General features: G+C 69.1%; 145 protein-coding genes. 27 read left to right on the forward strand and 118 right to left on the reverse strand.

Annotated elements, in window-relative coordinates; translation table 11 throughout:
* Window positions 1-440: 440 nt before the first annotated feature.
* A complete protein-coding gene (locus ACZ37P_RS06890) occupies window positions 441-1607 on the forward strand; it encodes a beta-ketoacyl-[acyl-carrier-protein] synthase family protein (RefSeq protein ID WP_467345249.1) in 1167 nt (388 codons plus the stop codon).
* A 204-nt stretch (window positions 1608-1811) separates the two neighbouring features.
* Here ACZ37P_RS06890 and ACZ37P_RS06895 read toward each other — a convergent pair whose 3' ends face one another.
* Entirely contained in the window at window positions 1812-3968 is a 2157-nt protein-coding gene (locus ACZ37P_RS06895) for a SpoIIE family protein phosphatase (RefSeq protein ID WP_467345251.1), read from the reverse strand.
* Window positions 3969-4554: 586 nt separating this feature from the next.
* Entirely contained in the window at window positions 4555-4782 is a 228-nt protein-coding gene (locus ACZ37P_RS06900; protein WP_467345253.1) for a hypothetical protein, read from the reverse strand.
* Window positions 4783-5105: 323 nt separating this feature from the next.
* Here ACZ37P_RS06900 and ACZ37P_RS06905 point away from each other — a divergent pair, with 323 nt between their 5' ends.
* From ACZ37P_RS06905 to ACZ37P_RS06930, 6 genes are all read left to right on the forward strand, one after another.
* The gene (locus tag ACZ37P_RS06905) at window positions 5106-5360 is read left to right on the forward strand and encodes a helix-turn-helix domain-containing protein (RefSeq protein ID WP_355344887.1); all 255 of its coding nucleotides are present in this window, start codon (window positions 5106-5108) and stop codon (window positions 5358-5360) included.
* 996 nt (window positions 5361-6356) lie between these two features.
* On the forward strand, window positions 6357-6665 hold the full coding sequence (locus tag ACZ37P_RS06910; RefSeq protein WP_467345255.1) for a hypothetical protein: 309 nt from the start codon (window positions 6357-6359) through the stop codon (window positions 6663-6665).
* Window positions 6589-7122, forward strand: a complete 534-nt coding sequence (locus ACZ37P_RS06915; RefSeq protein ID WP_467345257.1) for a DUF6879 family protein — start codon at window positions 6589-6591, stop codon at window positions 7120-7122. The genes ACZ37P_RS06910 and ACZ37P_RS06915 overlap by 77 nt, the downstream gene beginning before the upstream one ends.
* Window positions 7123-7148: 26 nt before the next feature.
* Window positions 7149-7997, forward strand: a complete 849-nt coding sequence (locus ACZ37P_RS06920; RefSeq protein WP_467345259.1) for a helix-turn-helix domain-containing protein — start codon at window positions 7149-7151, stop codon at window positions 7995-7997.
* A 20-nt stretch (window positions 7998-8017) separates the two neighbouring features.
* On the forward strand, window positions 8018-8218 hold the full coding sequence (locus tag ACZ37P_RS06925; protein ID WP_467345261.1) for a hypothetical protein: 201 nt from the start codon (window positions 8018-8020) through the stop codon (window positions 8216-8218).
* A 9-nt stretch (window positions 8219-8227) separates the two neighbouring features.
* Window positions 8228-8542: a hypothetical protein gene (locus ACZ37P_RS06930; protein ID WP_467345263.1), complete on the forward strand. Its 315-nt coding sequence runs from the start codon at window positions 8228-8230 to the stop codon at window positions 8540-8542.
* A 36-nt stretch (window positions 8543-8578) separates the two neighbouring features.
* Here ACZ37P_RS06930 and ACZ37P_RS06935 read toward each other — a convergent pair whose 3' ends face one another.
* Window positions 8579-9262: a hypothetical protein gene (locus ACZ37P_RS06935; protein ID WP_467345265.1), complete on the reverse strand. Its 684-nt coding sequence runs from the start codon at window positions 9260-9262 to the stop codon at window positions 8579-8581.
* A 21-nt stretch (window positions 9263-9283) separates the two neighbouring features.
* Here ACZ37P_RS06935 and ACZ37P_RS06940 point away from each other — a divergent pair, with 21 nt between their 5' ends.
* On the forward strand, window positions 9284-9640 hold the full coding sequence (locus ACZ37P_RS06940) for a hypothetical protein (RefSeq protein WP_467345266.1): 357 nt from the start codon (window positions 9284-9286) through the stop codon (window positions 9638-9640).
* 137 nt (window positions 9641-9777) lie between these two features.
* On the opposite strand, the gene ACZ37P_RS06945 is transcribed toward ACZ37P_RS06940, so the two are convergent.
* Window positions 9778-10425, reverse strand: coding sequence for a hypothetical protein (locus ACZ37P_RS06945; protein ID WP_467345268.1), 648 nt, complete (start codon window positions 10423-10425; stop codon window positions 9778-9780).
* Window positions 10426-10590: 165 nt separating this feature from the next.
* Between ACZ37P_RS06945 and ACZ37P_RS06950 the strand changes: the two genes are divergently transcribed.
* Both ACZ37P_RS06950 and ACZ37P_RS06955 read left to right on the forward strand, forming a co-directional pair.
* Window positions 10591-10926, forward strand: a complete 336-nt coding sequence (locus ACZ37P_RS06950) for a hypothetical protein (protein ID WP_467345270.1) — start codon at window positions 10591-10593, stop codon at window positions 10924-10926.
* Window positions 10927-11062: 136 nt separating this feature from the next.
* Window positions 11063-11359: a hypothetical protein gene (locus ACZ37P_RS06955; RefSeq protein WP_467345272.1), complete on the forward strand. Its 297-nt coding sequence runs from the start codon at window positions 11063-11065 to the stop codon at window positions 11357-11359.
* Window positions 11360-11769: 410 nt separating this feature from the next.
* Here the strand turns inward: ACZ37P_RS06955 and ACZ37P_RS06960 are convergent, their stop codons facing one another.
* From ACZ37P_RS06960 to ACZ37P_RS07195, 48 genes are all read right to left on the reverse strand, one after another.
* Entirely contained in the window at window positions 11770-12423 is a 654-nt protein-coding gene (locus ACZ37P_RS06960) for an HNH endonuclease family protein (protein ID WP_467345843.1), read from the reverse strand.
* A gap of 193 nt (window positions 12424-12616) precedes the next feature.
* Window positions 12617-12775: a hypothetical protein gene (locus ACZ37P_RS06965; RefSeq protein WP_355344929.1), complete on the reverse strand. Its 159-nt coding sequence runs from the start codon at window positions 12773-12775 to the stop codon at window positions 12617-12619.
* A gap of 301 nt (window positions 12776-13076) precedes the next feature.
* On the reverse strand, window positions 13077-13319 hold the full coding sequence (locus ACZ37P_RS06970) for a hypothetical protein (RefSeq protein ID WP_467345275.1): 243 nt from the start codon (window positions 13317-13319) through the stop codon (window positions 13077-13079).
* Window positions 13312-13641 (reverse strand): putative phage holin, encoded by a 330-nt coding sequence (locus tag ACZ37P_RS06975; protein WP_467345277.1) that lies wholly within the window; start codon window positions 13639-13641, stop codon window positions 13312-13314. The genes ACZ37P_RS06970 and ACZ37P_RS06975 overlap by 8 nt, the downstream gene beginning before the upstream one ends.
* The gene (locus tag ACZ37P_RS06980; protein WP_467345279.1) at window positions 13641-13853 is read right to left on the reverse strand and encodes a DUF7620 family protein; all 213 of its coding nucleotides are present in this window, start codon (window positions 13851-13853) and stop codon (window positions 13641-13643) included. The genes ACZ37P_RS06975 and ACZ37P_RS06980 overlap by 1 nt, the downstream gene beginning before the upstream one ends.
* The gene (locus ACZ37P_RS06985; RefSeq protein WP_401714968.1) at window positions 13813-14124 is read right to left on the reverse strand and encodes a hypothetical protein; all 312 of its coding nucleotides are present in this window, start codon (window positions 14122-14124) and stop codon (window positions 13813-13815) included. Before ACZ37P_RS06985 ends, ACZ37P_RS06980 begins: the two co-directional genes overlap by 41 nt.
* Window positions 14125-14514, reverse strand: a complete 390-nt coding sequence (locus tag ACZ37P_RS06990; RefSeq protein ID WP_467345280.1) for a hypothetical protein — start codon at window positions 14512-14514, stop codon at window positions 14125-14127.
* A 26-nt stretch (window positions 14515-14540) separates the two neighbouring features.
* Complete coding sequence (locus ACZ37P_RS06995; RefSeq protein ID WP_467345282.1) at window positions 14541-15407, reverse strand: GH25 family lysozyme; 867 nt, start codon at window positions 15405-15407, stop codon at window positions 14541-14543.
* Entirely contained in the window at window positions 15404-15685 is a 282-nt protein-coding gene (locus ACZ37P_RS07000) for a ubiquitination-like system serine protease family protein (RefSeq protein ID WP_467345284.1), read from the reverse strand. The genes ACZ37P_RS06995 and ACZ37P_RS07000 overlap by 4 nt, the downstream gene beginning before the upstream one ends.
* A gap of 2 nt (window positions 15686-15687) precedes the next feature.
* Window positions 15688-16416, reverse strand: coding sequence for a hypothetical protein (locus tag ACZ37P_RS07005; RefSeq protein ID WP_467345285.1), 729 nt, complete (start codon window positions 16414-16416; stop codon window positions 15688-15690).
* Between the two features lie 182 nt (window positions 16417-16598).
* Complete coding sequence (locus tag ACZ37P_RS07010) at window positions 16599-16850, reverse strand: hypothetical protein (protein WP_467345286.1); 252 nt, start codon at window positions 16848-16850, stop codon at window positions 16599-16601.
* Window positions 16850-17383, reverse strand: a complete 534-nt coding sequence (locus ACZ37P_RS07015) for a hypothetical protein (RefSeq protein ID WP_467345288.1) — start codon at window positions 17381-17383, stop codon at window positions 16850-16852. Before ACZ37P_RS07015 ends, ACZ37P_RS07010 begins: the two co-directional genes overlap by 1 nt.
* Before the next feature lie 12 nt (window positions 17384-17395).
* Complete coding sequence (locus tag ACZ37P_RS07020) at window positions 17396-20620, reverse strand: hypothetical protein (RefSeq protein WP_467345289.1); 3225 nt, start codon at window positions 20618-20620, stop codon at window positions 17396-17398.
* Window positions 20621-20796: 176 nt separating this feature from the next.
* Entirely contained in the window at window positions 20797-24390 is a 3594-nt protein-coding gene (locus ACZ37P_RS07025; protein WP_467345290.1) for a phage tail tape measure protein, read from the reverse strand.
* Between the two features lie 45 nt (window positions 24391-24435).
* The gene (locus tag ACZ37P_RS07030; protein WP_467345291.1) at window positions 24436-24891 is read right to left on the reverse strand and encodes a hypothetical protein; all 456 of its coding nucleotides are present in this window, start codon (window positions 24889-24891) and stop codon (window positions 24436-24438) included.
* Between the two features lie 2 nt (window positions 24892-24893).
* On the reverse strand, window positions 24894-25037 hold the full coding sequence (locus ACZ37P_RS07035; RefSeq protein ID WP_467345292.1) for a hypothetical protein: 144 nt from the start codon (window positions 25035-25037) through the stop codon (window positions 24894-24896).
* Window positions 25038-25144: 107 nt separating this feature from the next.
* On the reverse strand, window positions 25145-25546 hold the full coding sequence (locus ACZ37P_RS07040; RefSeq protein WP_467345293.1) for a hypothetical protein: 402 nt from the start codon (window positions 25544-25546) through the stop codon (window positions 25145-25147).
* 97 nt (window positions 25547-25643) lie between these two features.
* The gene (locus ACZ37P_RS07045) at window positions 25644-26795 is read right to left on the reverse strand and encodes a hypothetical protein (protein WP_467345295.1); all 1152 of its coding nucleotides are present in this window, start codon (window positions 26793-26795) and stop codon (window positions 25644-25646) included.
* Complete coding sequence (locus ACZ37P_RS07050) at window positions 26792-27028, reverse strand: hypothetical protein (protein WP_467345297.1); 237 nt, start codon at window positions 27026-27028, stop codon at window positions 26792-26794. Before ACZ37P_RS07050 ends, ACZ37P_RS07045 begins: the two co-directional genes overlap by 4 nt.
* Window positions 27029-27103: 75 nt before the next feature.
* Entirely contained in the window at window positions 27104-27610 is a 507-nt protein-coding gene (locus tag ACZ37P_RS07055) for a hypothetical protein (protein ID WP_467345298.1), read from the reverse strand.
* Window positions 27611-27623: 13 nt separating this feature from the next.
* Window positions 27624-28295 carry a hypothetical protein gene (locus ACZ37P_RS07060; RefSeq protein ID WP_467345300.1) on the reverse strand — a complete coding sequence of 224 codons (672 nt, stop codon included), beginning with the start codon at window positions 28293-28295 and terminating at the stop codon, window positions 27624-27626.
* 3 nt (window positions 28296-28298) lie between these two features.
* On the reverse strand, window positions 28299-28763 hold the full coding sequence (locus tag ACZ37P_RS07065) for a hypothetical protein (protein WP_467345301.1): 465 nt from the start codon (window positions 28761-28763) through the stop codon (window positions 28299-28301).
* Window positions 28764-28829: 66 nt separating this feature from the next.
* Complete coding sequence (locus tag ACZ37P_RS07070) at window positions 28830-30200, reverse strand: SU10 major capsid protein (RefSeq protein WP_467345303.1); 1371 nt, start codon at window positions 30198-30200, stop codon at window positions 28830-28832.
* Between the two features lie 119 nt (window positions 30201-30319).
* Window positions 30320-31966: a DUF6582 domain-containing protein gene (locus tag ACZ37P_RS07075; protein ID WP_467345304.1), complete on the reverse strand. Its 1647-nt coding sequence runs from the start codon at window positions 31964-31966 to the stop codon at window positions 30320-30322.
* A 23-nt stretch (window positions 31967-31989) separates the two neighbouring features.
* A complete protein-coding gene (locus tag ACZ37P_RS07080) occupies window positions 31990-32376 on the reverse strand; it encodes a hypothetical protein (RefSeq protein WP_467345306.1) in 387 nt (128 codons plus the stop codon).
* A 25-nt stretch (window positions 32377-32401) separates the two neighbouring features.
* Window positions 32402-33862: a 2'-5' RNA ligase family protein gene (locus ACZ37P_RS07085; RefSeq protein WP_467345307.1), complete on the reverse strand. Its 1461-nt coding sequence runs from the start codon at window positions 33860-33862 to the stop codon at window positions 32402-32404.
* Window positions 33863-33864: 2 nt separating this feature from the next.
* A complete protein-coding gene (locus ACZ37P_RS07090; protein WP_467345309.1) occupies window positions 33865-34134 on the reverse strand; it encodes a hypothetical protein in 270 nt (89 codons plus the stop codon).
* An 87-nt stretch (window positions 34135-34221) separates the two neighbouring features.
* Entirely contained in the window at window positions 34222-35778 is a 1557-nt protein-coding gene (locus tag ACZ37P_RS07095) for a phage portal protein (RefSeq protein WP_467345311.1), read from the reverse strand.
* Window positions 35775-37241, reverse strand: a complete 1467-nt coding sequence (locus ACZ37P_RS07100) for a hypothetical protein (RefSeq protein ID WP_467345313.1) — start codon at window positions 37239-37241, stop codon at window positions 35775-35777. The genes ACZ37P_RS07095 and ACZ37P_RS07100 overlap by 4 nt, the downstream gene beginning before the upstream one ends.
* Window positions 37242-37290: 49 nt before the next feature.
* A complete protein-coding gene (locus ACZ37P_RS07105) occupies window positions 37291-37839 on the reverse strand; it encodes a hypothetical protein (protein WP_467345314.1) in 549 nt (182 codons plus the stop codon).
* Window positions 37840-37852: 13 nt separating this feature from the next.
* On the reverse strand, window positions 37853-38257 hold the full coding sequence (locus ACZ37P_RS07110) for a hypothetical protein (protein ID WP_467345316.1): 405 nt from the start codon (window positions 38255-38257) through the stop codon (window positions 37853-37855).
* A gap of 8 nt (window positions 38258-38265) precedes the next feature.
* Complete coding sequence (locus ACZ37P_RS07115; RefSeq protein ID WP_467345318.1) at window positions 38266-38682, reverse strand: hypothetical protein; 417 nt, start codon at window positions 38680-38682, stop codon at window positions 38266-38268.
* Between the two features lie 147 nt (window positions 38683-38829).
* Window positions 38830-39621 (reverse strand): hypothetical protein, encoded by a 792-nt coding sequence (locus ACZ37P_RS07120; RefSeq protein WP_467345319.1) that lies wholly within the window; start codon window positions 39619-39621, stop codon window positions 38830-38832.
* 12 nt (window positions 39622-39633) lie between these two features.
* The gene (locus ACZ37P_RS07125) at window positions 39634-40053 is read right to left on the reverse strand and encodes a hypothetical protein (protein WP_467345320.1); all 420 of its coding nucleotides are present in this window, start codon (window positions 40051-40053) and stop codon (window positions 39634-39636) included.
* Between the two features lie 10 nt (window positions 40054-40063).
* Window positions 40064-40429 carry a hypothetical protein gene (locus tag ACZ37P_RS07130; protein ID WP_467345321.1) on the reverse strand — a complete coding sequence of 122 codons (366 nt, stop codon included), beginning with the start codon at window positions 40427-40429 and terminating at the stop codon, window positions 40064-40066.
* 13 nt (window positions 40430-40442) lie between these two features.
* Window positions 40443-40625, reverse strand: a complete 183-nt coding sequence (locus ACZ37P_RS07135) for a hypothetical protein (protein WP_467345323.1) — start codon at window positions 40623-40625, stop codon at window positions 40443-40445.
* Between the two features lie 127 nt (window positions 40626-40752).
* Window positions 40753-40938 (reverse strand): hypothetical protein, encoded by a 186-nt coding sequence (locus ACZ37P_RS07140; protein WP_355345013.1) that lies wholly within the window; start codon window positions 40936-40938, stop codon window positions 40753-40755.
* 2 nt (window positions 40939-40940) lie between these two features.
* Window positions 40941-41072, reverse strand: coding sequence for a hypothetical protein (locus tag ACZ37P_RS07145; RefSeq protein WP_355345016.1), 132 nt, complete (start codon window positions 41070-41072; stop codon window positions 40941-40943).
* Window positions 41069-41311, reverse strand: coding sequence for a hypothetical protein (locus tag ACZ37P_RS07150; RefSeq protein WP_355345019.1), 243 nt, complete (start codon window positions 41309-41311; stop codon window positions 41069-41071). The genes ACZ37P_RS07145 and ACZ37P_RS07150 overlap by 4 nt, the downstream gene beginning before the upstream one ends.
* A gap of 525 nt (window positions 41312-41836) precedes the next feature.
* Window positions 41837-42052 carry a MerR family transcriptional regulator gene (locus ACZ37P_RS07155; RefSeq protein WP_401715024.1) on the reverse strand — a complete coding sequence of 72 codons (216 nt, stop codon included), beginning with the start codon at window positions 42050-42052 and terminating at the stop codon, window positions 41837-41839.
* 105 nt (window positions 42053-42157) lie between these two features.
* Complete coding sequence (locus ACZ37P_RS07160; RefSeq protein ID WP_467345326.1) at window positions 42158-42880, reverse strand: hypothetical protein; 723 nt, start codon at window positions 42878-42880, stop codon at window positions 42158-42160.
* Window positions 42877-43035, reverse strand: a complete 159-nt coding sequence (locus ACZ37P_RS07165; protein ID WP_401715028.1) for a hypothetical protein — start codon at window positions 43033-43035, stop codon at window positions 42877-42879. Before ACZ37P_RS07165 ends, ACZ37P_RS07160 begins: the two co-directional genes overlap by 4 nt.
* A gap of 69 nt (window positions 43036-43104) precedes the next feature.
* A complete protein-coding gene (locus tag ACZ37P_RS07170; RefSeq protein ID WP_467345327.1) occupies window positions 43105-43473 on the reverse strand; it encodes a hypothetical protein in 369 nt (122 codons plus the stop codon).
* The gene (locus ACZ37P_RS07175) at window positions 43470-43931 is read right to left on the reverse strand and encodes a hypothetical protein (RefSeq protein WP_467345329.1); all 462 of its coding nucleotides are present in this window, start codon (window positions 43929-43931) and stop codon (window positions 43470-43472) included. The genes ACZ37P_RS07170 and ACZ37P_RS07175 overlap by 4 nt, the downstream gene beginning before the upstream one ends.
* Complete coding sequence (locus ACZ37P_RS07180; protein WP_467345331.1) at window positions 43928-44212, reverse strand: hypothetical protein; 285 nt, start codon at window positions 44210-44212, stop codon at window positions 43928-43930. Before ACZ37P_RS07180 ends, ACZ37P_RS07175 begins: the two co-directional genes overlap by 4 nt.
* Entirely contained in the window at window positions 44209-44649 is a 441-nt protein-coding gene (locus ACZ37P_RS07185) for a hypothetical protein (RefSeq protein WP_467345332.1), read from the reverse strand. The genes ACZ37P_RS07180 and ACZ37P_RS07185 overlap by 4 nt, the downstream gene beginning before the upstream one ends.
* Window positions 44650-44752: 103 nt before the next feature.
* Entirely contained in the window at window positions 44753-45040 is a 288-nt protein-coding gene (locus tag ACZ37P_RS07190; RefSeq protein WP_467345334.1) for a hypothetical protein, read from the reverse strand.
* Window positions 45037-45387, reverse strand: coding sequence for a DUF6221 family protein (locus tag ACZ37P_RS07195; RefSeq protein WP_467345335.1), 351 nt, complete (start codon window positions 45385-45387; stop codon window positions 45037-45039). Before ACZ37P_RS07195 ends, ACZ37P_RS07190 begins: the two co-directional genes overlap by 4 nt.
* A gap of 84 nt (window positions 45388-45471) precedes the next feature.
* Between ACZ37P_RS07195 and ACZ37P_RS07200 the strand changes: the two genes are divergently transcribed.
* The 3 genes from ACZ37P_RS07200 (at window position 45472) to ACZ37P_RS07210 (ending at window position 46624) form a co-directional block, all read left to right on the forward strand.
* Window positions 45472-45786 carry a PadR family transcriptional regulator gene (locus tag ACZ37P_RS07200; protein ID WP_467345337.1) on the forward strand — a complete coding sequence of 105 codons (315 nt, stop codon included), beginning with the start codon at window positions 45472-45474 and terminating at the stop codon, window positions 45784-45786.
* Window positions 45787-45809: 23 nt separating this feature from the next.
* Window positions 45810-46382, forward strand: coding sequence for a hypothetical protein (locus tag ACZ37P_RS07205; RefSeq protein ID WP_467345339.1), 573 nt, complete (start codon window positions 45810-45812; stop codon window positions 46380-46382).
* A gap of 62 nt (window positions 46383-46444) precedes the next feature.
* Complete coding sequence (locus ACZ37P_RS07210; protein ID WP_355345057.1) at window positions 46445-46624, forward strand: hypothetical protein; 180 nt, start codon at window positions 46445-46447, stop codon at window positions 46622-46624.
* Window positions 46625-46820: 196 nt separating this feature from the next.
* Here ACZ37P_RS07210 and ACZ37P_RS07215 read toward each other — a convergent pair whose 3' ends face one another.
* The 20 genes from ACZ37P_RS07215 to ACZ37P_RS07310 form a co-directional block, all read right to left on the reverse strand.
* Window positions 46821-47216 (reverse strand): DUF3307 domain-containing protein, encoded by a 396-nt coding sequence (locus ACZ37P_RS07215; RefSeq protein ID WP_467345340.1) that lies wholly within the window; start codon window positions 47214-47216, stop codon window positions 46821-46823.
* A 2-nt stretch (window positions 47217-47218) separates the two neighbouring features.
* Window positions 47219-47419, reverse strand: coding sequence for a hypothetical protein (locus ACZ37P_RS07220; RefSeq protein ID WP_467345341.1), 201 nt, complete (start codon window positions 47417-47419; stop codon window positions 47219-47221).
* Between the two features lie 102 nt (window positions 47420-47521).
* Window positions 47522-47986, reverse strand: a complete 465-nt coding sequence (locus ACZ37P_RS07225) for a hypothetical protein (RefSeq protein ID WP_467345343.1) — start codon at window positions 47984-47986, stop codon at window positions 47522-47524.
* Window positions 47987-47994: 8 nt separating this feature from the next.
* Window positions 47995-48126 (reverse strand): hypothetical protein, encoded by a 132-nt coding sequence (locus ACZ37P_RS07230; protein ID WP_467345344.1) that lies wholly within the window; start codon window positions 48124-48126, stop codon window positions 47995-47997.
* A 12-nt stretch (window positions 48127-48138) separates the two neighbouring features.
* On the reverse strand, window positions 48139-48306 hold the full coding sequence (locus ACZ37P_RS07235) for a DUF6257 family protein (protein ID WP_467345346.1): 168 nt from the start codon (window positions 48304-48306) through the stop codon (window positions 48139-48141).
* A 186-nt stretch (window positions 48307-48492) separates the two neighbouring features.
* Window positions 48493-50283 carry an FtsK/SpoIIIE domain-containing protein gene (locus ACZ37P_RS07240; protein ID WP_467345348.1) on the reverse strand — a complete coding sequence of 597 codons (1791 nt, stop codon included), beginning with the start codon at window positions 50281-50283 and terminating at the stop codon, window positions 48493-48495.
* Complete coding sequence (locus ACZ37P_RS07245) at window positions 50280-51095, reverse strand: hypothetical protein (protein ID WP_467345350.1); 816 nt, start codon at window positions 51093-51095, stop codon at window positions 50280-50282. Before ACZ37P_RS07245 ends, ACZ37P_RS07240 begins: the two co-directional genes overlap by 4 nt.
* Window positions 51092-51301, reverse strand: a complete 210-nt coding sequence (locus tag ACZ37P_RS07250; protein WP_467345352.1) for a hypothetical protein — start codon at window positions 51299-51301, stop codon at window positions 51092-51094. Before ACZ37P_RS07250 ends, ACZ37P_RS07245 begins: the two co-directional genes overlap by 4 nt.
* A gap of 32 nt (window positions 51302-51333) precedes the next feature.
* Entirely contained in the window at window positions 51334-51621 is a 288-nt protein-coding gene (locus ACZ37P_RS07255; RefSeq protein WP_467345354.1) for a hypothetical protein, read from the reverse strand.
* Window positions 51622-51754: 133 nt separating this feature from the next.
* Window positions 51755-51958 carry a hypothetical protein gene (locus ACZ37P_RS07260; protein ID WP_467345355.1) on the reverse strand — a complete coding sequence of 68 codons (204 nt, stop codon included), beginning with the start codon at window positions 51956-51958 and terminating at the stop codon, window positions 51755-51757.
* A gap of 78 nt (window positions 51959-52036) precedes the next feature.
* Window positions 52037-52210, reverse strand: a complete 174-nt coding sequence (locus tag ACZ37P_RS07265; protein ID WP_467345356.1) for a hypothetical protein — start codon at window positions 52208-52210, stop codon at window positions 52037-52039.
* Window positions 52207-52329, reverse strand: coding sequence for a hypothetical protein (locus ACZ37P_RS07270; RefSeq protein WP_467345357.1), 123 nt, complete (start codon window positions 52327-52329; stop codon window positions 52207-52209). Before ACZ37P_RS07270 ends, ACZ37P_RS07265 begins: the two co-directional genes overlap by 4 nt.
* A 39-nt stretch (window positions 52330-52368) precedes the next feature.
* Window positions 52369-52503, reverse strand: a complete 135-nt coding sequence (locus ACZ37P_RS07275; protein WP_467345358.1) for a hypothetical protein — start codon at window positions 52501-52503, stop codon at window positions 52369-52371.
* Window positions 52504-52568: 65 nt separating this feature from the next.
* On the reverse strand, window positions 52569-52730 hold the full coding sequence (locus ACZ37P_RS07280) for a hypothetical protein (protein WP_467345359.1): 162 nt from the start codon (window positions 52728-52730) through the stop codon (window positions 52569-52571).
* Window positions 52727-52912, reverse strand: a complete 186-nt coding sequence (locus tag ACZ37P_RS07285; RefSeq protein ID WP_467345360.1) for a hypothetical protein — start codon at window positions 52910-52912, stop codon at window positions 52727-52729. Before ACZ37P_RS07285 ends, ACZ37P_RS07280 begins: the two co-directional genes overlap by 4 nt.
* Window positions 52913-52926: 14 nt before the next feature.
* Window positions 52927-53325: a RapZ C-terminal domain-containing protein gene (locus ACZ37P_RS07290; protein ID WP_467345361.1), complete on the reverse strand. Its 399-nt coding sequence runs from the start codon at window positions 53323-53325 to the stop codon at window positions 52927-52929.
* Window positions 53325-53474: a hypothetical protein gene (locus ACZ37P_RS07295; RefSeq protein WP_467345362.1), complete on the reverse strand. Its 150-nt coding sequence runs from the start codon at window positions 53472-53474 to the stop codon at window positions 53325-53327. The genes ACZ37P_RS07290 and ACZ37P_RS07295 overlap by 1 nt, the downstream gene beginning before the upstream one ends.
* Complete coding sequence (locus ACZ37P_RS07300; protein ID WP_467345363.1) at window positions 53471-53815, reverse strand: hypothetical protein; 345 nt, start codon at window positions 53813-53815, stop codon at window positions 53471-53473. Before ACZ37P_RS07300 ends, ACZ37P_RS07295 begins: the two co-directional genes overlap by 4 nt.
* A gap of 81 nt (window positions 53816-53896) precedes the next feature.
* On the reverse strand, window positions 53897-54112 hold the full coding sequence (locus tag ACZ37P_RS07305) for a helix-turn-helix domain-containing protein (protein ID WP_355345093.1): 216 nt from the start codon (window positions 54110-54112) through the stop codon (window positions 53897-53899).
* 127 nt (window positions 54113-54239) lie between these two features.
* Complete coding sequence (locus ACZ37P_RS07310) at window positions 54240-55001, reverse strand: GntR family transcriptional regulator (protein ID WP_467345364.1); 762 nt, start codon at window positions 54999-55001, stop codon at window positions 54240-54242.
* A gap of 169 nt (window positions 55002-55170) precedes the next feature.
* On the opposite strand from ACZ37P_RS07310, the gene ACZ37P_RS07315 reads away from it, so the two are divergent.
* From ACZ37P_RS07315 to ACZ37P_RS07330, 4 genes are all read left to right on the forward strand, one after another.
* Complete coding sequence (locus ACZ37P_RS07315; RefSeq protein WP_467345365.1) at window positions 55171-55926, forward strand: GntR family transcriptional regulator; 756 nt, start codon at window positions 55171-55173, stop codon at window positions 55924-55926.
* A gap of 791 nt (window positions 55927-56717) precedes the next feature.
* Window positions 56718-57206 (forward strand): DUF6907 domain-containing protein, encoded by a 489-nt coding sequence (locus tag ACZ37P_RS07320; RefSeq protein ID WP_467345845.1) that lies wholly within the window; start codon window positions 56718-56720, stop codon window positions 57204-57206.
* Window positions 57207-57344: 138 nt separating this feature from the next.
* Window positions 57345-58553 carry a hypothetical protein gene (locus ACZ37P_RS07325; protein ID WP_467345367.1) on the forward strand — a complete coding sequence of 403 codons (1209 nt, stop codon included), beginning with the start codon at window positions 57345-57347 and terminating at the stop codon, window positions 58551-58553.
* A gap of 55 nt (window positions 58554-58608) precedes the next feature.
* Entirely contained in the window at window positions 58609-59274 is a 666-nt protein-coding gene (locus ACZ37P_RS07330) for a GIY-YIG nuclease family protein (RefSeq protein ID WP_467345847.1), read from the forward strand.
* 97 nt (window positions 59275-59371) lie between these two features.
* On the opposite strand, the gene ACZ37P_RS07335 is transcribed toward ACZ37P_RS07330, so the two are convergent.
* The 6 genes from ACZ37P_RS07335 to ACZ37P_RS07360 form a co-directional block, all read right to left on the reverse strand.
* Window positions 59372-59722: a hypothetical protein gene (locus tag ACZ37P_RS07335; protein WP_467345368.1), complete on the reverse strand. Its 351-nt coding sequence runs from the start codon at window positions 59720-59722 to the stop codon at window positions 59372-59374.
* Window positions 59719-60204: a prevent-host-death family protein gene (locus tag ACZ37P_RS07340; protein ID WP_467345370.1), complete on the reverse strand. Its 486-nt coding sequence runs from the start codon at window positions 60202-60204 to the stop codon at window positions 59719-59721. Before ACZ37P_RS07340 ends, ACZ37P_RS07335 begins: the two co-directional genes overlap by 4 nt.
* A 158-nt stretch (window positions 60205-60362) precedes the next feature.
* A complete protein-coding gene (locus ACZ37P_RS07345; RefSeq protein WP_467345372.1) occupies window positions 60363-60959 on the reverse strand; it encodes a hypothetical protein in 597 nt (198 codons plus the stop codon).
* The gene (locus tag ACZ37P_RS07350; protein WP_467345374.1) at window positions 60956-61471 is read right to left on the reverse strand and encodes a hypothetical protein; all 516 of its coding nucleotides are present in this window, start codon (window positions 61469-61471) and stop codon (window positions 60956-60958) included. The genes ACZ37P_RS07345 and ACZ37P_RS07350 overlap by 4 nt, the downstream gene beginning before the upstream one ends.
* A gap of 374 nt (window positions 61472-61845) precedes the next feature.
* A complete protein-coding gene (locus tag ACZ37P_RS07355; RefSeq protein WP_355345120.1) occupies window positions 61846-62052 on the reverse strand; it encodes a hypothetical protein in 207 nt (68 codons plus the stop codon).
* A 208-nt stretch (window positions 62053-62260) separates the two neighbouring features.
* Window positions 62261-62506 (reverse strand): type II toxin-antitoxin system prevent-host-death family antitoxin, encoded by a 246-nt coding sequence (locus ACZ37P_RS07360; RefSeq protein WP_467345376.1) that lies wholly within the window; start codon window positions 62504-62506, stop codon window positions 62261-62263.
* Window positions 62507-62629: 123 nt separating this feature from the next.
* Here ACZ37P_RS07360 and ACZ37P_RS07365 point away from each other — a divergent pair, with 123 nt between their 5' ends.
* The 7 genes from ACZ37P_RS07365 (at window position 62630) to ACZ37P_RS07395 (ending at window position 65107) form a co-directional block, all read left to right on the forward strand.
* Window positions 62630-62932 (forward strand): WYL domain-containing protein, encoded by a 303-nt coding sequence (locus ACZ37P_RS07365; protein ID WP_467345378.1) that lies wholly within the window; start codon window positions 62630-62632, stop codon window positions 62930-62932.
* Window positions 62933-63433: 501 nt separating this feature from the next.
* The gene (locus tag ACZ37P_RS07370; RefSeq protein WP_467345379.1) at window positions 63434-63628 is read left to right on the forward strand and encodes a hypothetical protein; all 195 of its coding nucleotides are present in this window, start codon (window positions 63434-63436) and stop codon (window positions 63626-63628) included.
* Window positions 63625-63975 carry a hypothetical protein gene (locus tag ACZ37P_RS07375; RefSeq protein WP_467345381.1) on the forward strand — a complete coding sequence of 117 codons (351 nt, stop codon included), beginning with the start codon at window positions 63625-63627 and terminating at the stop codon, window positions 63973-63975. The genes ACZ37P_RS07370 and ACZ37P_RS07375 overlap by 4 nt, the downstream gene beginning before the upstream one ends.
* The gene (locus ACZ37P_RS07380) at window positions 63972-64388 is read left to right on the forward strand and encodes a hypothetical protein (RefSeq protein ID WP_467345383.1); all 417 of its coding nucleotides are present in this window, start codon (window positions 63972-63974) and stop codon (window positions 64386-64388) included. Before ACZ37P_RS07375 ends, ACZ37P_RS07380 begins: the two co-directional genes overlap by 4 nt.
* Complete coding sequence (locus tag ACZ37P_RS07385) at window positions 64385-64702, forward strand: hypothetical protein (RefSeq protein ID WP_467345385.1); 318 nt, start codon at window positions 64385-64387, stop codon at window positions 64700-64702. The genes ACZ37P_RS07380 and ACZ37P_RS07385 overlap by 4 nt, the downstream gene beginning before the upstream one ends.
* Window positions 64692-64913 (forward strand): hypothetical protein, encoded by a 222-nt coding sequence (locus tag ACZ37P_RS07390; RefSeq protein ID WP_467345387.1) that lies wholly within the window; start codon window positions 64692-64694, stop codon window positions 64911-64913. Before ACZ37P_RS07385 ends, ACZ37P_RS07390 begins: the two co-directional genes overlap by 11 nt.
* Window positions 64910-65107: a hypothetical protein gene (locus tag ACZ37P_RS07395; RefSeq protein ID WP_355345155.1), complete on the forward strand. Its 198-nt coding sequence runs from the start codon at window positions 64910-64912 to the stop codon at window positions 65105-65107. Before ACZ37P_RS07390 ends, ACZ37P_RS07395 begins: the two co-directional genes overlap by 4 nt.
* On the opposite strand, the gene ku is transcribed toward ACZ37P_RS07395, so the two are convergent.
* The 12 genes from ku to ACZ37P_RS07455 all read right to left on the reverse strand — a co-directional run bounded on the left by ku (window position 65104) and on the right by ACZ37P_RS07455 (window position 68781).
* Window positions 65104-65994, reverse strand: coding sequence for a non-homologous end joining protein Ku (gene ku / locus ACZ37P_RS07400; RefSeq protein WP_467345390.1), 891 nt, complete (start codon window positions 65992-65994; stop codon window positions 65104-65106). The two genes, ACZ37P_RS07395 and ku, sit on opposite strands and share 4 nt — an antisense overlap.
* An 87-nt stretch (window positions 65995-66081) precedes the next feature.
* The gene (locus ACZ37P_RS07405) at window positions 66082-66294 is read right to left on the reverse strand and encodes a DUF6011 domain-containing protein (RefSeq protein WP_467345392.1); all 213 of its coding nucleotides are present in this window, start codon (window positions 66292-66294) and stop codon (window positions 66082-66084) included.
* Window positions 66295-66719: 425 nt separating this feature from the next.
* Complete coding sequence (locus ACZ37P_RS07410; RefSeq protein WP_467345394.1) at window positions 66720-66890, reverse strand: hypothetical protein; 171 nt, start codon at window positions 66888-66890, stop codon at window positions 66720-66722.
* Complete coding sequence (locus tag ACZ37P_RS07415) at window positions 66865-67203, reverse strand: hypothetical protein (RefSeq protein ID WP_467345396.1); 339 nt, start codon at window positions 67201-67203, stop codon at window positions 66865-66867. Before ACZ37P_RS07415 ends, ACZ37P_RS07410 begins: the two co-directional genes overlap by 26 nt.
* The gene (locus tag ACZ37P_RS07420; RefSeq protein ID WP_467345398.1) at window positions 67200-67385 is read right to left on the reverse strand and encodes a hypothetical protein; all 186 of its coding nucleotides are present in this window, start codon (window positions 67383-67385) and stop codon (window positions 67200-67202) included. Before ACZ37P_RS07420 ends, ACZ37P_RS07415 begins: the two co-directional genes overlap by 4 nt.
* The gene (locus ACZ37P_RS07425) at window positions 67382-67594 is read right to left on the reverse strand and encodes a hypothetical protein (RefSeq protein WP_467345400.1); all 213 of its coding nucleotides are present in this window, start codon (window positions 67592-67594) and stop codon (window positions 67382-67384) included. Before ACZ37P_RS07425 ends, ACZ37P_RS07420 begins: the two co-directional genes overlap by 4 nt.
* Window positions 67591-67758: a hypothetical protein gene (locus ACZ37P_RS07430; protein ID WP_467345402.1), complete on the reverse strand. Its 168-nt coding sequence runs from the start codon at window positions 67756-67758 to the stop codon at window positions 67591-67593. The genes ACZ37P_RS07425 and ACZ37P_RS07430 overlap by 4 nt, the downstream gene beginning before the upstream one ends.
* Window positions 67755-67967: a hypothetical protein gene (locus ACZ37P_RS07435; protein ID WP_467345404.1), complete on the reverse strand. Its 213-nt coding sequence runs from the start codon at window positions 67965-67967 to the stop codon at window positions 67755-67757. Before ACZ37P_RS07435 ends, ACZ37P_RS07430 begins: the two co-directional genes overlap by 4 nt.
* A gap of 65 nt (window positions 67968-68032) precedes the next feature.
* A complete protein-coding gene (locus ACZ37P_RS07440) occupies window positions 68033-68215 on the reverse strand; it encodes a hypothetical protein (RefSeq protein WP_467345406.1) in 183 nt (60 codons plus the stop codon).
* Window positions 68212-68349, reverse strand: coding sequence for a hypothetical protein (locus ACZ37P_RS07445; RefSeq protein ID WP_467345408.1), 138 nt, complete (start codon window positions 68347-68349; stop codon window positions 68212-68214). The genes ACZ37P_RS07440 and ACZ37P_RS07445 overlap by 4 nt, the downstream gene beginning before the upstream one ends.
* 10 nt (window positions 68350-68359) lie before the next feature.
* A complete protein-coding gene (locus tag ACZ37P_RS07450) occupies window positions 68360-68578 on the reverse strand; it encodes a hypothetical protein (protein ID WP_467345410.1) in 219 nt (72 codons plus the stop codon).
* A gap of 5 nt (window positions 68579-68583) precedes the next feature.
* Window positions 68584-68781, reverse strand: coding sequence for a hypothetical protein (locus ACZ37P_RS07455; protein ID WP_467345412.1), 198 nt, complete (start codon window positions 68779-68781; stop codon window positions 68584-68586).
* A 105-nt stretch (window positions 68782-68886) separates the two neighbouring features.
* Between ACZ37P_RS07455 and ACZ37P_RS07460 the strand changes: the two genes are divergently transcribed.
* Window positions 68887-69183 (forward strand): hypothetical protein, encoded by a 297-nt coding sequence (locus ACZ37P_RS07460; RefSeq protein ID WP_467345414.1) that lies wholly within the window; start codon window positions 68887-68889, stop codon window positions 69181-69183.
* Between the two features lie 196 nt (window positions 69184-69379).
* Here ACZ37P_RS07460 and ACZ37P_RS07465 read toward each other — a convergent pair whose 3' ends face one another.
* From ACZ37P_RS07465 to ACZ37P_RS07530, 14 genes are all read right to left on the reverse strand, one after another.
* The gene (locus ACZ37P_RS07465) at window positions 69380-70309 is read right to left on the reverse strand and encodes a hypothetical protein (protein WP_467345416.1); all 930 of its coding nucleotides are present in this window, start codon (window positions 70307-70309) and stop codon (window positions 69380-69382) included.
* Window positions 70306-70584 carry a hypothetical protein gene (locus ACZ37P_RS07470; RefSeq protein WP_467345417.1) on the reverse strand — a complete coding sequence of 93 codons (279 nt, stop codon included), beginning with the start codon at window positions 70582-70584 and terminating at the stop codon, window positions 70306-70308. Before ACZ37P_RS07470 ends, ACZ37P_RS07465 begins: the two co-directional genes overlap by 4 nt.
* Window positions 70585-70705: 121 nt before the next feature.
* Complete coding sequence (locus ACZ37P_RS07475; RefSeq protein ID WP_467345419.1) at window positions 70706-70906, reverse strand: hypothetical protein; 201 nt, start codon at window positions 70904-70906, stop codon at window positions 70706-70708.
* 34 nt (window positions 70907-70940) lie between these two features.
* Window positions 70941-71123 carry a hypothetical protein gene (locus ACZ37P_RS07480; RefSeq protein WP_467345420.1) on the reverse strand — a complete coding sequence of 61 codons (183 nt, stop codon included), beginning with the start codon at window positions 71121-71123 and terminating at the stop codon, window positions 70941-70943.
* Between the two features lie 320 nt (window positions 71124-71443).
* Entirely contained in the window at window positions 71444-72493 is a 1050-nt protein-coding gene (locus ACZ37P_RS07485; RefSeq protein WP_467345421.1) for a DNA cytosine methyltransferase, read from the reverse strand.
* Window positions 72493-72891, reverse strand: a complete 399-nt coding sequence (locus ACZ37P_RS07490; RefSeq protein ID WP_467345423.1) for a hypothetical protein — start codon at window positions 72889-72891, stop codon at window positions 72493-72495. The genes ACZ37P_RS07485 and ACZ37P_RS07490 overlap by 1 nt, the downstream gene beginning before the upstream one ends.
* Window positions 72892-72905: 14 nt before the next feature.
* The gene (locus tag ACZ37P_RS07495) at window positions 72906-73154 is read right to left on the reverse strand and encodes a hypothetical protein (RefSeq protein ID WP_467345425.1); all 249 of its coding nucleotides are present in this window, start codon (window positions 73152-73154) and stop codon (window positions 72906-72908) included.
* Complete coding sequence (locus ACZ37P_RS07500; protein WP_467345426.1) at window positions 73151-73969, reverse strand: DNA adenine methylase; 819 nt, start codon at window positions 73967-73969, stop codon at window positions 73151-73153. The genes ACZ37P_RS07495 and ACZ37P_RS07500 overlap by 4 nt, the downstream gene beginning before the upstream one ends.
* Window positions 73966-74229 (reverse strand): zinc finger domain-containing protein, encoded by a 264-nt coding sequence (locus ACZ37P_RS07505; RefSeq protein ID WP_467345428.1) that lies wholly within the window; start codon window positions 74227-74229, stop codon window positions 73966-73968. The genes ACZ37P_RS07500 and ACZ37P_RS07505 overlap by 4 nt, the downstream gene beginning before the upstream one ends.
* A gap of 44 nt (window positions 74230-74273) precedes the next feature.
* Entirely contained in the window at window positions 74274-75194 is a 921-nt protein-coding gene (locus ACZ37P_RS07510; protein ID WP_467345430.1) for a DUF5131 family protein, read from the reverse strand.
* Window positions 75191-75523, reverse strand: a complete 333-nt coding sequence (locus tag ACZ37P_RS07515) for a hypothetical protein (protein WP_467345432.1) — start codon at window positions 75521-75523, stop codon at window positions 75191-75193. The genes ACZ37P_RS07510 and ACZ37P_RS07515 overlap by 4 nt, the downstream gene beginning before the upstream one ends.
* Window positions 75520-75792, reverse strand: coding sequence for a hypothetical protein (locus tag ACZ37P_RS07520; RefSeq protein ID WP_467345434.1), 273 nt, complete (start codon window positions 75790-75792; stop codon window positions 75520-75522). The genes ACZ37P_RS07515 and ACZ37P_RS07520 overlap by 4 nt, the downstream gene beginning before the upstream one ends.
* A gap of 17 nt (window positions 75793-75809) precedes the next feature.
* Complete coding sequence (locus ACZ37P_RS07525; RefSeq protein WP_467345436.1) at window positions 75810-76529, reverse strand: ATP-binding protein; 720 nt, start codon at window positions 76527-76529, stop codon at window positions 75810-75812.
* Between the two features lie 3 nt (window positions 76530-76532).
* The gene (locus ACZ37P_RS07530; RefSeq protein ID WP_467345438.1) at window positions 76533-77441 is read right to left on the reverse strand and encodes a hypothetical protein; all 909 of its coding nucleotides are present in this window, start codon (window positions 77439-77441) and stop codon (window positions 76533-76535) included.
* Between the two features lie 176 nt (window positions 77442-77617).
* On the opposite strand from ACZ37P_RS07530, the gene ACZ37P_RS07535 reads away from it, so the two are divergent.
* Both ACZ37P_RS07535 and ACZ37P_RS07540 read left to right on the forward strand, forming a co-directional pair.
* Window positions 77618-77878, forward strand: a complete 261-nt coding sequence (locus ACZ37P_RS07535; protein ID WP_355345223.1) for a hypothetical protein — start codon at window positions 77618-77620, stop codon at window positions 77876-77878.
* Window positions 77879-77893: 15 nt separating this feature from the next.
* Window positions 77894-78136: a GIY-YIG nuclease family protein gene (locus ACZ37P_RS07540; RefSeq protein WP_467345440.1), complete on the forward strand. Its 243-nt coding sequence runs from the start codon at window positions 77894-77896 to the stop codon at window positions 78134-78136.
* 87 nt (window positions 78137-78223) lie between these two features.
* Here ACZ37P_RS07540 and ACZ37P_RS07545 read toward each other — a convergent pair whose 3' ends face one another.
* From ACZ37P_RS07545 to ACZ37P_RS07610, 14 genes are all read right to left on the reverse strand, one after another.
* Complete coding sequence (locus ACZ37P_RS07545; protein ID WP_355345229.1) at window positions 78224-78415, reverse strand: hypothetical protein; 192 nt, start codon at window positions 78413-78415, stop codon at window positions 78224-78226.
* The gene (locus tag ACZ37P_RS07550; protein WP_467345442.1) at window positions 78412-79143 is read right to left on the reverse strand and encodes a hypothetical protein; all 732 of its coding nucleotides are present in this window, start codon (window positions 79141-79143) and stop codon (window positions 78412-78414) included. Before ACZ37P_RS07550 ends, ACZ37P_RS07545 begins: the two co-directional genes overlap by 4 nt.
* Entirely contained in the window at window positions 79140-79466 is a 327-nt protein-coding gene (locus tag ACZ37P_RS07555) for a hypothetical protein (protein WP_467345443.1), read from the reverse strand. Before ACZ37P_RS07555 ends, ACZ37P_RS07550 begins: the two co-directional genes overlap by 4 nt.
* A gap of 112 nt (window positions 79467-79578) precedes the next feature.
* The gene (locus ACZ37P_RS07560; protein ID WP_467345445.1) at window positions 79579-80031 is read right to left on the reverse strand and encodes an SLOG family protein; all 453 of its coding nucleotides are present in this window, start codon (window positions 80029-80031) and stop codon (window positions 79579-79581) included.
* A 23-nt stretch (window positions 80032-80054) separates the two neighbouring features.
* Window positions 80055-80324 carry a hypothetical protein gene (locus tag ACZ37P_RS07565; protein WP_467345447.1) on the reverse strand — a complete coding sequence of 90 codons (270 nt, stop codon included), beginning with the start codon at window positions 80322-80324 and terminating at the stop codon, window positions 80055-80057.
* Window positions 80321-80665, reverse strand: coding sequence for a hypothetical protein (locus tag ACZ37P_RS07570; protein ID WP_467345449.1), 345 nt, complete (start codon window positions 80663-80665; stop codon window positions 80321-80323). Before ACZ37P_RS07570 ends, ACZ37P_RS07565 begins: the two co-directional genes overlap by 4 nt.
* On the reverse strand, window positions 80662-81357 hold the full coding sequence (locus ACZ37P_RS07575) for a hypothetical protein (RefSeq protein WP_467345450.1): 696 nt from the start codon (window positions 81355-81357) through the stop codon (window positions 80662-80664). Before ACZ37P_RS07575 ends, ACZ37P_RS07570 begins: the two co-directional genes overlap by 4 nt.
* A 73-nt stretch (window positions 81358-81430) precedes the next feature.
* The gene (locus tag ACZ37P_RS07580) at window positions 81431-81826 is read right to left on the reverse strand and encodes a hypothetical protein (protein WP_467345452.1); all 396 of its coding nucleotides are present in this window, start codon (window positions 81824-81826) and stop codon (window positions 81431-81433) included.
* Window positions 81823-82248 (reverse strand): ASCH domain-containing protein, encoded by a 426-nt coding sequence (locus ACZ37P_RS07585; protein WP_467345453.1) that lies wholly within the window; start codon window positions 82246-82248, stop codon window positions 81823-81825. Before ACZ37P_RS07585 ends, ACZ37P_RS07580 begins: the two co-directional genes overlap by 4 nt.
* A complete protein-coding gene (locus tag ACZ37P_RS07590) occupies window positions 82245-82511 on the reverse strand; it encodes a hypothetical protein (protein WP_467345455.1) in 267 nt (88 codons plus the stop codon). The genes ACZ37P_RS07585 and ACZ37P_RS07590 overlap by 4 nt, the downstream gene beginning before the upstream one ends.
* A complete protein-coding gene (locus ACZ37P_RS07595; RefSeq protein WP_467345457.1) occupies window positions 82508-82975 on the reverse strand; it encodes a hypothetical protein in 468 nt (155 codons plus the stop codon). The genes ACZ37P_RS07590 and ACZ37P_RS07595 overlap by 4 nt, the downstream gene beginning before the upstream one ends.
* Before the next feature lie 62 nt (window positions 82976-83037).
* On the reverse strand, window positions 83038-84033 hold the full coding sequence (locus tag ACZ37P_RS07600; RefSeq protein ID WP_467345458.1) for an ATP-binding protein: 996 nt from the start codon (window positions 84031-84033) through the stop codon (window positions 83038-83040).
* A gap of 13 nt (window positions 84034-84046) precedes the next feature.
* A complete protein-coding gene (locus ACZ37P_RS07605) occupies window positions 84047-84916 on the reverse strand; it encodes a PD-(D/E)XK nuclease-like domain-containing protein (RefSeq protein WP_467345460.1) in 870 nt (289 codons plus the stop codon).
* On the reverse strand, window positions 84913-85767 hold the full coding sequence (locus ACZ37P_RS07610; RefSeq protein ID WP_467345461.1) for a 3'-5' exonuclease: 855 nt from the start codon (window positions 85765-85767) through the stop codon (window positions 84913-84915). The genes ACZ37P_RS07605 and ACZ37P_RS07610 overlap by 4 nt, the downstream gene beginning before the upstream one ends.
* Window positions 85768-85995: the final 228 nt, after the last annotated feature.

Raw genomic sequence — 85995 nt, forward strand, 5'->3', positions numbered from 1 at the left:
TCTCCACCCCCAGCCCAACACCCCCCTCGTTTCCCTTCTTCTCCCCCTCCCCCTCTTTCTCTCGTTGGGTGGGAGGGAGGCCCTCCTTGGTGCCCCCCCCCCCCCCCCCCCCCGACCCACCCCCCGGCCCCCGCACCGCCACCCTCGTCTCCTGCCCCGGCTCCAAATCCCCCGCCGCCCCCACCGCCGCCCAACGCACCCTGGACGGTTACACCATTCCCGACTTTCCCGGCCAACTCCCTTTGTTCTAGACATATCGCCGCACCCACGGAAACGACCGGTCCGCACGGGCCGCTGAATCCGGCCGAGTTGACCGGTCAGATCGGCGAATTCCTGTACAGATAGGTCGAAACGGTCAATGTGGAATCCGGACTTCCGTTTCGGGGAGAGGGACAATACGGTGATACGGCGCCGTCCGGGCGCCGGGAAGGGGGTGCGGGATGAGCGTGTACATGTGGCCTCCCGCCGTGGTGCCGGGGCCGTACACCATCACTACCGAGGAGATCCTCGCCGAGGTCAACGGCCGTCACCCGGGGGCGGGTTGGCTGAAGCGCGCGGACGGGATGGCCAAGAACACCGGGATCGGGGAGCGGCGGTGGATGCAGCCCCTGGAGGCGATCACGGCGCCGAGCCGCAGCGGCTTCCCCGGGCCCGCGGCCTCAGCGGCGGGCGGGACGGGCGAGACCGGCAAGACGGCAGAGGCGGGCCCGCCGGTGCCGCAGACCGTCGAGGAGCGCACCGCGTCGGTGTGGGTGACGGTCCAGGACTGCGCGGAGCGGGCGGCCCGCCAGGCGCTGGAGACCGCGGGAGTCACCCCTGACCAGGTGGATTACGTGGTCACCAGCAACTCGACCACCCCCGCCCTGCCGGGCCTGGACATCGCCCTGTTCAACCGGCTCGGGCTGCGCGAGGACGTGCTGCTGCTGCCGTTCTCGCAGTGGGCCTGCATCGCCGGTACCCGGTCGCTGGCCACCGCTTCGAAACTGCTGGCCGCCGACCCCGGCGCGACGGTGCTGATCGTCATCGCGGAGGCGCTGAGCACCACCTACCAGCCCGACGACACCGGCATCGACTCGCTGCTGATGCGGCTGCTGTTCGCCGACACCGCGGTCGCCGCCGTCGTCCGCGGCCGGCCGGACCAGGGCGCGTTCCTGCGGCTGGACGCCGCGTGGCACCGCACGGTGCCCGGCACCGCCGACATCCACCGGCTGCACACCCGCGCCGACGGGGTGCACTACGAGATGGACCGCTCGGGGCCCAAGTGGGTGCAGTCGACGCTCCCGCCGATGTGGGAGTGGGTCCGCGGCCGTCACACCGACCCGGACTGGCACCCGGACCTGCTGGTGGCCCACCCGGGCGGCACCCGCGTGCTGGAACTCATCCAGGAGAGCGTCCCGAGCTCCTGGCCCGACGTCCCGGGGCCCTGGCCCGACCACCTGCTGGACCACTCCTGGAGCAGCATCGTCACCGGCAACCGCGGCGGCGCAGCCGTATTCGACGTCCTCGACCGCGCCCTCAGCGCGGGCGTACCCGCCGGAGCCCGGACCGTGCTGTACGGAGCGGCGCCGGGGCTGACGGCCACCGCGATGGACGGAGTGTGGCTCTAGCCCGCCGTACGGGACGCGCGGATCACAGGGCCGGTCCGGGCCCAACTGCCCGCCGCCGACGGTCAGTCCGGGTGACACCTACTCGCCGCCAGCGTTCAGTCCGGGGCGAAACTGCCCGCCGCCAGCGTTCAGTCCGGGGCACAGCTGCCCGCCGCCGACCGTCAGTGCGGATCACGCCCACCCGCCGCCGACAGTCGGCCCTGGTCACAACTGCCCGCCCGTGACGGCCAGTTGTGCCCACACCGTGCGCTCCCCCGCGGTCTCCCCGAGCCGCGTCCCCCACGCGGCACTCGTGTGCTGGACGACGAGGAGCCCGCGTCCGCTGGTCTCGGACACCGCGGGGCGGGCGGCCCGCGGCCTGCCGTGCGAGGGGCCGGTGACCTCGCAGATCAGACGGTCGGACAGGTGCAGCAGCCGGAGGGTCACCGGGCCGCCGGTGCCGAACCGCAGGGCGTTGGTGACGAGTTCGGACACCACCAGGGCGCTGCGGCCGTGGGGGTCCGCGATGCCCCACTCGGCGGTGCGGGCGCCGGTCCACGCCCGTGCGCGGGCGACCACCGTGAGATCGCCCGCGGGCAGGCGGAGTGCGGGCATGTCGGCCGCGGGCAGGCCGTCCATGCGCGCCAGGAGCAGCGTGAGGTCGTCGTGCTGCGGCGGCGGCCCGGTGACGTGGTCGACGACCGGGCCGACGACGGCGCTCAGGTCGCCGGTCGCGTAGTGCCAGGACAGTGCCTCCAGCAGGGCGGTCATCCCGTCGTCGAGGTCGCGGCCCGGGTGCTCCACGAGGCCGTCGGTGTAGAGCCCGATCAGGGCGCCCGGCTCGGCGGTGACCTCCAGGGCCTCGTACGGTTCCTCGCGGGCCGTGCCCAGCGGCGGGTGCAGCGGCGGGGCGAGCAGTTCCGCGGCCCCGTCCGGGTGGACCAGCACCGGCGGCAGGTGCCCGGCGCTGACCACGGTGAGCCGCCGGGCGGCCGGGTCGTACACGGCGTAGCAGCAGGTCGTGCCCAGCGCCGCCGCCGCGGCGCCCAGTTCGCCGTCGGTCTCGGCGGTCGCGTGCAGGCTCCCCACGAGGGTGTCCAGGTGGGTCATCACCTCGACCGGCGGGTGGTCGGCGGCGGCCAGGGTCTGGGCGGCCTGGCGCAGTGTGCCCATGACGGCGGCGGCTGCCAGGCCATGTCCGACGGCGTCGCCGATCACCAGCGCGATCCGGCCGCCCGACAGGCCGATGACGTCCATCCAGTCGCCGCCGAGGCCGGCGCTGTCGGGTGCGGCGGGCCGGTAGGCGCCCGCGGTGTGCATCGCCCGGCTCGGCGAGTGCGGCGGGCGCAGCCTGCGCTGGAGCGCCAGGACCTGCCGGTGCTCCCGCTGATGACGGCGCCCGTGCTCCAGATTCATCGCGGCGCGGAAGGCCAGTTCCTGGACGGCGAGCTGGTCGTCGCCGTCGAAGGCCCCGCGGGGGTTGTCCTCACGCCGCCAGACCGCGACCGTGCCGAGTACGCGCTGCCGCCGGTCGGCGTCGGGAACGGTCAGCGGCGCGAAGGCCACCGCGAGCGGGCCGTGGTCCGGCACCAGGGCCCGTATCAGGTCCGGGTCGTCGCCCAGGGCCCGCTCGATGGCGGCGCGGTCGGGCAGCACGGTGACGCCGGGGTGACCGGTGGTGTCGGAGGCGGGGTGGGCGGGCAGGTCCGGCAGGCGCTCGCCCAGGCGGAGGAAGCCGCGCGGCCACGGCCGGTTCCCCGCGCGGGCGTACGCGGCGCGGCACCGCGGCTCGGTCCGATCGGGCAGGTCCCCGCTCCACAGGCACTGCGCCAGCGACACCGTGACGGCGTCACCCCAGGGCAGCAGCCCTTCGGCGAGCTGGCGCGCCGTCGTTTCGATCTCCAGGGAGGTGCCCAGGGTCGAGGAGGCGGCGAAGACGTCGAGCTGGGCGCTGACGTCGATCAGGCTGATCACCACCCGGCCCGGAGCCGCCGGGAGGACCGAAAGCGACACCACCGCGGGCGTTCCGTCCGGCCGGATCATGCGCTGGACCCGCGCCAGCAGCGGGCGGCCGGTGGCCAGTACCCGCTCCACCCGGGCGGCGATCGCCGCCGCGTCCTCGGTCGGGAAGAGGTCGGTCGCCCGCGCGCCCGATCCGTCGACCACCCCGTCGAGCCAGGTCCCGGCCAGATCGGCCTCCAGCACGGTCAGCCGCTCGTCGACGACGATGATGCCGAGCGTGTCGTCCGACCCCGCCCCCGACGGCGCGCTCAGCGCACTGGGCGGCTGCTGCGGAATCATCTCCGTCAGCACGGCACCGACCCGGCCGCCCGCACCGGACGCACCCTCGGAAGAAGCGTGGCTGGAGTTGGGGCTGGTCATCACGGCAAAGTCCGATCATCCGCCAACGGTTGATTTCAGACATTACGGACAATTAGCCAATAAAAACATAAAGAGCAGGTAAAGCGACTCTTTGTTCACCATGACTCACACGGTGTACGGGCCGCGCGATCAGCCCCTCCCGGTGGACCCGCACGCCCCCACCTGCGGTCCAGGACCGCGTCCCGGCAAGAGCCCTCGCGGCACCCAGGAGCGCATCAACGATGCACGACGCGGCTCACCCGACCGTGCTCGCGCCCCGGGCGAGCCCAAGGGGGCGGTGGCGGCAGACGAGTCGAGCTGTACGCCGGGTTCTGTCGCCGGTAAATCTGGGTGTCGAGGTGGGGTCGCGGCGCCGCTTCCTCGCGAGTCGACGACTGCGCTCTTCCTCGCCTGAACTGGTCCGATGGTGAGTCGGTTCAGGGCCGATGCGGAGTCGATGAGTTCCGACGGTGGGAGAACTGGTTCTCCCCCGGCGCTCCCCAGTCGCGGATTCTCCCCACGCGCTCCCCAGAAACAGGACCGTGAGCAGCCCTGATGCGACAGAAGCCGCCCTCCGCGAATCGGAGAGCGGCAAAGTGTCGCAGCACTAGGAGCCGAGTCCTCCCGGCACGTACCGCTTACCGAGGCGGTCAGCTCGGCGCATCCTTTCGTACTCAAGATCAATCACGCAGGCACGGCAGGCGCGGACGTCGTAGCGGACGCCGGCCGGGGTGTCGATCTGGTCCAGGCTCGTGGTTTCCACCCCGCTCCGTGCGCACCTGAAGCATGAGCCGGTGGCCCAGAGGTAGAGCCGTGTGATGTCTTCGTCGTCCATGCCATCCTCCGCAAGAGGCGCTGCCCTACGCACTCCGGCCGTATCGGCGAGGCGATCCGACTTCGGTCCGGGGTTGTGCACGGTCTGTCAATCTGTTCAACGAGTTGGTCATGACCCGGTCATTCACTCATTCGAGTGAACATGTGTTCGAATCTAGCGCAGGGGTTCCGGCCTCGCGGCGTCGTGAATGCCGCGGGGCTGCGGAGGGGGCGGGGCGTCTCGCGGGTTCAGGGCGGCGAGCGGGTGGGCCTGCTAGATCAAGATCGCGAAACACTTCAAAGTTGCTGTGGGCTTATGATCAACAACGCCACAGCGTTTGTCGAGTGCCTGCACAACCGCCGCTTCCCGCCTGGGTTCACATCCGCCGCCGTATGCACGGCCGCCGTATCCAGATGTGGCGTGAGCACCGCAACCTGACGCAGGAGCAGCTCGCAGAACGAGTCGAGGAGACTCTGTCCCTGTCGTCCATCCAGCGGATCGAGGCCGGAGGAGAGATCCGCTTCTCTGCGATCATCGTGGTCGCCGAGGCGCTGGGTGTGCCCATCGGGACCCTCCTCTCCGCCGACCCTGAAAGCTGACCGCCCGCCAGCTCGGGGGCATCTGGCGGGCGGTGGTCACGCTCCCACTGTCCCGCTCGTGCAATTGCACGTCCACCCGTAGGACGGAATCCGGTAGCAACCATGTACCCCGGTATGGCCATTCGGCCATGCCCGACGTCCTGCTGCCGGACCGTCACGGCGCCGGCCACGCGCGGGCCCGCGGCTTTGCGGCACGGAGGCATGACCGGGCGTCCGCGCACACCACCACATTGCTGCCCGTACTCCCCTGCTCGACGTCCGCTGTGACGACGGCCTGGTGTGCGCGCTGGCAGCGGTGGCATGTGCCCGTGCGGCGGGTCATCGTGCGGGCGGGACGGGCGCAGCGTCCCGGCGGCCGATGTACGGGCGCGGCACGATCCCGTGGTCGCGGACGTGCGTGTGGCAGGCGTAGACGGGCACGCCTGGGCCGGAGCCCCCTTCCGTGGCGGATACGACCTGCGCCTCGTGGTTGGGCACCGCATGCCGTCCGGGGCCGCACCAGCGGGTCATCGGGAGACGTCGAGGTAGGTCTGCCACAGGGCGTTGCCCTCGGCGCAGCGGAGAATGTGGTGCGTGCACTGCGGGCAGTTCTTCCGGTGGGTGACGTGGGCGCTCCACGCAGGGCCTGCGGGGTGCGTGGCCCGGGGGGCCACAGGTTCCCCGAGGGCCGTCCCGGCCGGGTCCACTGAGACGGGGCCATCACCTGTGTCCAGCCAGTGCCCGCCAGTAGTCTGTGTCATGTCGACCCCTTCGCGGTCGTCCAAACCCCCGGGCCGTGTCAGCGGTCGCGGGGCTTTTGCTGCCCGCCTCGCATCGGCGACGCGGCGGGCACCCTTCCACGCTAGGGAGCTGATGTGCGTGAGCGTGAGCGATGTGCAGCGATGTGCATGCACGTAACTCGCCAGGGCGTATGACCATATGGCGACCTTGACCGGCCGTCAGGCCGCACGCGAGGGTGGTGCACATAGGTGCACCACCGACCCGAGGACGCCCGCCATGGCCTTACTGTTCATCGGCATCGACCCCAACACGGGGCACAACGGCTCCCCCACTGTGTGGGTAGACCCCGACGCCCGAGACCTCGTCGTGCAGAGCTACACCGCCGACGAGCGCACCCGCCAGGAGTGCGTGGACAACACCGCCCCAGGCCACGCGAAGGGAATCCCCGACCACGAGACCGTCATCCGAATCCCCGCCCACATGATCCCGATCCTGAGGAAGGCGTGCGATGCTGCCGAGCGAAGTGGACTTCAAGGGCCTGCTGGAAGCGACCCGGACGTCGGCCGTCCACTTGGAGATGCGTGACCAGTACGCAGTCGGCGACGAACGCGCGGACTTCGACCAGTGGCGAGCCACCGGGAAGCGCGACGTCGACCCCGAGTCCGACTACTGGACGCCCTGGGTGGAGTTGATTGCCCAGGCGCGCGATCGTGGCGTCATCATCCGCCGGGCCCGAATCATCAGCGAGCCCGCCACCGAATACATCCGGTACGAGCACGCGGGTACCGACGTGAACATCTTCGCAGGCGAACAGGTGCGATGGCTGCCCCGCCACCAGGCCGCAACCCTTCTCGTGCCGGGCGCCGACCTCTGGATCTTCGACGCCGAGACCGTGCTGTTCAACCACTTCACCGGCGACGGCAACTGGGCCACCCCGGACATGGAGCTCACCGACGACCCGGCCATCGTCCAGCAGTGCACGACCGCGTTCGAGCAGATCTGGGACCGCGCCATTCCGCACGACCGGTACAAGATCCACTGAGTCGAGAGCGCCGGTAGGACCAGCCCATGCCCGAATCCCCGTCGTCCTCAGCACAGGCCGCCCGTGAAGACGTCGCCCGACGGCTTCACGGCCTGCGCAGAACCGCTGACCTGACGGTCACGGAGCTGGCCCGCCGGTGTTCCTGGCACCATGCCAAGACCTCCCGCATAGAGAACGCGCGGACCCCCGCCTCACCGACCGACATCCGCCTGTGGTGTCGAGCCACCGGCGCCGAGGACCAAGTCGACGACCTGATCGCAGCCTCGCTGCACGCCGAGTCGATGTACACCGAGTGGAAGCGCCAAGCCCGAGACGGCCTCCGCAAGCTGCAAGACAGCTACCGAGCCCTGTACGTGTCCACCGAGACGTTCCGCGTGTACTCCACCACGCTCGTCCCCGGATTCCTCCAGACGGAGGACTATGCGCGTGCGCTGCTCTCCGCGAACGCCCGCTTCCTCGGGCTGCCCGATGACAGCGACGAGGCGGCAGCGGCCCGCGTCCTGCGGTCGCAGATCATCCACCGGTCCGGACACCGGTTCGTGCTCCTGGTCGAAGAGGCCGTACTGCGCTACCAGCTCGGGGATCCCGGGGTGATGGCCATGCAACTCGGCTACCTGCTCACCGCAGGCTCCCTACCGGCTGTCTCGCTCGGGATCATCCCAATGGCGACGCGGGATCGGCCGCTGTGGGCGACGGAGACGTTCAGCGTTTTCGACCGCGACCTCGCCTGCGTGGAGCTGATCTCCGCTCAGGTGAATATCACCCAGCCGAGCGAGATCAGCTTGTACCTGCGGGCCTTCGAGCAGTTGCAGTCGCTCGCGGTGTACGGCGCAGAGGCGCGGACGCTGATCGTGCGGGCGATCGAGTCGCTGTAGTGGCGCCGTATTCTGTGGTCATGCCCTGTCCGTCCTGTGTCCCGGCGCCGCTGCGTCCTGATGCGGCTGTCCTGAACGCGCGGATACGGCGGCTGTCCGAGGGCCGTACGGTGTGGGCGGCGGAGGATCTGGTCGAGCTAGCCCGGCTCCAGGCGGAGTGGCGGGCCGCAGTCGAGGCGGAGGAGCGCGCCGGGGGCACGGTTGTCGGACCCGAGTCGTAGCATCGCCGCATGCCCGACATCACGTACCCCGACGACCTCATCGCTGCGCAGAAACGGTCCCACCAGGCATGGGGCGATGTGCAGACCCACCGTATGACCGTGGACGCCGCGCGCCGCGCCGAGGCGGTCCCGGTGAAGGATGCGCCGAAGTGGATGTCCCCGGCGCTCCGCGAGTGGGCGCTGGAGGAGCGCGAACGGCACGCGGCCCTGATGGCCGAGGCGACCGCGGCGGCTGACGCACTGCACCAGACGCTCGCCGCGTCCGGGCTCGGTGCCAGCTATGACGTGGCGCAGGGGCTCCACCGGGCGGCGCGCGCGGCGTAGGCCCCGCCGCTCAACCGGCGGGGCTCGCAGCCACAGTCAGCGTGAATGGGATACGGCGAGCGTAGCGGCGGGGTCGGACAACCTGGTCAGGCCCGTCTCGTCCTCGCCGATCGCGGCCACGCGTCCGTGGCGGTCGGGCAGCCACACCTCCGCGTGACGGGGCACGGGCACACCTCGGCCGCTGGCGACGACCGTGGCGCGGCGTCCTCGCAGCAGACCGTGCCCGGTCCCGAGGCCGTCCCACGCGGCGGAGGCTACGCGCAGGCGCATGGATGCGGTCGGCCATGGCCCGGCGGACAGCAGGATGCTGCCAGCGCGGCGGGCGCGGGCGGTGATACGCCGGGCGAGCTGATCCGGTACCGGGCCGACGGGGCCGATGAGGACGACGCTCGCGGAGTCCAGAAGCAGCCCCACCACTTGCGGCCAGGATCCGCCGGGGTTGTCGACCCACAGTCCGGCGGAGATGTCGAGGCCCGCGTCGGCGGCGGCGAGTGCCCCGAGGTCCGGTAGGGCTACGGCGGCCCAGATTTTGGCGGCGGCTCCGGCGAGGGCGAGGAGCAGTGCGCGGTCGGTGGCCTCGATGGCCGATCCGGCGGGGAGTCCGTCCGGGAGGAGGCCGGTCAGGGCTGGGGGTACTGGGAGGCGGCGCACCGGGGTCGCCGGGGTGGCGCTGACTGCGCGCGGCCCGGTGGCGACGGGTCTCAGGGGTGCGGGTTCCACACAGGCACTATATTAGAACAGGTGATCGAACACGATGGGACGCCGCAGCTCAGCCGCCTGGACAAACTCCGGGTGACCGAGGAGTGGCTGGCCTGGGCGCTGGGGCGTGTTCGAATGCAGATCGCCGCCGCCGAGCACGAACAGGCGCGCGCTACACAGGAAGCGGCGACCGCCGAACGAAGAGCCCGCGCACTTGCCGGTTGGACGGTTGAGCGCCGCTGGCAGGGGCAGCGCGTCCACTACGGGTCGTGTCTGCGGCGCGACGATGACAACAGCCACCCTCTGGCCGGTCACGAGCAGGCGCGGGCTCTCGTCGACAGCGGCAAAGCGGAGGCGTGCCCGGAGTGCGCGGGGCCCGTCCTGGACGCACCGGCATGAGGTGGCAGCGCCGCGCCGGTCAGCAGGTGAACCACGGCTTGTCCGAGGCGGCACACGCGGCATCGCGGATCGCGTCCGCCTCTGCCCCTTGCTTCATCAGATCCAGGATGGTCTGAGCCTGCGCGCGGATCTTCGGCTCAATGCTCCTCGTCTTCGGGCGTCCCCGTGGCGGTTTCACCGCGCGCGACCTGACCGCCGAGCCGGAATCCGTGGATGCTGTACCCCGCCTTCCGAGCCTGCCGGATCGCCGCCTCTCTGCTGATCGGACGGTCGCCGATCCGTAGAGCAGGACCGTCCTCCGCGCCACCGATCGCCGCGACGAGCAGTGCGGCTGAGCGCTCGCCAAGCCGGACGGTGAAGGGCTCCTTCGCATGCGTCGGATAGTCGACCTTGATCACCCGGCCTTCAAGGTCGACGTTCCTCACGTCGATGGAGAGCAGTTCGTCGAGATGGACATCCCCGTCCCACAGCAGTGACCACAGGGCGCGGTGCGCAACGGGGGTTGCCTGGTCTGTGAGCAGTTGCGCCAGGGTGTCCGCCGGAACGGCGGTGTTGCGGCCGGAGCCGGGGGGGCGACCACCCTTGCGTGAGCGGCGGGTGGCCAACTCCTCTTCTGCGGCGGCGAGTTCGGCGCGGTCGTGGTCGTTGCCGTGTTCGGTGATGATGGTGCGGACGTGGTCGAGGAGGTCGGCGGAGCGGTCGCGGTCGCCGAGGACGCGGCCGTAGGTGTCCCACATTCGGTGGGGGATGCGGACGCGGGCGGTGAAGGTGTGGTCATCTGGCATGAGGTCATGTTGCCACACGGTTTTCTTCGGCGGAAGGCTTGTGTAGCCACACGCTTTCTGTTTACTGTGTAGCTACAAGGTTCGACAGGGGTTGCCGTCGAACCACACCAGTGCCCCTGAACCGAATCCGCCCGCGCCGCCCACTCGTCACGCAAGGATGAAGCCATGACCGAGACCGACACCACGCCCACCGCCACCATCGCCGACATCCGCGACCTCCTCGCCTACGGCGGCCAGGAGCCCGTCCTCTACGTCCAGAACGGGCCCGACGACGAAGGCGGCGAGCAGACCCTCGCTATCTGGGCGCGCGCCCTGGTGCCGCACCACCGCGTCGTGTGCTCCCGCGAGGAGGTCATCGACGCCCTCGGCGACGGCCCGGACGGCGGAGACATTGACGACGACCTCATCGAGGACTACCTCCCCGGCGTCCAGGACACCATCGACGAGATCATCCAGACCGCCGCGCAGAACAAGGCTGACTGCGCGGACATCGAGAGCTGACCGTCTCCGGGGTGGCGGGGGCGCGGGCGAACCCGCCCGCGGCACCGGACCGTTCCGGTAGACCAGAACCACTGCTCCCCGCCCGCGCGGGGTCGAACCATCCACCCGCCAGACCCCACGCCCCAGGGAGCACCCCATGATCGAGATCGCCAGCAACAACCCCGGCCGCACCGTCTACCCGTACGACCTCCTGGACGACGTCATGGAGGACACCGGCCTCAGCCGGACCGACGCCCACGCCGGGATCCACGCCATGCTCGACGACCTCATCAACCTCGACGGCGAAGACACTGTCATCCTCAGCCGCCGCCCCGTCGACCCCGCGCTGCTGGAGTCCAACCCTCGGTCGCTGGACGTCTACTACTGGCTGACGGTCAGCGACGAGACCGCGCAGGCGATCCGCGACGCCCTCGCCGCAACCAACCCGCGCTGACCCCGGACACGACGAAGCCCCCGAGCGTTAACCGGGGGCTTCGTAACCCCGCTGATGCGGGGAGCACTACAAGAGGTTCGCCATGATCGACCTGAACCTGCGAGTCAGCCCCGCGTAAGCGGGGAACATGCCGTCATTGCTGACGACGAGACAACTATGGCACAGCCCGCAGACCGCCCGCATTCGAACAGCCGAAGAACACCCCACCCCGCTTGGGCCGTGCCGCCGACTCCCCCGGCCGCACGGCCCTTCTGCGTCACAGTCCCGTCACAGCCCCCGGTCCGTGGCACCGGGCCGCACGCGCTGGGGCCCGGCGCCACTCCGCGCAGACGGGCGCGGCCGTGATGCGATGGTGGCATCGGGGTCTGACAGCGGCCCATTCCTTTTCGGTGAACGCCGGAAAAGCCTGATCAGGCGAGCGGTACGTCAATCTGCTCGTCGGGGCACGAGTCGGCGATGTCGGTGAGCGCGGCCTGCTCCGCCGGATCAATACTGAGGTTCCAGCGGGTCTTCACGGACACCCAGTCATCCAGGTAGCGGCAGCGCGCATCAGCAGCCGGAGGCATCCACGTCGCCGGGTCCTGGTCCGCTTTGGACCTGTTGGCCTTGGCGGTGACCGCCACCAGCGATCGGCTGTAGTCCAGGTCGTTGGCGTACTGCTCGCGCCTCTTCGCGTCCCACTGCGAAGCCCCGCTGTCCCACGCCTCGGCGAGCGGCACCATGTGGTCAATGTCCAGGCCGGACGGGCCGTCAACGGTGGTGTCGTCGTAGTAGGAGAACCACTCGCCTCCCTTCAGCTTGCAGTTCGCGCCGCGGTCCGGCGCGGTCACCGCCTCGTCCAGCAGCACCTCGTTACGGGTGTTGCACCCGTCCTTGTCCGCGTCCACCCAGTGCTTGAACTTGGTCCGCTCATACCCCTCGCGCGACTCCGCCGCCACCGGCAGGCGAGCCAGCAACTCCCGCACCGACACGGGCCCGGCGGCCGACTCCTGGGCGCGTGCACCCACCGTCGTACCGCCCAGCAGGGCAGCGGCAGCCAGCAGGGCAAACAGCGTGCGCTTCATCAAGATCCCATCAACGATCAGCAACTGATGGGATCTTGACTACCTGCCACAGACAGCCAACCGGGCGAGGCTCAGCCGGCGTTCACCCGCCAGAGGGCCCAGATCACCCATGAGACGGGGGGCCTCGGGTACGACACAGAAGGGCCGTGCGAACCGCCGCGATACGAACGGGGCGGACCGCACGGCCCAACTGCTACTTAATGGCCTGCGTCACCAGCCAGCCCAGCACCGCGACCCCAGCCATCGGGATCCCCAGTGCCGCCGCCTGCTTGTTCGCCGCCTTCGTCGCCACAGCCGACACCGCCAGCATCACAGCCAACGCGACCGCCGCATCCTGCTGCTTCCTTGTCATCTTCGTCTCACCTCCTCCCAATTGATCACCTCCCTTGATCGTCGCAGCCGACGATTTGAATGCAAGCCCCGCACGTCCCCGAACATGCAAACGAGCCCCGCCCCGGCCGGAGCCAGGGCGGGGCAACTACTAGTCTGGGACGATTCAGTAGATCACTAGTAGTTCACTTCGCGGCGCCAAAACCGCTTCTCCCGGGCCCGCCCAGCACCCTTTGACCGGGACACGTCCGCGCAGTCCAGCCCTACCGGGCCACGACAGAACGGGCACCACGAGCGCCGACACACGCCCAACATGCGGGCCATCAGACCTCCGCGTACACGCGGTACTCCGACCACTCGGGGTGCAGCCACACGAACTCGCCGCGGGCCGCAACCACTCGGGCTGGCCACTCCAGCCTGGACTCCGACTCGAACGCCACCACATGATCCCCAGGACGCATCAGCCCATTCGCGTCACCCAGGACCGCCCGGGTCGCGTTCACCGTGCCATCCGGGGCCGTGACCCGCACGTTCGGATCGATCTCCACACGGGTCAGCTCACGCATCCGTCTTCTCTTTCTCCAGTGACCGGACCTCGCGCTGGGCGCGGACCACCATCACCGTCCGCTGCACCAACAGCCCGGCCAGCAGCAGAATCACCACCGCCCGCGACACCCTCAACGCTGCAGCCGTCGGACCGTGCGGCCACACCGTGATCAGAACCGTGTACACGCCCAGCCAGCCCATCGAGGCCGTCACCGACATCACGTGACGGCCCACCGGCGACCGCCACCACGGCGCCGACACCGCGTAAGCGATTACGAACGCCACCGCCGTGGCAGCGACCAGCCCCGACCCGACGACGTTGATCCACTGGGACCAGCCCATCACCCACCACCACCCAGCACTTCTTTGAACCGCTCAGCGAAATGGTTCTCCCGCCGAGCCGCGCGCACCTTCGCCACCTCGCGGTCAACCTCCGGACGCTGCCGCCGGAGACCCTTCAAATCCTCGGTGGCCCTACTCAACGCCGCCTCAGCCAGACGGCCGCTGTCCGTATCACCCCTGAGGCGCCGACGGCGCATGATCCACCGGAGCATGGCTCACCTCCCGACCAGGCGGGAGCGGCAACGCAGCCAGCACATGATTCGTTGCGTGAACCGCTTCGAGCATCTCCGCGTTCTGCCGCAACGCCTCGTGTCGGCCTTCCTCACTGCGGCCGTGTGCGGCCTCCCAGCGTTCCGCGTTCCGGATCGCATCATCGAGGGACCGGCGGGGCACGATGTCGCCGCGCAGCATCATCACCACAGCCAACGCGATGAGCGCCCACGGGCCGCCGACGGCCAGAGCCTGCCCCGCCAGCCCATCCACCTACACCCCCTGCACGGGAGGCGCGGCCTCCTTGAGCGGACTCGACCGCTCGATCGGTACGGACGGCACGGGGGCGGTGACTTCGCGGTGCAGGACCAGGGCGACGATCGCGGTGAGCGTCGACATCAGGAGCGCCTGCTGGTCCGCGCTGAGATGCAGGCCGAACCCGACGAACAGGGCCAGGGCCGCCTGCCCGAGCTGGAGGATCGCCGCACCGGCCGCACCGGTCTTGAGGACGATCGCCGACACCACGCCCACTGCGGCGGCGAGGGCGGCGTTGATGTACGCCTGCCGGTTGTCGCTGACGTCCCACCCGAAAGCGGCGGCCAGCTTCAGGACGATGGCCACCACGGCCAGGATGTAGACAGGCTCACGCCCGAAGATCTTCATGGGGAGATCCGTTTCTGCTGGTGGGATTAAGACTGGAGTCGGGCGGCGAGGTCCTTGCCGAGCGCGACGGCGAGCGCCTGCGCGAAGACCGGGGACGCGGCGAGCCGGTCGGCGATGGCCGCCGTCTGCGCATCTGTGAGCGCCGGGGCCGTGAGCCCCTTCACCGCGTTGAGGGCGGCGGCGGCCGACGCTGCGGCTGAGGCGGCGCTCTTCGCTGCGTTCGTCACGGTCTGGTGCACGTCGGGGCTGTCACCGGGGCCCTTGTAGCCCCACAGCTTCTTCGCGTCGGCGTCGGTCAGGGGCATGTCGTCGTTCTCCTTCGCGTGGGCCCACGTCTTGAGCTGGGCCGGGGTCAGCGGGCAGTAGTCGCGGTCGACACCCGACGCCCCGTACTGGTGGAACAGCCAGGGGTGGACGATGCCGGGCTGCCCGGCGGGCTTGTCCGCGGTGGCGATCCACAGGAAGTCCCCGTACCGGCCCTTGGGGTCACGGGAGAGGTAGTCGGCGTTGGCGTAGGTTCCGACCTGATGCAGGGGCTGCGCCGCCTGGACGCGGTCGAGAAATGCGTCCTTGTAGGCGATCTGCCGGGCCATGGGCACGCCCTGGTTCGCCGCGTCGTATCCCTCCCAGTCCAGGACGAGGATTTCTCCGGCGGCCGGCTGTGCGGCGGCGAGGAAGTACGCGGCCTCGGCGGCCGGGTCGGCGGCCATGTGCGGGTAGTGGTAGTGCCCGACGACCAGCCCGGCGGCTCGGGCGTGGGCGACCTGGGCCGCACGGCGGGTGTTGACGTACCCCAGGCCCTCCGTGGCCTTCACGAACACGAACCCGAGCCCGGCGGTGCTTGGGGTGTCGGACTGGTACGACGCCCAGTCCTGCCCGTAGGTGCCGGTCATGCGATCACCCACCTTCCGTCACGGATCCACCCGTGATGTCCGCACCGACGGCACAGGACGGACGGTGAGATGGTGAGAGGATCCGGCGCCTCGACGGTCCAGAAGGGCGCGCCGGGGTCGGCCTCGCGCGCTGCGGGTAGGTCGAACGTCACGTATCCGGCGCACTCCTCGCCGTCGCGGCCAGGGTGGCTCTCCATCAGGCCGATGCGCTCGTCTTTGCTGTTGAGCACCCACGCCATCCTGACGCCGTGCCCGAGGTCGATCGGGAAGTCGGCCATGGTCACAGCCCCTTTGCGTCAAGCCAGGTGTGAATGGCGGTGGCGAGCGTCCGGTCCGCATCGGCCAGCGGCGCTGGGACAGGTGCGGGCGTGGGTGCTGTCGTGAACTGGGGCACGGTGACGTCGCCCTGCATCTTGAGGAGCCGGGCCAGGTCGACGCTGGTGAAGTAGCCGCGACCCTGGACGCCCCACGATTCGGCCCACGAGTTCGGGACCTCGTACTCGCCGGTCACCGCGTCGAAGGAGACGACCTCCAGTTCGTGGCCGCCGTCCAGCGGGCTGCTGGTGTCCACGACGATCCGGCCGTCCGGCGCGGGGTCGAACATCGACCGGCACCAAGGGATGCCGATCAGTACCGGCCCCGCCTGCAACGCGCTGTTCAGGGCGTCCATGGAGAAGGCGTGCGTGTAGCCCGATGCCAGACCCAAGGCCTGAAGCGCCTTCGCCACCCCGATCCCCGACGACCCGGTGTCAGTCGGCGGGTACTGGCCGGAGATCCCGTCGAGGATCGTCGCCAGCGAATACAGGGCCACCGCGAACGCCTCGTCCAGATCGTGCGCGCCCGCGGTGAACAGGCCGTGCGAGGCAGCCGCACCCGCGGCGCTGACCGTCACCGACGTCGACGCCGTCCGCCCCAGCGAGTCCGTCCCCAGCGCGCCCGTCGCCGCATTCCCCGTACACGACCCCAGGTCGCCCTGGTCCAGGACCGGAATCCGCCGCGTCCACGACACCGACCGCACCGCAGACCGCGGCAGCACCCCATGCGCGAACGCCAACGACCTCGGGTCATGCTCGACATGCCGGCCCAGGCGCGGACCCGCGCCCCTCTCCGGCAACAGCTCAACGTGCATACGGCCCTCCGGGCATGAGAGAGCCCCGGCCAGCGGCACGGGGCGTGGGTGGTGAGGGGGGATCAGGCGAAGACGGGGGGCACTGACGAGAGGACCGCCATGGTGTTCGTGTTCGTCTGCACCGACTTGAACGCGGAGATCATGCAGCTCACGCCGGACGGCCACGCCACGTTCCTGATGGCTTCGGTGAGGGCGAGGACGCTTGCGTCGGTCGCGCCGGAGGGAATCGTGAGGGTGATGCTGAATGCGTCCTGGGACTGCCCCGTGCCGATGTTGCCGCTGATCGAGTACTGGGTGAAGGTCGTCGAGTCCATCAGGTGGAGATCCATTTCAGGGTGAGGGTCGGGCCGAACGCCTGCGTCACGCTGGTGTTCAGGTTGCCGCCGGAGGTCTGCCAGCCGATCATTTCTACGTAGTCGCCGACGGCCAGTGCGGTCGTGCAGGTGACCGTAGCGGCCCAGGAGTTGCCGGCCATGCCGGGGAGCTGGACGATCGAGCCGCGTGCGGATGCCCCGTTGACGGTGATGCCGACGGACCGGTTGCCGGTGGCGGACGATTGGAAGCCGAGGCATGCGGTGATGTCGTAGGTCCCGGCGACCTGCACCACGTACCGGGACGTGTTGGTGACGGTGGAGTGGCCGCCGTCGGGGTCGTAGTCCTCGGAGTCGAGGCTGATCGGCACGAGTGCGGTGCCGGTGCTGAGGACCTGCGTGGTCGTCGCGTATCCCTTGAATCTCGGCGGGTTGGTGAGGAAGTCGCTGAGGGCCTTCGCGGTGGCGTTGAAGAGTGCGCCGGTGTTGTAGTTGCCGGGGGCTTCGGTGGGTGCAACGGGTACGGTGCGGGCCACGGCGCGCTCCTCTCAGTAGGCGAATGCGGTGGCGTCGAACGCGCTGACGGAGTCCCAGGTGGTGGGGTCCGTGAACCCGGCGGGCAGCAGCTCGCAGACGACTGTGCCCGCCGCGTGCGCCTTCACGGTGGGTGCGGTGAGGGTGATGACCGCGGTCGTCCAGCCCGGCGAGGTAGCGCCGACTGCGGCGACGGTGACGGTTTCGGCATTGACGACACCGGGTTCCAGCTTGAGCTGCTGGCCTGCAAAGAGCTGCGTACTCAGCGGGTTCGTGTTGTCCTGGGATGCAGCCACGGTGATCGACGTGGCGCCGGTCGCAATGCTTGACGCCGCAGTGGTGTGCCAGGCGGCGAACCGGGCGTAGGGCGTGAGATCTGCCGGGGAGCACTGGAGAGTGAGGGTCGCATCCGCCTTGTCGTCCCAGGACCACGCCAGGTTCTCGACGAAGCAGTCGACCTGAATCGCCGCCACGCCGGGGGGCCGTCGCATTACCCGGACGCGGGTGCCGAGCTCCAGGGACAGGCACATGGCCCACATCGCCGGGTTCGCCGCCGGGTGCAGTACGAGGCTGGAGATGCGGTTCACCGGGGCCTTGTACCTGGACAGGGTGTAGTCGGTGGCGTCCTGCACCTCCAGTGCGGAGGAGGTGTTGACGGTGCGGGTGATGTTCTTCGGGAAGTGCGCCGCGATCGAGGCGGCGTCGCGTGCGTTGAAGACCTGGCCGGTGCCGGCCTGGGTGAACGCGATGATGTTGCCCAAGTGTGTGGAGTCGTAGACCGGCTTGCAGTCCTCGTAGGGCCACTCCCCCAAATCGGTGCGCTCCCCGAACACGTAGACGGGGGTGAGGGCGTTGTAGCGGGCCGCCCGGGACAGGAACGTCACGGAGCCGTTGGCGTCAACGAAATGGGCACCGTTCTCTGTGGTGACCACGTCCTGAAGGGCGGACACCACGTCCTGCCCGTCCAGGGCTGCCGGGCCCATCGAGGTGGTCAGCCCGGCCTGGATGCTGGTGGGCCCGGTGTAGCCGCCGTAGCGGAGGATCCGGGCGTACCGGGCGTCGCTGCTCTCGCCGGCGCACGCAGACCGCCATGCTGTGTACAGGTTCGTGCAGTCCGTGGAGGACAGGACGGACGGGAACTCGCCGACGAACGAGATCGAACCGGAGAACGTGTTCGACGTGTAGTTGCCGTTGGTGCCGTCGACGAACGCCCCGACGCTGTCGCAGACAACATCGCGCGGGAAGAAACTGGAACCTCCAGTAGGCGACGACTGGTACACGCCGTCGAGGCTGAGGAAGACGATCCCGGAGCCGCCCGGGGAGTTCCCGAACACCACTAGGTGCCAGTTCCCGTCCAGTACCGAAGCGGTTGAGGTAAGGGTGGCACCGCCGACGGCGAACGACGTTGTGGTCATGTTGACTTTGCCTGCGCTGTTGATGAACAGGCGCAGTTGGCCGCTGGGGTTCTGGGCGTGCCGGTTGTCCAGCGCCACCCACAGGTCGGCTTCGGTGGCGGGTGTCGGGCCGGTGTACCGGAAGGCGATCATGCGGGAGTAGGGGCTGGTCTGCGGCCCGCTGATTCCCGCGCCGGTGAGCGAGAGGAATGTTGCCGCGTTTGGCGTACCGGACCCGGAGCCAGCGTTCGACACCGATGCCACAGTGCCTGTCGAGCCCGTGTATGTGCCCGCCGGGGTGCTGGCTGTGATCGCGGTACCGAACGCCCACGCCCCCGCGCCGAGCTTGCCTGCGATGATCGGCGCCGCAGGGTACGCGCCCGTCTGGTCTGCGGCTGCCGTCACCCCTGCCGGGTCATCGAGCCGGTACAGGTACGTCGGGGTGTGGGAGTTGATCTCGTTGGTGAGAGCGTCCTCCAGATCGACCTGCGACAGGAGACTGAACGCGTCCGCCGCCGGTGGCCCGACGGTCCCGTAGGTTCCGGACATGGACCAGGACGAGGCGTAGTCGCCGGTGAACCCGGCGAACCACCCGTACCAGGCGCCCGGCATTGCCCACGGGGAGGCGGTCAGGCCCTTCTCCAGTTGCCAGCCGTCCGTCTGGATAGTGCAGTTCGCGGTTGCGGTTGTGGCTACCGCGACGCCGACGTCCATGCCGTACACCCCGGCCGGAGCCGTGCCGGAGACGGTCAGGTACGTCCAGCCTGCGGTGGCCGAGCCCGTCAGGGTGGCGGTGCTGCCGTAGGTGTACGACGAGGGGACCTGCGACGCGGACCCCACCCAGCCGAGGAACGGCTTCACTTGCAGGCTCGTTGACGCGGTCACGTCCCGGACGCGCATCTGCACCGTGTACGCCTGACCCGGCAGTACCGCGACCTGACCGCTGTGGACGATCCGCAGCCCAGGTGCGGCGTTCGTCGTGACCAGGAACTGTGTGACCGACGTGCCCATCCAAGCCGATGACGTGTTGACGACGCTGCCGCCGGACAGGTCCGTGTCTGTCGCCAGGTCGAGCGCGATGGTGGGCACGATTGTGCCCGCTGCGACGCCAGCGCCGCCCAAGGCGATTCCCTGAGAGAGCAGGTTCGGCGACGGAGGCCACTGTGCCCTCACGCGCGTCGGCTGATCCGGCTGGATGTGCCCTGCATACGGGCCGGTGCCGGTCGGGTCTAGGAGCCCGTCCGCGTTGGTGAGGGTGACCTGCTCCTCGCCCGACCGCACCTGGTCGCTCTCGTACTGGCGTCCGCGGTTGACCGTGGTCTGCCCTTGGGTGCGCTTGCTGATGTCCACCCAGGTGTCGAGCGGGATCGTTCCGCCGTTCGCTCCCCAGAAGAGCCCGGCACCGAACTCGGCTTGCGGCCAGTTGTTGTTGAATTGCCCGCCGGTTCGGGTGCCGACGTGCGCTACGGTCATGGCGTTGCCCGCGGCCTCGGTGACGGTGGCCTGCGTCTCGAAGCGGAACAGCACTGCGGATGCGCTCCACGGGTAAGTCATCGACGACTGGTTCGTCCAGGTGAGGCCGTCCGGGGACGTGTCTGCAAAGAAGGTGCTGGCCGATTCCCGAAGCCGCCACCAGCGGTGCAGGTGCGGGTCGTAGGCGGGCAGTGTCACCGAGGTGAGAGTGCCCGCTACCTGAAGGGTCTGCCGGAAGGCTCCGCCGTCGAGCCGTATCGTGACGGCGTTGTTCGTGTCGAGCCGGACCCGCATGATGCTGCGGGTGCCGCCGTTGCCGTTCGCCGCAGGGGTGATCTGCGCATAGACCGCGGATCCGCGGGCGTCGTACACGTTGTTGCTGCCGAATATGTTCGTGGCCCCGGTAGTGGTGGGGTGCGCCAGGGACACCTGGCAGTTGACGGTGTCGAGCGTTACCGCCCCTGCCGTCACCGACGACCACAGCGACGTGTCGATGGCGGGCGCCGTGAACGAGTCGACCAGGGTGGACAGCAGGGCCACGGCGCCTCCTAGCGCTTGTACGAGACGTAGGTGGTGGGGTTGTTCTTCGCGGCCTGCTGAAGACCCGTCGTGATCACATCGATCAGCCTGCGCTCCGTCGTCACGGAGCCCGCGACGTTCAGGTGCACGTGCTGATGGATGACCGTCGCGCCGCCGGCGCCGAGACCGCCGGCGATGCTGGCACCCTGCTGTACCGCCATCGCGAGGCCCTGTGCCGCGATGGTGGCGTGCTTCGTCGACCGGTTGATGCCGACGGCCATTCCCTGGGCGGTGTAGTCGCCGAGCCGGGCCATCACCGCAGAGGGCGACTTGATCCCCAGGGCTTTCTTGATGGCCGCCTGCATGGATCTGGCGATGCGCAGCATCTGCGCTTCGATTGCCTTCTCCTGCGACTGCAACCCCTTCACGAGGCCCTTGGCTGACTGGATACCCACCCCGTACATGGCGTTCGCGACCGTCGCGCCGGTTGCGTCGGCCCGCGACTGGAGGGACTTCTGCATCGAGTTGATCTGGTCGATGGTCCCCTTGGATGCGCCCGCCAGGGCCGCCGCGGTGGCGCCGCCCTGGCCGACGCCTGCGGAGGCGAGCTGCTCGATCAGCGCCGAGGACAGGCCCTTGGTCTTGAGGGCCTGCAACTCGGCGGCGAACGCGGTCGCTTTGGCGACCTGGTCGCGCATGTTGTTGACGACGTCCTGGGACGTCAGGCCGAAGCCTTCCGTCGGGCTGGACGTAATGATCGACGTGCCCTGCATGATCCCGGACGAGATGCTGTTCTTCTCGTCCGTCCACGACTTCTGCAAGGCGGCCAGCTTCGACTGGGCTGTCTTGAGCTTCGCGGCCACCGAGTCCCGGTGCCTGGCCAGCGACATGAGCTGTGCATTGTCCTTCGCTACGGCCTTCTGCAAGCCCTTGTGGTGGGTGCCGAAGTTCGTGTAGAGCGATCGGGCGATGTGCTCGGTTGCCGCCCGCACGCGGGCTGTGGACCCCGTCAGTCCGGATACGAGGCCGGAGATGACGTAGGCGCCCAAGGTGGCGAACTTCTTCGACGGGCTATTGATCTCCAGCTCGGCTGAGAACGCCGTGACGGTGCCGCTGGCCATGTCGGTGATCGAGCGGTGTGCAAGGTGTGCATTGGTGTTCACGCCGAGCGCGATGCCCTCGACGATGCCCGCGCCGACGTGGTCCGCGAACACTTTCGACGGCGAGTTGATGCCGAGGAAGCTTTTCGCGCTCTTCAGTGCGGAGTCGGCGAGGTTGCCCAGCTCCGACTTGAGTGCACCGCCCGTGTTTTCGACGCCGTGGATGATGCCGTGGACGATGTCCTCGCCGACCTGGACGAAGCGGGCACTGATGCCCGCGACGGCGTCGTATGCCTTGTTCAGGCCGTCACTGATCGCGGTCTTGATCTTCCCGACGGTGGTGGTGATGGTGCGCCACGCTGAGGAGATCGGCCCTGTCATGGCGTCGCGGATAGCCGCCCACACCGACGAGGCCGCTGACCGGATGGACCCCCAGGCCGACGACAGCCAGCCGGACACGGTGCGCCACAGCGACTGCAAGCCGTGCCACACCGACATCATCGGCCGGATCACCGAGGACTCGACGGCCGACCACGCGACGCCCGCAGCGGCCCTGATGCCGCCCCACACCGACTTGAGGAACCCGAAGACCGTATTCCAGGCGGTCTTCGCGGCACCGATGATCTGCTGGTGGAAGTGGTTCCACACTGCCATGAGGATCGCCACTGCGGGGAGGAAGATCACCAGTAGCAGCGGCCACCACTTCCGGAAGAACCCGGAGATGCCGTTCCAGACGGTTTGCGTGGCACCCCAAATGGCTTTCCAGGCGGCGATGATCGGGTCAGCGACCCCGTGATACGCGGCCAGCAGGAACGCTGCGACCGCCCGCCACGCGACCATGACCCCGTGGGTGATGCCGTTCCAGATGCTCACGGTGTTGCTGCTGAGCCAGTGCCAGACGCCGACGAGCCAGTCGGCGGTTGCCTTGGTCGCCGTCTTGATGCCGTCCCATACCTGCCGCCAGTGCATGGCCAGCAGCACGATTCCGGCGATCAGTGCCATGACGCCGATGACGATCCACACCAGTGGGTTGGCTAGGGCGGCGGCGGCCATATCCCACAGGCTGATCGTGAAAGCGACCACTGCGGCGACGAGGACGGTGCCGATCACAGCGGCCAGGGCCATTGCGGCAGCCCGGTGCTTCTCGAAGAAGGTGATCACGGCGAGGATGACCGGGATGAGCTTCAGGCCGATGGTGATGGCCGTCGTGACGAGGACTTCCTTCAGGCGCCCCATCTGGACGTTGAAGCTCTTCTGGGTGACGTCCCAGCCTTCAACGTCTTTGGAGGCGTGGGACATCGAGGCGGAGACCTTGTTGACGCGGTCCTTGAAGCCCTCGGTGTTTTCCCCGGTGAGCTGGAGGGTGGTGTTGAGGCCGGTCGCGCCGCCGGTCATCTTCTTGATGGCGTCGGTGTAGGTCTGCGCGGCCGGCCCGCCGCGCCTGAGGGCGTCGTTGAAGCCGTGGGAGCGCTGGTAGAGCGTCAGGAACTGCATTCCCATGGCGGCCTGGTCGGCGGGCAGGCCCTTCATGGCGAGCTTGTAGTCGCCGAGGGTCGTTGACCCGGACTGGAGGGACGATGCGAGGTCTTTGACGGTCTTCGGCATCGACGCGAGCATGATCTTCAGGTCGGCGCTGGCCTGTTTCGTCTGGTTGAAGGACGACAGCAGCAGGGTGCCTGACTTGCCCATCTTCGACAGGACCGTCTGGGACAGCAGGTCGAGGGTTCCTGTCAGGCCTCGCTTGCCGAGGTGGGTGGCGACGTCCACCGATGACAGACCCAACCTCTGCATCTGCTGTACTGCGACGTTGTTCGGGGCGGCCAGGTTGCGGAGCGTGTTGGAGAGTTCCTGGGTGGCTTCCTGGGCGGAGGTGCCGTGCTGCGTGAGGGTGGCAATGGCCCCGCCGACCTCGGCGAACGAGACTTTGTTCGCGGAGGCGATAGGGATGACCGTGCTCAGCGACCTGGAGAACTCTTCCATGGTCATCTTGCCCTCACCGGCAGCGGTTTTCAGCGCGTTCATGACGCGGACGCTGTCGGTGGCCTTGAGGTGGTAGGAGGCCATGACGCTGGTCATCGCGTTGGTGACTTCCTTGAGGTCGGCACCCTCCTCGCGCGCACCCTGAGCCGCGGCCTTGAGGACTTTCAGGCCGTCCGCACCCCGGTATCCGGCCTTCTCGACCTGGTACATGCCCTCGGCGAGCATCTCCGTGGACGTGCCGGTCTGCCGGGCGAGCGACAGGACCCCGTTGGAGACCTTCTTGAGGTTGTCCGTGGACTCCCCGCACGCGGTCACCAGCAGGTTCATGGACTGCTGGAAGTCACCCGCGGCCTTTACGCCGTAGCCGACGAATGCCACCCCCACCAGGGTGGTGGCCGCGCCGAGCTTGACCATGCCCTTGTAGAGGCCCTGCATCTTCCCCGAGAAGCGCTCGCCCTCCTCCGCTGATGTGCGCAGGCCGCGGACGAACGGGGCCGTTTCCGCCCTCAACGTGACCCAGAGGTCGGCGATTTCGGCTGGCACAGCGCCCCCAATCAGGAAGGCGCGGGGCAGCCGCGAGACAGGGTGTTAGCTGACGCGGGTCCAGCCGGAGCCGTAGGCCGCCCGGTAGATGGCCGGTGCCGCGAAGGTCATTGCGAACTTGAAGGCGGGCCCGAGGAACGGGAAGCTGGTGCCGTTCTTCAGTCCGGTTTCGAGCGCCAGTCCGTACCGGCTGGCGGGGCTTTTCCCGTATGGCGGTGTGAACCCGACCGCTGTGCCGACTCTTGTCTCCCACCCCGTAGCAGTGCGGCTGATGGGGCTGTGGGTGATGGACCGGCGGAGTGTTCCGGAGATGACGGCCGGTCCCGATCCTGGCCGGGCCGGGGTGGGTGTGCCGCGTTTGTGAGCCCCGGAGGATGCGTTGATCTTCGCTTGCCGTTCGACTGCGAGTGCGAGCGGTTCGAGGGCGATGCGGCCCTTCATCTCGCCTTCCGCTGCGACCCGTGCGAAGACGGCGGTGAACGTTCCCGGGTGGAGCTCCATGGTTACCCCCGCTTGGCCTTGGCCTCCGCGCGCTTCGCTTCCTGCTGCTCGTGTTCGCCGAGCATCCCGAGGATGTCGAGGCAGTAGCGGCGCACGTACAGGGGTGTGGCCTGCAAGTCGTCCCAGGACCAGTGCATGCGTTTCATCAGGACGAAGTCGGCCCATTCGGCAGGGGCGTCATCGCTGCCCCACGTCCCCTCGATGATCGATTCGACCGGGAGGAGGACATCCTCAAAGTAAGGAGAGCCGGGGCCTACTTGGGGTCCGCGACGCGGCCGATCTCCTCCATGATCCGCTTGATGGCATCCATGGGCAGCAGCGCCACGTTCTCAGCGGTGACCGCGCCGATACGGCGCTGCTCCATCCCCACCAGCGTGGCCAGCACCTCGGCCGGATCTGCGTCCGGATCCACCGGCGGAAGATCCGAGGTGAACGCCTCGTACATCTTCCACGCGATGATGATCCGCGCCATGACCTTGTACATCGCCTCGTTGGCGGCGTTCGGGTCGACCGGTCGGCCCTGGTCGTCCAGGGGGACGTCCTCGGGGGTGATCTCCGACGGCGGCAGCAACTGTGGGTTGCGCATCAGGACGGAGCAGTCGTCCCCGAGTTCGGGGAAGGTCAGCATCACGTAGGGGTTGCTGTAGCCCGGCATGGGTGTTTCTCCTTGCAGGTGAGGGCGTTGAGGGCGTGAGTCCCCGGCCGCACCGCGACGCCCTCACGCACGGGCGCGGCCGGGGAGAAAGGGGGGATCAGTACGCGGACGAGGTCCAGTTGCGGAGGACGACCTGCATCGCTCCCGTGTCGGTGGCGTTGTAGACGCCGGAGATCTCGGCGTCGAGCGTCACGTAGGTGCCCGACTTGTCGTACGACGCCTTGGTCCAGGCGGGCTGCGTGGTCGTCATCGTGAGCGAGGCGCCGCCGGTCACCAGCGGCTGCGTGAGGACCGCCGAGGTGGGCGAGTTCTGGAGGGCCTGAAGGTACTGGTTGTAGTCGGTGTCGTCCTCGTAGATCGCCTTGTACTTGATGTCCGCGTCCAGGACCCCCGAGAAGACTTCGCGCGGCTGCTGGCTCCCGTTCGAGGCGTGGATGGCCTCGATGTCGCGCTTGAGCGTCAGCTCGTAGGACAGGCCACGGGTGGAGGTGGCACCGGAGTTGGTCATGGCCCACTGCCAGCCGAGCATGGGCTGCGCGGCGGTGAAGGCGGGCGCGGACAGCCCCGTCTGGACTGCGCCGATCCACCCGGTGCACTTCAGCGAGATGGTCGCCATGCCCTTCGGGTCGATCTTGACGCCGACCTCCGACAGCATCATGCCGGGGTATCCCCACGCCTCGAAGACATTGTGGTCGACGAAGCTGTAGGTGGGCTTCAGGACGGTGGTGGACTGCTTGAACGTGTGTGTGGTCTGGCCGAGCACGGTCGCGCCGGAGGTGTGGGCCTTCGTCAGGCCGCCCGCCGGGCTGGCGATCGGGATCGTGTACGGGCCGGATCCGGAGGGGCTGCCCGTGACCGCGTACTCCAGGCCGGTGGTGGTGTCGATGGCGATCGTCGTGCCCAGGGGGATCGACGCCGCACTGCTGATCGACGTGGCGCCGACGGTCGTGGACGCCGACAGGGTGGTGGATACGCCGGGGGTGACGGTGTCGGGGCCGATGATCCGCAGCCCGTACCCGATGGCATCCGGGTATGCGGACAGCTCGATGTCCGCCGAGCCTTCACCGACGCCCTGGTAGTTGCCTTGGAGGTTGGTGTCGTTGGCACGGTAGGACTCGTCACGGAGCTGCGTGTAGTCGACCGTGAAGTCGGCCTTCGTCGTCGGGAGATAGAACGTGGGGGGCACGAACGTGCCCTGAGTGGTCTCCTTGGCGATGCCGATCCAACCGAGGCGAGAAAGGAGCGTCACTTCGACTCACCGCCGTCCTTGTCGGTGTCCGCCGGGGCGGTGCGCTTGGGCCTGGGCTTGGGCTCTTCGGCGACCAGGTCCGGGGCGTCATTGAGGGCGGTCCAGCCGTCGAGGAGCACGGGCCGGTCGGCGGTCTCGCCGGGCTGGACGACGAACGGCGGCTGCTCAGGGGTGTCGGTGGCGGGCGTGGCCGCGAACGACCATGCGTGTGGGGTGTCGTTGCGCTGGCGCACAGGGCTCTCCCGGTGTCGGGGCATGGGAAAGCCCCCGGCCAGACAGGCGCGGGGGCTAGAAGGAAGGTGAGGGCGTTAGCCGTTGGTTTCGAAGTCGTCAGCCCAGTAGGAGATGTCGACCCGCAGGTCAGCCTTGGCGGTGATGGTCGCCTCGGGGTCAGCGAACGTAACATCGGAAGTCGGCGGGTTCTCCGCAACGCTGAGGAACCGGCCGCCGTGGGTCTTGTCCATGAACAGACCGTCGACGCGCTTGAGGACGAGCTCGACGGCGTCGTCCAGGGCCTGCTGGGCTGTTTCGGCGGCACCGGAGGGGGCGGTCATCGGCCACACGATCCGCAGCAGGAACTGGTGGCGGGTCATGCTGCGGATGTTCGCGGTGCGCCCGGTCTGGATGTTGCGGCGCATGACGTACAGGCAGTTCCGCCGGGCTGCCGGGGTGCGCGGCCAGTACGCCTGCACCACGTCGAAGGGCCCGTTGTAGGCCCTCTGGAGTCCGGGCAGGCCGTCGTTGGGGTTGTAGGCGGCCAGCCACTCCGCCTCACGGGTCACCGCAGTTGCCGAGGAGGGCTCCACCGGGGTCACGAGGTCACCCCGCTCACGTCGGCTGGTAGCGGCACAGGATCTTCTCCGCCTGTGCGGACAGGGTGCTCGGGTCGTGCCCATACTGCGTTCCTGCGGGGTCGATCTCCCCCAGCACCAGAACCGCCGCCTGGAGTTTGCAGGCCCGCGCCAGGTCGGCAGGCACCGTGGTGTAGCCGCCGGAGTAGGTGACCCGGATCAGGGACCCGGCGGGGATGTACGAGCCGAGGTAGAACCAGATGTGCCCGGAGTCGGGTTCGGCGCCGATGATCTGCACGCCAGGGAACGACTGCGACCCGCCGATGGACAGGAACACCTGCACGTTCAGATCTGAGTACGTCCACATCTCCGGGTAGCGGGGGGCGTGCTCGTTCAGCCAGATGTGCCGCACCATGTCCCCGCTGCCCGCAAGGGCGTTGGAGTACGAGGTCGCCAGAGTGGCCTGCATGCTGACCGGGATACCGCTGGAGTCGGATGCCTCATCCGGGTCGATGCCCGTCGCCCGGTGCGATTCGGGCACCGCCGTGAAGGGCGCGAGGCGCCGCCCGGCGATGCCCTCACACACTCGTGTTGCCTCGGTCATCAGAGTGTCGAGGGCATCGGCAGACAGGTCACGGACCAGGTCGGCGAACTGCCCGGTCTGCATGTCCGCCGAGGTTGCGAGCGGGACCGGGGAGTCCACCGGCATCGGTTACTCCTGCGGCTTGGCGGCGGTCTGCTTGCGGGCCGCGGTCTTCTTGGCGGCGGGTCGCGGACTGGTCGCCTTGTCGTCCCCGGTGCTGGTGTCCTCGTCGGTGCTGACTCGCGGGTCGTCGTCCGCCGGCTCGGTCGCGGCCGGCGGGACGTCCACGGCCGCCGGCTCCGCGGTGGGCGCGGCGGGGTGGACCTCGGAGAACTCGGAGTTGACCGGGGTCGGCTCCGCGCTCTCACCGGTCCGGGTTTTGCCCGTACCGGCGGCGTTGCCGCTCTCCGGGTCGTCGCAGGGGGCCGGGTTCTCGTCCTGGTCGGGCTCTTCGTCGGCGAGCCAGAACTGGCCGTCCTCGATGAGGAGCAGTTCCTCGGCCTGCTCGTGCGGGACATCGACGGCGTCCCCGTCGTTCTTCCAGACGTTGCCGAAGCTGTCGGAACCGGCCTGGACCTTACGGATGCGGGGCATGCGCCCTCCTCCTTGCTGTTGAGGTGAGCCCACGGCCAGCTTTGCGGGCTGGCCGTGGGTGAAGGGTCAGCTCGTCAGCGAGGACGAGACGCGGGACAGGCGCCCGAGGTACTTCGGTGCACGAACGGCGAGCGTGCAGTCCGATGCGATGGCGTAGGGGAGCTGATCCGGCGCCGCAGCGGTCGGATAAACATCCAGGCTTTGCAGTTCCCGGACGTAGGGCCGCAGGATGAACTGCGGGTCGCGGGCCATCAGGTAGATGTTCTCGCTCCCTGCGGCCTGCGGCTTCATCGCCGCGTTGGTGCCGACGTAGGCGGCCGGGACCTGCGCAGGGACGGTGGAGCCGTTCTTCGGGGTGAGCTTCGCCCCGTCGTCCACGATCGAGGTGGTGAGGATCGGGGTGACACCGTCCGCCGCGATGCCGACGGTCGCGTCCACGTAGCCGAGGAATGATTCGGTGCCGGTCCCGGTGGACCGGAACACCTTGTAGAGGTTCGGCTGTGCGCCGTCGTATCCGCCGGGGGTGGAGAACGACAGGGTGACCGTGCTGGTGCTGCCGCTGGTGGTCTGGGAGACCTCGGTAGACGGCAGGATCTCGCCCTGGCGGGCGATGACCGGGGCGATCTGGTAGTAGTACGTGGCCGCCGCGAGGGTGCCGCCGGTGCTCGCGGTCGCCGTGGTGACCGCGCCCATCTGGTAGGACCGGGCGGAAAGGAACGAGCTGGTCATCAGCGGGATGCCGCGGTAGGACTGCACGTTGAGTCCGGCGGCAACCTCGGTGGGGGTGAGGTAGCGCTGGGAGGCGATGGCGAGCTGTGCGACGCGGGACTCGGCGGTGGAGGACATCACGAACATCCACTGCGAGCTGTTGATCTTCATGGCGGCCTGCTGTTCCACCATGTCGATGAGCTTGTCGAGCCAGCCCAGCGACAGGGAGGCGCCCGCGGCGTCCTGGGCGTTCTGGTTACCGCCGGAGAACTGCGACACCTGGGAGTCCAGGCCGTCGAACTGCGGGTACCCGCCGAACTGGGTGCTGCCGCTGTTGCCCCAGAGGACGGCGTTCTCGATGTCCCAGTACAGGCCCTGGATGGAGCCCTCGATCTCCTGGGCGCGCAGGTCTCCGGCGAGTCCGCGGGTGACGGCCTGGGCGTAGCCGGTCACCGACCCGACGGACTGGAGGTTGCGGATCGGGAAGGCGTTCTGCGCGTAGCTGGAGTTCGTGATGGGCCGGGCGCCGCCATCGGAGACGAAGCCGCCCGCGGCGCGCGCGGTGCGCTGGTTGAAGTAGTACACGGTCGAGTCCCACTTGCGAGACGGGATCGCCCGAACCAGGGGGGCGTACCGGCGCTGGTACTCCAGCAGCATCGGGTCGACGATCGTGGGGACGAGCGGGGCTGCACCGGCAGCGGTCAGCGCCTCGCGGAGGTCACTGGTCATGATGGGGTGCCTTTCTCGGCAGGTATGACGAAGCCCCGCTCACAGGCGTGGGCGGGGCGGGTGACCATCGCTGCCGGGCGGCACCAGAGGACTGGCGGTCAGGGGTCGGACAGGGTGGATCAGGCGTTCGGGGCGACGGTGCGGTTGCCGAGTACGGCGCCGACGGTGACCGGCGAGATGTGCTGACGGAATTCCTCGTCCGTGTACTCGTGCAGGGGCTTGGCGGGGGCGCCCTCGGGCAGGCCCGGGGTGACGGTCGCGGTGTGTTCGGCGACCTGGGTGACGATGCCCTTGCGTCCGGGCGGGCCGTTCTGCTCGACGTGTTCCTGGATCGCGGCGGGCAGCGCCGCCTTGACGCCCTCGGTGACGAGGCGCTTGATGCGCTGGTCCTCGGTCTCGGCGACCGCGACAGGTTCCACGACCTGGGCGGCCTCGACGACAAGCGTGGCAGGCGCGGGTGCGGCCTCGACCGGTGCCACGGCGGCCGCCGCGGGCGCGAGGCGGTTCAGGAGCTGGGCGAACTGGTCGTCGGACAGGTGGACCCCACCGGCGGCGGGGGCGGCAGCGGTTTCCGCTGCGGTGTTGGGCTCCGCCATGGCGGGCTCCTCCTCGGTTGAGGTGGGTTCGGTTACCGGGGGTTCCGGGGCCGAGGTCTGGGTGGAGAGTGCGGGCTCGACTGGGGCGGCGGCAGGCTCGGGTGCGCTCTCGGTGGCGTCGCCGTCGGTGTCCTCGGCAGAGGCGCCGGGGACATCGATGTCGGCGTCCATGTCAGGGTCGAGGACGGCGATGGCCTGGCAGGCTCCGGCCATCGCGGCGCGGCCGACGGCGTCGAGGTCGTGCGGGTCGACGCAGTAGCTGCTGACGGTGACCGTGGTGGGCCCGTTGGTGAGGCTGACTGACATTGAGCCGCCGTGACCCGGGTCGTCGGAGAACCCCAGGCACTCCGCGACGGTCTCGGAGACGCGCCCGATGGGATCGATGAGCCAGCCCTCCTGCGTCGCGACGGTCACTCCGAAGCCCTTGAGGGCCTTGGTGATGCGCTGCCGGACTCGCTTGAGCTGCGCCGACGTGTACAGGCGTGCGTTGTCGGCCTGGTTGATGTACGACCAGGCCGCCTTGGCGCGAGCCTTCGTGTCGAGCGGGTACCTCTTCTGCTTGTCCTTCTGGTATCCGGGGTCGGCGAAGGGGCCGTCGTCGGCTGCGGGCGCCGTATCGGCTTCGGTGAGGGTCACACTCGCCTCCGGGGCGCTCTCGGTGATGGGCAACGAACCGCCGTCGGATTCGCGGGGTTCTGCTCCGGCCATGGCCACCGACGAGATACCGGCCCCCGGAACCCCCGGCTTGCGGGTGTAGTCGAGGCCGTCGAGTTCCAGGTCGTCGGCGGTCTCCACGGTCGTGCCGTTGGGGCCGAGTTCTTTGCGTACCCGGCCGACCCAGGCGCCGCGGATCGATACGCCCTTGAGCACGGGGGCGGCCCCGGAGACGAGGTTCAGGATGTCGCGCCCGTGACCGGTGTCGGCGATCTCCGCCTCGTAGGACGCCGACCCGTCGGCCTCCTGGGCGATGCGGGTGATGCGCCCGACGATTCGGGTGGAGTCGTCACCGGCTTCGTGGTGGGTGAGTGTGGTCAGGGGCATCTCGCCCTCTTCGAGGCGCTGGTTGGCGCGCTCGACCATGCGCGCGATGGCCTGTGGGGTGTAGAGGCGGTTGTTGCGGGAGATGCCGGGCCGGATGGCGGTCCCGGACACCGTGGCGATGGCGGCCACGCATCCTCCAGGTGTCGGGGCCGTCAGCGGCCGTAGAGGGAGATCGAGGTCTGCGGGAAGGCCGGGGTGGTGCCGCCCACGGTCCAGGCGATCCGGCAGTGCTTGGGTAGGACGATGGCGGCGGCGCCCCCGATGTGGAGGCCGGCCGATACCGATCCGGACCCGGGGCCGGCCGTGATCTGGGTGATCTTCGCGGCCTGGAGGAACCAGTTGCCGACGGCGTCGCGCAGGTCCAGTTGCACGTCGAGGGTGGGGCTGGTGCCGGTGGAAGTGCCCGCGACGTACACCGCGAGCCACACGTCGGAGACCTCGCCGATGTCGATCGGGCCGCTGTTCCCGGATGTCGAGATGCTGTTGGTGAGACCTGCGCCGCTCAGCGTCCAGATGACGCGCGATTGGTTGACGAGCATGTGGCCCTCCTTCGGGCTGGGAGGGTCAGGCAAACCAGTTGGCGAAGTGGGCGAGGGATACGGCCGCTGCCGGTACGCACCGGCAGGCCGGGTGGCTGGGCATGAGCGGGAACTCGGTGAGCAGCCAGGGGCTGTGCGCCTCGTTGCCGCTGCATGTCTCGCAGACCCTGCCGTCCCCTGCGGTGATCCAGTCGGCGCTGGCGACACCTTCTGACGCGTACAGGCTGAGCGCGCCCTGGTCGGCAGCGGTGGTCATTGCCCAGTCGACGGTGAACGCGACGGCGTCCCGGTCGGTGGCAGCGGTGAGGATGTCCATCCCCGCGTCGATCATTTCCTCGCGGGACAGGCCCTGTTCGGCTGCGTCGGCGAGGGTCCGGCCGAGGTCGGCGGTGGCCCGGTCGAGGGTGCGGGCTAGCCACCCGTCGGTGTCGGTCCAGATGTCGTCGAGGTGGCGGAGGCTGTCGTAGGCGTGGTCGAACGCGATGTTCCAGTCGAGGCCGACGGTTGCGGTCCGGTCGGCTGCGATGGCCACGGCGTTGACTATGCCTTCGGCGCGGCCGGCGCGGATGGCGTCCCGGAGCTTGTCCCGCAGGGCGCTCCAGCCGGGCAGGTCCCGGATGGCGTGGAGCATCGCTTCGGCTGCTGCCTTGGCTCGGGCGAGGAAGCCGCGCCGGTCGGGGGCTGATTCGCCGAGGTCGAACTGGGCGCGGAGGTGGTCAACAATGTCGGCGACAGCATTCCGGTCGATCAGGGCGTGCCACTCGCGGCGGATCGCCTTGATGTGAATGGCTTGCTGTTCCTCGCGGCGTTGGAAGAGGAGTGCCCACATGCCTTCGAGGCGGCCGAGGTCGATGGTGGCCCGGAGGGTGTCGGGGTCGTCGGCTGACTCGCAGGCGAGGCGGACGGCCGTGGTGCTGGCTGTGCGGACCCGTTCGGTCATGGGGCCGCCGGAGATCGCCCATCCGGCGGCGAAGGCTTCCCGGGCCGGGGCGGCCATGGGGTGCTCCAGCGGACTGTCGGTGCGGTCGGCGCCGTGAACGGCGGCCAGGGCGGTGAAGTCCATGTCGACCGGTTCGAGGCGGTCCAGCGGGGCCGGATCGCCAGGGTCGAGGTAGGAGATCGTCATATGGGCGCAGTAGCCGTGATCGCGCGGCATCACGATCCCGCGTTCGGCGAGCGCGTCGACAGTGTCCCGCCGCAGGTCTTCGAGGTCGGGCGAGTCGATGAGTACGACCAGGACGTCCTTCTCGCCGCCGGTGAATCGGGCGAGTCCTGAGCTGCGCGCTGTGAACGGTTCCCGGGCGGCCAGTTCGGCGACCGCCTCTTGGAGCGCGCCCGCGTCGATGTCGGCCACATCGCCGACGAACGCCACGGTGACGTGTAGCTCATCGGGCGGGAGGCCACCCTCGACGGCCAGCGCTTCGGCGACCTCGGGCGGCGGGTAGAGGGCGATCATGCAGCCGTCGGAGAAGTCCGGTGACGCCACGGTCACCCCCGGTCGGCACGATCCTCGTACTTGGCGACCGCGTCGCGGACTTGATCTTCGCCGTAGTCGCCCGAGTCCCACCACTCGACGGCACGCCACACCTTCGCCAGCGCCTCGTCGCCGAGCACCGCGAGAATGTGGCGCGTAGCCGCCGCAGCCTCCCCGGCGAAGGGGAGTTCTTCGAGCCGCTCGGCCATCGCTTCGAGTTGACCTCTGTGGCCTCCGAGGTCGGGGGCGTGGAAGTGGAGGTAGTCGTAACTGCCGCCGCTCACCCGACACGCTTCCTGACCAGTGGCGCTGCGTCTTTCGCGCGCATCGGATGATTCGGCGGATCGGGCGGCTGGACGACGGGACCGTTCTCAGGCTGCTCGCTCATCAACACCCCCGGGCAGTTCGGCCAGCGCTTCCCGCAGGCGGCGCCGGTATCGGTCCCGGTGCGACTCGGTGGGCGCACTGCCCGCTGGGTCTTCGGCTGGCAGATCGCCGGGAGTGACCGCAACTGACGGCGGCGCGGGCGCTGGTTCGGCCTTGACGAGTTGCAGTGGCTTGTCGCCCTCGGGGTTGTCCGCGACGACGTCCGTCCCCCTGAGGCGGGCTGCGACGGTGGCCTTGGACATGGCGCCCATGTCCTGCCACTGCACGAAGTTCGTCTTGTCGACCAAGACCGCGACATCGCCTCCGGGCACGGGGGGTTCGCCGATGTCGGCGCGATACCGGTCCAGGGTCCAGGCGCCGGCACGGAGTCGGGTGTCACGGATCTTCTCAACGGTTTCGCTGTCGCGCATGTCGACGTCGCGGAACTTGATCCGCCAGCCGTCAATGCCGAAGCCGCGGCGGCCCAAATGCCAGTTCAGGGCCTCCAGAATGAGTCCGGCGATCGGCTGGCAGGTGTTGACGCGGAACGTCTTGTCCTGGGCTTCGCCGGTGCCGCCGCCCAGGTTGCCGGATTCGATCACACCCGCCTTCGCAGGGGGCACGCCGTAGCAGGCGAGGATCTCGTCCCGGCGCTGGTCGAGGTACTTGAGGTAGTCGACGGTACGGTTCGCCGCCAGTTCTGCGACGCTCGCGCCCCCCTTGGTCATGACGGGGACGCCGATGTTCTTCGGGCCGACGTTGCGGGTCATGAACTGGGCGACCCACTTGTTGCTCTCGCCCGGGCTCGTGTTGGCGGGCATGTCGACGTGGAGCATCGGCGGGTTGCCCTTGCGGAAGATCTCCTTGATCGTCGCCGCGCCGAACAGGTAGCCGGTGATGGGCAGCATCGCCGCCTGCGTCGGGGACACGCCGAAGATCGAAGACCGTGGCGAGTCCAGCGAGATGTGGATGACCTCGTGCGGTTCGAACTCCGCACGCTGCCCCTGGTCCGTGGACTGGACGTACTTGGTGATCGCCCCGTGCTCGTCGGTGTTCGGCATCATGCTCGGGCAGTCCAGGGAGTACAGGGCGACGGGCTGGCGGCCCACCCACACCACTTCCAGGTAGGCGTCGCCGAAGACTTCCAGATCTGCGACCACGCCACGAATGATCTTCGTGATGGATTCGGTCGGGTTGCAGTACGCCAGCATCCGCTCCAGCGCCACCACCTCCGGGGGCTTCGGCGGCTGCTCCCGCTCCTCACCCTCCCCTTGGTCCCACTCCGTCTCCAGTCCGCCCGCAGTGATCGTTCGGGCGATCGCGTTCACGCACGCCCACGCCCACGGGCAAGCCAGGTACGCCTCGTTGAGCTGGGCCAGCATGCTGCGGCGGTCCGTTCCCGTCGCCGCGCCGACACCTTGGTCCCACTCATTCAGCCCCGACTGGCCGATGCCGTACTCGTAGCCGGTGCGCTCCGGTAGCTTCGCCGGAACCGCGGACGCCTTCTCCAGGATCTCCACGTCGCCGCCGATGACGCCCTGCCACCACGTCTTGAGGCTCATCCGGCGGTCACCGTCCCCCCAGGCTGCGGGCCGTCATCGGCGGCGTGGTGCCACCAGTCATCGGCGGCCTGAGGAGCCGGGGCCGCGTACAGGCCGGCGAATTGCTCGCCGACCGGGAGAGCATTCGCAGCGGGGGTGTCGTCGAGGATGACGAACTCGGGTCCGGTGCCGATGTTGGTCAGCAGGTAACGCAGTGCGTCTGCGGCGTGATCGTCGGAGGTGGTGTCTGCGTCCTCAGGGTCGCCCTTGGTGGCGTGCGGCAGGTCGGACAGTTCCCGGTAAAGGTCGGTGCAGGTCGAGAAGATGTGGATGCCGGGACAGGTCTCCCATCCCTGCGCGCGGTGGTGCGGGCACGCATCGGACTCCCGCAGGTAGCTGCGGACGCGCTGCCAGCCGGTGACCCGTGATCCGGCGCCTTTGCCTGCCGGGGTGAGGTGGACCCCCTGCTCGGCGTAGATCGAGGCGATGGGCTTGGCGTCGCCGCGGGTTGCCCACATGGCGTCGTCGGCGAAGCGGACGGAGACGGCCTCGGTGGCGGTTTCGGCGGCCAGGATCGACTCGGCCTGGTCGATCTCTCCGACGTGCGTCTTGTAGATCTCCCGGTAGACCCAGACTCGGCCGTCCTCGTCGACAGCGGCCCACAGCACCGCCCAGGGCTTGGTGAAGCCCCAGTCCAGCCCGTTGTAGCGCTTCCATGTGGCGGGGAGGGTGATGGGTTCGATGACGTGGCGTTCCCGCTTGAGCTCGGGGAACATCTGGCCGGCGAAAACGTCCCAGTCACCGTCCAGGAAGGCGGAGCGGAGTTTCCCGGTGAGGCCCATGAGGTCTTTGGCGTACTCGGCGTTGACGTGGGGGTTGTCGGCGAGCTTGCTGGGGATGAACCGCACGGTGCGGTCGCGTTCGTCGATGACGACGTTCTCGCCGTAGTTGGTGGGCTTGATGTAGCGGGTCTTGACGGCGCCGTGGCCGGCGCCGCCGGGGTTGGTGCCGGAGCGGATGCCGAGGACGGGGATGTCGGCCCGGCCGGACCGCAGCCTGGATTCCAGGAAGGAGCACACGTCCGGCGGGGTCAGGGTCCGCTCGTCGAAGGTGAGTTTCTGGTACTGGCCGCCCTGCCTGCGGGAGGCGTCCTTCACGGAACCTGCGTACCGGAACATGAGCAGGCTGCCGTTGGGGAAGCGCAGTTCGTACTCGGTGCCGTTCCAGGACGCCCCCAGCGCGCCGGCGTATCCGATCTGGGACAACTCGGCGAGCAGGGACTCCTTCAGTTCACCGTAGGTGCGCCGGAACGCGCCGATGCGGATTCCGGGGTGGCGGACGCAGTCCCGGAGGTCGTCCATCAGCAGTGCCCGGGTTTTGCCCCCGCCTGCCGCGCCGCCGTAAAGCACGTCGTACTCGGTCGCGTCGTGGAACTCGTGCTGTTTGGGGGTGGGGATGTATTCGAGTTTCCCGAACACGTCCATGAGCCGCATTTTTTCGGCGCGACGGCCTTGGATTTCGGCCTGGAGCCGCTTAAGCTCCGCCAGCCTCTCCAGCTTCGCTGTCAAGAGCGGCGAGCTGCTTGTTGAGATCTGAGATCTGCTCGTCGATGGCATCGATCGTCAGCACCTCGTGTTTCTGGGGTGCTTCGAGGCCCAGGAGTTTGGCGCGCCGTTCGCCGACCTTCCGCCGCGACTCTTCGATGCGCAGGAGCCGGTCCACCGCTGCGAGCGCTGGCCCGTCGTCTTCAAGGGGCGCTTCGTCGTGGATGACGACCCGGCCGCCGGAGACGGTGACGTGGTACTTGGCGGCGATCGTTTCCACCTTGGCGTACAGCACGGCGAGCCGTTGGAGTTCCCCGTCGAGGCGCATGATCTCGGCTTCGCGGTGGATCTCGATGCTGTCGCGTTGTTCGGCGATTCGGATCTCCAGTGCGCGGCTGAAGTCTTTGGTCGCTGCGGTGCGGGAGGCGTAGCCGAGTTCTCGCCAGATGTCCTCGAAGGGGACTCCGTCGAGGCGCTTCTTGATGAGTTTGGCCCGGCGTTCGGCAGTTACAGCAGCCTGCGCCTTGGAAGCGACCACAGCTCAACTCCCTTCAGTTCCAGCCGGGCGGGAGTTGGGGGGTGGGTGGTTCGGGGTCGGGCGTGGGTGCTGTTTCGGGGGTGCAGTTGCAGCCGGGGAGGTCGTCGGCTTGCGGTGCGGTGCAGGTGGCTTGGTGGGTGAGTGCGGCGGTGTCTTGGGTGATGGCGTGGTGGATGCAGCCGTGGACGATGCGGGTGGCGTCTTCGAAGCCGGGCATGGGCGGGAAGACGGGCGGGGGCAGCGCGGGGTCGGCGAGGAGGACCACTTCGTCACGCCGGGCTTGTTCGATGGCCTGCTGCTCGGCGACCTCAGCCCCGGTGAGGCGGCGTTGCCAGTGGACGAGCGCGGGGGTGCCGCAGAGGCCGCACGCGGGGCCGGTGGGGGCGAGCGGTGCGGGCTGGACGTCGGGCGTGGTCACGGCGCCTCCTAGGCGATGGCAGCCCAGTAGCCCTGGCCGCCGATGTTGCTGGACATGGTGATGCTGGACGGCATGGCGGTTTTGCCGGTGCCGTTGGTGGCGTACAGGAGGTTCGCGCCGGTGAGTGCTCCGTTGAGCATGGTGGGGCCGCCTTGGCCGCCGCAGCGCGGTACTTGCGGGGCGGTTGCGGCGTTGAAGATCAGGCTGGCGTAGTAGGTGGCGGCCACGAGGTTGAGGGTGCCGATGGTGGCGGTTTTCCGCCCGAGGGAGGTGATGTCGGCGTCGATGCCTGCGCTGCCGAGGAGGGTCCCGCTTGCGTCGAGGAGTCCGGCCCAGTTTGCGCCTGCGGTGGGCGTCGCTCCGGCTACGGCTACGCCCCAGTAGAGGGTGGTGATGGTCATGGCGGCGGGGACGTCGATGGCCATGAGGTATTGGGTGCCGTTCGCGGCGAGGCTTGCTGAGGCGCAGAGGCGCGGTGAGTACGTCCACGCTTTGTAGCCGAGGGGTACCTGGGGGGTGTCCTGTCCCCAGAGTCGCCCGTAGACGTTGGCACCGTTGAGGACGTCCACGGTTCAGCCGATCACGATGACGCGGTACGCGTTGGTGCTGGGCGCGGTCGCAAAGCTGAGGGTGACGGTGTTGACGTCGGTGGCGACCCAGTCGGTGAGAACGGCGGCACGGTCGGCGACGCGGATGACCTGCACGAGGACGTCCTGTGTCCCCAGGTTGTGGGTGACGGCGATGGAGGTGGCGGAGCCGTTGCCGACGGATGCGGCGACGTGCCGGGCCACGATCGAGGTGTCCGCGCTGACGCCGCCTGCGCTGACGGTGATGCCGCCGCCGCCCGCTGGCTGCACGCTGAGCGTGTTGCCGGACCGGCTGAGGCCGTTGCCCGCGGTGGGGAGGTTGGCGCCGCCGAACTGCGCCCAGACCAGGTTCGACGTGCCGACGACGGGCGTGTTGGTGGTCTGCGTGTAGGCGTTGTCGGCGTTGACGGTGCCGGACGTGACCAGGACGGCGGCGGAGTCGAGTTCGGCGCTGGAGTCGGCGTCGGTGGCCCTGGTGGGCGCACCGCTGGCATTGACGACGTAGATGCCGTTGTCGGGCTGGCTGGTCTGGTCCTTGATCAGGATGCGGTCGCCCGTGACCAGGCTGACGCCGTCGATGGACTGGCCGTTGGCGAAAGCGGTGGCGAGCGTGCCGGTGGTGGTGGTCGCGGCCCGGACGGGCTGTTTCCACGTGAGGCCGGTGAGGCGCGCGTCAAGGTACTGCTTGGTGACGGCGTCGGTTGCTGAGGCGGGGTCGGCGAGGTTCTGGGCGCGCTGGTTGTTGAAGTCGGCGCCGGTGAGGAGCGGTACGGCCACGGTTGGCTCCTCTCAGGAGCACATCGCCGTTCCGGCAATGGCGGTCGGGAAGGTGATCACGGCGAGATTGTTCGAGGCGTGGACGATGTCCGCGTGGACGACCGTGCCGCCGGTGCTGATGACGGCGACGTTGGGTGTGCGCCCGAGTCCGTGGTTGACCTGCCAGGTGGCTGCCGGGCTGGACTGGGTGTGCAGGTAGTAGGAGGCTCCGGAGCCGCCGCCGAGCGGTACGCCCGCACCCCACGCCCCGTTGGCCTTGGGTCCGTAGATGACGAGGGCGGACGGGACGGCGTTGTCGATGTAGAAGTCGCCGTCGTTGCCGAGCCCGGCGTCTGGCGGGCCGCTGCCGTGGCGGACCCCGTTGCCGGGCGGGCCTTGGGTGCCGGTTGCGGTGACGGTGACAGCGGGCGGAATGGTCAGGGTGACGTCCACGGCACCCCCTCTACGCGGCGGCGACGAGCTGGGTGTTGAAGCGGCCCTCGCACCAGCACAGGGCGTCGTCCTGGCCGGGGTTGGACCAGAGGGCGTGGGGTCGGCTGCCCTGGCCGAGGAGGATGGTGGCTGCCGGGGTGAGGGTGACGGTGACGACGCCCTGAAGCGGGATGACGTCGATCTGGCCCTGCGCGGACGGGGTGGTGGTGACGCTCACGAGAGCCGGGACGGTGGCGTCGGTGGTGTTCGGGCGGATCACGAACTCCCAGCCCAGCCCGGTGAGGTCGACGACGCCAGCCTCATCGGTGATCGTGAACGTCTGCCGCCACAGCGACCCGGAGGCCGACGCGAACTGCACCTGGTTGGGGAGTGGCACGGCAGTGCCTCCCTCAGTCCTCAACCGTTTCGGTGTCCGACACCGCACTGAATCCGATGGGCGGCTTGGCCGGTGCCGCGGGTGTGGCGTCGAGGAGCCGCCGGGCAGCGGCCTCGGCTTGCCGGAGTTTCTTCCGCCCGTTGCCTTTGACGCGGACGTGGACTTGCTTGTCGCCGGATGCGACGGTGAGACGCACGGCTACTCCTCGTCTGGTTCGAACTCGTGGCATCCGCAGGGGCGTTGGCCGTCGCTGGCGCGGCATGCCCCGGTGGCGCGGTGCTCGTCCTCGGCGTGACCGCACAAGCACCAGACAGGCGGCAGGATCACGCGCACGGTGGCTCCTGGAGTTCGCGGCCGTCGAGTGAGGCATGGACGATGAGCCATCCCATGCTGCCGTCGGGGCGCTCAACCGGCCGGACCGTCGGCCCGCAGGGGCAGTCGGCGTCGTCAGTGGACGTGTCGTGAGCGATCAGATCGTTGACCGGGTGGACATGCTCGACGTTCGACACGGCTACTCCTGCTTGGCGTCAGCCTGCTGTCGCTGCTCCTGGATGCGGCGCAGAGCGGTGGTGTAGTTCTCGCCCGTCTCCGCCATCCGAGCCCGGACGGCGCGCTTCAGGGCGCTGCTGCCGTTCTTCGTCATCCGCTGACCGCCTCATAGGTCGCCGCGAAGATGTCGGGCTTGCAGGGGTGGAACTCTCCGGCGACGCCCTTGGTGATCCAGTCGCCGGGCTCGGCGCGCATTGCGCCTTCAAGGGTGGCGACGACCAGCTTCCCGTCTCGGAACTCGGCGTCGCCGCCTACGAACTTCTCGATCTCATCGAAGTTCCCGACGAACCGGACGGCTTCGATGACGACGGGCTTCTTGCGAAATTTGGCCACAGTCTTCCTCCAGGTGTGCGGAAGCCCCAGCGCCTGGAACGCTGGGGCTTCCTTTCTGCCGGGATCAGCGGCAGGCGATTGAGTGTTGAGGATGCGCCGCCGTTCCGGATTCGAACCGGTACTGGCCAGCAGTGGACGGCAGCCTTCGTCTGCCAGCGGCGTTCCCCGCTGCCCGGCGGACCGTGGGCCGGTTGCCGGGCAGCGGGAGTGGATGCCTCGCGGCCCGGTCCGTCTCCGGGCTGCGAGGGGCGGGCGTCGCCTTCTGGCATCAGCCCGCAGCCCCAGCAACGGCGAACCGGCGGGGCAGTCAGTGTTGGCGCGGTATGAACGCGTCCGTGATCGAGTCGGGGCCATCGGTCGTGCAGCAGGCGGGACACGGAACCCCAGCACCGCACCCGCACGCCCCATGGCTGCACTTGCGGGCACCGATAGCACCCTCGGCGCAGCACAGCGGACCCCAGGGCCGGTCCGGATGGTTCTCACAGACGTGGCCGGTGTCCGCACAGGTGACGCAGTCGAGCAGCATCAGGCGGCTGCGTAGGTGCGCCGGGCGCGTTCGCGCGTCGCCTTCTCGGCGGCGAGTACGTCCATGGCGCGGTAACGGGGCCAGCCGGTGCGGTTGATCGGCTTGATCTTGCCGCGCCGCTTCCACTGGTAGATCACGTCGGCGGTGACCCCGGCGGCCTCGGCGGCCTCGGCTGTCGTCCAGGTGGTGGAGGTGAGGCTGCCGTCGATGACCATGACCACCCCCTGAAGGCACACAAAAGGCCCCGCGCCGTTTCGGGTCGCGGGGCCGTTCGGAAACATGGTGATCCGGTCAAAATCTGACACGGATCTTGACTTTCGTCAAGCTGCCTGCGTAATTCGGGTCTGCGAGGCGAGTGACCTGGTGTGATCCGCGTACTCGGCAGGCGTCAGCAGCAGCGCGCAGGCGGCATTGCGGCACTCGATGTAGTCGTCACCATCAGCCCGGAACAGGGTCAGCATCTCGCAGCGCGGGCACGGCACCCGGTGGTGCTCCAGGCGAGGGTCACGGGCGGTGAACCGTTCGGCGGCCCGGTGCCAACCGGCGATCTGCGAGGCCGGGTTCGCGGAGTCACGGTCGTGGGTCTCGGTCGCGGCGGGGTGTTCGGTGAGCGCCCATTCGAGGTGCACACCCAGAAAGCGGACGGCCTCGGTGACACCGGCGCCTTCTGTGCCGCGACCGGGCCGGGTGCGGAGGTGTCGCAGTTCGCGGATGTCGTCCTCCAGTTCCAGGAGTCCGCCGACGATGTGGTCCGTCAACAGCCGCGACGACTGGCCGGGCCAGGAGGCGTGGGTGGCGGAGGACCGGCCGATCGTGCCGACCTTGGGGCCGCGGGAGCCGTGGACGGCCTCCAGCCAGATTGCCGCGATCAGTTCGGGGAGGTCGGCGAGTTGCTGGCGGGCGCGGGTGGTGCAGTGCTCGCAGTGGAGCGGCTGGCCCCAGTGCGGGGAGAGTTCGTGCAGGGTGCCGAGGGTGGTGCGCTCTTCCTCGGCACGACGCCAGGCGTGGTTACAGCGGCCGGGGCATGAGACGGGGACCTTCATGCCGCACCGCCGATTGTCGCCATGATGATCGAGATCAGCATCTGCAACGCCTGGTTCTCGGTGAACCCGGCGTCGACGTAGGCGGTGTACAGCTCGTGGTGTTGTACGGCCATGGCCGCGAGTTCGGTGATCGGAGACTGGGGGTCGTCGGGCACGGGGGCCTCCGGGGTGCGTGACGGTACTGATCACATGATGCGCCCGGTACCGGACAGTGCCCGGAGGCGTCAGTTGGCCGTCCAGCCCCAGGCTTCGGCGAGGATTTCGACGGTCTGGCAGGGGGCTTCGGTGGGGTCGCCTGCGTGGGTGCGGCAGGAGCGGCAGACGGGTGGCGCAGAGTGGTCTCCGTCGCAGCCGGATTCCTCGCAGGTGCGTTCGCTGAATCGCCCGTGGTCCGGTACTGCGGCGTGCAGTTCGAGCAGCTTCCGGTCGGCGGCGATGCGGCGGAGGACGGCGGCCGGGTCGTTCGCGGCGTGGAACGGCTCACCGTCTTCGTCGCAGTAGTCCGTGTGCCAGCACGCAGACATCGCCATCTCGGCGATTTTCTGCCGTTTGTCCAGGGCGTCGCGCAGGTAGGCCAGCGGGTCGGCGGTCACTGGCCACCGCCCTTCAGTGCGTCCCGGAGCATGCCGGGTGTGACGACGACCCGCCGGGACAGGGCCTCGATGCGCTGCTTGAGGTTTTCGAGCGCGTAGTTCTTCTGGTGCAACTGGTGGCGCAAGTCGGCGTCTTCCTGGTGCCAGAGCAGGTGCATGGCCCGGTCGGCGGCATTGGCGACCGCGACCGGGTCGTTGGTGTCGGCGTCGAGTTGGTGCCGCCAGCGCCGATCCATGGTGTCGTCACCGACGCCGAAGGCCAGCGCCCCGTTGACCGGCCGCCAACTGATCCACCAGCCGGAGAACCGTATGGCGTGCCCGGTCTTTGCATCAGGCCAGAACACCTCGATGTCGCCGTTCGGGTACCCGTCGAAGGAGTGCTCGATCTCCCAGCCCAGGGCTTCCAAGCGGTCCAGGAGAGCAGAGACGAACTTGCGGTGCACCTCATCGTCGGTCATACGGCCCCTCCGAACTTCCACGGTGTGCGCACCAGTCCTTGCAGGAACTCTTCCTGCGCAGCGGCCATGGCGTTCTCGTTGAAGATAAGCATCTTGCCGGGTGGGCAGGCGGGGTTGGCGTGAACGGTGATGATGTCGGCGGCACCCATCTGATCGACGGCAGCACGGATCTGGTGCACCCGGTGCGGCTCGCAGTGGATCGCCCGCTTCGACTCCTCGCGCACCACGTCCAGGAACGCCAACTCGGTGACAATCCGGTCCAGGCTCCACGGTTCCGTCACGGACGCTCCTTCGGATACTCGCAGCAGTAGAGCTGCCCGCACGGTAGGTGGTAGTCGCCACGGCATCCGCAGGGGCAGCCGCCCAGCTTCTTCGCGGCCATGAGCTTGCGCGCTTTCGCCAGCAACAGGTTCTCGGGCACGAAGCCGACGACACGCTCAAGCTCTTCGTGCACGTTCCAGCGCATCCGCCACTTCGCCGGATCCAGCGTCCCGTCGCAGGCGGGGGTGCGGCGCACCGCGTCGAGGAAGACCTCGTCGGGGATGTCCTTGCACTGCATCCGCCGGTCACCGACCATCCGGATCTGCGGGGGCGGCACGGGGTCGCATTCGGGGCAGCGGTGGATGCCGTCCGGGTCAAGGCGCAGGCGCGGCCGGTGCGACTCGTGCGCCTCGACAGCGGCTACGAACGCCTCCCGCAGAATGGCCTCCTCGCTCATCGCCGCCTCCGCTGCCACTGATCCACGAACAGGAACGACGCTACGAACCCGACGCCTACGCAGAACCCGAACAGCGCGCCGTACCAGTAGGTGACCTGGTCCATCATCGCCGCCTCCGCTTGACCCGGTTGCGCTGCCTGCGGTGGTAGGCGTGCCCGTCGATGGCGAGAGGCACAACACCGATCCCGGTCACCCACAGCGGGACGTCAAAGGCCCGCGCGATCATCCGCCTGTAGCGGTTCCGCTCACGGCGGGACAGCGGCCGGGGCTCGGGGGTGGGCTCTTCGTGCTCAGGCTCCGCCCACGCGAACGTGTAGGGAGGGCCGCCGTCATGCGGCTCCATCATCGCGTGGAGGATGCCGCCGAACGGTGACATCGGGGTTGCGCTCACGGCCGCCACTCCTCGCGGCAGTCGGGGTGAGTGGAGTACGGCAGGACGAGCGCCTTGACGACCCCGTGAAGCGCGAGCAGCGCACCAGCGGACGCAAGGTCGTCAGGGTGGGCACGCCGGTTCGCCATCGCCCGCTCGTACTCCCCGACCACCAGCCGCTTGGCCTCGACCTCGCGCAACGTCCGCGCCGGGCGATGGGTCATGATGTGGCGCTCGTCTGCCGCCATCTCCGGATCGAACGACATGATGCGGGTGAAAACCGCGCTCAACTCTGCATCTGCTGCCCGCGCCGACGCCTCGTCTTCGTCAAGCCGGGCCCGCAGGAAGCCGATCAGGTCAGTGGTCATGCGCTGATTGTGCGCCCACCACCGGACACCACCGGTACCCCCAAACACCCGACACTCGTTCTCGATACATGCTGTACTAAGCCCATGCCCCCACCAATCCGCCTCACCACACCCACCATCGCAGTCATCGACGCCCTCCTCGCCGCAGAGACCGACAACCCCCCATGGGGCCTCTCAATCTGCCGCGACGCCGACCTCGGCCCCGGAACCGTCTACCCCATCCTCGACCGGCTCCTCAACGTCGGCTGGGTCACCACCCGAGACGAGGACAGCCCCCACCCCGGCCGCCCCGGCCGCCGCTACTACCAACTCACCGGCACCGGACGGGCACAAGCACGCGCAGCCCTGCAAGCACGCCGCGCCCGCCAGCAGGCATACCGCCCCGCGGCCGAACAATGATCAGATCCTGCAACCCGCACGGCATGGTGCCCGCCAGTCCCGCCGAGGGCTACACCGGCTGCTCCGCCGACGGCCAACCGGTACTCATCCCCTGGCAACTGCTCGTTGCCGTCGCAGTCATCCTCGTCGTCGGCGGCGCCGCCGTGACCGCCTACCGGATGCTGGTCTCCCCGGCCAGCCTCGTCGGGCAGGCTCGCGACCTCGCCTGGATCGCAGGACGCCCCGACATGCGCGAGCCCTGGCACGACGCACTGGAAGCATCCGCAGAAGTGTCCACGGCGCAGGCGCGGCTCACCGCGTTATCGCTCCTGCGTGCGGCGGTCAGGCTCCGGCTCGGCGGCTGGCTGGGCGGCGCGTGGAGACCCGTCGACTGGGTCCTCGTCTCCCCCTCCCGCACGCAAGCACTCACCGCGATTGCGGTCGGGGCCGACGCGGTGTACATCGAATACGCGAACGGGCTGACATCGCTCCTCACCGACGGCTGGGGATGGTGCGGAAGCTGCGGCCTGGCACTGATCAGTCTCACTGCCTGGCTGCGGCGCGTGCGCAGCATCGAGCTAGCCGAGCGCCGCAGGCAGAACGACCGGACACCGTAAACCCGTACCGGAGTTCCGCTGTTCGCCTGCCGCCGACCACCGCCGCACGCCACACTCCTGCCATGGCTGTCGTGTACTCGGTGATGTGTGACACGCGCGATGAGGCGGAGCAGGCAATGGCGCGATTGTGCGAACTGCTCGGCCTCGAACCGTCCGGGCCGCCGTCCGAGGTCATCGGACGCGACCGGTGGATGGGCCGCGCCCGACCAGCCACACCCGCAACAGACCAGCCGGAGCACTGACCGCCGAACCCCCGTACACCGTGCACGGGGGTTCCCTGGCGGCAACCGCCGGACGTAGCGTGACATTCGCGGCCGGTGGGCTGCGACAGCGGAGACCCCGGTCGCGGGCCTCCCCTCGGGAATCAACCCGGCCACCGGCCGCATCCACACGACGATGCCCCCGCCGGGTTCCTGGCGGGGGCATCGTGCTGGGCGGTCACGCGGCGACAATGAGCGCCGCAACGGCGAGGCACAGCAGGTGTGCGGTCTGATCGACATGCTGCGCGCCGCCGCGGGTGCGGAAATCGGCGGACCCGGTGTTGTCCATCCACCAGGCGATGGGCCACCTACGGTCGATGAAGCCGTGACTGACACCCACCCAGGCGACGGCGGCGACGGCCCGAGCCACGGGCAGGTGCACCCCGTCGAGGAGCGCAGCACCGGCAGCCAAGGCCAGCGCGCAGGCGATCACGTGCGTGGCGGCATGCGTCACGTTCGCCCGCCAACCCTCCGCAGTCCGGTCGGCCTTGTGGGTCGCCTGGTGATCAGTCTGGACGGCGTAGTCAGCAACCATGTGCGCAACGAACAGCAGGACGACGGTCGTGGCGAACACGGTCAGCGCTGCTTGTGGAAGCGGTGGTTGTACCGGCTCCGGTACTCGACGTCGGTGATCTCGCCGCTCTGATAGGCGTCCATGTCGGCCTGCGAGTACGCCGGATCCCTCTCCGCCGTAACACCGTCAGCGGCGAGCGTCGTCTTGTTGCCGTTGTCGTCGTAGTGCACGGTCTTGCCGTTCAGCTTGTTGATCCAGCCCATGACGTTCACGTCTCCTTCGTTGTTGGTGTCTTCGGTTTTCTACGGTCGCGGGAACAGGGGTTGAGGACTGCACTGCGCTGTGCACTCAGCGCGTGACGCGGGTCACCGCTGGTGCAGGTTGGTGGTTGACCTGCCGAACCACCGGTTCTCGTGCGTGATGTGCGTGTGCGTCTCGTGGTGGACCCGGCTCCGGCCAGCGCGGGGCAGCCGGGCCGCAGCAACAAGCAACGCCAGCCAGAACAGCGACCCCGCACTGACCCCGGCAATCCCGCTGACGGCCTCACCCACACCCCACCCCGCGCCCGCAGCAGCAGCCCCTCCCCCGATCCCGGCGGCCAGGATGCGCTGCGCGAACGGGTCAAGGAGCGGCTGGGGCGTCAGATCGCGAGGCGGCTGGCAGACGGCGGCCTGGAGGTCGCGGGCGTCCACGGCCACGGACTGGCCGGGGTTGATCGGATCAGGCAGGTAAACGACCCGGCGCTGCTCGTACACGGCGACCGGCGCGACCGGGGGCGGAAGGTGGGTGGGCTGCCCGGTGGTGACGGGCAGCCGCTCGGGCAGCGACACAACAACTCCTAGTCCTGGGGCTGGGGCTGGTTGGCGTAGCCGTTCCACAGGTCGGCAACGTCCTCGTCACCGGTACCGGCAGCCACGGCACGCTCAGCAGCCTGGGCGGCCTCGTAGGCGTCAAGCTTTTCTGGGGTCACGGGCATGGGCTCCTACTTCCTGGTGGCGAGCTCGGCAGCACGGGCGTGTGCGCCGGTAAGGATGCGGTCGATCTTCTTCTGCTGGCGCGTCGTGAGGACGCCCTTGCGGATCGCAGCCATCGCGACGATGCGGGCCAGCTCCGCCTTCTCGCCGGCGGTCAGGGGCGGGTCTGTGGGCATGGGCGGTTCTCCTCCGGTTCAGGGGTGATTCGGGGGTGTCAGGTGGCCCCAAGGGCCGCCACAAGGGGGCCAAGAGCCGCAAGAGTGCAGGTCAGAGAGGGTCAAGCATTGGGGGGTGAAAACCCAAGATCCTTGGGGGAAATGTCCAAGTTCTTGGGGGCGGCTTGGCTCCTGCCTTGAGGCCGCCTACAGGGCATCCAGCGCCTCCACGACCCCCGCGCGGGCGTAGCCCTGCTTCGTAGCGCCGTCGATCCACAGCGCCTTCGGGTACCCGTTCAACGCCAGTCCGCGGGCCAGGCTCGCCGGGTCCCAGTCGCCGCCGAGCCGCTCCAGCAGCACCTCTGTCGAGAGCTTGTCCTGGTCGCCGAAAGCCTCCAGGACAAGGGTGAGCATCTTGCGCCGCGGATGGTCCGCGGCCAGCGCAAGGGTGCCGGCGGACTCCCGGAGCCCGTAGCCGCGCTCGATGATCTGCCGTTCCTGAGCCGGGTTCACGAAAAAGTTCCGCAGCAGCACCGGTTCTGATCCCTCGTTCAGGAGGTAGCCGACACCGCGCTGAGCTGCGGTGATGGACGCCGCACTGTGCCCGCTGGAGGCACGGCCCTGGCCGAGGATGGTGTCGGACGCGGCGTTCGTCGTGGACCGCAGCGCCATCCGGATGGACAGCAGGTCACGGATCGAGGTGTCCACGACACTCGCAGACGGACGCTGCGTGGCACAGATGGTGATGATCCCGGCAGACCGGCCGCGCTGGATGACGTCGCGCAGCGCGTCGATGATCTGCTTCTTGAACTTCGCGTCGGTCGTGTACCGGGCAAGTTCGTCGATCCACAGCACGATCAGAGGCAGGTCCATGTCCTGCTCGACCTTCTTCCGGCCGAGCTTGCGGAGGACCTTGAACCGCTCGTCCATGTGAATGCGCAGCTCATTGAGCATGTCGAGGAGACCGGCGGGGCTGGCGGACGGTGCGACCTTCTTCGCCAGCGGCTCCAGCTCCAGTGTGTCGACGCCCTTGCCGTCGCCGAGCCACAGCTGGGCGTCGGCGTCGAGGGCCACAGCGAGCAGGATGTTCATGGCCGCCACGGACTTGCCCGCGCCGGGCTCCCCGCCGATGAGCATGGATCGCTCGGGCAGGGACACATCCACGATGCGACCACGAAGGTCAACGCCGACGGGGATCCGGTCGGTCCACAAGCTGACCTGCGGCTTCTGTAGCAGCGGTGTCGGGATGGGCGTGCCCTGCATGGGGTCCTTGTCGAAGCAGGTGACCTTGACCCGCCCCGCATGACCGTCGACCGGGGACAGGTGCAGCAGTTCGACGCCGACGCCGAGAGCGGAAGCCAGCTCCTCGCCCTTCGCCATAACCTTTGATGCCGGGGCGCCCGCGGCCCGTTCGACGACGGCAACCCAGGCGTCATCGGTGTCGGTGCGGGTGACGGGGCCGACGATGCGGGTCTCGCCGAGCTTGGCGTCGGCGAACGCCTGCCGGACGACCTTGCTGCCGGGAAGACGCCCGGTCTTCTTCCGGGCAGTGTCCATAACGGCCTGACGTGCACGCTTCTCCACAAGGGCCGCGGTGGCGAAGCCGCCGGAGGCGAGAGCGGCGGTGCCGACAAGCGGCCACGGGTAGTACAGCCACGCGACAGCCCCGTACAGGGGCGCGGACGTGGCAATCACCCAGGCAGCGGTCTTGCGGCGCCGGGCCCGTGTGCGCTCAACGAGTTCGGGCTTCTCCGCCCGGTGGGTCTCGTATTCGGCGGCGACGATCCACCGCCACACGCCGCGCACGCACTTCGCGGTGCCGACGATGCCCCACCACGTGTAGCGGGCGGCCCAGGCGAGCGCGGGGAACGTTGCGCGCAGGCGGGTGTTGGTGCCGGTGAGGCGGCGGCGCAGAGCGAGACGGGACAGGAACGTGTCGGGTACGCCGGCGTCGATGTCCTTCGCGGCGTGGACGCGGTCCTCGGTGGCGGTACTCATGCGTATCCTTCTCCGCCCTGGCCTATGCCGTCGGGGCGGGGCTCGGGGCCAGTTGTTGTACCGGTACTGGCGGGCTGCGGGTCGAGGGCGGTACGGCGGATGCGGCGCCCGTAGGAGTCGCCGACGCCGAGCTTGCGGGCGATGGCTGTACCGCTGAGGTCCGGGTCGGTACTGAGCCAGGCGGTGGCGGTACGGACGTGTTCGTCGAACGACGCTGTACCGGCTGTCTGCTTGGGGCGTCGTACCGGTTGGCGGCCGGTCTTCTTGGCGGTACTGCGACGGGGCTGCCGTACCGGTACCGGGGTCGTCAGTGCCGGTACGGCTTGGAGTTCCGGGCGCGGTACCGCCTCTTCGAGTACCGGCTGCGCGGACGCGTCTTGTACCGGTACCGGGGTGGTTCGTTCGACGGTCACCTGTGCCGGTACTGGGGCGGTACTTGCGCCCGTCTTCTGGTGCCGCTTCTCCGGTACTGCGGCGAGCGCGTGGACGCGCCAGATCGACAGCGGCACAAGGAGCGACACGGCGGCGACGAGCGGTACTGACACGACGACAACACCGGCTTCGAGCATGTGCGCCGACACCTGGGCGGTACCCATGAGGATCAGCGACAGGGCGATGTCCCGGCCGCGTGCCCGGCGGATCGCGGCGACGACGTACACGTCCAGTGCGAGCGGCAGGAGTACCGCAACGGGGGCGACGGCGCCGATAGTGCGGGCGAGCTGATATTCGGCGAATGCAGTGAAGCCCACTCCGGCGATGAGGCTGATGGCGACGAGGGGGTCCCATCGGGTCTTCGGTCCGTCGGCGTTCATGCGGTCCGCCTCCGGACGGCCCGTGCCAGGTGCTGCCAGCCGAGTAAGACGGTCAGCGCCGTGGCTCCTGCGGGCTGTTGGAGGACCCATCCGGTGCCGCCCGCGACCGTGGTGAGCGCCCAGCCGAGGGCGTGCCACAGCAGCAGGGCAAGCGTGGGGTAGGCGGCGGCGAGTCCGGCCAGGATGCCGACAAGGGCGGTACGCACGGTGGGTCCCTTCGGATAGTGGCGGAGGCCGATCAGACGAGTTCGAGGTCGGACTTGGCGTCGTAGAGCGCGGCACCGATGCGGTTGAGGAGTTCCTGCGTCTTGGGTCCGTCGTCGCCGAGGCGGTCGATGGCGTCGAGGTCGGCGGCGGCGTCCTCCAGCCATCCGCCGGTCTGGTCCATGGGGCTGAGCCGGTCGGCGGTGTCGCGGAGGAGTTCGGCGAGGCCGGCGGCAGTCTGGTCGTAGTCAGTGGGGTCGAGGTTGGCGCTGGTGGCGATCGGCACGGCGTAGTTGGCGATGAGGTTTTCGACGGTGACCATGCGGCGGGTCCTTCCGGGGTGGGCGGGTGTCTGGCGGTTCTCCTTGGGTCCCAGGTGGTCTGGGGCCCGCGGGCAACGGTCAGTGCTTGTGGTTGCGGTCGTTGCAGGTGCAGGGGGTGTTGCCGCGGAGCGGTCAGCGGGGCTTGAGGGAGTTGTGTGCGCTGGCGCGGATCTCGTCGTCCGTGGCGCCTGCGGCCTTTGCGGCGGCGATGGCGTCGCCCACTTCGCGTCGGAGTACGGCGGACTGTGGCGAGCCGGTGCCGATGTAGGCGTCAGCGGCGGCTGCGTTCAAGGCTGCGGTGGTGACGCGTTCGATAGCGGCGTTCTTGCGGGACATGCAGTTCTCCTGTCCGGGCTGGGTTGTCCGGTCCTGTGCCGTCACCAGCCGGGGCGGTCTGGTGGCGGAGCGGGGTTGTCAGCGGGTGGTTGGCCAGTTGTGGCCGGGAGGCAGGGTCCGGGTTTCGAGGCAGTCGCGGAGGACGCGTGCGAATTCGTCGTCGTCCGGGAGGTCGGCTTTTGCGGCGGCGAGGAGGGCTTCAGTGAGCTGGTGGTCGGCGAAGTCCTGGCTGCGGTCACGGGGGAATGTCATCTGTCGTTGTCGTCTTTGGCGGGCGGCGGGGTCGGGAGGCTCATGGGGAAGGTGATGGTGTAGTCGCCGTCCGCCTCGTACTCGATGTCGCTGCCGGTTTCCGGGTTGGCCTGGCCCATGGCGGGCTCCTCTCGGTGGGTGGTGCAGGAGGGTCCTGGTCAGTCGAGGAGTTCGTCTTCGGTGAGGCCGCCGGGGCAGTCGTGGATGGCGACGCCGTCGCTGGTGATGATCACGGTGGTGGCGCCGTCGTCGGTCTTCTCGGTGGTGACGGAACCGCCGGGGTTCTCGGGCATTGCTGCTCCTGGGGTGGGGGTTGGGGCCCGGCCCGCAGCGGGGGGTGTGACTGCGGGCCGGGGGCTTAGTGGTTGCCGGGGTGGAAGGCCCGGTCGTGGACGGGGCAGAGGAGTGTGGTGGTGCAGCAGGTGGGGGTTTGCTCTTCGCGCACGGGTTCGGGTGCGGGCCAGTCCTGGGCGGCGGCGTAGTCGGCGTCAGCGGCGGCGTGCTCCTCGGCGGCCGTCACGTTCGCTTGCCTCGGTTGATGGCCTCGGTGACCGGGCCGAGTCCGGCGGCGCCTTCCTCGATGATCAGGTGGCTCACCAGGCGGGCTGCGCCGTCGATGTCTCCGTTGTTGACGGCGGTCTGGATATCGCTCGCACGCTGGTCGTGGAAGTTCTGGTCGTTGTTGCGGCTGAACAGACCCATGACGGTCCCTTCGGTCAGTTGGCGGTGGGCCGGTTGATAACGGGCTTGTCGATGTCGCGGTGGCTGACCTGGGTGCTGATCCCGGCAGCCTGGAGGCGGCAGGCGATTTCTGCGGCTACTGCGGCGGCGCGGTGGCGTCCACCTGCGCATCCGATGGCGACGGTGAGGGTGCTGCCGGAGGGTCCGGCGAGGTATCCGAGAACGGCGCCCTGGACGGCGTCGATGACGATGCCGATGCCGGGGGTCCCCAGGACGGTGTCGACCACCACCTGGTCGTGGGCGGTGAGTTCCCGCAGGGCCGGGTTGATGTGCGGGTCCCGGAAATGCGCGCGCAGGTCCAAGGTCAGATGCGCGGGCGGCGGGGCGTCGTGGAGGTAGCCGAACGAAGTGACCTGCACGTCGGCGGCCGTCATCACCAGCCCCTGACGGTCATGGCGAGCCTGCGGTCGTGCGGGTCGGCGGGCAGCGGCGGGAGTTGCACGGGCTTCGCGGCGATCACTCGCTCCAGGGCGGCGTCCTCCGGACTACGCGGCACCGGAACCGGCTCGGAGTCGGCGCTCATGCCGCCGCCCCCTGCGCCCACTGCCGGTACTCGTCGTAGCCCTGCCGGTCGCGCAGCAGGTACGCGGTCTCCGTCTCCACGCGCAACCGGGCCGCATCCACCGCGGGGGCGGCCTTCGGCTGGCGCACGTGGGCACTGCCCGAGAACGCGGCGTGGCACTCCGGGCACACCGTCAGATTCGACCGCGGGCTGCGGGCGCGCCGCAGCAACTCGTCGGCATCCGGGTCCGAGTCGGTGGGGGCGGAGGCGGAGGTTGTGGTGCGGACGAAGGACGCGGCACGGTGAGCCGCCGCGTCGGCCCGCGACATAGGCGCGGTGCCGTTCTGGGGCGTAACGTTCATGTCGATCTCCCGGTTGCTTCGAGGCTTCGGGTGGTCTGGCCCCGGTCGGCGTTCGTAGCGCCGACCGGGGCGTCTTGCGTTCTAGGCGGCGTCGCCCAGGGCGTTATCGGCGCTGGCTAGTGCGTCTTCGGGGATCCTGATCGATCCGCCGCCGCCCTTGATCGGCGTGCCGGGAACAATCGGCTTCCCGTAGCGGACGGCGGGAAGGCGGCCGTCTGCGATCCAGCGGTACACAGTCGCGGGATGAACCCTTAGGCGGTCGGCGACCTCCTTCACGCGCAGCACGTTGACTCCCATCGCAGGCTTCGACTTCTCTTGCGTTCATCTAGATAACCACCATGCCGTCTAGATGTCTAGCGGGCTCATGGGCACACAAAAGAGCCCCCGCCCAACAGAGTTGGAGGGGGGCTCGCGAACCGGCGACCTAGGCGGGGAAGTCGTACTCCAGCACGTATGCGTAGGCATTCAGTAGCATGTCGTTGACCTCAACCGGGATCCCGGTGTCGTCGTAGGCAATGCGGGTGATCTCAAGCACGGGGGTTGCGGGCGGCAGGGCAAGGTCATCCGCCTCTTCCTTTGAGGGCATACGGGCTCGCAGCGCTTCTGTGAATCTCGCCGGGGCATGTCCGATGTCGGCGAGGCGCGCATAGATACCACCGGGGCCGGTGTCCAACTGGGTAATGGCCGTGCCCTCAACCAGCGACGACGGCAGGTAAGACACAGCCCGTTGCACCGGGTGGTCGGCGAGCAGGAAGAGGCGATCACGCTTCCAGACGTACTCGTTCTCGCTGACGCTGAGTTGCCTCGCAATAGTCGGGGTCGCCGGGATCTTCTCGATCTGCACCCGCTGAGTCATGTCGTCGGCGCGCTCTTCGAGATCCATCTCCCAGATGGACCGCCCCGACCCCCACTGCTCCGCCGTGAGGCGCGCTGGCGAACGTCGCGGGAGGGGTCGATACGTGCGCGGGTACACGCCTCGCCCCTGGACGGCGACCGTCAGACCTTGGTCCTGGAGTGCCTGCAATGCCTGCCGGGCGGTCCCCATGGCGACGTCATACTGCTCCATGATCTCTTCTTGTGACGGGAGCCTGCCGTCCGGCTTCAGCTCGCCTCGCTCGATTTTCGCGCGCAGATCACCCGCGATCGTTCTGTAGCGCGGCTCGTGACCTTGCGGCTGGCGTGGCACCCGTCCTCCTTCATGAGACCTCTAGATGACAAAGCTACAGGTGGCCGCCCGGCATCGGTCAAAGGAGTCATGCGACCAACGCGAAAGATGCAAACAGAGGTTGACAGTCATCTAGATAACTCTATTGTTGTCTACATCACAGATGACGGCCTTTGAAGCGGGAGCCTCCGTGCACCTTCACAAGCGATCGCAAGCCAGCCATCCCGGACCGGACTGGATGCACGAAGTGCCGCCGGATCTCTACCCGCGCCAACTCATCTCGCCCCGCTACCTCGGTACGGCAGGGAGCTGCAAGCGGCCAGAGCCCGGCTTCTACTACTACGTGGACGATTGGGAATCGGACTACCCGATCTCATTCGGGCTTGAGGTGGTCCGGCACGTTCCCCGACGCCGCAACAAGCAGGTCCCCACCGCCCTCTACCGGCTCTTCGACACCGAGGGCCGCCTGCTCTATGCGGGCATCAGTGATGACCCCGACCGCCGGTGGCGTCAGCACGCCGACGACAAGTCGTGGTGGCCCCAGGTGGCCAGCAAGACCGTCGAGTGGTTCGACACCGAACCCGAAGCGCGCGCCGCCGAGACTGCTGCGATAAAAACCGAGCTGCCGGTCCATAACAAGAGCAACGCTGCGTCGCCGATGTCCCTCTCCGCGACTTGGCAGCAGGCTGAGGTCGAGCGGAGCTACGTGAAGGGCGCTCCCAGTCTCATCCGACAGGTGACAGACGTCCTCCGCGCCGAGATCCTGGCTGGCTACATGAAGCCTGGCGACCGGCTGCTCTCGCGCTCCGAGATGGCCGACCACCTTGGCGTCAGCGCCATGACCTGCACGCTGGCGGCGCAGGCGCTGGCCACCGAGGGCCTAGTGAGACCGCAGGGGCTCCGCGGCGTGTACCTGAACGCCTACAAGCCCGACCGGCGTGACTAGGTGTACCGATCGGTGCGCGTTTCGGTCATGGATCATCGCTGCCGCGCGCTTCGCCCCGCCTGGGCGCACTCGCACCACCAGGCAATTCACTCGGAGCGATCACTCAGGGCTGCCAGAGGTCACGGAGAAGACATATAACTTTCGGCAATCAGGGGCGCGATCCTGCTGGTGCGTTTTGGCGGGTTGCCTACTCGCCGGGGATGATTCGAACGGCGAATTCCAGCCGTCTCGCCACGACGGGTACGGCTCGGAGCTTCTCGGAGGCTCTCGGTGAGCCGTAGTGAGTACCAGGGAGGACAGCGGCGCGTGGAACGGGAGGTGTACGTCCGCATCGGGCGGGTGCTAATCCGTTGGCACATCGAGGCGTCGCCCGATTTGATCGGCTCGCTCCGGTCGCCGTCTCGCGTCGTTGTAGCGTCCTTCGTGTCGGTCCAGAGGCGGCGACTTCAAGACAACGATCTAGGGCGGAAGGTCCCTAGGCGGTGCGTAGTTGTGCGTATCGATCGATCCCGGAAGTCAGCGAACGGCACAGGTCAGCAGGTCGTGTCGCCACATAAAACACACCCTGAGCTGCGCAAACAGTCAACCTATAAGCGTCAATCTAACGCGGATCTAACATCCGGTTTTGATCACCGCGTGCTTGGCTGGTCTTAGCGTCAGGCCGGAGAACAGCACAACGGCCGGGGGCTCTGACCTCCCCGGCCGCTGCAAGACCAGCGGGTTCCCGCCCGCCGGTCGATGAGTCCCAACCTCTACGAAAGGACTTCGCTATGGAGTCTACGGCCCTCGGCATGCCCGCAGCCGCCCCTGAGGCGGCCGTTCCTCCCCCGGCTTTACCTGCTCCTGCCTCGTCGCCTGCCCCGCGCCGTTGGTTGCGTCGTATCCACGGCGGCGGTGTGATCACCGAATCGTGCCCTTCGTGGTGTGTGGCCACCCATGCGCATGACCAGGGCGGGATGGTGGGTGACCTGACGCACGACTCGGCGGCCGTGGCGATGCGGCTGCCGATGCGGGTTCAGGGCGGTGTGGACGCGGTGGCGTGGCCGGTGCTGTCGGCGATGGTCCGGCAGTGGCCGTACGAGGAGGACGGCGGGATCCGCGGTCCCCGCACGCCCTACGTGGAGTTCGAGCCGTCGCCGGACGAGCAGATCGACATGAACGGAGACGAACTGGCGGAGGTCATCAACCAGATCCGGGCGCACGCCGACCGGCTGGAGCGCCTTCACGCCCAACTCCTCGCCGCGCAGGCCGAGCACGCGGCCACCGCAGTCCCCGCATAGCGGTCGCCATCAGCAGGCCGGCCAGGCAACGAGCAGCCTGGCCGCCCTCATTCAACAGGTCGTTCATCTGCACGAAGGGCGCTAGCGCGCGATGACTCTCTCTAGCTCCCGGGCTGCCGCCTGATGGGGATCAAGCTCATGGTGGAGATCCTGGACCACTGGCAGGACGCGGGCTTGACCGTCGGTGAACGCAGCGACCTTTTGGTCCTGGCCGAGAACGCCAACGACGGCACAAGGCTCACGTTCGGGCCGGTGCACGCGGAGTACATCCTCCGGCGCACTGGCAAGACGGCGGCGGGGTGGAAGAACGCTGTCGGGAAGCTGGTGGCGAAGAAGGTGCTGTCAGTGGATACCCCTGGGCGGATCAAGCAGGCTGCGGTGTACCGGCTGGAGCAGCTGTGCTCGGAGGCTCGGCACGACGGCTACAAAGGGCAGTGCGCACGCTCAGAGAGGGTCACTCCAGAGGTGACCCTTTCTGGAGAAGTGGGTCATCCGCCGGGTGACCCTATGGGTCATCCCACAGGTGACCCACTTGGCCGAGAGGGTCACCTGACAGGTGCGAAGAGGGTCACCTCTCAGGTGACCCCTACTCCTCCTTACCCCTCTTCTAAATCCCCCTCTAACGCCTCCCCCTCCGTAGCCGAGGCCGTCTCGGACGCGCCCGTCGTCGCCGACGAGCCAGACGGCGGAGGCGGAGGCTCTCTCGATTTTTCAAGATCTCTAGCCGAGGAGATCACCGCGTCTCTGGACTACCGCGGCAAGACTCCGGACAAGCGGCAGCAGAAGACGATCACCGACCGTCTTGCTGCGGCTCTCGACGGCGGCTGGTCGGTGGACGGCCTTGCCCTGTACCTGGACCTCGGGGACGCGGCCGTGCAGTCGCCTGCCGCCGTGTACGCGCACCGGTTGAAGCCCGACGTGCTACCCGAGGCTGAGCCTGCGGACGGCCGCCAGGCGCCCCTTGGTGGCGTCCGTGGGCCGCTGGCGTCGGGGGCGGAGATCGAGACGCTGACGATCGAGGACGTCCTCGGCACCGGCCGGCCAGCCGCCGGGGTCTGGGAGCAGGCCGTGGAGCGCGCGCAAGCCCGCCTCGCCGGCGCCAGCTTCCGGGGCGGAACGGACGAGCGGGTCGCCGGATGGGGGGACGTCGCCCGATCCCTCTCCGAGCACAAGCCGTACAGCAACGACGCGTGGTCCGCCCCGGCCATCGAGGCGGAAGCCGCCCGCATCCCGCACTGCGGCGACCCCGACTGCGACCCCCGCACCCGCCTCCGAGACGGAGAGGACACGAACGGACTTCCCTACGTCACCCCCTGCCAGAAATGCCACCCACGGATGCAGTGGTGAACCGCCCACCTACCTGTGCCCAAATCAGCAAGTAAGGGACCATCAACTCGTGACCATGAAAGTGTTCCGCACGCCGAGCGCCTCCCACCTCACCGCAGTCCCTCTCTCTACCGCTCTCGACGAGAACCTCAGTTACGCGGCCCGCGGCCTATTGCTGGACATCCTCAGTCGTCCTGATGGCTGGGAAGCCAACGCTGACGAGCTTTCCCGCGAGGCGCGGCTCGTTCGCGGCGAGTCGCTGGGAGAGGGCCGCAGGGCCATGCGGGCACTCTTCGCCGAGTTGGAAGCCGCCGGCTACATACGGCGGACGAAGAGGCGCCTGACCAACGGCAACTTCTTTACCGAGTTGGAGGTCTACGACACTCCGCAAGGGTCCAGCACTCCCGAGTTGGAGGATCGCGCACCGTTTCCCCGGCCTGGGCAGGACGAAGTGGTCTACGTGATCGGCGAACGTCCTGGCGGGGTCGTGAAGATCGGGACCACGTCGAACCTGCGTGCACGCCTCCGCCAGCTACAGACGTCGTCGCCGCGGGAGCTTCGTGTTCTTTGGTCGTTCGGCGGGGACTGGCGGCTGGAGTCACACCTTCATCGACGCTTCGCTGATCGGCAGCTGAAGGGCGAGTGGTTCGACTTCAGGGATGAAGATCCCGCACTGGCCGTAGGCGCGTGCGTCGACATGTACTACCTCGTCCCACAGGGCACGTGCACCTCGTGGTCCTGACGCCCTGCTGCACTACGTCGACCGCATGCCGCAATGGCTGATCAAGCTGCCGAGATAACAGCGGCCCCGCACCTACGAGTGCGGGGCCGGCTGGGTTCTACTCGGTGTCCTTCGGGTGCCTCGGCGAGGCGTACACGAGGATGACCGTCTTGTTGGCGTCGTCGATCAGGTAGCGGACCCGGCCGCCGCTGGTGACCTCGTACTCCCACTGGTCAAGCAGGATATTCTTCCACTCGCGCTGCTTCAGCTTGCCGGCGAGTGGGTGATGCCGTTCCCAGTTGGCCCCGGAGCGGGGGTTGCCCTGGAGGGCGTCAAGGCATTTGCGGGTGTTCCCCAGGGCTGTTCGGATGAGCTCTTCCCAACCGGTGGCCGCGTTGGTGTCGCCGAAGATGACGTTCCACCCGTCGGCCGGCGGCACGCTGGCCCGGTCCCCCTTCTTCGGGCTCACCCCGCGACCTCGACCGGTCCAAGGTCAATGCCACTGAGAGGCTGCTCGGCGTCCTTGCTCTGCTCGGGGTCGGCGTAGATCCGTGCTGTGGCATGCCAGGAGAACACGGTGCGCTGGACGGCACTGGCGCTGTCGAGCTCCGCCGCGTCGGAGAGGGCGCCGAAGAGCTCCACGGTGAACTCGCGGACCTCCTCTTCGTCGAGATGGCGGACCCAGGGGAAGACGTCCGGGAGGGCCATGAGCAGCGATCTGATGCCTTCATCCTGCTTCATGAGGGCCAGGAAAAGACGGGAGGCGGTGGTGAGGGTCTCGTCTCGCTGTTCGGCGACGGCCGCAGTGGTGAGCACGAAGTCAGGAGCGTCACGGTGGGTGACGCGAACAGAACCCAGAGCGGCCGTCTTATCGGCCACGGCCTTCGGATTTCTTGACAGGTCGGTGAAGGTCACAGATTCGAGGGAGCGATCTGGATGCATGATGCTCATGTAGATGAGGGTACTCAGATTACAGTCTGAGTGACAACTTCGAATGCGCTATTCGGGCCGACGCCACAGCCTCCCCACGGCCGGCCAGGACGGCACCTGACCGCAGACGCACGTCCGCCCCGTCACCAGCGCGGTGGCGGGGCGGTGGCGCGTCCGGCCTACTTGGGCAGGTCCCAGTAGGCCGGGATGGGCTCCGACTCTGGCGCGTAGACGGCCTGGACGGGCCGCTGGCCCTTGGGGATGGGGAACAGGATGCCGCCGCGGGCGCAGCGGCCGGCGAGGACTGTGCCATCCATGGGGAACTCGGGCTTGGGGAAGTCGCCCCCGGAGTTGCCCGTCACGTCGGCCTGGGAGCCGTCGGCGAACTGGACGTGCCAGGAGAACTGGCTGACGCCAATGGCCGGCCCGGCAGTGAGGCAGACCTTGATGTCGAGGCGCCCCCACTGGGATCCGTTGGGGACGCCGAAGCTGCTGTCGGGCGGGTCCGACTGGAGTACGGGCTGCTTGTAGCCGAGGACCGTGGTGGTGCCTGCGGCGCCGCTCTCGTTGGACCAGTGGATCGCCTGGCCGATCCGGCGGACGCTCGGCGTCGGCGCGGGCTCGGTGGTGGCTGCCGCTGCGGTGACGGTGGCGGCGGGACTGGTGGCGGTGCGGTCGGGGCGGCCGCCGTCGTCGTTGGATCCGCAGGCGGCGAGGAGGCCTACGGCGGCGGCCAGGGCGGCAGCGGTGCGCAGGGTTGCGGGGCGGGTGTTCACAGCTTGCCCCCGGCCTCGTCGTATTCCTTGGCCTGTGACGGCGTGAGGAGGTAGGAGATGCGGAGGACGGTGTTGCCGTGGACGAAGTCGTACTCCGACAGGGCGGGCAGGCCCTTGGTGACCTTCTGGATGTAGTCGGCGCGGGCCTGGGCGTCGGCGTGGTTGCCGAAGACCTCGATGCCGCCGCCGCGGGTCACGTCGTCTTTGTCGAGGCCGTCGAGGTCGGCTGCCTTGAGTCTGCTGTCAGCGAATTTGATCGCGGACGTGTACTGGTGGGGGCGGCCCATGAGGTGGTTGCCGTCGTTTTCTTCGGTGACGACGGCGGTGATGCTGGTCGTGGGCACTGCGGCGTGGATGGTGCGGTACGCGGCGCTGGCGTCGCCGTGCTGAGCCTTGCTGGCCCCTGTGGTGCCGCTGCTCTTGCTGTCGCCGTCGTCGCTTCCCCCGCAGGCGGTGAGTGTGAGCAGGAGTCCGGCGGCGAGCATGGTGAGGCTGGTTGTGCGGGTGTTCATGTTCCCCCCTGGTGCGGTTGTGGGGGGAGCTTGGCAGTGCGCGACGGCATCCGTACCCGCTGTGACGGTTTCGTTACGGTTTGTTCGAGGTTGTTCCGCCGCCCCTTCCATGGGGGCGGAGGGGGCGGCGGGCCGGGGCCGTCCGGTAACCAGCCGGGCGCCATCAGCTCGCCCCGTCCGCGGTGGCCGTTCAGGGGAAACCGAGGGCCGCGCGTCAGGGGCGGGATCAGGCTGCCACCGGGGCATAGGCGGACGCGGGCGGTGTGGAGTATTGCGCTCCGGTCGACCGCAGGTGACCGGATGCGACCAAAACTGACCACGGGCAGCAAGCAGCCCCCGGCCCGTTGAGGCCGGGGGCTTTGGTGTGCGCGGGGTCAGGCGTCGAGTCGCTCCGCCAGGGCGCGGTCGAGCCTCTCGCCATCGAGGGCGACGCTTCCGTCCGGCGCGATGATCGCCATCCCGGCGAGCCTGCCCGCTTCCTCACCCCACGCGAGGAAGCCGATCGCCTCTTCGAGGGTGGGGAACTCTTCCTCGCCGGGATGGTGGTAGGTCAGGTAGCGCGCGATCCATACCTCGTTCATGCGTTGCTTCGCATGGTGGGTCGGACGACGTTGCGCAGGGCGGACCCGATGGCGGCAACGTTCTCGGTGAGGCGGCGGGCGGCCTCTTCGGATGTGATGCCCGACGCCAGCAGGCCCGCCGCGGGCGTTCACGGTGCGCGGCGCCTGCGCGTGGCGGTCGAGTTGGTGGCGGGCTCGGTCGGCGTCCGGGTACGGGCGGTAGGCCATGTCAGCTCTCCTCGGCGGGATTGGGCTTCCGTGCTGCCGACAGTTCCTTGCGGAGTGTCTCGGCGTCCTCGCGGAGGGTCCGGATTTCTTCGCGGAGCGCGGGGACGAGGGCGGGCGGCACTAGTTGCCCGGCTGGCTTGCCTCGTCGGGTGATCTCGTACTCCGCGTCGTGGTGCTGGGTGCCGTCCAGGAGGTCGGCGATCTTCTTTCGGGCCTCTTCGACGGGGACCTTCTCCGGCTCGGTCATGTCAGGAGTGTAAGGGAGTGGTGGTCCGTAAGGAACTGTCAGTTGATCCCGTAGGGACCTTGCGGACCTTACAGTTCTATCTGTAAGGTTCGTAGGGACAGCAAGGAACAACTGGGGGATTCAATGGCCCGTACCGTCCGCACGATCCGCCGCAGTATCCGTGCCGCGCTGCGCGCTGGCCGCCACCTGGTGACGGCGGTGCGGGGCCGCCACTACGGGCTGCTCGTCCGCCTGTACGCCGCGATCGACACCGCGGCCACCGTCCGGATCACGTACCGGGACCGCGACGGGGTCGGCAGTGTGCGGGCCGTCCAGCCCCGAAGCCTGTGGCTCAGCAGCGACGGGGCTGTCCTCGTCACCTGCCACGACCTGCTGCGGGACGACCGTCGCGACTTCCGCACCGACCGCATACTCACCGCCGCCTGACCAGGAGGGACCGACTGTGGCACGCGAGAAGCCCAAGCCGCTCAGGCACTACAGGCGGGACGACATCGAGTCGTATCCGCATGGCGGGAAGCTGTGCGCGTGCGGGAAGCGTTGGCCGTGTGTCGATGCACCGCAGTGCACGTGCGAGGCCGAAGCCCACATCGGCGTCGGGTTCTGGCACCAGCCGGACTGCCCGACTCGGCAGGGAAACGGACGCGCCCAGTGACCGCCCCCGTTCCCCCGCTGGCCGAGGACACGCCCGCCCAGGTGGGGGCTGAGGACCGGCGTTACTGGACCGAGCGCTGGGACGACGAGCCCGACACCGAACCCGACGCCGCATGACCCCGTGATGTGCCGCACATCACCTCTCACCTGCGGCTTTCCTGGTCAACAGGCTACCGATCAAGGCCAGTTGAGAGGACACTAGAAGCACCACAAACCAGGAGGAAAGCTATGCCGCCTGAAGTCGTCGGCCTCCCGCCTCCCACACACGCCTCGGTCGTGAGACAAGCCGCTGAGCACTGCCGCACCGGTCTCACGGACGACGAAGACCGCACCCTCGCGGAAGCCCTCGCCAAGTGGTTGGACATCTGCGCTGACTACATGGAGCGGTGGCCGGGCGATGTGCAGTTGAACAGCCCCTTCAAGCAGGGCGGCTACGACGTGGCCTGCGCCGTTCTCGGGGTGACGCCGTGACCGCCACCCTGCCGCCCGTCGTCCTCCCCCCGCCGGGTCCGGCTCTGGTGCTGCACCAGGCGGCGGCCAGGCTGCGAGAGGCGGCGGAGGCCGCCCAGGCGAGGCAGGCGGAGGATGACCGGCCGCCGGAGCGCTGGTACGCCGACCTGGACAACGCGCTCGGCGGGCCCATCGGCATCCTGTGCGGCCTCCTGTCGCCCGAACTGGCCCTGGAGTTGTGCGACTGGCTGGACGCGGTCGCCGTAGAGGCTGTGCGGCACGCTGCGGGCGGCTGGGGCAACCTCCAGGAAGAGATCACCGACGGCTACCCCACCACCATCGCCCGACGAATCCTGGAGGCGGCGTGACGACCGATGCCCACTATCCCGGTGGCCTGCTCGACGGGGCGCACCCCGCTCTGGCCGCTGACTGCCCCGATCCGGTGTGCGTGAAGCGGCGAGCGCGGCCCGACATCACGGTCCGGCCGACCCGGTTCGAGGTGTCGCTGCTACCAGAGGACGACATCAACTACCCGGTGTTCGTGGTCGCCGTAGAGGCGCGGGGCCGTGGTCGATGGGCTGTCATCCGGCACCGTAAATGCCTCGGTGCCAACGGCGAGTGGTCCTACGAGTCGATCCCTTCCGAACGCGAAGACGAGTGGCTGGACGCCCACCGCTTCGATCTGGAGACCGCCAAACGGCTGGCCATCGAGGCGGCACCCGGCATCAGCGTCAACGGGATGACCGCCGCACAGGCGGTCGCACGGAAGGAGACGCCGTGACCATCAAGCCCGCCCTACCCGAGGGCATGTTCGACCCGTTCCCGCGCATCCCCGTCGACACCAGCGACGGCAGTCCGTTCGCCCAGATCCTTCGGGTCGGGCTCCCTGCGGCAGATAACTGGACGTTCGGCCCTGACGGGCCCTATGAGTCGCCCGGCCAGACTGGTGCTCAGGTCACGCGAGCGCAGGTGACGGAAGTGCTGCTGCACCTGCTGGAGCTGGGCTTCATCGACATCGACGTGGAACGGATGAAGGCCGCCCCTGGTTGGCCACTGCAACGGGAGCCGACCGGAGGCGAGCCCGATGGCCGATGACCTTCACGCCCCCGTGGCGTCCAGCCGGTTCTTCCGCTGGCCGGTCGTTGACTGGCCGTGGTGGCGGCCCCTATGCCTCGTCGGCTGGCGCGACGGCGACGAGAACTGCAACCGCACCATCGGCATCCGCTGGGGACACGGCGCCCAGTTCGTCTGCCTGAACGTGCCGCTGCGGCAGGAACCGCACGACGGCTGCCGGATGCCGTCATGAGCGCCGTCCCGGTCTGCGGCGACCGCCACGCCGTCCTCGGCCAGCACATCACCTGCACCGAACCGCCCCTGCACCGCGGCCCACACAGCGGACCGGGCGCTGACGGCATCGTGGGCGCCGCCTGGTGCACGCTGCCCTGCCAGGGGCGCCTGTGCCGCGGTCCCTGCCACCCCGACGACCCCACGGCCCACTAGCCGGCCTTCTTCCGCGCTGCCTTCTTGGCCGTCGCCTTCCTGGCGGCGGTCTTTTTCGCGCTGGCCTTCCGCTCCCCCATGTGATGGACGTCGGCGTCCTCCCCGCGGTCCGCGCGCGCCTGGTCCGCAGCGGCCTTGAGTGCGGCCATGAGGTCGACGGGGCCCGCGGGGTCGGAGCGGCGCTTCGGCTCACGCTTCGGCAGGTCGGCGTGCTCGACCTTCGCCGTGACCAGGTCCGCGACAGCCTTCGCGTACTCGTCGTGAAACGCCGCCATGTCGGTGTCACCGAGCGCCGTCACATAGTCGAGAGCAGCCTGAAGCTCATCCTCCGACAAGTCCACCTCACCGCGGGGCGCGGCGCCGCCGGCGGCCCGGATTTCGTCGGGCCAGCGGAGGCGTTGCAGGACGAGGACGTCGCCTGCGGCGTAGACGACGCCCAGGTTCTCGCCACCGCGGATCGCGTATTTTCCGACAGCGGCTTTGCCGGATCGGGCGAGGGCTTCCCGCATGAGGACGTAGGGCTTCTTCCCGGCGGCGTTGCTGGGGGTGAGGAAGTAGGGGCGGTCGAACATTTCGCCGGGCACGCTCGCCAGGTCGAGGAACCCGGAGACCTCGATGGTCTTCGCCGTCGGCAGCGGCAGCTCGTCGAGTTCGGCGTCCGTGATGGGGACGAGGGTGCCGTCGGCGGCTTCATAGGCGCGCCCGATGTCGCCCTGCTCCAGGGTCTCGCCGTCGATCTCGCAGGTCTTCCGGTACTTCACCGGGCCCATGTCTGCGGTGTGGACCTGCCGGAACGCGATCTTGTGGGATGAGGAGGCGCTGACGAGCTGCACAGGTATCGCGACCAGCGCAAACGTCAACGTCCCGGACCAGATCGGCGACGGCATACGCGCTCCCTCTGCTCGCCCCCACGACCAGGCTAAGGCGGGAACCGGAAAGGTGCAGGTCGAGGTGGTGCAGGTGAGGACCACCTCTCACCCTTCGGGCAGCGTGTCCTGTTCGACCTGGAACCGTCCGGGGCCGCGCACGGTCCGCTCGCCGAGCTTGCGGCGGCAGTCGTCGCCCATACCCCGGCGGCGCGACACGGCGTCCTTCAACGGGTGACCGCAGAGCCCGCAGCGGACGACACGCAGCCCCGCCGCCACGACCTCGGGGAGGCCGGGCAGCGAGGCCGGGGCGGGAGTCATGTGGACAGTGTGCCGCTACCGGCGGCGGCGCGCCCAGTAGAGCCTGAGCAGTGCGGTGCTGGCCGCGCATGCGGCGGCAAGTGCGTTCAGGGCGGCGGTCAGATGATCGAGCATCCGGGTCTCCAGTCGTATGCGGCATGACAAAAGGCCCCGCCGGTGAACTGCGGGGCCTTGGCTTACGACGTAGTTCTGGGGTTTGAGCGGGGAAATGTTTGGGTCGGATTTGCGATTTCCCGACTTGTTACGGGGAGCCAGCGGCTGGGTCGGTCAGTCCGCGCGCACGGACGACCTCTCCCCGACTCTGACCCGCCGCCCGCCGCGGCAGTGCTTGACACAGGCGGACCAGCGGTCTTGGTAGTAGCGGGTGATGAGGCCGCCTGGGGTGAGAGTGCAGCGCTGGCCGCAGACGGGGCAGCGGGCGGTCGTCACGGCTGGCCCCGGCGGCGGACCTGCTGACGCCCAGCCTGGCGCCGGGCCCGTTCCTCGTCTTCGGCCAGCGCCTCCGTGTGCAGGTTGTCGAGAATTCGGCCGATGACGGGCGGGCGGTCCGTGGCGAACAGGCACAGCGGGTCACCGCACTCGCAGGCGGCCGTCACGACTCCCCCAGTGCGCTGCGGCTTGTGCTTCGAGTTCGGCGAGGCGGGTCAGGTCGCCTGCCGCCCGGTTGGTGGGCCCGTACTTGCGGACCAGCCATGCGGCGGCCAGGCGCAGGGGCTCCTCGCGGGATTTCCGGGCGGCGTCGGCGTCAGGTGCGGAGATGGTTGGGGCGTCTCTGGCGAGGGCGCGGAGTTCGGCTACGGCCCAGTCGACGCCTTCGCTGAAGTCTTCGTCCCGGTCGGGGTTGGTGGCGTCGAGCCGGTTCGCCGCCCAGGTCAGATCAGCAGCAAGTACGGGGATGATGTCGCTCACGGCTGTTCCTTGGGGTCGGCGCTGACGGGGATGTCGGTGAGGCTGTGGATCTCGGGCCCGGCGTCGGGGCCCTGGTAGTTGCCACCGCAGGAGCAGTGCTGGCCCTCGTAGATGTAGCAGTGGACGAAGTGGCGGCCGGTGAACTGCTTCCCGGCGGCGATCTGGTGCGCAAGGAAGTTCACGGCTGCTCCTTCGGGTCGATGTGATTGGCGGCGTCGCGGATGCCCTTGACGTAGGTGGCGGCACACAGGCTGGTGAGCTGCCCGTCTTCCTGCTCTGCGAAGTCCCGTCCGGTCTCGGCGTCGTGGTGGCGGGCGAGGGTGCGGCGGTCGGGGCGCAGGGGTCGGTCGTGGCCGCACGCCGGGCATCTGGCCGTGGGCGGGGCGGTCACGGTTGGCGGTCCGCTCGTTTCTGGTCCTGCCAGGTGATTCGCAGGTTGCGGAGTTCGTCGCAGAGCCCGTTGTAGTAGGAGTGGGCTCGGATGTAAGCCTTCTTCGCATCCGCGATGTCGGCTTCAAGGCGCCGTCGCAGCGCCTCGTACTCCTCCTCCGTCACGGCATGTCCTTCCTGGTGAGGGTTTCGAACCATCGCCAGAGCCCGTCTTCCCAGTACTCGATGCGCGCCTCACTGGCGGAGCTGTCGGTGCCGAGGCTGGCGCGGACGAAGGTGTACGCCTTGTTCTCGCTGGTGTGGTCGGACTGGGCGGCCACATCGGGGCCGGTGAGGATGACCCGCCACGGCTTCGACGGGCGGCGCGCGGTCACGACTGCTCCTCGACGGGGTCGGTGCCGCAGTTGTCATCGGCGCAGACGCCGTCGCTGGCCAGCGGTCAGCCACACAGCCCGCACTCGGCCTCCTCGGGTTCGGCGCCGCAGCGGCGGCATTCGTGCTCGTCGTAGTGGTGTTCGGGGAAGACGTTGCCGTCGGCGTCAACGCAGTCGTCGTCGCCCACGTCAGCAGGGAAGACGTAGTGATGCTTGATCCCGCCGACGGGCGGCATGTAGTCGGTCACCGCTGCTCCTCGACGCTGATGATGTCGAAGCCGAAGGGCACGTCGGGGCAGGCGTCGTAGACCTCTTCCTTGATCCGCTCCTCGCTGATGTCCTCCTCCGCCTCGATCCGCATGGTCAAGATGAACGTCTTCATGTGCTGCTCCTCAGAGCTTGTTGGGCTGGATGTCGAAGGCGATGACGGTGAAATCGACGATGGTGGTGGTGGCGACGACGCGACCGGAGATGTCGTTGAACATGTCGAACCGGGTGGCACCGGTGGGCGGGTCGAGGTAGCCCGTGTGGTGTTCCTGCCGCACGCCGAGTGCATTCCGGCCGACGATCGACATGAACCAGAAGTGGGACCCCTGCTCGGGCTTGCTCACGTCGGTCACCGCCCCGCGCCGTCGATGAGCCGTCGGATGCCGGAGGCGTTGTTGACGGTCTGGACGGTGTCGTAGGCGTCGGCCGCAGCCCGGCGGGTGGCCGGGTCGGCCGCTTTGGTGGCGATGTCGACCAGGTACGTCTCCTCGGCCTTGACGGACGCGGCGAGGGAGTCAGCGAGGCGGGTGCGGGCGTCGGCGGTCATGACGGTCTCCTCATAGATCTTGGGTAGCGCTCCTTGATTGCGCTGCTTCAATTAAGCTATCGCCCTCCGCTGTCCACCGCAACCCAGTTGCGGTACCTTGGTGCCATGACAGCGACCGAGCCCCAGCCGCCGACCCTCGACGACATCGCCGCCGCAGGGGCCCGGCGCAAACGCGACGCCGACCGCCTCAAGAAGTCCAGCGAAGAGCTGAAGGAACTGGTCCTCGCCGCCCTGCGCGACGGTGCACACCGACCCACCGAGGTCACCAAACGGTCCGGGTGGACGGCCGCCTACGTGCGGAAACTCGCCCGCCAGGAGGGCATCGAACCGGACGAGCGGTACCGCAGCCGAGCCGAGCAGATGAAGGCGCGCGCCGCCGACGCCGCACCGCCCGCCCCCTGACGTCACCGCCCGGCCGCCTGGTCGTGGCAAGGACATGCGCACGCCGCGCCACAGAATTTGCACTGTGCTGGCTTCTTCGCCCCGGCCTGCCCCGTCTTGCCCTGGCAGTAGGCGTGCTCACCGTGCAGGCAGCCAGTGGACAGGTAGGCGTGGGGGACGCCCGGCTGCTCGCTTCGGGGTGTGGGTGTCGGGCCGGTCACGGCGCGTCCCCCTCAGGCCGGTCGGCGGGCGGGGCGAGGAGCGTGCGGAGGTCGTTAAGGTCTGCGCGGACCGTCTTGGCCCATGGGTCGCGGTCCATCTCGTCGAGGACGTCCTGGAACCCGGCGGCATGGGAGGTGAGACGGCGGGCCACTTCCCGGACGCGGGCGAGCGCGGCCTCGGCGGTCTCCGCGCGGGCGCGCTGCGCCTCCCAGTCAGTGACGGTCGGTGCGGCGTCGCCCCGCCCGCACTGGGGGCAGTAGCCGCGGGCGACTTGGCGAAGCGCGGCCAGCTCGTCCAGGTGCGGCTGCACGACGGCGAGGACGGCGTCGGCTTCGCCTCGATGATGGCGGCTGGGTATGCCGTTGCCGGACAGACCGTGGTCGTAGTCGTACCGGTGGATGGCCCGAGTAATGCGGTCGCGGAGCGTGGCACCAGTCAGTGCGGGGTCGCCGTGGTGGCTGGCCCAGAACGCTTCGGCCTGCTCGCGGCTGACCCCCAGAGCGGCGACCATCTCGTCCGTCAACGCGGCGGGCACCCCTTCGGCCGGGGCCGGGTCGCTACCGGTCATCCGGGCGTCGCGGGCTGCGGAGTCGAGGAGGTCGGCCAGGAGCAGACCGTGCGCGGGGTCCATCGCGGCGATGTACTGCCCGTGCTGCACGGCAAGGGACGGGGCGCGGCCTCGTGTACCGCCGCTGCCGTGGATGAGCGCCTTGCCGAGGTGCGGGTCGGCTGCCACGTCGAGGCCGTCCGTGGCGCGGAGCATGCCGCTGCCCTGGCCTCTGCCGGAGTCGAAGCGCTGCTCGGTGAAGGTCCAGTGGGCGGTCGGCTCGCCGCTGCGGCCGGTGGATGCGGCGGTCGCGAGCGTGCGGAGGTGGGTGGCGGCGGCCGTGAGGCGCGCGGCCGGGTCGGGAACCGGGTGGCTCATCGGCTGGTCTCCTGGTTGGCGGGCGTGCCGTCGACGTGCTGGACGAGCCGGTAGCCGGTCTTGCGGATGGGCGACGCGTGCAGGTGTCGGGTGGGGATGGTGCGTGGGCGCAGCTCCCGCCCGTCGGGGGCGATCGTGATGACGGCGACGTTCGGAACGCCCCAGCGACCGGTGGGGGTTGGTGTGCCCTTGATGCGGATGCGGGTGATGACTCCGTGGCCTGGGTCGTAGGACTCGTACTCCTGGCCGGGCTCGATGGTGGTGGGGTGGGTCATGGTCGTGGGTCTCCGTGGTGTCGTGGCGGGGCTGTGCGGGCGCGTGGCGGGCGATCACGGCCGTACACGGGTCTCGGGTCGTTCGTGTGCTCGTTCGGGCTGGAGACAGGCGTACGGACGATCACTTGATGTGGATGGCGGCGAGCGGGACGCCGGCGTGGATCTGGTCGAGGAGTGCCCTTAGGCGCTCCATGGCGTGGGGGCCGGGGTCGTTGAGGGCGGTGCGGGTGGCGGCGGGGAGTGCGAACCAGCAGTTGCGGCAGAGGTATTGGCGCGGGGCGCGGGTGCCGCCGCAGGCGGCGGGGCAGGGGCTGGTGGGCATGTCGGGTCTCCGGTTCGGTCGGGTGGGGTTCGGGTCAGGTGAGGTCGAGGGTGAGTTGTTCGTACGTCGCGGGTTCGTCGTCGGTGTACGTCCGGCCGCGCATGAGTTCAGCGACCATCGAGGGCGGGTTCCGGCAGTGTTCGAGGAAGGCGCGGTGCCCGGTTCGGGTGGTGAAGTCCCAAGGCGGCCCGGTGGCGGTGGGCGGGGCGCCGGTCATGGCGGTCTCCGTTTCGGCGGGGTGTGCGTTCGGGCGGGACGGGCTGCGTGCCCGCGTGCGGCCCTAACTCGGGTGCGGGGCTAGCGAGGGGCGTCCGTCACCCCAGAGGCCGGGAGAGGCGGCACCACGGCCCGCGACGGGGTCACGGTGTCCGGAGCACCCACGTCCCGCCGCAGCACGGTGAGTTCGGCGCGCGCCCTCTGCAACGCCGCCTGCAACCCGCCAGCCGACCGCCGCGCCTGCTCCAGGGCGGCAACCCCGGCCCGCAGCAACCGCCAGCAGCGGAAAGGGGGCCCACCCGGCGTGGCGCTGGTGGGCAGTCACGCGGCATCAGTGACCCGTGCAGCCAGCGCTTCGGCGAGGTCCAGGCCGAGGCCGGCGGCGGCGATGTGGGCGGCGAGCAGCGGCGGTACGGCGTTGCCGATCTGGAGCGCGATCTGCCCGCCGTTGCCCTGGAACGGGTAACCGTCCCGGAATGTCTGGAGCCGGGCCGCGTCCTGCGCGGTGAGGTTGAGGTGGCCGCCGGCCTGCTTGCCGCCGACGTGCCCGCGGGTGCCGGTGACGGTCGGGGCGGGCTTGGCCCAGGCCCAGTGGCCGGGGTTGTCCACGGCGGCCCGCATGGCGGCCCGGGAGGTGGATGACCAGGGTTCGGCGCCACCGGTCTCGGTGCCGCCGCCGGTCACAGTGGGAGCCGGGCGTCGGGTGTAGCCCCAGCCGAGTGCATCGGCCATGGTCAGCCACGGGAGACACCCGGGGCCGAACAGTCCGTCGCCCTGCGGATTCTGGGTGTGTGTGGGCGCGGGCGCGGTGACGTCGCGGACACGTGAGGCGATGAGGATGGCGCGGCGCCGGGCTTGGCCGATGCCGTAGTCCGCGGAGTTGAGGACACCGGCCCAGGCGCTGTAGCCCAAGCTGCGCAGGATGACCGCGTACTGCCCCCACAGGGGGAGGACGGCGGGCACCTGCTCCATCAGGATCGTCTCGGGGCGCAGGTCGTGGTGCCACCGCATCGGCTCGGCGGCGAGGATCGACCGCGGGTCCTTGCAGGCCGCCTTGAGCGCTGCCCGGGTGTCGCGGCCGTGTGCGAGGTCGTCGACCGCCTGGGTCACGAGCGGTTGGTCTTGCAGGCCGAGTCCGAGTCCGCCGCGGCTGTACGGCTGGCACGGCGGGCTGTCGACCTTCACGGTGACCCGCCCGGCGAACGGCGCGGTCGGGTACTGGCTCACGTCGCAGCGGACCGTCATCCGGTGCCCGGCCGCTACCCGCGTCGCGCACGCCCACCGGTCCCACTCCAGGCCGACCTCAGACAGGCCCAGCATCCGGAGCCCTTCGGCCCAGCCACCGGGGCCCGCGAACCCGTCGAGGATCATCAGGCCGCGCTCCCTTCGGGGCGCGCGGCGGCGGACTGGTGGTCGCAGAGTTCGTGGTCGCCCTCGGCGTGGGCGAGCAGCCGCTCGTGCGTGGTGCACGGCTCGCCGCCGTCCGGGTCGCAGGCCACGACGTCGCAGCGGGCTGCTGCGTATTCAGCCTGTCCGGCGGCACGCAGGCAGGTCTCCATGAGTGCGAAAGCGCCCGCGGCCCGTTCGTTGAGCGCGCGCCGGGTGTAGTCGGCCCCGGCGGTGTCGCAGTGGTCGGCGAAGACGTGCAGGACGGCTACGGTCTGCTGCTGGAAGTCCCAGGGTTCAAGCGAGTCGTAGGTGAAGTTCTCGGCTCCGGCGAGGGCTCGGCGGACCCGTTCGTGCAGGTCGGAAACGGACGTAACAGGCATGCGGCTTGTGCCTTTCAGGCGGCGGGCGGGAGGGCGTGGAGGTGGCGGCGGGGTTTGGTGCGGGCGCGGACGTTGAGCGGGGCGCTACCGAGTGCGGCGAGGAGGGCGGCGCGGTGTGCGGCGGCGTCCGGGTCGGGGGGCGGGTCTCCGGGTGGTGCCGTGGCGCGGGCGGGCGGGGGTACCACGGGGCTGGGGGCTGGCGCCGTGTCCCCGAACCGGCCGGTCGGCAACTCCTCGGCGAGAAGGCGTTCCAGCGGGGTCACGACGCCTCCCCGAAGAGGTCTTGCTGAGCAGCCAACTCGCGGTTGGACCAGAGCACTTCTGTGCGCTCCTTCGCCGTGGTGGCGTTGCCGGTCATCGTGGCCGTCGAGTACCGGCGCCAGTCGGCGTACAGCTCGAGGTACAGCGGGCTGTCGTAGCCGGACAGCACGATCGTCGACGCGCAGGCCTCGAGTACGGCCGCAAGTTCGCGATGCTCTTCCTCGGTGCACATTTCGTGCCGGTAGTTGTTGCCCCACCCGCGGGTGCTGCCGAGGTACGGCGGGTCGACGTACAGCAGCACCTTGGGCTGCTTGCCGTACTTGGCGATCAGGTCGAGCGCGGGCAGGTTCTCCAGCGACACCGCGTGAAGTCGTTCGGCCGCAGCGGCGAGCCGGTCGACGTAGGCCTCGAGGTAGCCGGGCATGCCGACAGCGGACCCGGCGGGGTCGATGTAGTGCCGCCACCCGGTGTTCCGCAGCGTTCCGGACCGGCCTTGGGCGAGGCGGCACCAGATGCGGCGGGCCAGTTCCAGTTCGTCGTCGGTCGGTTCCCACGTCGCGGTGAGCTCGGCGCGGGCGTGCGGGGTGAGTGCGCACGCCCGGATGAGTTCGGCTGGCCGGTCACGCAGGACGCGCCAGAACGTCATGAGTTCGGAGTCGAGGTCGCTGACCGTCTCCATCGCCGCGGGTCGCTTCGCGAAAAGCACCGACAGACCGCCGCAGTACGGCTCGACGTAGTGCTCGTGGGCAGGCAGGAGGCTGGCAATCCACGGGGCGATGCGCTGCTTAGAGCCGAAGTACGGCACGGGCGACTTCATGCCGCCACCTCGGCTTCGGCTTCGCGCTGGGGGTGGACGGCGCCTGAGGCGAGCGGGGTTCCGTCGACGGACCAGCATTCGACGCCGGGTTCGACTCGGCAGGTGGGGCAGCAGGCGACGATGCGGACCCAGGCGGTGATGCGGCCGGGGTGGGGTTCGGTGAGGCGGCGGCGCTTGCTGATGGTGGTGCAGGGGTTGTGCGGGTGGGCCAGGCAGTGGGGGCAGGGGACGGCGCGGGCGGGGTGGTGGGGGGCGCGCACCAGATGCCGGATCCCCTCCGGCGCCGGAGCACCCCAACGGGCCGTCACGCCGACACCGCCGTCGCCGGGTACTCGCGGACGCGCAGGTTGCTGGGCCAGTACTGCGGGTCGCCGCCCTTGGGGTCGCCCAGGGCGTGGACGGACTGGCCTCCCCACGCGGTGTCGCGGGCCCAGACGGACCCGAGCTGCTTCACGAACGGCGCAGTCCCGGTGCTCCGGGCGGTTTCGATCAGGGCTGTCACCCATCCCGTTCCGAGCCTGCGGGCGCCGGGGCCGGACTCGCCGCCGACGATGAGCCAGTCGATGTCACGCAGGCTCATGGCGTGGGTGAGCGGCCCGATCAGCGGTTCGGCGGAGATGAACCGGACGGCGGCCGGGGCACCGCGCAGGGCGTCGGCGCGTCGGGCGTAGGCGTCGGACTCGATGCTCGTGCCGATCCAGACGTTGGGAAGGGGCCACCCGGATCGGTGGTAGATGCCGTGTTCCAGGCCGGGTACGTAGGTCGGGCTGTGGGAGGTGGCGGCCCACTCCATGTCGGAGCGGAAGTGCTCGCCTGGCGGGTGCCCGCGGCCGCAGGTGCACAGGTCGGTGAGGATGCGGGCGGCGCGCTCCGGCCGCTTGGTGAGGATCTGGTAGGTGTGCTGCGGGGTGGCGGCCATCACGGCGAAGACGCGGGCCAGGAACTCGCGGGGCACGCGGGCGTGGAAGAGGTCGCTCATGGAGTTGACGAAGACGCGGCGCGACCTCTTCCAGCGCAGGGGTTCGGCGAGCACATCAGCGTGGACGGCGAGGCCGAAGCCGGGGCCGGAGGTTCGCGGGTCGCCGTCGGTCTGGTACTTGGCCTGCCCCATGGCCTTCAGGCGCTTGGCCATCGTCAGGGCGTAACAGTTGTCGCACCCGGGGCTGATGCGGTCGCAGCCCGTCGTCGGGTTCCACGTCTGGTCGGTCCACTCGATCCCGGTCATCGGGTTCCTCCTTCGAGGAGTTGGCAGTTGGGGCATTCGCAGCGGTACTGGCCGGGCGGCGATCCGGCGTTGAGCCAGTGGCGGTATTCGGTGATCGCCCGCTGGACTTCCTCGGGCGGTACCGGCTCCGGCGGGTCAGGCGGCCGGGTACCGGCGGGCCACGCGCCCGGCTTCTGGTTGCTGCGCCGGGCGGGCTTGTCCGGGGGTTTCGCGGCGTCAGCAGCCCGCTGGCGGCCCCGGTTCATCTCCGAGCGCAGGTACTCGCGCCAGTCCCCCGGCGTCGCACGCATCGCCGCCGTGTCCTCCGGCGTCAGACCATCCGCGCTCACGACAGTTCCTCGGGGATTGCTGGGAGGTCGAGGCATTCGGTAGCCGGAGGGCGCCATCCGGCGTCGAGCAAGCGGGCAACGACTCGGCGGGCAGTCTCTTCCGGGGTGCCGTCACCGAAGCCGGGGAAGTTCATGGGGTTCTTGGCGCGCTCATCGCGAACGGCGATGAACGCTTCGAGGTGGGCGACGATCCACTGCTGGGCGATCTCGATGCTGGTCTTGCCAGCGTCGTAGTTGATGCGGGCAATGGCGCACTCGACGGTGGCCATGCGGGGGTCGTCGGCTTTCACGCGACCACCCGCCGGAGGTCGGGGCCGTCGAGGACGACGACGGTCGTCATCTGGGCGAGGCGGGAGGCGATGCGTCCGCCGAGCCGGTCGCTGAGGTCTTCGCCGTCGGCACTGCGGGTGGGGAAGTTGCTGGTGACGATCAGCGGACGGCATTCGTTGTAGCGCTCGTTGAGGAGCCGGTACGTGGCTTCCTCGGTCCACTCGCTGATCTTCTCGGTGCCCAGGTCGTCGAGCAGCAGCAGCGGGATCTTGCACAGCCGCTTCAGTTCGGCTTCGGTGCCGCGCTCGGACCCGCCGGGGCGCAGGAGCCCGTACATGTCGGGGGCGGTGATCGCGATCATCTCGAAGCGGTCGGGCCCGGACTCGGCGATGCGGCGCAGCGCACCGTATGCCTGGTGGGTTTTGCCGGTGCCGAACGTTCCGGTGAGGACGAGGAATCCGGCGGAGCGCCAGTCGTCGGCGGCACGGTCCGCCCACGCGGCGATGTCCCGGTGGGTGGCGGTGGCGTCCCGGTACCGGAAGGGCACGGCGGTGCGCCAACGGCCGACCGCGATCTCGACACGCTGACGGTGGTGGTACTCGGGGTGGCCGGGCTCGTCGGGGTTCGGCGTCTGGTCTACGGGGCCGGGTTCGATGTTGCCGAGGCCGCGGGCTTCGAGGATGGCCTGCATGCGGCGCATGACCTCCTCTCCGCCGAGGCGCTTGGGTTCAGGCATGGGTCAGAAGCCCTTCTGCTGGTGGTAGACGTGGGGGGGCGGAGGCTCGTAGGGGCGATGCCCGAAGCCCCTCACTGCCTTGAGGTTGGGTTTGCCGTCGGGCACGGGGGCGTGTTTGTCGAGGTAGCGCTTGTCGCGGAGCCAGCCAGCGGAGGACTTGACGAACTGCCAGTCGTTGCCTGCTTGGTCGTGGGCGTAGGCCACGGCGGCGGCGGTGATCTGCCGGGGGTCGGCGCCGTCGAGGACTTCGGCGGTCCAGGCGTCGCGGGTCTTCTTCGGGTCCTGGCTCTTGGGGAAGAGCGCCCAGAAGTTGCCGAACTCGACCTTGTCCTCATCGGTGATCTGGCGGGCAGGTTGCCGCCGCGAAGAAGAGGTTTTCAACCCCGTGTTCTTAAGACCGTCTTCTTCTATAGACGTACCGGCGTGTGGTACGTCGGTAAGCGGTACGTCGGTGCGACCTGCAAGAACGTCTGTTTGTGCAGGTCGCACCGGGGTGCCACCTGGTGGTACGTCGGTCGGGCTGTCCGACATACCGGCATGTGGCATGTCGGTCCCACCTGCATCGTTCGGGGATTCCGCAGGTCGCACCGACGTACCGGCATGTGGTACGTCGGTGAGGGTGAGCACTGTGGCGTGGCGACCTCCGCCGATGGGCTCGCGGGTGCCTATCAGGTAGCCGTATTCCTTCAGTTCGGCAAAGGCGGCACGGAACTGGCGCCGTCCGGGGCTGTCCTTGCCGTGAATAGCGACGGAGGCACGCCACGTGTCGTCTGCGGTGACCTCCCATCCATCGGGGCGGCTTAGCAGTTCGGCGAGGATGCCGCGGGCCATGTGACTGAGGCGCTCGTCTCGCACGGTGCTGTTGGGGAGTTGCACGAAATCCCCCTTCAGCTTGGTCCGGCGAATCCTCACGGTGATCTCTTCTCGTTCGTGCTGGGCTCGGGCTCAGAGCATGTGGAACCAAGGACCTAGGGAGGTCCTTTCGTGCACTGGCGCTTTCCCTGATAGCCAACATACACTTGTCCACATGAATGTTGGCTACTGTCGTGCAACTTCTTGTGGCCACACCGATGTGGGACCATGCGCCCATGACCGAGGAGGAAGCCGTGACCCGCCTTAAGCAGGCAGCTCAGGCCAAGCGGGCCGCTGAAGAGGCCGCAGCCGTGTCGTTCGAGACCGCCGTAGTCGAGGCCCTGCAAGGCGGCCTGCGGCCGGCCAAGGTCGCTGAGGCCACTGGTTACAGCTACGAGACCATCCGTCGTATCGCGCGAGCCAACAACGTCGGACGCCTCCGCGAGCCGACCGTCACCAGCCGCAAACCGAAGCCGGGGGTTGAGCCCTCGGCCTGATCGAGGACATCTGACGTGGTCAACATCCACACCGCTCCCACGGCCCTCTACCGGCTCTTCGACGCCGAGGGCCGCCTGCTCTATGTGGGCATTACGAACATGCCGAACGTGCGCTTCGATGCCCACCGCATGAAGGCATGGTGGAAGCAGGTCGCACGCAGGGAACTCGTTTGGTTCGATAATCGGCAGGAGGCGGGGTGGGCTGAGGTGCGTGCGATCCGAGCCGAGCGGCCCATGCATAACCGCATGCACGCTTGACCGCAGGCCATCGGCGACGACTGGCGCCATATTCCCTCCTCCTTTCGTCGTCTTGGCCCCGCGGTTTTCCGCGGGGCTTCGTTGTCGTTAGAGCTGTGCTCCGATGCGCCGGAGTGCGGCGCGCGCGTTGGCGATGGAGCGGTGGCTGCGTGTGGGTGTGGCGGGGATGGTGATGGTCCGGCCGTCGCGGGTGATGCGGTAGTGGCCTGCGCCGCCCATGCGGACTTGGAAGCCCTGGCGGCGAACCCGGCGCAGGAGCGTCTGGATGTCCTTGTTCATGCGGCGGCCCGCGCGGACTGGGCAGCGTGGCGGAGGCCCTTTTCGACGTAGTCGCGGGAGATCCCGAGCCGGTGGGCGATCTGGTCGACGCTGAGCCCCGCCTGCTTGAGCCAGGTGGCGTCCTCGCCGACCTGGTCGATGCGCAGCTGCTTCGCGCCGGGGTCGAAATCGGGGTCGTCGATGCGGTCGACGTCGTCCCAGAATTCGGTGTCGTGCCACTGGTATTTGGCGGCGAGGAAGAGTGCTCGCTTGGACGTGCCGTCGCGGTCGGCGAGTTGCCGGTAGGCGTTGGCGATGCGGTCGGCAACGGTCTGGCGGACGCGTGGGGCGCCGAGGGAGATGACGCTGATGCGGTGCTGGGTCGTGGTGGCGGCGTCGGCGATGGCTTGCTGGGAGTGGCCGCGGGCCATGAGCGCCTGGATGCGGCGGCGGGTGCCGGTGGCGTCGATGTAGAGGCCGCCGGAGGGGGTGACCGCAGGGGGTGTGTTGAGGATTTTGTCGTGGGTGACGCGGTTGATGGTGAGAGTGGCTCCGGAGAGGATCGCCCGGAGGTGGCAGGCGCTGCATCCGGTTGCGGCGGCGATGTCGGTCCAGCCCATGGTCTGGCGGAGCAGGGTGAGGTGCTGGCGGGCCTGGGTGGCGTTGACGCGGTTGGGGATGCCGCGGTGGGTGTTGAGTTCGCGCTGCTTACGGTTGAGGTAGCGGCGGGTCGGCGTAGCGGTGGTCACCGGTTTTCCTCCTGCCAGATGGCTTCGCATTGCTGCCGGGTCTGGTCGTCGTCCCCGCGTTTCCCGTGCTGGTGGACGGCGGCGTGGAGCTGTTCCCAGTCGCCGTTGTCTGCGAGGTGGGGGTGGGCCCAGGCGGGTGCGGGCCTGGGTGCGGCGTTGTGTGCGCGCCGGGTGGCGTCGTGCCTGAGCCGTGTTCGGCGGTCGTTCCACCAGGTGCCGCCGAGGATGGCGGCGAGGGTCATGGAGCCGATGACGGCGATGTCGAGGCCGTGCGCACCGAAGGTGACGGCCCAGGACAGGAGCGTCCAGTTGTCGGGTTTCACGTCCGCTTCCTGTTCCTGTGGTCGAGACCGGCGGTGACGGTCGCGCCGAGGAGGCACAGCAGCGCGGCCAGTTCGCACGCCGTACCCGTCAACGCGAGCTGGGTGGGGGCGTTCACGCTTCCCTCACCTCCCGGACGGTGAGCCCGGCCTTGCGGGCGGCCTGGATGCAGTTGGTGACGCCATGGGAGTCGTGGGGCTGGGCCTTCCGGCATCGGGGGCTGGTGCAGTGGTCGATGAACGCGAGGACGAGTTCGGGCTGGAGCGCGACCATGGCGGTGTTGCGGCGGTGCCCGGCGGTGGGGCAGTACGTGACGTCGTGAGCTGTCCGGCGGTGGCCGGTCGGGCAGGCGGGTGTGCACGTTGACCACTGGGCGGGCATCGGCTGGTGGCCGACGCCGTGGGGCTGGTTTCGCTTGGCCCAGTTCCCGGCGATCTGGTCGGCTCCGGAGGCGGCTCCGTGGATGACCTCGATGCCGGGCCACCCGTCCTGCCGGGCCTCATGCCACGCGTCCAGGAGCGCGGCCTCGATGGCCGTCACGTCCGACCATGTGCGACTGCCGGTCACGAGCACACCAGCGAGGTAGCCGTTCACGCCCCACCGCCCTGGGAGGTCCAGTCGGTCCAGCCGCAGACGGCTTCGTGGAGTCGTTCGAGGGCGACGGTCACGGCAGGCGAGACGCTGGTGCGCTTCAGGCCCTGGATGGCGTGGTTCCAGTCGCCGACCTCTTCGAGGAGTACGGCGGCGATTTGCGCGGGGGGGTTCTCGGTGAAGGTGACGACGGACTCGTCCGGGTCGGCGGAGCAGATGAATGCGGCGGGCTTGTGGACTCCGGGACGGGGCTTGAAGTCGGCGCTCATGCGGCTCTCCCCTGCATGGCTGCGCGTGTCCCCCGCCAGGTGCGGACGCCGGAGTGGCGGGTGGTGGGCCGGTCGGAGGCGGCCCACCCGTGGGTGCGGATCCAGCCCTCAGCGGCGAGGAGGTTCATCAACCTGCCCCATTGGTGCGCGGCATCGGGGGGTTCGGGGAGGTTCGCGGCGTGGGCGATCTCGTACGTCGTGAACGGGCGTCCGGTTGCGGCAGCGGCTTCGAACGCGGGGCGGACGGCACCCAGCCACGTCTCGTAGTCCGCCGCGCGCTGGACGGCGGGCGGGGTGGGCGGCTCCGGCATGCCGGGCAACGGGGTCGGGGTGGCGGTCACAGCGCACCGCCTTCGAGCGCAGCGCGGCCAACGCCTTCGAGCTCCAGGCGGATCTGGATGCCCTGGAAGGCCCGGAGCTGCTCGTCGGTCTCGACGGCGAGACGGATGAGCTCGGGCAGGGCGTGCGGGTGGATCTCCCAGGCGGTGCCGGTGAACCAGAACATGCGCCTCGCGTACTGGGCTTTGGGGCCGCCGCTCTGCTTCATGACGCCCGCGGAGCGCAGCTTGCGGCGCGTGAGGGGGTCGCCGACCGCGCGGCGAGAGAGGGCGTCGGCCTCGATGGCGCGCACGGCCGCCTCGCTGTCGAGGAGGTAGCGGCGGACCTCGCGTGCCACCTCGGAGTCGCGGAGGAGCATGGCGACGTTCAGGAGGGTCCGGCGGTTGAAGAGGGCCAACGACCGAGCCCGGGAGCGGATCCCACTGACCTCCTTGAAGGAGGTCAGTTCCGAACCGGAGATCACCTGGTATCCGTTGCGGTCGAGTTCCTCGCGGTTGTCGAGGGCCAGGGACTCGATCGCCTTGATGCCGACATCGAAGAAGGCTGCGACGCCCTCGGTGGTGACGTGCAGGTCGTCGGGCAGGAACGGGATGGTCCGCACCTTGTCCAGGACGTCGACTCGGTTGCCGTACTGCTCGCGGGCGATGCGGGATTGAGTGAGGATCAGTTCGTGCAGGGTGACCGGCGTGGTCATGGCGTCTCCCTCGGGCGGGTAAGGGTGCTGGGTGGGTGGCCGCCCGCGTTACGGGCGCGGGCGGCCGGGCGGGTCAGGTTGTGGGCTCGGCGGCTTCGATGTGCACGCCGGGCAGGCTGGTGTCGACGGCGTGGCGACGCCCGTCGGGGGTGGTGACGAAGAGCTGGATGCTCTTGCTGCCGTCCATGCCGGTGGCTGTCCAGGCTTCGGCGATGTCGGCTTCGTAGGTGATGCGGAGGCGTTTCCGGGCGTGGATGAGACCGCGGAGTGCGGCTTCGTCGTCACTGAGTGCGTGCACCGGCTTGCGCGGCCGCTCGTGCATCTGCGTGACACGGGTGGGGTGCAGCGGCATGACAGGGGTCTTGCAGGTGCAGTCCGGCTCGAAGATCTGAGGCTGGGCCTTGCACGCCTTGCTGCACTGGCGGCAGTACCAGACCAGGTACGTGGTCTCCGTGAGCGGGGCGGTCATGCCGTCACCTCGATCTGCCGCATGACGGCATCGAGGGTGGTGGCGTCGGGCGTCCAGAGGCCCAGCGCGCCCTTCGCGGGGACGGGCGCGGGCAGGGCTACGACGTCGGCGAGGGCCCAGTGGTAGACCTCGGGGTTGGCCCACGGTCCGCAGCCGCGGAGTTTGCAGGCGACGCTGTCGAGGTGGCAGCTAGCGAGGAGGGCGGTGCCGATGATCGCGCCCCGCACGTCGGGGCCGGGCATGACTCCGGCGTCGAGGGCGCGGCGGTCGCCCGTCTTCGCGGCGTGGATGAGGATGCGGGTCCCAATGTGCGCCTCGGGGGCGGCCCAGGTGCGGTTCTCGATGCGCTTGCGGCCCCACTTGGGGTGGTCCACGTGGACGATCGCGTCAGCCCACGGCTGCCGGATGGTGAGCGTCTTCACGCCGCCTCCTCGCAGTCGCAGTGCGGCCCGGTGCAGGCGTGCTGGCCGAGCGGCGTGCCGGTGTCGGCGTGGAGGCGGTACTGGTCGAGGACGTCGTCGATCTGGTACCAGGCGGGGACGCGGCCGTAGCGGTCTTCGTGCTTGTCCCGCTGGTCCTTCAGCCACGTATCAACGGCGTCACCGCGTGCGGGCCGTGCGGGCTGGGGCAGGCCGGGGCCGGAGTGCGTCAGGGTCGCCACGGCGTGGCGCAGGAGGTTCCTCATGCCGTCACCGCCGGGTTGCGCATGACGGTGACCGCAACGGCCCCAGGCTCGGTGGCCTCGACGTAGACCAGCCGCCAGGTGCCGTCCCATTCACAACCGCACGGCTGGGTCGGGTTGGGGTGGCGGAGGAACACGGCGTGCCGGGCCTCGGGCTGCGGGAGGGATGCCGGGGGGGCGGCGGTCTCCCCGGTGTCGGGGTCGGTGTACAGGTCGGGGACGTCGTAGACGTGACGCATGTACGCGGCCGCGGCCAGCCAGATCGCGGTCCAGGTGTGGCCGTGGCCGATCGCCACGAACTCCGCAGGCGGCTCGTCCTCGTCGCCGACACCGACGATCAGCAGGCCGTGGGCGTTGACGAACCCGGACTTCACCGCATCGTCCGGGGTCGGCGTCCACAGCAGCTCAGCCGCATGCGACGTACCGGACTCGTCCTCGACGGTCGCCAGCTTGTAGGCAGTGGTCATGATGTGTGGTCTCCTCTTGGGAGACCGCCCCGGCTAAGCCCCGGGGCGGTCGCGCGCTGGGGCTACTGCGGGGACTGGGTCGTGGTGGCGGCTTTGAGGGCGGTGCCGCGCTCGCGGATGTAGTCGCCGAGATTCGTGGGCTTGCCCGTGTCCGGGTGCAGGAACGGGCTCGCCAGCAAGCCGTGCGACTCGACCTCGCCGTGCAGGGCCAGCAGCCCCTGATACGTGGCGTCCTCGGATTTGGCCTTGTCGATGTAGTCGGCCGGGTCGACCGCCCGGCCACCGTCGTTGAGCCAGTCCAGGAGCGGCTTGGCCACATCGCGAGCCCCGTCAGGCTCGACCATCACCTTCCTGTGGAGGGCCGGGCAGCGGGACTTGAGGACGGTCAGGGTGTTGCTGATGTCCATGGCGGCGACGACACCGAACTCATACTCGACGCCCTTGCGCTGCTCAGCGCGCATCCCCATGGCAACCGGCTCTTTGCGGCCCCGGTCGTTCTCCTGGAGCACCCACTCGGTGTGCGAACGCATCGTGACGACGACGTGCCCGGGGTAGGTCAGCAGGGCCTCGATCATGGCGTTCTGCATCGGGGTGCCGTCCTTCCACCCCGCGAAGCTGTTGCCGCCGTACTTGGACTTGGCCTTCTCGACCTGTTCGAGCGTCCCGTCCGTGCCCTTCCAGAAGTGCGACAGGGAGTCGACGAACACGACGCCGTATCCGGCCTGCGCGGCTGCGGCGAGGGCCTTGGTCAGGTTGCGGGGGTCGTAGCGGGACATCTGGAGGACGTCGAACTGGATGCCGTTGATGCCGACGTACAGGGAGGCGGCACCTCGCTCGGTGTCGATGACCGCGAAGCGCTCGCCCTGGGCGAGACCGGCCGCAGTGGACAGGCCCGTCCAGGTCTTGCCGGAGCCGGACACGCCCTGGATGGCAACACGGGCTTTCGCCTTGTCCTTGGACGCGGGCCGGAAGGTGAAGGTGCCGTCGAACTCGTCGTCGGCTTGGGCGTGGGGGCGTTGGGCCATCTGCTGGCCCGCGCGCTGGATGGGGTTGGGCATGGTGGTGCAGCTCCTAGTTGAAGAGGCGTTCGATGTACGGGGGTAGCGAGATCAGCTCGGTTGTTTCGCTGTAGCCGGGCCAGTGGCCGGTCTCCATGCAGCGGGCGTAGAGATGCCGGGATGTCTCGTTGAGGAGTCGGCCGATACGCCGCGCTTCGGGGTCGAGTTGGGCGACAGTTACGACGTAGGGCGGTTCTTTCTCCTGGACGACGAACCGGAACGGGGTGTCGTCGTCGCCGAGCCCGAGGACTCGCAGGCCGGTGCGGTACCAGTCCTCCTGCTGCGGGTAGCCGTGGGTCCAGAAGTCTTTGGACAACTGCTCGGGGTCGGCGCTGCGGGCGGACTTGTAGTCGTCGGCTTCGCCGTCGTCGCGGAGCCAGTCGATGCGCGCCCGGCAGCTGATGCCGGTGCCGGGGTCGGTCCAGAACAGGGACTGTTCGGGCATGCCGGTGTCGGGTGCGAGGAGCGGTCCGGCTTCGGGGTGGGCGCGTAGGGCGTCGGCCATGGCCATGATCTGGGCGTGCTCCCATGGCTTGAGCGGGATGGCGCCGTTGGCGCGGGCTTCGGCGATCTCGGCTTTGATCGCGTCGGTGTCCCAGCGGGGCCGGTCGAAGACGACGAGTTCGGGGCCGTCTCCGAGGACGACTTTGTGGGCGGCGGTGCCGAGGTCGAAGATCTTCTTCGTCTTCTGGCCGTGGTCTTGTTCGTGCCGGAATTTGGCGGGGCAGCCGGGTGCGAGGAGTTTCCGGGCACCGGTTGAGGAGAGGCTGCCGCCGGGGACGAAGTCGCCGTGGTAGTCGTCGGCGGGCAGGTCTGGGTAGAGGCCGAAGCCGTCCCATGCCGGGTGCACCGCGGCCTCGGGCGCGTCGAGGGTGGCGGTCACTTCGCACCACCGGTGGGGTGCGCGTGGCAGTGCCAGGTGCCCAGGGGTCCGACCGTCCAGCCGCGTTCGGCCGTCTTGGCGGCACGCTCGCCGTTGAGGCAATCCCGCTGGGAGCAGAACACCCATTCACCGTTGGCCAGTTGGCCGCCGTTGGCACGGCTGAGGGCTTCACCGGCCATCTGGGCCAACTGGTCGTCGGTGGCGGTGTAGAACGCGTCGGGGACGGTGATGCGGTCGTACAGGTCGCGGGCCCACCTGGCGTCACCGAGGGCGGTATGGGCAACATCGCCGGCGGGACGCGGAACGCCGGTCGCTTCGGAGGCGTTGTACGACTTCCACGGCCAGCCCAGCCTGTCGGCGACCTTGGCGTACCAGGAGGCGTCGCAGTCGCGCTTCGTCATCCGTTCGGCCTGCCCGTGCAGGAACCCTGCGGCGAGGGTGGCGACGCAGATCGGCCGGTAGTGCCAGGGCTGCTGCTCGCCGCGGAGGTCGAGGAGCTTGCGAAGGTGCCGGTCGTCGAACGCGGCATTGGAGCCGACGAGGACGGCACCGCGGAGGATCTCTGTGACCTCGGTGATGGCGTCGGCGCGGGTCATCGGGTCGATGGCGCCGCCCGTGATGTACGCCGCCGTGCAGCCGTCGGGTACGGCGAACCGCTCGTGGAAGCGGCCGACGCGCAGGGCCTCGCCGTGGATGTCGGCGTCGAGGGTGCGGGGCGCGAACTGCCAGACGTGCTCGTTCTCTCCACTGTTGTCGCGGAGGATGACGGCGAGTTCCCAGATCTCGCCGATCTCGGCGGACAGGTGTGTGGTCTCCGTGTCGACGAAGGCCAGGGGTGCGGTGGTGGTCATGTGTCCTGCTTTCTGTGTGGTTCCGGTGCCGCCGCCCGGTCTTGGGGAGGTCGCGGGTGGCGGCACCGGGCGGTCGTGCGAGCGGGGGGAGGCTCCAGCACGACCGGTCTGGGGTGGTGGTCCTGGGGGGGGGGGGGGGGGGGAGAGGGGGGGAAGGAGGGGAGGGGGGGGGGGGGGGGGGGAGGGGGGGAAGGACCCCAGCTTCCCAGCGAGGGGGGGGGGGGGTGT

The sequence above is a fragment of the Streptomyces sp. NPDC024632 genome, from assembly GCF_055559175.1.

What these genes read in the sequence shown, in the direction of transcription:
- ACZ37P_RS07095 (WP_467345311.1), bottom strand. Translation starts at nt 35,778, where the DNA reads ATGAGCCTCAAGACGTGGTGGCAGGGCGTCATCGGCGGCGACGTGGAG.
- ACZ37P_RS07580 (WP_467345452.1), bottom strand. Translation starts at nt 81,826, where the DNA reads ATGACCGCCCCGCTCACGGAGACCACGTACCTGGTCTGGTACTGCCGC.
- ACZ37P_RS07535 (WP_355345223.1), top strand. Translation starts at nt 77,618, where the DNA reads ATGACCGAGGAGGAAGCCGTGACCCGCCTTAAGCAGGCAGCTCAGGCC.
- ACZ37P_RS07610 (WP_467345461.1), bottom strand. Translation starts at nt 85,767, where the DNA reads ATGACCACCACCGCACCCCTGGCCTTCGTCGACACGGAGACCACACAC.
- ACZ37P_RS06960 (WP_467345843.1), bottom strand. Translation starts at nt 12,423, where the DNA reads ATGAAGCGCACGCTGTTTGCCCTGCTGGCTGCCGCTGCCCTGCTGGGC.
- ACZ37P_RS07260 (WP_467345355.1), bottom strand. Translation starts at nt 51,958, where the DNA reads ATGTCCCGCAAGAACGCCGCTATCGAACGCGTCACCACCGCAGCCTTG.
- ACZ37P_RS06980 (WP_467345279.1), bottom strand. Translation starts at nt 13,853, where the DNA reads ATGCTCCGGTGGATCATGCGCCGTCGGCGCCTCAGGGGTGATACGGAC.
- ACZ37P_RS07145 (WP_355345016.1), bottom strand. Translation starts at nt 41,072, where the DNA reads ATGACGAAGAACGGCAGCAGCGCCCTGAAGCGCGCCGTCCGGGCTCGG.
- ACZ37P_RS07520 (WP_467345434.1), bottom strand. Translation starts at nt 75,792, where the DNA reads ATGGCCACCGTCGAGTGCGCCATTGCCCGCATCAACTACGACGCTGGC.
- ACZ37P_RS06915 (WP_467345257.1), top strand. Translation starts at nt 6,589, where the DNA reads ATGCTGCCGAGCGAAGTGGACTTCAAGGGCCTGCTGGAAGCGACCCGG.
- ACZ37P_RS07065 (WP_467345301.1), bottom strand. Translation starts at nt 28,763, where the DNA reads ATGCCCCGCATCCGTAAGGTCCAGGCCGGTTCCGACAGCTTCGGCAAC.
- ACZ37P_RS07030 (WP_467345291.1), bottom strand. Translation starts at nt 24,891, where the DNA reads ATGGAGCTCCACCCGGGAACGTTCACCGCCGTCTTCGCACGGGTCGCA.
- ACZ37P_RS07595 (WP_467345457.1), bottom strand. Translation starts at nt 82,975, where the DNA reads ATGACCACTGCCTACAAGCTGGCGACCGTCGAGGACGAGTCCGGTACG.
- ACZ37P_RS07360 (WP_467345376.1), bottom strand. Translation starts at nt 62,506, where the DNA reads ATGACCGAGCCGGAGAAGGTCCCCGTCGAAGAGGCCCGAAAGAAGATC.
- ACZ37P_RS06900 (WP_467345253.1), bottom strand. Translation starts at nt 4,782, where the DNA reads ATGGACGACGAAGACATCACACGGCTCTACCTCTGGGCCACCGGCTCA.
- ACZ37P_RS06965 (WP_355344929.1), bottom strand. Translation starts at nt 12,775, where the DNA reads ATGACAAGGAAGCAGCAGGATGCGGCGGTCGCGTTGGCTGTGATGCTG.
- ACZ37P_RS07210 (WP_355345057.1), top strand. Translation starts at nt 46,445, where the DNA reads ATGGCTGTCGTGTACTCGGTGATGTGTGACACGCGCGATGAGGCGGAG.
- ACZ37P_RS07455 (WP_467345412.1), bottom strand. Translation starts at nt 68,781, where the DNA reads ATGACCGCCGACGCCCGCACCCGCCTCGCTGACTCCCTCGCCGCGTCC.
- ACZ37P_RS07460 (WP_467345414.1), top strand. Translation starts at nt 68,887, where the DNA reads ATGACAGCGACCGAGCCCCAGCCGCCGACCCTCGACGACATCGCCGCC.
- ACZ37P_RS07470 (WP_467345417.1), bottom strand. Translation starts at nt 70,584, where the DNA reads ATGACCCACCCCACCACCATCGAGCCCGGCCAGGAGTACGAGTCCTAC.
- ACZ37P_RS07275 (WP_467345358.1), bottom strand. Translation starts at nt 52,503, where the DNA reads ATGCCCGAGAACCCCGGCGGTTCCGTCACCACCGAGAAGACCGACGAC.
- ACZ37P_RS07510 (WP_467345430.1), bottom strand. Translation starts at nt 75,194, where the DNA reads ATGACCGGGATCGAGTGGACCGACCAGACGTGGAACCCGACGACGGGC.
- ACZ37P_RS07080 (WP_467345306.1), bottom strand. Translation starts at nt 32,376, where the DNA reads ATGCTCGTCAACCAATCGCGCGTCATCTGGACGCTGAGCGGCGCAGGT.
- ACZ37P_RS07480 (WP_467345420.1), bottom strand. Translation starts at nt 71,123, where the DNA reads ATGACCGGCGCCCCGCCCACCGCCACCGGGCCGCCTTGGGACTTCACC.
- ACZ37P_RS07235 (WP_467345346.1), bottom strand. Translation starts at nt 48,306, where the DNA reads ATGCCCACAGACCCGCCCCTGACCGCCGGCGAGAAGGCGGAGCTGGCC.
- ACZ37P_RS06970 (WP_467345275.1), bottom strand. Translation starts at nt 13,319, where the DNA reads ATGCGTGAGCTGACCCGTGTGGAGATCGATCCGAACGTGCGGGTCACG.
- ACZ37P_RS07160 (WP_467345326.1), bottom strand. Translation starts at nt 42,880, where the DNA reads ATGAAGGTCCCCGTCTCATGCCCCGGCCGCTGTAACCACGCCTGGCGT.
- ACZ37P_RS07185 (WP_467345332.1), bottom strand. Translation starts at nt 44,649, where the DNA reads ATGAGCGAGGAGGCCATTCTGCGGGAGGCGTTCGTAGCCGCTGTCGAG.
- ACZ37P_RS07220 (WP_467345341.1), bottom strand. Translation starts at nt 47,419, where the DNA reads ATGGGCTGGATCAACAAGCTGAACGGCAAGACCGTGCACTACGACGAC.
- ACZ37P_RS07565 (WP_467345447.1), bottom strand. Translation starts at nt 80,324, where the DNA reads ATGAGCGCCGACTTCAAGCCCCGTCCCGGAGTCCACAAGCCCGCCGCA.
- ACZ37P_RS07490 (WP_467345423.1), bottom strand. Translation starts at nt 72,891, where the DNA reads ATGCCTGTTACGTCCGTTTCCGACCTGCACGAACGGGTCCGCCGAGCC.
- ACZ37P_RS07205 (WP_467345339.1), top strand. Translation starts at nt 45,810, where the DNA reads ATGGTGCCCGCCAGTCCCGCCGAGGGCTACACCGGCTGCTCCGCCGAC.
- ACZ37P_RS06990 (WP_467345280.1), bottom strand. Translation starts at nt 14,514, where the DNA reads ATGAAGATCTTCGGGCGTGAGCCTGTCTACATCCTGGCCGTGGTGGCC.
- ACZ37P_RS07475 (WP_467345419.1), bottom strand. Translation starts at nt 70,906, where the DNA reads ATGCCCACCAGCCCCTGCCCCGCCGCCTGCGGCGGCACCCGCGCCCCG.
- ACZ37P_RS07330 (WP_467345847.1), top strand. Translation starts at nt 58,609, where the DNA reads ATGAAAGTGTTCCGCACGCCGAGCGCCTCCCACCTCACCGCAGTCCCT.
- ACZ37P_RS07350 (WP_467345374.1), bottom strand. Translation starts at nt 61,471, where the DNA reads ATGAACACCCGCACAACCAGCCTCACCATGCTCGCCGCCGGACTCCTG.
- ACZ37P_RS07245 (WP_467345350.1), bottom strand. Translation starts at nt 51,095, where the DNA reads ATGAACGCCGACGGACCGAAGACCCGATGGGACCCCCTCGTCGCCATC.
- ku (WP_467345390.1), bottom strand. Translation starts at nt 65,994, where the DNA reads ATGCCGTCGCCGATCTGGTCCGGGACGTTGACGTTTGCGCTGGTCGCG.
- ACZ37P_RS07240 (WP_467345348.1), bottom strand. Translation starts at nt 50,283, where the DNA reads ATGAGTACCGCCACCGAGGACCGCGTCCACGCCGCGAAGGACATCGAC.
- ACZ37P_RS07175 (WP_467345329.1), bottom strand. Translation starts at nt 43,931, where the DNA reads ATGACCGACGATGAGGTGCACCGCAAGTTCGTCTCTGCTCTCCTGGAC.
- ACZ37P_RS07365 (WP_467345378.1), top strand. Translation starts at nt 62,630, where the DNA reads ATGGCCCGTACCGTCCGCACGATCCGCCGCAGTATCCGTGCCGCGCTG.
- ACZ37P_RS07100 (WP_467345313.1), bottom strand. Translation starts at nt 37,241, where the DNA reads ATGGACGTGTTCGGGAAACTCGAATACATCCCCACCCCCAAACAGCAC.
- ACZ37P_RS07115 (WP_467345318.1), bottom strand. Translation starts at nt 38,682, where the DNA reads ATGGCCATCGACGTCCCCGCCGCCATGACCATCACCACCCTCTACTGG.
- ACZ37P_RS07395 (WP_355345155.1), top strand. Translation starts at nt 64,910, where the DNA reads ATGAGCGCCGTCCCGGTCTGCGGCGACCGCCACGCCGTCCTCGGCCAG.
- ACZ37P_RS06955 (WP_467345272.1), top strand. Translation starts at nt 11,063, where the DNA reads ATGATCGAGATCGCCAGCAACAACCCCGGCCGCACCGTCTACCCGTAC.
- ACZ37P_RS07300 (WP_467345363.1), bottom strand. Translation starts at nt 53,815, where the DNA reads ATGAACGTTACGCCCCAGAACGGCACCGCGCCTATGTCGCGGGCCGAC.
- ACZ37P_RS07200 (WP_467345337.1), top strand. Translation starts at nt 45,472, where the DNA reads ATGCCCCCACCAATCCGCCTCACCACACCCACCATCGCAGTCATCGAC.
- ACZ37P_RS07070 (WP_467345303.1), bottom strand. Translation starts at nt 30,200, where the DNA reads ATGACCAGTGACCTCCGCGAGGCGCTGACCGCTGCCGGTGCAGCCCCG.
- ACZ37P_RS07000 (WP_467345284.1), bottom strand. Translation starts at nt 15,685, where the DNA reads ATGGCCGACTTCCCGATCGACCTCGGGCACGGCGTCAGGATGGCGTGG.
- ACZ37P_RS06910 (WP_467345255.1), top strand. Translation starts at nt 6,357, where the DNA reads ATGGCCTTACTGTTCATCGGCATCGACCCCAACACGGGGCACAACGGC.
- ACZ37P_RS07590 (WP_467345455.1), bottom strand. Translation starts at nt 82,511, where the DNA reads ATGAGGAACCTCCTGCGCCACGCCGTGGCGACCCTGACGCACTCCGGC.
- ACZ37P_RS07600 (WP_467345458.1), bottom strand. Translation starts at nt 84,033, where the DNA reads ATGCCCAACCCCATCCAGCGCGCGGGCCAGCAGATGGCCCAACGCCCC.
- ACZ37P_RS07405 (WP_467345392.1), bottom strand. Translation starts at nt 66,294, where the DNA reads ATGACTCCCGCCCCGGCCTCGCTGCCCGGCCTCCCCGAGGTCGTGGCG.
- ACZ37P_RS06890 (WP_467345249.1), top strand. Translation starts at nt 441, where the DNA reads ATGAGCGTGTACATGTGGCCTCCCGCCGTGGTGCCGGGGCCGTACACC.
- ACZ37P_RS07270 (WP_467345357.1), bottom strand. Translation starts at nt 52,329, where the DNA reads ATGGGCCAGGCCAACCCGGAAACCGGCAGCGACATCGAGTACGAGGCG.
- ACZ37P_RS07010 (WP_467345286.1), bottom strand. Translation starts at nt 16,850, where the DNA reads ATGGACTCGACGACCTTCACCCAGTACTCGATCAGCGGCAACATCGGC.
- ACZ37P_RS07060 (WP_467345300.1), bottom strand. Translation starts at nt 28,295, where the DNA reads ATGCCGGTGGACTCCCCGGTCCCGCTCGCAACCTCGGCGGACATGCAG.
- ACZ37P_RS07305 (WP_355345093.1), bottom strand. Translation starts at nt 54,112, where the DNA reads ATGGGAGTCAACGTGCTGCGCGTGAAGGAGGTCGCCGACCGCCTAAGG.
- ACZ37P_RS07290 (WP_467345361.1), bottom strand. Translation starts at nt 53,325, where the DNA reads ATGACGGCCGCCGACGTGCAGGTCACTTCGTTCGGCTACCTCCACGAC.
- ACZ37P_RS07040 (WP_467345293.1), bottom strand. Translation starts at nt 25,546, where the DNA reads ATGCCGGGCTACAGCAACCCCTACGTGATGCTGACCTTCCCCGAACTC.
- ACZ37P_RS07285 (WP_467345360.1), bottom strand. Translation starts at nt 52,912, where the DNA reads ATGGGTCTGTTCAGCCGCAACAACGACCAGAACTTCCACGACCAGCGT.
- ACZ37P_RS07255 (WP_467345354.1), bottom strand. Translation starts at nt 51,621, where the DNA reads ATGGTCACCGTCGAAAACCTCATCGCCAACTACGCCGTGCCGATCGCC.
- ACZ37P_RS06920 (WP_467345259.1), top strand. Translation starts at nt 7,149, where the DNA reads ATGCCCGAATCCCCGTCGTCCTCAGCACAGGCCGCCCGTGAAGACGTC.
- ACZ37P_RS07485 (WP_467345421.1), bottom strand. Translation starts at nt 72,493, where the DNA reads ATGATCCTCGACGGGTTCGCGGGCCCCGGTGGCTGGGCCGAAGGGCTC.
- ACZ37P_RS07325 (WP_467345367.1), top strand. Translation starts at nt 57,345, where the DNA reads ATGGTGGAGATCCTGGACCACTGGCAGGACGCGGGCTTGACCGTCGGT.
- ACZ37P_RS07320 (WP_467345845.1), top strand. Translation starts at nt 56,718, where the DNA reads ATGCCCGCAGCCGCCCCTGAGGCGGCCGTTCCTCCCCCGGCTTTACCT.
- ACZ37P_RS07500 (WP_467345426.1), bottom strand. Translation starts at nt 73,969, where the DNA reads ATGAAGTCGCCCGTGCCGTACTTCGGCTCTAAGCAGCGCATCGCCCCG.
- ACZ37P_RS07525 (WP_467345436.1), bottom strand. Translation starts at nt 76,529, where the DNA reads ATGCCTGAACCCAAGCGCCTCGGCGGAGAGGAGGTCATGCGCCGCATG.
- ACZ37P_RS07390 (WP_467345387.1), top strand. Translation starts at nt 64,692, where the DNA reads ATGGCCGATGACCTTCACGCCCCCGTGGCGTCCAGCCGGTTCTTCCGC.
- ACZ37P_RS07035 (WP_467345292.1), bottom strand. Translation starts at nt 25,037, where the DNA reads ATGAAACGCATGCACTGGTCCTGGGACGACTTGCAGGCCACACCCCTG.
- ACZ37P_RS07355 (WP_355345120.1), bottom strand. Translation starts at nt 62,052, where the DNA reads ATGAACGAGGTATGGATCGCGCGCTACCTGACCTACCACCATCCCGGC.
- ACZ37P_RS06930 (WP_467345263.1), top strand. Translation starts at nt 8,228, where the DNA reads ATGCCCGACATCACGTACCCCGACGACCTCATCGCTGCGCAGAAACGG.
- ACZ37P_RS06995 (WP_467345282.1), bottom strand. Translation starts at nt 15,407, where the DNA reads ATGACCGGCACCTACGGGCAGGACTGGGCGTCGTACCAGTCCGACACC.
- ACZ37P_RS07155 (WP_401715024.1), bottom strand. Translation starts at nt 42,052, where the DNA reads ATGGTCATCGACGGCAGCCTCACCTCCACCACCTGGACGACAGCCGAG.
- ACZ37P_RS07545 (WP_355345229.1), bottom strand. Translation starts at nt 78,415, where the DNA reads ATGAACAAGGACATCCAGACGCTCCTGCGCCGGGTTCGCCGCCAGGGC.
- ACZ37P_RS07265 (WP_467345356.1), bottom strand. Translation starts at nt 52,210, where the DNA reads ATGACATTCCCCCGTGACCGCAGCCAGGACTTCGCCGACCACCAGCTC.
- ACZ37P_RS07575 (WP_467345450.1), bottom strand. Translation starts at nt 81,357, where the DNA reads ATGACCACGCCGGTCACCCTGCACGAACTGATCCTCACTCAATCCCGC.
- ACZ37P_RS06975 (WP_467345277.1), bottom strand. Translation starts at nt 13,641, where the DNA reads ATGGGCTGGTCCCAGTGGATCAACGTCGTCGGGTCGGGGCTGGTCGCT.
- ACZ37P_RS06895 (WP_467345251.1), bottom strand. Translation starts at nt 3,968, where the DNA reads ATGACCAGCCCCAACTCCAGCCACGCTTCTTCCGAGGGTGCGTCCGGT.
- ACZ37P_RS07465 (WP_467345416.1), bottom strand. Translation starts at nt 70,309, where the DNA reads ATGAGCCACCCGGTTCCCGACCCGGCCGCGCGCCTCACGGCCGCCGCC.
- ACZ37P_RS06925 (WP_467345261.1), top strand. Translation starts at nt 8,018, where the DNA reads ATGCCCTGTCCGTCCTGTGTCCCGGCGCCGCTGCGTCCTGATGCGGCT.
- ACZ37P_RS06950 (WP_467345270.1), top strand. Translation starts at nt 10,591, where the DNA reads ATGACCGAGACCGACACCACGCCCACCGCCACCATCGCCGACATCCGC.
- ACZ37P_RS06945 (WP_467345268.1), bottom strand. Translation starts at nt 10,425, where the DNA reads ATGCCAGATGACCACACCTTCACCGCCCGCGTCCGCATCCCCCACCGA.
- ACZ37P_RS07445 (WP_467345408.1), bottom strand. Translation starts at nt 68,349, where the DNA reads ATGAAGACGTTCATCTTGACCATGCGGATCGAGGCGGAGGAGGACATC.
- ACZ37P_RS07195 (WP_467345335.1), bottom strand. Translation starts at nt 45,387, where the DNA reads ATGACCACTGACCTGATCGGCTTCCTGCGGGCCCGGCTTGACGAAGAC.
- ACZ37P_RS07295 (WP_467345362.1), bottom strand. Translation starts at nt 53,474, where the DNA reads ATGAGCGCCGACTCCGAGCCGGTTCCGGTGCCGCGTAGTCCGGAGGAC.
- ACZ37P_RS07340 (WP_467345370.1), bottom strand. Translation starts at nt 60,204, where the DNA reads ATGAGCATCATGCATCCAGATCGCTCCCTCGAATCTGTGACCTTCACC.